Source organism: Dyella psychrodurans (assembly GCF_003363265.1).
Classification (GTDB): domain Bacteria; phylum Pseudomonadota; class Gammaproteobacteria; order Xanthomonadales; family Rhodanobacteraceae; genus Dyella_B; species Dyella_B psychrodurans.
In genome coordinates, this window is record NZ_QRBF01000004.1 from 172,834 (window position 1) to 288,176 (window position 115,343).

The window sequence follows — 115,343 nt, forward strand, 5'->3', positions numbered from 1 at the left end:
TCGCGGCGGGATTCGCCAATGGCATTCCCTGCGGGGCACTGTTGCTGGTGTCCGATCAGCCCATGATTCCGGAAGGCGTGAAGACCGAGCTCAGCGACCGCAGCGTGACTACCCAGTATGTCGAGGCGCATATCCGCATCGGCATCGAGGCGTTGAAGCTGGTCCGCCGTAACGGCCGCAGCGTCAAGCACCTGCGCTTCGAGGACGAGCCCGGCGAGTAATCGGCGGGTGAGGGGCCATATCGAGAAGAATGGCTTGTGGCTGGCGCCCTCCTTTGGCCCAGAGAGGAGGGCTCGGCCGACAGGTATCAGTACCACCTCGTAAGTTTTAAGACAGGAAGCCGTTATTTCGTGCCGTGAAATGGCGACTGGTCGACTTCAAATTCACGAAGGTGTCATCGCGGCGTCGCAAGGAATTCACGGGAATCCCAGAATTCGCAATATCTTACTATTAAACGTAAGTTTTTGCCATTGACTTTATGTTATTTGGGCCTTTATGTTCGGCAGAACAAATTGCTAAACGTCGGTTAAGCATTACTTGGCTGCTTAGGCAATTTGGTAGGGGATGGGGAAGATAAATCCGTTGGTAACTTGGTCCGGGCGGTGTCTCAGGGCCGAGGCAGGGATATTGCTGACGGCTTTTTATCTCTTTTGTAATTCTTGCCGCTGGGGAACTTTCAATGAATAACCGTTTGAAGCGAATTAATAATTATCGCCGTAACGCCCTGACCGCCGCGCTGGCGGTGAGCATGGGCTTTACGGGTTACGCCTATGGTCAGGCCACCACGGGTTCCGTGTTTGGTACCGCGCCGGTGTCCGCTGGTGAGACGGTTCGCGTCGTCAACAATCAGACTGGCCTGACCCGCGTCGTAGCGGTCGACAGCGCTGGCCGCTACAGCGCCAATCAGCTGCCGACGGGCGACTACACCGTGTCGCTGATGCAGGGTGGCAACGTGGTGTCTACGCAGGACCATGTGCAGGTAACCGTGCAGGGTGGTACGAACGTGCCGTTTGCCGCTCCTGCGTCGGCCAAGAACGCGCAGAACCTCTCCACCATCACGGTTTCCGCCAACGCGGTGCCTGCGATCGACGTGTCTTCCACCCGTCAGACCCAGGTGATCACCGCGCAGCAGTTGAAGACGCTGCCGATCGCTCACAGCGCTGAAGCCATTGCGCTGCTGGCCCCCGGCGTGAGCGGGGGTGGCTCCAGCCTCGGCACGGGTCCGACCGGTGCGCCGCTGGTTTCGATGGGCGGCAACAGCGTGGTGGAAAACGCTTATTACCTCAACGGTTTCAACACCACCGATCCGATCGGTGGCGCGGGCGGCATTTCGCTGCCTTACTTCGCCATTTCCGAACAGCAGACGATCACCAGCGGTTACGGCCCGGAATACGGTCGTTCGACCGGTGGCGTGATCAGCCAGATCGGCCAGCGCGGTAGTAACCAGTGGCACGCCGGTGTGTACGTGTCCACCCGTCCGGGCTGGGCCGAAAGCGACTACGACAACATCAAATACAGCAACCCGCTGACGCCGGTGGGCACGCTTGGTTATAACGTCAACCCGGCCACCGGTGCTCTTACTTCTGGTCCTTACATGGCGCAGAACCAGGGCGTCACGAACTATCTGCCCGGCTACGGCCAGATCCAGAGGGGCCGCAAGCAGGATAGCGACTGGGAAAATGTGTATGACGCCTACCTCAGCGGCCCGCTGATCAAGGACAAGCTGTTCTTCTTCATCACTGCCGAATGGCAGCACGACAGCAACGATCATGGCACGGCGAACTACGGCATGGTGTCGCCTTCGGGCTACTACGAATCGAGCGCCACGAACAGCCCCAAGCTGTACGGCAAGTTGGACTGGAACATCAACGACAGCAACGTGCTGGAATTGACGGGCGTCAGAAGCCAGCAAAATGAAACCAGCGACAACTTCTATCAGTACAACTACTCGAACCAGTCGGTCGCCAACTACTACTCTCCGGGTGTGCTGTTCAAGAACACCTACAACATCGGTATCCTGAAGTACACCTCCTACATCACCGACGACCTCACGCTTGAACTGATGTACGGTGTGATGGGCGCCGATTACTACAGCAGCTTCGCGGGCGGTCAGGTTTCTCCCGTCACGTTCGGCACCGGGTTTGTTGTGCCGCCGGGTGTTGTCGCTCCGCAGCTGGTTGATACATCCCTTCCCAATCCGAGCCATACCACCAAGACCGAGAATCTGCGCATCGACTTGGATTGGAAGGTCACCGAAAATCACGATCTGAAGTTCGGTATCGACAACGTCCAGTACCGTGACGATAACGACGGCGCCACGACCATTGGTGGCGGCACCTGGAACTACTTCACCGGTACGCCGTCGAGTATCTCTGCTGCGCCGTTCCTCAATGGTGCGGGCAACGTTACGGGCAACTACGTTCAGCAATCCATCGTGCAGACGGACGTCTCGATTGCTTCGCGCGAGAAGGCGCAGTACGTCGAAGACCGCTGGCAGGTCATGCCTAACCTGTTGCTCGACCTCGGTTTGCGCAACGATCAGTTCGTAAACACCGGCCCCGGTGGCGAAGCCTACGTGAAGGAAAACAGCCCGCAGTGGGCGCCGCGCCTTGGCGCCAGCTGGGACGTGTTTGGCGACAGCACGTTCAAGGTCTTCGGTAACGCAGGGCGCTACTATCTCGCGTTGCCGGCGGGTCTGGCCGGACGTAACCCGCAATTCGGTTCCATCAACGGCTCCGTCGTCTATACCTACACGGGGATCTCGTCGAATGGTCAGCCGACCGGGCTGACTGTGGTTCCCGTCGCCAACACGGGTGGTCCGGTGCCAGGCTTCTTCTCGTCGGACGGCGAGAATGGCGGCGCTCACGGCAACATCAAGAACTACGCCTCGACCAACCTCAAGCCGCAGTATCAGGACGAATACGTGCTGGGCATGCAGAAGCAGCTCGGTGACACCGGTCTGGTGTGGGGCGCGCAGGCGACCTGGGAGAAGGCGGGCAATCTCGTCGATGATACCGACGTCCTGTACCAAGGCGGCGTCATTCCGGGTCTGGTCAATCCGGGCAAAACCAACTACATCCCGCAAGCCGGCGGTTACGCCATCTGGAACCCGAACACGGGCGCAGGTCTTGTCTGCAATGGCGCCTTCGGTACAGCACCGGGTAACTGCTCAATGCCGGTACCGTCGCGTAAGTACTACGCGCTGGAGAACTATCTGGAACACAGCTGGGACGGCAAGTGGTACGCCAAGGTCGACTACGTGTTCTCCAAGTCCTACGGCAGCACCGAAGGTCCGACCGACACCCCGATTGGCCAGATCACGAATCAGCGCATCAACGCTGCCTCCGGTTCGACCACGGCACAGTGGGACTTCCCGGACCTGATGGAATACGCCAACGGTGAGCAGGCCAATAGCCATCGCCACACCCTGAAGGCGTTTGGCTCCTATGCCATTACGCCGGAATGGATGGTCAGCGGCACGTACATCATCCAGTCGGGTGCGCCGAACGTCTGCTTGAGCGGTTACGGCAGCGAGATTCTTCCGGACTTGTACAGCGGCCCGTATCAGCACTTCTGCGGTGGCACGCCGGCCAACAATGGCACCAACGTTCAGTTCAATGCGGCCACTGGTCAGTACGTCTTGGTGGGTTCTGGCGGCCAACCGTCTCCTCCGGGCGACAGCGGCCATACGCCATGGACGCATCAGCTGAACCTGGCGTTGACCTATACCCCGCTGTGGGCGAACAAGCACCTGACGTTGCAGTGGGAAATCCACAACGTGTTCAACGAGCAGGCCGCAACCCTTTATTACACCGAATACGCCATCGGCATTGGCCCAGGCCCGAATGGCAACAACCAGGGTACGGGTTATTTGAGCCCGGTCTACCACACCGCGCAGTCGACGGAAACGCCGCGTTACATGGATTTCAACGTGAAGTTCGACTGGTAATAGCGATAGACGATGCACCGGTGCCAGGGAAGGTGCTGGTCATCGGAGCAAAGAAGAAGGCCGCCGGGCAACCGGCGGCCTTCTTCGTTTCAATGATCGAGATACTGAATCAACGGCGCCAGAAAATCCCGATAGTGTGTACTGCGCGCGGTATCGCCGCGTATTGGCTGGCGCACTTGTGCCGCGCTGGCTGTGCTATGCACATCGCGTTGCGTCTGATGCGGCGAGAGGCACGCTGCGTCAAAGGGAAGCTGGCAGAACGCAAGCAGTTGCCGAATCTGCGTTTCAGGCTCTTGCACCAGTTTCTCGTAGGCAAGATCGAACACCTTGCCCGGATGCTTTGCCTGCCAAAAGTCACTGAGACGCCGGTAGTCGTTGTAATAGCCGGCCAGATCCTGCAAGTCATAGCTGAAGAGAGTGCCTTCGCTGAATAACTGGCGGTAACAGGCAAAACAGGTTTCGACCGGGTCGCGATGACAATCGATGATTTTGGCACCCGGCAACATGGCGCGAATCGCACCCACCCATTGCCAGTTCTGCAATCCTTTGTCGGTGGAATAAGTTCGTTTGGCGCGCCAGCGAGCGGTGCGATCAAGATAGCTTTTGCCAAGTCGCGCCCAATCCTCCACGGTGGCGTCGCTCACCCAATGCGGGAAGTTTTTGCCGCGCCGACTCGATTCTTCGTCGAGAACGTTTGAGAGGTCATTGATCTCGTTTGCACCTTCCACGAGCGGGTGCGATGCAAGGATGTGTTCAACCAGCGTCGAGCCGGAACGCGGAAGACTGGCGATGAAAATCACCTCATGACCGAGCGCCGGATCGACCGGTGCAGGTAATGGCATATCGAAAGCAGCGGCGATAGCGTTGGCATGCTCGCGCGCGGCGGCGGCATTCCATGGGTCGATCTGTCGTTTGACGGCATTGGCGTTCCGCAATGCCTCAAACGCACCGGCATAGTCGCGTTGGTCCTCGAGTGCCTTATATAGGCTAAAGCCCAGCAGCGCGCGCGAATCGGGCGAAAGCTGCCGGTTCTCCAAGACCTGTCTGATTTGCTGCGCATCGGCCATCGAGAGTGGTTCGGTTTTCAGGTTCGCCAAACCGTGCCATGCCAGTGCTTCATTGGGTTGCAACGCAAGCACTTTGCGGTATTCGGTCACCGCATCGCGGATGTTGCCTCGTATCGTGAAAATGTCGGCCAACGTGATGCGTGCCGTGATGTGCCGTTCGTCCAGCGTGAGTGCGCGCTTTAAAGCGTCTGTCGCTTCGTCCAGCTGCCACTCCAGCTTCAGCGCCTTGCCTAGATTGAACCAGATGGAGGGTTGTGCGGGTGCGAGTTTGGTGGCGCGGCGCAAGTGAACAAACGCTTCTTCCGTTGCCCCCGAATCGTAAAGGGCGCCTCCGAGATTGGTGAGAATATTCGGGTCATCGGGTCGTTGTTTCGCCGCTTTGCGCATGTACTCGGCTGCGGTGTTGCTGTCCCCCAGCATCTGGCACGCGATGCCATAGAGAAATTGCGCGTTGGCCAAGCCAGGTGCTTCGGTCAGTACGCGTTTCAGAGGTTGTTTGGCTAGATCAGGTTGCCCTTGCGACAAAGCTTTAGCGGCTTCGCCCAACCAGGTTTGTGCTGCAGGAGAGAGGGTGGGGGGCGGCGGCATGAGCAACCTGATCCGAAAAAATATTGGAGCGGATGCCCAGTCTGGCACGTTCTCCGAATGTTAAAGCGCCGCCCGCGAGTCATGGAAGTTCCACTTGCTGGGACGTGCGATTACCATGGGGTGGCGCCATACAACCGTTGAAGGGCCATTCCTTTGATCCACTGCTTTCCCGCCATCCTACACCCCAATGAGCTCGCGGCCATTCAGCCCAAGCTTCAGGTCGCTTCGTTCGTCGACGGGGCGGCCAGCGCCGGCTGGTCTGCGCGAGAAGTAAAGCGGAATTTGCAGATTACGGCGGGTATGCCCGAATACGAGCAGATGGCGCGTATCGTGCGCGAAGCGTTCATGCGCAGCGGCGAATTGCAGACGGCATTGCTGCCGGCAGCGGCGACGGCGGTATTGTTCAACCGCTACGGACAAGGCATGGAATACGGCCCGCATGTCGATTCGCCGATCATGGGCAGCATGAGCAATGCGGTGCGTAGCGACATTGCCATCACCATTTTTCTCTCCGACCCCCGCAGTTACGATGGCGGGGAGTTGTCGGTGCTGATGAATGGCGCCAACAGCCAGTTCAAGCTAGAAGCGGGTTCCGCGATCGCCTATCCCGCCAACACGTTGCATCACGTAACGCCGGTTACCCGCGGTGTCCGCGATGCGGCAATCATCTGGGTGCAAAGTCAGGTACGCGATCCCGCGCAACGAGAAATATTGTGGGATATGGAAAATGCCAAGCACTCGATCTTTACTCGCGAAGGAAAGAGCCCGGCATTCGACTTGATCAGCAAGTCGCGCGCGAATCTGGTCCGCATGTGGGCGGTAACCTGACGCCAACCCATTGCATGGCATCGAGCCATGCAATCACCGTATCAAACAAGTTCGATCAGCGCTGATCTGTGATACGCGCACACCGCATCGGCGCGCGCCGTATCAGTACGCGCCCTATCAATAACGCGGCACGCTAGAGTCAATCTCCGCGGCCCATGCATCCATGCCGCCATCGACGCTGTAGACGTCGCTAAAGCCATGCGCCATGAAGCGCTCGGCGGCAGTGCGGCTGGAAATGCCGTGGTGGCAGATAAAGGCCAGGGCCGTGTCCTTGGGCAAGGCAGCCAGGGCGGCATAGCCTTCCTCTTCCAGCACACGGGCCTGGCGCAGCGGCGGGGCCATCATGCGGCCTTGCGCGGGGCGCACGTCGATCAAGGTGACGTCGCCCTTGGCCAGGCGCTGCTTCAGTTCGTGCACGCTCATCGATTTCAGCTCGACCGAGCCGGGAAATTTCAGGCTAAGGCCCTCGCCCTGCATGGTGGAGACCCAGTCGATCACGATGCCTTTGGCGCGTTGGGCGCTGGCAGGATCGAAATGCACTTCGATGCCGTTGGCGACCACGACGATGTCGTGCTCACTGCCCGGAGCCAGCTGAAAGCCTGCGCTGTGATCCGGGCCGATTTCCAGGTGCAGCGCCATGCCTTGCGCATTGGCCGTGCCTTGGCGGATCGCCTCGGCGGCCTTGTCGGTGATGGTGATTTCCGGCGGCGTACGATCCGGCGGCGTGGCGCCGAACAATTGATGCAGTTCGCCGCTGCCGTACATCTGGCGAATGATGTCGGCGCCGCCGACCAGTTCGCCATCGACATAAAGCTGCGGAATGGTCGGCCAGTTGCCGAAGGCTTTGATGCCCTCGCGGATCTCGGGATCTTCCAGCACGTTGACCGTGTGGTACTCCGGCAGCAGCTCGTTGAGCGTGTTGGTGGCCGCCGCGGAGAAGCCGCACATCGGCTGTTGGCGGGTGCCCTTCATGAACAACACCACGCGGTGGTCTTTGAGCAGGTGTTCGATTCGTTCGCGGGTGGTGGTGTCGAGGGACATGCAAGGGCTCCGGCAAAGAGGGGCATTGTATCCCGTACATATGCAGGCGGCCGAGGCGGGTTCAAGGTTCTGGGAGGTTGGATGACACCTCCCCAGCCCTCCCCCGCACGCAGGGGAGGGGGCAAAAGGCTTCAGGCTGCCGGACGCAGGTCTTCCAGGTCACGCTTGCGATGCGCCAGTGGGGCGAGCGCGAGTGCCGCCGTAGGCGAGGGCAGAACCAGCTCGCGGCTGGCGCGTCCCAGGGCCGTGGGCTGCTCGCTCCAATGGATCAGCTCCATGGAGCCGACCTCGTCCTCGACCAGCGCGGTGCAATGTTCCACCCAGTCGCCATCGTTGAGGTAGACCACGCCGTCGATGGTGCGCACCTGGCCGTAGTGGATGTGGCCGCAGATGTGGCCATCCAAGCCGCGCTCGCGCGCATCGGCGGCCACGCGCTCCTCGTAGGCGCGGATATACGCCAGCGCCTTGCCGATGTGCGATTTCACGATGATGGACAGCGGCAGATACGGCAGCGCCATGCGGCGGCGCCAGGCATTGACGCGGCGGTTGCTCCAGCAGATGAAGCGGTGCATGGCCTCCCCGATATTCAGCATCCAGCTGCGCCCGATCTGCTCCGGATCGTATTCGTCGCCGTGACTGACGCGGTAGCGGCGTCCATCCGCGCCCACGTGGATCGCATCCAGCTCGATGCGTACGCCGCAGATGGATTGCCCGACCATGCCGCGAAACGCCGCGTCATGGTTGCCGGGGATGTAGGTCACTTCCACGCCGCGACGTGCCATGTCCAGCACTTCGGCGATCACGGTGCCGTGGTCCGGATGCCACCAGCGGCGGCGGTTCAGGGATTCAAGGTCGATGATGTCGCCCACGAGATACAGCTTCTGGCACTGCAGATTTCGCAGGAAATCCAGCAAGTAGGCTGCTTTGCAGTCCGGTGTGCCCAAGTGGACGTCGGAAATGAAAACGCTTCGGCAGCGAAGGATGGCCATGGCATCGGTCCCCGGTTGGTTGCCGGGATCACAGTGTCATACCCGAACGTCACCGGGCGATGGCGAAATGGTTGCAGGAAGGTTGCCGTGGCCGCTTTTTTTCGATTTTTAGCGAAGCGTGGCCCGTACCACCGGTTCGATCGCATCCGTCCACAGAGTGTATTGGGCCGAGGAAGGATGCAGGCCGTCCGGCGCGACAAACCACGGATGCGTGCGGGAAATGCCGGTGATATTCACAAATCGGGCGCCCGCCCGGATGGCTTCGTCGCGGGCAATGGCATTGAAGACATCCAGCTCATGCGCGATTTGCGCGAGATTGCGGCCGCTGGCATGGCCGAATGCGGTGACGCCCCAGTCGGGGATGGAGACCACCACGACCCGTTCGGGGCGGTGCCCCGCCAAGGCGATGGCACGCAACAGCAGTGTGTGAAATTGGGTGCGGTATTCACCTGCCGCGCGACCGCGATACTGGTTGTTCACGCCGATCAGCAGGGTGACCAGGTCGTATTCAGACGCAAGATCGGCCTGGTCCATGCCGGCGGACAATTCGTCCGTGGTCCAGCCGGTAACGGCCACGATGCGCGGATCGTCGATCGCCACGCCGTGCTTGCGCAGTTTCTCGACCAGCTGCAGCGGCCATCGCGCATGGACCGGCACATCCTCGCCGATGGTGTAGGAATCGCCGAGGGCGAGGTAGTGCAGCGGCATGGATCAGGCGATCGCGACGGCTGCGCGCGGCGACTGCTCGGCAGCCATCCGAGACAGCACACGCTCCATGCGCACGAACACTTCGCGCAATTGCGATGGTTGCGGCAACAGCGTCAGACGCACATGGCGACTGGTCGGCACATTGAAGCTGGAGCCGGGCACCACGAGCACGGATTCTTCTTCCAGCAAACGCAGCGCGAAAGCATCGTCGCTGAAGTCGGCGATGCGATCGCTGCGAACGCGCGGGAACGCATACAGCGCACCGCCCGGCGTCACCAGGTCCAGATACTGGCTGGCGGCTACACCATCGAGCACCGCCTTGCGTGCTTCGTGCAGGCGACCGCCCGGTGCGGTCAGCGCGCCAATCGTAGGTGTGTCATGCAGGGCTGGGATCACTGCCCACTGCGCCGTGACATTGGCGCACAGTCGTAGCGCAGCCAGCAGCTGCAATGCATCGCGGTATTCGTGCGTGCGTGCCGGATCGCCGGAAAGACTCAGCCAGCCGACGCGGTAACCGCACGCGCGATGCACTTTGCTCAATCCGCCGAAACTGATGCATGGCGTATTGCCGGCGATTTCGGCCAACGGCTGGAAGGTGGTGCCGTCATAGAGAATTTCGTCGTAGATCTCATCGCACAACAGCAGCAGACGATGGCGCGCCGCTATGTCGACGATCTGCTCGAGCAGGGCACGCGGATACACCGCACCGGTGGGATTGTTCGGATTGATCAGCACCAACGCGCGGGTACGCGGCGTGATCAGCGCTTCGATCTCTTCCGGATCGGGCATGTGCCGATGCTCGGCCAGGCAACGGTAGTAACGCGGTACGCCACCGTTGAGGATGGTCGCGGCGCTCCACAGCGGATAGTCGGGACTCGGTAGCAGTACTTCGTCGCCTGGCTGCAATAGCGCGCGCAGACTCAGATCGATCAGCTCGCTGACGCCGTTGCCGATGAAAATGCGCTCGACTTCCACGTGCCGCGCACCGCGTGCGCGCTGCTGTGCCGCGATGGCTTCACGTGCTTCTTCCAGGCCCTGTTCGTGCCCGTAGGCTTCGCTCTCGTGCAGGTGCGCGGCGATGGCCTCGCGCAGGTGATTGGGCACGGAAAAGCCATAACGCGCCGGGTTGCCGATGTTGAGCTTGATGATCGGCTGTCCGGCCGCTTCGAGTTCGCGCGCGCGACGCGTCAGCGCGCCGCGGATTTCGTAGCGCACCTCGGCCAGATGCGCGCTGGGTTTGATCGGGGCCAACGGTGGAATCCTTATTTTCTCTGGCAAAACCCGGCATACCGCCGGTTCGACCTGATGCTAACAGCGTATGGACGTCTCGTGGGAGGCAGCGACGGGCGAGAATCGAGGCAGACGACGGGCAGGGCGCGGGCAGGCATAATCCGACCCATGAGCGATGTACAGACCATCGAACAGCTGCGCCACATCGGTTGGCGCGGCCAGGCACTACCGGCCGACGGACGGCGCGTCGCGCGGGTAGTCGCCCAGCACCGCGCCGGTTACGAACTTCATGACGGCAGCCAGATCTTCGGTGCGCAGCCGGCAGGTCACTTCCTCAAGCGTGGCCTGGACCCCGCCGAGCGCCCCGCCGTCGGCGATTTCGTGGAAGTCGAGCCGGGCAAGCCGCCGCATATCCTGAGCGTGCAGCCTCGCCGTACCGTGCTCTCGCGTGCGGCGGCGGGAGAGCGCTATGAGCGCCAGGTGATCGCCACCAATATCGACTTCGTGCTGGTGCTCACCGGTCTGGACGGCGACTTCAACCCGGCGCGCATCGAGCGTTATCTCTCGCTCACCGAGGGCTCTGGTGCGCAGCCGGTGGTGATCCTGAGCAAGCTGGATCTGCACGATGACGGTACCGCCCGCATCGAAGATCTGCGTGGACGGCTGCCGGCAGGCACACCCATTCACGCCATCAACAGCAAGGACCCGGCCAGCGTTACGCAGCTGGCTGGTTACCTCAGGTCTGGTGACAGCGCTGTGCTGGTGGGCTCGTCAGGTGCGGGCAAATCCACGCTCACCAATACCTTGCTGGGCAGTCAGCACATGGCGACCAGCGCGGTGCGCGGCCATGACAGCCGCGGCCGCCATACCACCACCTATCGCGCCCTGCTTCCGTTGCCGAGCGGCGGCTGCCTGATCGATACCCCGGGCATGCGCGAACTCAAACTCACCGGCGAGGAACATCTGGACCTCTTTGCCGATATCGAAGCGCTGGCCGAAGCGTGCCGTTTCGCCGATTGCGGTCACGGCAGCGAACCTGGCTGCGCGGTGCAAGCCGCGCTGGACGATGGCGAGCTGTCGCCCGAACGCTGGCGCAACTACCTGAAGCTGCGTGACGAGCGCGAAGAACAGGCTGCCATGCTGGAGTCGCGCCTGCGACGCCAGCGCGGTGGGCGACCCGCCACGAAAATGCATGGCCCACGCGGTTCGCGCGAACGGGAATCTTGACGCGACACTTCGTCGCGAGGCATCCACGACATAGACATGCGCCGTCTCTCTTCCCGCTATACGTATTTCTACAAACGGGTTTTTCCGTTGCTGTGGTTTGGCATCCTTACCGTGGTGGCACTGGGGGTGGGGTTGTCGTTGCTAGCCAGCCGGCAATCGGTGCTACCTTTCCTGATCATGCCTATCTTCATGGCGGCGTTGGGTTTCGTGCTGTATCGCAAGCTGATTGCCGATCTGGTCGACGAGGTCTGGTTGGCGGGTGATGTGTTGCTGGTGAAAAACCGCGGCGATGAGATCAGCGTCGGCTTGCGTGACGTGATGAACGTCAATGCCGTCACCATGATGAATCCACGACGGATCACGCTGATGTTGCGCAACGACACGCGATTCGGCCAACACATCAACTTCATGCCGGCGATTCAATCCGCCAGCTTCGTGAGCAGTTTCAAACCCGATCCGATTGCGACCGAGCTCATTGAGCGCGTCGATGCCTTGCGGATGTCAACGCGATGAGTACGCCTGCCGAAACCATTCCTGCCGGTCTGGAGCCCTACGCGGCTCTCGACAAGCGCCTGCTTGCCGCGGTGCGCGGCATCAACATCCTTGCCACGGTCAGCTGGCCGGCCTCGCTGGAAGATCGCATGATCGAGGAGTACGGCCGGGGCCAGTACGCACTGCCGGAGGTCACGTACAAACGCCCGGACCTTTCCGAGGCGCGCAAGGAACTGGAAGCCATTGAAACCGAGGCCGGTGTCAGTGATCCGCTCGGCGACTATCTGCGGCGTACGGCCGAATCCTGGCGTATCGCGGCGGAGATGCTCGAATCGGTAGGTACCGAAGGCGTCACGGCGCCGTCCATCCAGCTTTACGGTCGTCCGGGCGATGCCATTCCGGGCAGTGATCGCAGCAACCTCGATGCCGCGCGTTATTTCGTCGAGCTGTCCGACGAACTGGGCGCGGATATGCACGATGACGACATCACCGCCAACATTCCGGCCGAAACCCTGCGCGCGGACCTGGCCAAGGTGCTGGACGGTTTTTTCGGCGCCGGCATGATCACCGTGGAGGTGGACAACGATCTCACCGCCAAGGCCGCCGCCGGCGCTACGCGCATTCGCCTGCGCGGCGGCACGCGCTTCAGCCAGTACGACCGCCACCAGCTGCTCAATCACGAGGCTTACGTGCATTCGCTGACCGCGCTCAATGGTCGCGCGCAACCGGTGCTGGCCTCGCTGGCGCGTACCTCGCCGCGCGTGACCGCCACGCAGGAAGGTTTGGCCGTGTTTGCGGAGCTGATGTCCGGCGCGATCGATATTTCGCGGCTCAAACGCATCAGCCTGCGCATTCTGGCGATCGACATGGCGCTCAATGGCGCTGATTTCATCGAGGTGTACCGCTTCTTCAATCGCTGCGGGCAAAGCGTCGCGGACAGCTTCCACTCCGCACAGCGCGTGTTCCGCGGCGTTCCGCTCACCGGCGGCGCGGCGTTCGCGAAGGACAACGTCTATCTGTCCGGCCTGCTCGACGTGCACACCTTCTTTCGCTGGGCCTTGAAGGAACGGCGCATGGATCTGTTGCGCTACCTGTTCGCCGGCAAGATGACCCTGCATGACGTGATGAGCATGGAACCGTATTTCACGACCGGCGCCATCGCGCCCCCGCGCTGGTTGCCGCCCTGGATGCAGCATGTGCACGGACTGGCCGGCAAGCTGGCGTTCTCTTTGTTTATCAACCGCATCCGCATGTCCAAGGTGGAGGCGGAATCGCTCTCGGCCGGGGTGTAACTGCGAGCTTTACGGTGACTCCGTCACGGCGGTGCCGGGGCATATGGGGCAAAGTGACGAGTGCTACCATGCGCCGATGCCGCCAGGGCGGCCAAAGCATCCTCACTTCCCTTCTGTTTCGGCATATCCGATGGCTCATTCCGACGACTTCCGCAAAGCCGCACTCGAGTACCACCGCAAACCGCGCCCCGGCAAAATCAAGGTTTCGCCAACCACCCCGCTGATTACCCAGCGCGACCTGTCGCTGGCGTACTCGCCGGGCGTGGCCTACGCCTGCGAGGCGATCGTCGAAGATCCCCAGGCCGCCAGCGAGATGACCGCGCGTGCGAACCTGGTGGCTGTCATCACCAACGGCACCGCCGTGCTGGGCCTGGGCGACATCGGTCCGCTGGCCGGCAAGCCGGTGATGGAAGGCAAGGGCGTGTTGTTCCAGAAGTTCGCTGGCATCGACGTGTTCGATATCGAACTGGCCGAGCGCGACCCCGACAAACTGGTGGACATCATCGCCTCGATGGAGCCCACCTTCGGCGGCATCAACCTGGAAGACATCAAGGCGCCGGAGTGCTTCATCGTCGAGCGCAAGCTGCGCGAGCGGATGAAGATTCCGGTGTTCCACGACGATCAGCACGGCACCGCGATCATCGTCGGCGCCGCAGTGATCAATGCGCTCGAAGTGGTCGGCAAGAAGATCGAAAACGTGAAAGTGGCCACCACCGGCGCGGGTGCCGCGGGCATTGCCTGCCTGGACATGCTGGTGGCGCTGGGCGTGAAGCCGGAGAACATTCTCGCCTTCGACCGCGAGGGTGTGCTCTATGCCGGTCGCGGCCACATGGACCCGGACAAGCTGCGCTACGCGCGCGATACCAAGGCGCGCACGCTGGCGGAGATCGTCGACGGTGCGGACATTTTCCTGGGGCTTTCCGCCGGCGGTATCCTGAAGCCGGAGATGGTCGCGACGATGGCGGACAAGCCCATCATCCTCGCGCTGGCCAACCCCTCGCCGGAAATCCTGCCGGAAGACGCCAAGAAGGTGCGCCCGGATTGCATCATCGCCACCGGCCGTTCCGACTATCCGAACCAGGTCAACAACGCGCTGTGCTTCCCGTACATCTTCCGCGGCGCGCTGGACGTGGGCGCCACGGTCATCAACGAAGCGATGAAGCTCGCCTGCGTGCACGCGATCGCCGAGCTGGCGCAGATGGAAGCGGGCGACCTTGCCGGTGCCTATGGCGGTGAATCGCCGACTTTTGGTGCGGATTATTTGATTCCGCGTCCGTTCGATGTGCGTCTGCTGGTGATGCTGGCGCCCGCGGTGGCCAAGGCGGCGATGGAATCGGGTGTTGCGACGCGCCCGATCACCGACATGGACGCGTACATCGAAAAGCTCGCGCAGTTCATCTACCGCACCGGCCTGATCATGAAGCCGGTGTACGAGCGCGCACGCGCCGATCGCAAGCGTGTCGTTTACGCCGAAGGCGAAGAGGAAACCGTACTTCGTGCGGTGCAAACGGTCATCGACGAGAAGCTGGCCTATCCGATTCTGATCGGACGCCCCGACGTGATCGAGACGCGCATCCAGCGCCTTGGTTTGCGCATGCGCGCGGGCGTGGATTTCGAACTCACCAACATCAATGAAGACCCGCGCTTCAACGAATATTGGCAGCACTACCATGCGCTGACCCAGCGCCGTGGCGTATCGCCCGCGGCGGCGAAGAACCTGCTGCGTTCGCGGCCCACGCTCATCGCCGCGATCATGGTCGAGCGCGGTGAGGCGGATGCGATGATCTGCGGCCTGGTCGGTCGCTATCACAAGAAGCTCGGTTACATCCGCAGCGTGTTCGGCCTGGATCCCGGTGTGCAGTGCACATCGGCCATGAGCGGGGTGATCAACGAGAAAGGCACCTGGTTCTTCCTCGACACCCACGTGCAGTGCGACCCCACCGCGGAGCAGATCGCCGACGCGACGCTGCAGGCCACTTATCGCCTCAAGTTGTTCGGCGTCGAACCGAAGGTCGCGCTACTTTCCCATTCCAACTACGGCAGCCACGAGAACGCCAGCGCAGCCAAGATGCGCGAGGTGTTCAAGATTCTCAAAGCCCGCGCTCCGAAGCTTGAAGTGGACGGCGAAATGCAGGCCGACACCGCGTGGGACGAATCACTGCGCGAGCGCATCTTCCCCAACACCACGCTGAGCGGTCGCGCCAACCTGTTCGTGATGCCCAATCTCGATGCGGCCAACATCACCTACAACATGGTGCGCGTGATGACCGATGGCGTGGCCATCGGACCGATCCTGATGGGCGTGGACAAGCCGGCGCACATCCTTACCCCTTCGTCCACCGTGCGTCGCACGATCAACATGACCGCGATTGCGGCGGTGGATGCGCAGATTCGCGCGGCGCAGGGCGAGCGGGCCAGCTGATCTGTGGTGCGCTGCGGCAGGTTGATCTCCACATCAACCTGCCGCGTCCGAATGGGCTTCGCCCGTGCGCATACGTATGTATTTCAATTCATTTGGCGTGATCGTCGCAGGCGGCTAGAATCGGAAGGCTTAGCTCGTTCTGCGGCGAATACGCCTCGCGGTTCCGTTCCGTGCCGGCCTCAGCCGCCCAAGCGATGCAATGGTTTCGTCGCCTCCCCAGCGACGCGCATCCACCGCAAGGCGGCGCCCCGTGCCGCGGAGACGTTCCATGGATCAGATCGACGACATCCTCCACCAGGACCTCGACCCCACCGAAACCCAGGAATGGGTTGAATCGCTCAGTGCCGTCATCAATCGCGAAGGCACCGAGCGAGCGCACTTCCTGCTGGAAAAGCTGGTCGATTCCACGCGTCGTTCGGGTGGCTATCTGCCGTTCGATCCGACCACCGAGTACGTCAATACCATTCCGCCGCACCTGGAAGCCAAGATGCCGGGCGATGGCGCGATGGAGTGGCGCATCCGCACGCTGATCCGCTGGAACGCGATGGCGATGGTGGTCCGCGCCAACCGCAAGCCAGGCGAGCTTGGCGGCCATATCGCCAGTTTCGCATCGTCGGCGACGCTCTACGACGTCGGCTTCAATCATTTCTGGCGCGCGCCGAGCGCCGATCATCCCGGCGACCTGGTGTTCCATCAGGGCCACTCCAGCCCGGGCATCTACGCACGTTCGTTCCTCGAAGGCCGCATCGGCGAAGACCAGCTCGACCTTTTCCGCATGGAAGTCGCCGGCCACGGCCGTGGCCTGTCCTCGTATCCGCACCCCTGGCTGATGCCCGACTACTGGCAGGTGCCGACGGTGTCGATGGGTCTGGGTCCGATCCAGGCGATCTACCAGGCGCAGTTCTGGAAGTATCTCGAGCACCGCGGCCTGATTCCGAAGTCCGATCGCAAGATCTGGTGCTTCATGGGCGACGGTGAAACGGACGAGCCCGAATCGCTGGGCGCGATCGCGCTGGCCGGCCGCGAAGGTCTGGACAACCTCATCTTCGTCATCAACTGCAACCTGCAGCGCCTCGATGGTCCGGTGCGCGGCAACGGCAAGATCATCCAGGAACTGGAAGGTGTCTTCCGCGGCGCCGGCTGGAATGCGCTGAAGGTGGTCTGGGGCAGCTACTGGGATCCGCTTCTTGCGCGCGACCAGAATGGCGTGCTGCGCAAGCTGATGATGGAAACCATCGACGGCGAATACCAGGCCTGCAAGGCTTTCGGCGGCGCGTACACGCGCGAACATTTCTTCGGCAAGTATCCGGAGACGCGCGAGATGGTCGCCAATCTGAGCGACGACGACATCTGGCGCTTGAACCGTGGCGGTCACGATCCGCACAAGGTGTATGCGGCTTACAACGCTGCGGTGAACACCAAGGGCATGCCCACCGTGATCCTCGCCAAGACGGTGAAGGGTTACGGCATGGGCGCCGCTGGCGAATCGCAGAACCCGACGCACCAGCAGAAGAAGCTGGACGACGAAGCCGTGCGTCACTTCCGCGACCGCTTCAACATCCCGGTTTCGGACGACAAGCTCAAGGACGTGCCGTACTACCACCCCGGCAAGGATTCGCCGGAAGTGCAGTACATGCTGGAGCGCCGCAAAGAGCTGGGCGGCTTCCTGCCGCAGCGTCGCCGCCACACCGACGTGAAGCTCAAGGCACCGGAACTGCCTGCGTTCGAGCAGATCACCAAGGGCACGGGCGATCGCGAAATCTCCACCACCATGGCGCTGGTGCGCGGCATGAACCTGCTGCTGCGCGACAAGGCCATCGGGCCGCGCGTGGTGCCCATCGTCGCCGACGAAGCGCGCACCTTCGGCATGGAAGGCATGTTCCGCCAGATCGGCATCTATGCGCCGTTCGGTCAGAAGTACCGTCCGCAGGACGCCGATCAACTGCTGTACTACCGCGAAGACCAGAAGGGTCAGGTGCTGCAGGAAGGCATTTCCGAAGCCGGCGGCATGGCCGCCTGGATGGCGGCCGCGACGAGCTACAGCATCAGCAACCAGCCGATGCTGCCGTTCTTCATCTACTACTCGATGTTCGGCTTCCAGCGCATCGGCGATCTGGCCTGGGCTGCGGGCGACATGCGTTCGCGCGGCTTCCTGATCGGCGGTACCGCGGGCCGCACCACGCTCAACGGTGAAGGCCTGCAGCACGAAGACGGTCATTCGCATCTGCTCGCCGGTGCCATCCCGAACGTGCGCGCGTACGATCCGACCTTCTCGTACGAAGTGGCCGTCATCCTGCAGGACGGCACGCGCCGCATGCTGGAAGACCAGGAGGATGTGTACTACTACCTCACGGTCATGAACGAGAACTACAGCCATCCCGATCTGCCGCAAGGCGTCGAGGAAGGCATCGTCAAGGGCATGTACCTGTTCAAGGATGGCGGCAAGCCGAAGAAGGGCGAGACGCGCGTGCAGCTGCTCGGTTCGGGCACCATCCTGCGCGAAGTGATTGCCGCGGCGGAATTGCTGGAGAAGGATTTCGGTGTCACGGCCGACATCTGGTCCGTGCCCAGCTTCAGCGAACTGCGCCGCGACGGTTTCGACGCGGAGCGCTGGAATCGCCTGCATCCGGAAGCCGAACAGCGCGTGCCGTTCGTCACCGGTCTGTTGCAGGGTCGTCAGGGTCCTGCGATTGCCGCCACCGACTATGTGCGCGAATTCGCCGACCAGATCCGCGCCTTCATGCCCGACGGCACGCGCTACACCGTGCTGGGCACCGATGGCTTCGGTCGTTCCGACACGCGCGAGCACCTGCGCAGCTTCTTCGAAGTGGATCGCTACTGGATCGCGCACGCCGCGCTCGCCGCGTTGGCGAAGGACGGCAAGGTCAATGCCAAGGACGTGGCGCGCGCCATTCGCGAGTACAAGCTCGATCCGGACAAGCCGAATCCGCAGACGGTGTGATGGTCATAAAAAAGAAACCCGCCGAAAGGCGGGTTTCTTTTCAATGGTGTGTTGAACGCTTCGATCAGTCTTCGTCGTCACTGTGAAACGCGCGACGCAGCAGCAGGAACGCGCCAATGGTGCCGGCAACGATGGCCACCGTGGCCACCGGATGACGATTCACGTGCCGGCGCAGGCGGCGATATTGATAGTTCGCCTCGTCCGCGAAATCTTCGGCGGCCTGGGCGATGCGACGAGTGGCGTCGCCGCGGTTGAGCCGGCCCACGGCGCGACGTCCCCGGCTCACCCAGCCTTCGGCGGTGTCCGTGACGCCATCGGTGTATTGCCTGACGCGGCTACTAAGATCGTCGAGGCGACGTTCGATATCGGCTTGCCTGCTCATGGGATGCTCCACCGCTGTCCAGATGTATCACGTTGCCAGCGCTCACGTGAGTGTGGCGTTAACCGTAGTCGCTTTCGTTCAGCCACTCAACAAGCTGTACTCGCCCCCGCGTTCGATCGCGCGCTGGTAGGCAGGGCGCGCGTGGACCTTTTGCAAAAAAGCCTGCAGATGGGGGTAGCGACTGTCCAGTCCGCCACGGGCCGCTGCGGCTTCCAGTGGGAAGCTCATCGCGATGTCCGCGACGCTGAAGGCATCGCCGCCGAACCATTCCGCCTTGGTCAATTCGCCTTCCATGTAGGCCAGGTGCAACGCAATCTGCGGGTCGACGAAACTTTGTTGCACCTTGCCCGCGATGCCCTTGGCCACCGGGCGTACGAAGAAGGGCACGGGTGCGGTTTCAACGCGGCGGAACACCAGCTTCAGCAGCAAGAGCGGCATCGCCGATCCCTCCGCATAGTGGAGCCAGTAATTGATGCGCAATCGTTCCGGCGTGCCGGGCGATGCGATCCATCGGCCAGCACCGTAACGATCGCCGAGGTATTCGATGATCGCACCGGATTCGGCCAGGGTCAGATCGCCATCCGTGATGACCGGCGACTTGCCCAGCGGGTGCACGGCACGCAATTCTGGCGGCGCCAGCATGGTTTTCGGATCACGCTGGTAGCGCTTGATCTCGTAGGGAAGACCCAGCTCCTCGAGCAGCCAGAGCACTCGTTGTGAGCGCGAGTTGTTGAGATGATGGACGGTGATCATGGCGAATTCCCAGTGATCGTCGTGGATGCGAGAACAGGTGCAAACTCCTGGCGAATCGGCGCGCTGACCAGCTTCTTGATGATCCATCCAAGCAGTATGGAGATGCCGACTGACATCAGCATGGTGAATATCCGTATCACGTTCATGAAGCCGCGCATGACCTGCATCATTTGCTCGACGTCGGGCTTCGGATTCGGTGGCATGGGGAAGTGATCGAACACGGCGCTCATATACCACCACTGAAAAAACAATCCGCCGATTTGATAGAGGATGCCGAACGCCATCAGGCCGATGAACAGCTTGCGCGCCCATTCTTTGCGCAACAGCAAGCCGATGGAGGCCGTCAGCACCGATAGCGACAACAGCAGGAAGATACGGAACATCCAGAAGAGGTGATCGAACATCCAGCCCATCTGCACCGGCATGCCGGGCGGAAGGTTCTGCGACATAGGGACGTGTTGCTGCTGCATCAGCGGCACGAAGATCAATTGCAGCATCAGGTTCTGCATCAGGCTGATCAGCGAGGCAAAGCCGGTGAATCCGATGAAGATCCATGCGAGCACGGTGACGAACGTGGAGCGCGCAGGCATTGCGGGTTGACTGTTCATAGATGCCCCTGCATGAAAGTGTCGATCCGGTGATGGGTGTTCGACCTGCAGCCCGTGCGCGCGCTAAACCGTTTGCGCAGAGGGTTCCTTCTCTTCCACGACTTGTTCCAGATGCAATCGCTGACGCAGGCGCAACGTTGGAAACATCAGCATCCACAGGCCAGCCACCGCCAGTGTACCGATGCCGCCGACCACGGCCGAGCCGACGGCGCCAAGCCATGCGGCGACCATGCCCGACTCGAATTCGCCAAGTTGATTCGAGGTGTTGATGAAAATGGAGTTGACCGCGCTGACGCGGCCGCGCATGGCGTCGGGTGTATCCAGTTGCACCAGCGAGCCACGGATCACCATGCTCACCATGTCGAACGCACCGAGCGTAAACAGCGCTGCCAACGACAGCCACAACACTTTCGAGAGTGCGAACACCAGCGTCGCTGCACCGAAGCCGGCGACCGATGCGAACATGATCATCCCGACACGACGTTCCATACTGTTGTGCGCAAGCCAGAACGACATCAGCAAGGCGCCCACGGCGGGAGCTGCGCGCAGCAAGCCAAGACCCCATGGCCCGGTGTGCAGGATGTCCTTGGCAAAAATCGGCAGCAGCGCCGTTGCACCTCCTAGCAATACCGCGAAAAGATCCAGCGAAATGACGCCGAGTATGTCCTTGCGTTCGCGGATGAAATGCACACCTGCAAACAGCGTTTTAAGTGTGGCCGGTTCGCGCTTGGGCGGCGCCTGTTCGTAGCGCAGCTGCGACACCATTGTGGCGGCGATCAGATACAACACGGCGGAGACCGCATACACGACGCCGGGGCCTGCCACATACAGCAGGCCGCCCAATGCGGGGCCCATGATCATCGCCGCCTGCATCGCCGAACCATTCACCGCCATCGCCCGTGGCAGCAGGGAAGGGGGAACCAGCGCGGGCACCATCGATTGCATCGACGGCGATTCGAAGGCCTTGGCGACGCTAATGGTAAAAATCAACGCCAGAATGCCGAGCTCATTGATGGCATGCAGCAGCGTGAGCGTGGCAAGCGACACGATCGCGATCCATTCCACGATCTGTCCGATCAACACGACGCGACGCCGGTCGAACTGGTCTGCAATGTGGCCCGCCGGCAAAGCCAACAGCACCGACGGGAAGAATTGCACCAGGCCAATCAGGCCCAGATCGAAAGCCCGCCCCGTCATGGCGTAGATCTGCCAACCCACGGCCACCGACAGCATCTGGAAGCCGAAGCTGGAGGCAGTGCGAGCGCACCAGAACGCAAGGTATGCGCGGTGCTGGAACAGCGAATCCTTTGAGCCCTGCGTGGAGGTATTCGACATCACCAGTCCTTGTCGCGATCCGCCATTATCGGGGTCCCCCGCCGTCGCGCAAAGTCGCAGCGGCACACGTTCCACGAAGCGCGGCTATGTAGAATCCCCTTGGAGCCTGTTCATGATCTTTGCGTAGCCCGCGTTGTGTCTGTATGGCCGTCAGGTGGTGGCGTGCGGCGCCGCGCCTGACTGGCCGTCAGGTCAAGCCGCGCGCTGCCGCATGGCGGCCATACAGACACAACCCTTCGGGCCGGGTCTGTTTGCCCGCATGGCCGCGTCATCACTCGCTCATGTATCGACATACACTTCGCTCGTTCTTCCTTGCCCTGCGTGCAAACAGATCCCGGCGCGGGCCACGCAAAGATCATGAACAGGCTCCTATGGGCACAAGCCGCGGTTTTACCTTCGAAAGCTTCCAGCGCTGGCGGCGATCATTCGAGATCGCTTTCTGGCCGGCGTTCTTTGTCCTCAACACCGTTTTCAATGGCGAGATTTCGGTGATGGACCACCCTCGTGTTCAATGGTGGGAGCCATGGGTGTGGGAGGCAAGCAGCTCGACCGTAATGCTGGCGCTGGTGCCTGCGCTGGTGACGGCATCGCGGCGCTGGCCGATCCGCATCGATACGTGGCAGCGAAACTTGCCGTTGCATCTGATGTTCAGCGTGGTCTTCAGTGCCATCCACGTGGCAGGCATGGTGGGGTTGCGCATGCTGGCTTACGCGATGGCCGGACAACATTACGATTTCGGGGCGTGGGCCACCAATTTTGCCTACGAATACCTCAAGGATGGTCGTTCTTATTTTTGGATATTGGTCACGATAGGCTTGTACCGGTTCTGGGTAATGCGTCTCCAGGGCGAAGCAAGTTTGCTGGAGGAGCCCGACGTCGGGCCGCCGGTAGAACCGGTGGAACAACCCGAGCGGTTTCTGGTGCGCAAGCTCGGCAAGGAGTTTCTGCTGGCTGCGCGTGAAATCGAATGGCTGCAGGCATCGGGCAACTACGTGAATCTGCATGTGCGCGGGCGCGACTATCCGTTGCGCGCCACCATGGCGGGCATCGAAACGCGACTCGATGCGCAGCACTTCGTACGGGTGCATCGAAGTTACGTGATCAATCTGGACTTCCTCGCGGAAATCGAGCCTCTGGATACCGGCGATGCGCGTCTGTTGATGCGCGACGGCGTGAAAATTCCCTGCAGCCGGCGTTACCGCGCCATGCTGCGCGAGCGCTTCGGCCAGCCCACGGCGGCTTGAGCGGGCGGTTGCACCCGGTCATCACTCGTTTCAAGCTAGCGGCCTGTCCTTTGCCGGTGTGCTGCCAATGACCCGTTCGTTCCTTCGTCGTTCTGTCCCCCTTTTTGCCGCCTGTAGCCTGCTTGCGCTCGCCGCGTGCTCGCAACAGGAGCCAAGCGCGCCGTCGCAAGCCGATGCGGCCAAGGCCCAGGCTCAGGCGGAAGCTGACGAAGCCAATAACCAGCTGCAGACGTATCGCAAGATGCTGCAGATGAAGAGCGACGAAATGGCTTCGCAACTTGGCCAGCAGATCGTCCAGCAATTTCCTAACAGCGACGCGGCCAAGGAAGTGCAGCAGACGCTGCCGGCCGTGGAGCAGCGTTGGAAGGAAACCAGCGAAAAGCGCCGGTTGACGGCGTTGTGGACCTATCAGGTCGGCCCGATGGAAGGCGGCACGCAGTCCACTGCCAGTCTTTACAGCACATCGCCCTCGGGGGATCGCGCCGTGCGTCTCGTGCTGCGCCGGCACACCAAGTGGGGCCAGAGCGTGTTCATGTTTGGGACGGGCCACGGCTTTGTGTGCAAGGGCAATTGCATGATCCAGACGCAATTCGACGGCAAGTCGCATCCGCTGCGCGCTTTCTTGCCCACCACCGGCGAGCCGGCGATTTTCATTCGGGACGACAAGCCTTTCATCGAGGCGATGGAGAAGACCAAGCGCATCACGATGAATGTGGAAATGCAGGATGGCGGCAAGCAGACGCTGGTGTTCGAAGTCGGCGGCTATGATCCGACCAAGTGGACCGAGGTAGGCAAGAAATAACCGCTGTGCACTGGCTGCGCATGCGTGCGTTGAATCGAGTATCCGGTGACGGAGAACGTGCCATGTTGAACATGCGAGTGTTGATGATCTTATTGGCCGGTGCGTGGCTTGCCGACTGTACCAGTGTTCCTTACGCGCAGCATCTCCAGCAACGCCAGCAGGCCTACAGCGCGGCAGCGGGCGCCCCAGTCCGTAGCTTTCGCCTGGTCCTGGGCGCGCAGATCTACTCGTGGGAACCACTCAGCGAAACGCAGCTGGTGGTCTACACCTTGCCCACGCGGGCCTATCTGCTCGATGTCTGGCCCTGCAGCAATCTGACCTTTACGAATACCATCGGCCTGACCAGTTTTGCCGATCAGGTGCAGACAGGCTTCGACAAAGTGCTGCAGGGACGGGACTACGTGCCTTGCATGATCAAGCAGATTCGTCCCATCGATCTGACGCAACTGAAGTTGGACAAAGACCGAGAGGAACAGCGTCACGTCGACAACGTGCAGCGCGATAGCAGCAATGGCACGCCGCCACCCGGCAAGAACTGAGCGATGAGTGAGCCGGACATCTATTGCCCGCATTGCGCCTGGCGTCCGCTCGGCACCAGTCGCTGGCTCTGTTCGCATCACATGGGCGGCTGCGGCACGACATGGAACACGTTCTGGACCGGCGGTGTCTGCCCCGGTTGCGGGTATCGCTGGGAGATCACGGCGTGTCTGGCGTGCAAGCAATTCGCGCTGCACAGGGACTGGTATCACTGGCCCGAATCCGATGCGCATCATCTGGACCGCACGCGAGAAACGGAGCAGCCGGCAGGACAATAAGGTCTTTCCAGTCCTTTTCCCTGAGGTCCGTTCGCATCATCGGGACTGTGCACTCTCAAGACGCTGGTGCGTTAACTCTCAGTAGATGAATCCGGAGTTGTGCCATGTTGAAGATGCGTGTTGCGGGTGTTGTTCTGCTCGGTGCTTGGGTGGCGGCTTGTTCCAGCGTGCCCTACGCACAGCGCCAGAAACAGCGTCAGGATGCTTACAACGCGGCCGCCGGCGCGCCAGTGCGCAGCTTCGTGTACCTGGGTCGGATGTGGTCGTGGGAACCGCTCAGCGACCAGCAACTGGTGGTCTACACCGTACCCAGCCGGGCCTACCTGCTTGACGTATGGGGCTGCCCGAACCTGCCATGGACGCAGGTCATCGGTTTGACCGCCAGCTTCCGCGAAGTGCAGACCAACTTCGACAAAGTGCTTACCGGGCGCCGCTACGCACCCTGTCCGATTACCCAGATACGGCCGATCGATCTGGCGCGCCTGAAGCTCGAGCAACAGGCGCAACGCGAGGTCGATATGCAGCCCAGAAGCGATGCCAATACGCCATCCGTTCCGGCTGGTCAGCAGTAGTGCCATGACCGGCGCCGGAGCGAGGGCTGGGATGGGTTTACTGCAGGAATAACCTTTCGCTGATGCGAGCCAGCGGTTTTTCCAGGGTCTGCTGCAGCCTGGGCGGCAGATCCAGCGGCTTGAGCAGCATCTTCACCGTCATTTCGGCAGGGATGTGGCGACGCAGCAGCGCCTGCGCGGGACCGGCCACCTTCTGGAACTGTGCCTTGTCGTCCTTGTATTGCGGGTAGCACTGGTTGAACACGTGGCGCAGCGCGATGTCGCTGTCCTCGTTCCGGATTTCGTTGACCCGGCGCACGATCGCGCGGAAAACCTTGTAGCGGCCCAGCCGTTCCTGCTCGCGATAACGCTGGAACGCCTGGTAGAAGTGTTTGTAATGCCGCACTTCGTCGCTCTTGATGTGGCTGGTCAGCTGTTTGAGCACAGGCTCGTCGACGATATCGTTCAAGGCGCGATACAGGCTGGCGGTGCCGGTTTCCACGACACAGCGTGCAGCCAGTTCCAGCCCGCGCGAAGGTTCCAGTTGCTCATTCGTGCACAGGGCGCCGTAGTCGTTCCAGAAAGCCTTGAATCCGCTTTCCCAGTCGAACTCGGGCCATACATGCTGCACATACGCGGCCAACGCGCGGCCGTGTTGCAGTTCTTCGTGCTCCCAATGCTCGCGCAGCCACGCCTGCAATTCGAGATCACCGTCGAAGTGTTCGATCAGGTTGTGTGTGTAGAGGTCCGAACCGCTTTCCACGAACGACGCACTGCAGAGCAGAAGAAAGAGATGTTCGTCATGCCGCACGCGTGCGATATCGATCTCGGCAAAGTTGAGGCTTTCCAAGGTCCATGGCAGGGCGGGGCTGTAGTCCACGTGGAGTTTCCTGTGCAGAAAAGGCCACCCGACCCATGACAGATCGGGGACAACAGCATAAAGGGTGAACGATGCCGCGGATTAATGCCAGCCGACCACTTAGAGCCTGTTCGCGATCTCCGCGTAGCCGCGAACAGGCTCTAACAGCGAGGTGTCAACGGACAACCGTAACGGGTACGTGCGCGCCCGCCAGCACGTCATCGGACACTGAGCCCAGCAGCCAGCGTCCCAGGGCGCCCCGTCCGGTATGACCGATGACAATATGATCGATGGGGTGCTGCCGGACCTGGTTGAGCAGCACGTCGCCCGGGCTGCCGTGGATGATTTCAAGGTCCACGAACTGGTCCGAATCCGGGGCGATGGACTTCAATTCCTCTTGCAATTCCACCGTCCTCTGGGCGGCCGAGTCGGTCATCATCAGCGCGCAGGCGTCGGCGCCACCCTGGGTGACCTGCAGCACCGAAACGACGCGTACCCGGCCCCCTCCGCAACGGGCCAGATCCATGGCAAAGCGAAAAGCACGCTGCGAAGAATCGGAACTGTCATAGCCGACCAGCGAATACTTGAGCATGTTTCCTCCATGGCAGAAACGTGCTTCCACACAGCGTCAGTGTGCGCGGCACGTCGTTAGTTAAGCATCAAGCCGCGGGAAACAACAGGCAATACTTTCACGGGATCTTGTTGATTCTGAACGGGTCGACCGGTTCTTGCTGGTTCGTTCAGTTTGCAGGTCCGACACTCTTGTCTCGGCATTGATGACCGTCAACGCACTGTAAGGAGACCTCCATGAGCAAGCGTACCCTTGGTTTGACTGCCGCCCTGGTCCTGGGTGTTGCCGGCTTGGCCGGGCTGCCCGCCAGCCGGGCCCACGCGGCCCCGGCCGCCGACATCAAGTGCCATCTGAAATTCAGCCTGGCCGGCTGGTCGGCGCTTTATCAGCATGCCGAAGGCAGCGGACACATCGTCTGCGATAACGGCCAGCGGGCTGCGGTGAGCATCAACATGGTGGGCGGCGGCCTCACCGCCGGCAAGTTCCGCATCGACAATGGCACCGGTGAGATCAGCCACGTCCGTGGCATCCAGGACGTGTTCGGCGATTACGCCGAGGCGGGTGCATCGGCCGGCGTGATCAAGAGCGGCTCGGCGCAGGTGCTGACCAAAGGCACCACGTCGATTGCGCTGGCCGGCAGCGGCGAAGGCATCAATCTGGGTGTTGCAGTCGACAAGTTCTCGATCAAGCCTGTCAGCCACTGAGTAGCCGATATCTTGCGGTAAGCGAAAGGCGCCATCAGGCGCCTTTCGCTTTTAAGCCACAGCGTATACTCGCCGGGCAGTGTTTCTTTCCCCGGGAGTTACATTCATGCGTCGTTTTTCGGTCGCGCTTGCGCTGATCTGCCTGCTGAGCCTGCTGGCCACTCCGGCGTTCTCAGGCATAAAGGTAGGCAATCCGCAGGTAGGCCAGGCCGCCCCTTCGTTCCGCTTGCAGGATCAGAACGGTCACTGGCGCACGCCGGCCGATTACCACGGACGCTGGCTGGTGCTGTACTTCTATCCGAAAGATTTCACGCCGGGATGCACGACCGAGGTGTGCGCATTCCGCGACAACATCGCCAAGCTGCGTCAGGCCGGTGCGGATGTGGTGGGCGTAAGCCTGGATGACGTGAAATCCCACGAGGAGTTCGCGGCCAAGTACCACGTGCCATTCCCGCTGCTCTCCGACGCCAACCGCCAGGTCGCCATCAACTACGGCGTGCTGACATCGGCGGTCGGCTTTCACTTTGCCAAGCGCACCACATTCCTGATTGATCCCAACGGCAACATCGCCAAGATTTACCGCGAAGTGGATCCCGAGAAAAATTCCGCCGAAGTATTGAGCGACCTCACCACCCTGAAGAAGGCGTTCCATTGATGCTGATATCAAGTTCCGACCTGGGCATACGGCGGTCCGGGTTTGCATGGTGGCGCATGCTCGTGTGGGTGCTCCTGTTGCTGGCGGGGTTCGGCGGGGTGCAATACGTCTCGCATGCGCAGCAGGTATGGGGCGTTCTGCAATCGCTGCCGCCGGGCGATGCCTCGGCGAGTTCCGCTCTCCACGGCGTGCTGGCGTGGGATCTGGGTTATCTGGCGGCGGCCTTCGCGCTGATCGTGGTCTGCGCCGGCTGTATCCTGCGGCAGGCATGGGCTCGACCCGTGCTGCGCTTGGTCGCCCTGGTTCTGTGCGTGTGGAGTGCGTACCGCGGCGTGCTGTTGTGGCAGCAATGGAGCACGCTCAATGAAGCGGGAAGCGCTGCGCAGCTGACGGACTTGCGGCACATCGTGCTGGCCGGCTTGGGGCTGCGGGCCATGGCCGTGCCGGTGCTGCTGTGGCTGTCCTGGCAGCTGGGCCAGCCGGCCGTCCGGCTGCAATTCAAGGCGCGCAGGCACTGATTCAGCGGCAGTTCCTGCACCGGGCTTTATCGCTGTCGGCCTGTCTCCCTGGCACGCCGACAACGCCGACCCATGTCCATGAAACGATCGCTCGCCGCCTTGATCCTGGTACTCGCCGCAGGAACCCTGCACGCGCAGGATCTGGCCAAGGTTTGTCACGCCACCAGCAGCTATGACCTGACCGTTCAGTCGGATCGAATGGTGTTCGACCGCGACACCCCCGCGCCCACACGCGTGGTGCTCAGTCCCGGCATGCTGCAAACGGACGGCCGCAGCGTGCCGTTGAGCTACGAAGACCAGGATCGCCTGGATCTGTTCCAGCGCGATCTGCGTGCCTTGATGCCGCGTGTCAAAGCCATTGCGCAGCAGGGGGTGGGCGTGACCTTGCAGCTGGTTCGCGACGAATCGGGCAGCCTGAACTTGGATGCCGACACCCAGGCGGAATTGAATCGTCGCCTGGCCGCCCATTCGGCGGAACTGCGCCAGCGCATCGCCGACAGCCAGAGCACGCATGACTGGCACGGCGACGCCGCCGACCGCTATGCGAACGAAATCGTCAGCGACATCGCGCCGCTGTTTATTTCGGCGCTCGGACAGCAAGCGGTCAGCGCCGCCATGAGCGGCGACCTGCAGCAGGCGGCCGCCCTGCGCGATCGTGCCAGCAATCTTGCCGGCAGCTTCCAGCCCCGCCTCCAGCGGCGTCTTCAGGTCCTTCGGCCCGAGATCCAGGCGCTCTGTCCGGATATCCAGCGCCTCTCGGCCCTGCAGGCCGGCATTCGCGCCAGCAACGGCCGTCAGCTGAACCTGGTCCTGATCGGCCAGTGAAACGCAGGCTGAGCGGAGTCGAACACCCGATAGCGGGTTAATCCCCCGGTAAGTAGCCGTCTTGCAACATGCTTGCCAATACAAGATTTTGCGACCAGGCAGGAGGCGACCCCGTGTCGCTGGAAACCCGACATCTGTGCAATGGCCTGATACGCCGCAGCATCGAGCTGCGCGCGCTGTATCGTCATGCCGCCGCCCAGGTGAGCGAACCCGGCCTGCGCACCGTGCTGGACGAAGAAGCCCAGTCCCTGGACGCCGTGATCGCCGAGCTGCAGACGCAGATGCGCAACCACGATCGCACGCCCGCCACGCGCAGCCGCATGATCGAAGCCGCGCGGCACCGGTTCGATGTATGGCTGGTCCGCGGCATGCCGCGCAGCGACGATGCCTGGATACGCCTCCTGGCGCGTCACGAGCAGGGTTTGCTGCGTGCGTTCGAGCGCGTGCTGACGCGTGTCTCCGCCGGCGACATGACCACCACGCTGCATCGCCAGCTTCCGCGCCTGCAGTCCATTCACCTGGATATGCACAGCCTCGCCAAGGCTGTCGGTCAGTAATCCGTGGCACCGCCGCCGCCCGACGCGCTGGCGGTGCTTACGTTCTGGTTCGATCCCGCCCACCACGATGAGTGGTACGCCGCCCGCCCGCAGTTCGATGCTTTGATACGCGAACGATTTGCGACAACGGTCGACGCCGCAGTGGCGGGCAAACTTTCGGACTGGACGAACACGCCTTCCGGTTGGCTGGCCCTGCTGATCGTGCTGGATCAGTTCACGCGCAATCTCTATCGCAACGATGCGCGCGCATGGAAACAGGACCTTCGCGCACAACAACTTGCCGTGTGGGGCATTGAGGAAGCTTACGACGGCCAACTTCCGGCCATCCAGCGTGTGTTTGCCTACATGCCGCTGGAACATGCTGAAGATAGGGGCATGCAGGATCGTTGCGTTGCCTTATTCGAATCGCTGTGCGACGGCCTGCCGCCCGAGGAACGAAGCGGCTACATCGGCTTTCTCGACTATGCTCGGAAACACCGGGCGGTGATTGCGCGCTTCGGCCGCTTTCCGCATCGGAACGCTGTGCTGGGTCGTGCAAATACACCAGATGAAGTGGCGTACCTGGCTGAGTCGGGCGCCGGTTTCTGATCACTCAACGTGTTCGGCCATGGAAAGTGGCCTCATTGCGACATGGAGCGTGTCATGCGTCGTTACCTCGTGATGGTCTTGCTTGCCTGCGCATATCCAGCGCACGCGCTGGAAAGTCTGCGTGTCGGTAGTCAGCTGCTGGTTGTCGGCGACAGCGCCGCGAGGGTAAAGGCGTTACTAGGTAAGCCTTCCAGTCATTCAAAGAGCAGCAGCTCGCAGAAATCATCGTCAAAGAACTCGGGAAACCGCAAGAACAAGTCGGCCAAAAGCACCGCGAAGGACAAGGGCGAAAAGTGGCAATACAGGCGCGACGGTCACACCACCATCATCACCATGGTGGATGGCAAGGTGGCGCACATCGAAGATCTGCCGCGCTGACGCTATTACCGGGCGTTGCGCAGTGTGTTGAGCAAGGCATCGGCCTCCCACCGAAGATAGGATCGCTCGGCGTCACGCATCAGTTCGACAATGCGCGCGTTGGCCGGTGCGCGAAGGCCCTTCGATTTGGCCAGCGCGACGATTTCGCCATTGATGTAGTCGACTTCGGTGCGTCGTCCCGCTTGCAAATCGTCCCAGGTGGAAGATCGCGCAAGAGGATCGATGGCCAGCATGCGCGCGGCGATGCGATGGAACATCGCATCCGGCAGCGACAGCACGGTCGGCAGCCAGCGTGCGGGAAGCGCGGTGACTTGTGCCGGGCGAATGCCGGCGACTTCCAATATCTGCAACCCTTCGCGCTGAAGTAACGCGAGACAACGACGCCATGTTCGATGTGCGAGCTGATCGCGCAGCGGCAAGCCGCTCAATGCATTCAGCGGATTGTTGAGATTGATCAGCAGTTTCGCCCAGAGTACCGCCTGCATGTCGTCCTGCCGTTGCAGTGCGAGTCCGCCACCGGCAAAGACAGGCAGGAACGGTTCGAGCTCAGCGGAATGTTCCACCATCAACTCGCCTGACGAGCCTTGATGAAAATGGCCCGGCTCGGGTTGGGTCACGTTGAACGGCACCATGCCGGCCAGAACGCTATGCCCGGGCAGCGACGCACGCAGTTCGGCGGTGTTGCGCACGCCGTTCTGAAAACTGATGACCAGTGAGCCGGGCGCAAGCACTTCGGAAAGTTCGTGACCCACGTCCATCGTTGCCGACGATTTCACCGTCACCAGCACCAGCTCGGCGTCGCGTGCGGCTTCGGGATGCGTGTGCACATCAAGCACATCCGGTGCGATGTGTTGTCGATGACCGTTGAGATCGCTGACGGTCAGTCCGCACGCTTTCAGTGTAGACGCGATGCGCGGCCTTGCAATGAAACGCACCCGCGCGTGGTCATGCAGACGGCCACCGAGATAGTTGCCGATCATGCCGGCACCATAGATGGCAATGCGCGGTAACGGCTTCATGCCACGGCCGCTGCGGCAGCGCGCCCCGCAATACGCCCGGAAAACAGGCATCCGCCAAGGAAGCTGCCTTCGAGTGCGCGATAACCGTGCAATCCGCCGCCGCCGAAACCGGCGGCTTCGCCCACGGCATAAAGTCCGCGCAGGGGTTGGCCGTCGTGACCGAGTACGCGCGCCTGCAGATCGGTTTCGAGTCCGCCGAGCGTCTTGCGCGTGAGGATGTTCAGTCGCACGGCGATCAACGGGCCGTTGGAGGGATCGAGCAGGCGATGCGGCTTGGCGACGCGCACCAGGCGATCGCCGCGATAACGGCGCGCGTTGTGAATGGCCATGACCTGGCTGTCTTTCGCATACGGGTTGTCGAACTGACGGTCCCGCGCCTCGATTTCCTCGCGCAGACGCGCGGCATCGATAAGTTGGCTGCCGGCGAGTTCGTTCATGCCGACAACCAGGTCGTCCAGGTTGTCGCGCACCACAAAATCGCGGCCGTGCCGCTTGAAGGCCTCCACCGGCGCGGGCGCATGCTTGCCAACCGCGCGTTTTGCAACTTGCCGCCAACTCTTGCCGGTCAGATCGGGATTTTGCTCGGAACCGGAAAGCGCGAATTCGCGCCGGATGATCTGTTGATCCAGCACAAACCAGCTGTAGTCGTAACCCGTGCGGCGCAGGTGTTCGAGCGTGCCCATCGTGTCGAAGCCGGGCCACAGCGGGCAGGGCAGGCGGTGGCCGCGTGCGTCGAACCAGAGCGACGAGGGGCCGGGCAGGATGCGAATCGCGTGCCTGGGCCAGATCGGATTCCAGTTCTCGATCCCTTCGACGTAATGCCACATGCGGTCGCGGTTGATCAGGCGTGCGCCCGCCGCTTCGCTGATGCCGAGCATGCGGCCGTCTACATGTGCGGGGACGCCACACAACATGTGCGACGGTGGCGGACCCAAACGTTCGGGCCAGTTTTTGCGCACCAGTTCGTGATTGCCGCCGATGCCGCCGGACGCCACGATGACCGCCTGCGCGCGATATTCGAAATCGCCCGCTACCTCGCGCGAACTCGGCTTGCCGCGTTCGACGCTGTCGTCGGCCAGGCGCACGCCATGCACGCCGACCACGCTGCCGTTTTCCATCATCAAGCCATCGACGCGATGGCGGAAAGCAAACTGCAACAAACCTTTCGATGCCGCGTCGCGTGCGCGACGCACGAAAGGTTCCAGCACGCCCGGACCGGTGCCCCATGTCACATGAAAGCGCGGTACCGAATTGCCGTGGCCGATCGCGCCATAGCCGCCGCGTTCGGCCCAGCCCACCACGGGAAACCAGCGCATGCCCATGCCATGCAGCCAGGCGCGTTTTTCGCCCGACGCAAAATCGACGTAAGCCTGAGCCCATTGGCGCGGCCAGTGGTCTTCGGCACGATCGAAGGCGGCCGTGCCCATCCAGTCGGCCAGCGCCAGCGCATGCGAGTCGCGTACACCCATGCGACGCTGCTCCGGCGAATCCACGAAAAACAGGCCGCCAAAAGACCAATGCGCCTGCCCGCCGAGGCTCTGCTCCGGTTCCTGTTCGACCAGCAGCACGCGTCGTCCTGCATCGGTCAGCTCCGTGGCGGCGACGAGGCCGGCCAGCCCCCCGCCAACCACGATGACATCGGTGGATTGCATGCGCCTTGCCCCTGAGTACGCTCCAATGGATGAAGTTATCGCGCGCCCGACGGTTTTCCTATGTGCGCTGCGCCATCGCCCGGTCCAGGGTCTGTTCGCACTATTCGCGTAGCCCGCGTTTTGTCCGCCATCCGGCGTCATCGCTCAGTCGTGTACGGACGTACACTCCCTCGCTCTTCCTTGGTTGGCGAGCAAACAGCTCCCGGCGCGGGCCACGCGAATAGTGCGAACAGACCCTAGGAGATATGACCGATGGCACGGGATGACGCATGGCCCATGTAAACGAGTGCCCCGCCGTTAAACCCTATGCAGGCTGGGACGCATCCAAGCGGATAACGGCAGGTTCGGGCCGTGTCGTATCGGGAGAGGGAATCGCTCATGCATCGTCATGTCACGGAAATTGCGCTCGTGGTCGGTCTGGCCGTTGCCGGCGGCGCGCAGGCGTCGGATGCGCACTTCCATCATCTGCAGTGTTCCTACAACAGCGACTACGACGTACAGATCAAGTCGGATGGCATCGCGTTCACGCGCGAACAAGGCCATCCGAATGATGTCTTCATGCACGACGGACAACTGCGCGTGGACGGTCGCGATGTGCCTGTTACGCACGAAGACGCCGTGCGATTGCGCGCATACGAACATCAGGTGCGCGATCTCCTGCCGGCGATGGCGGATATCGCACGCGACGGTGTGGATATCGGTTATTCCGCGATGACCACCGTCGTCGCAACGCTGGCCGACGATAGCGACGAACGCACGCGCATCATGGAGAAGCTGCGCGACCGTCACGCCGTCGCCTTGCAGCAGATCGACGGCACGCTCGGCCACGGCTTCTGGAAGTCGGGCGATGGCGGCGAAACCTTCGGCGCCACCGTGGAAGAGGCGGTGGCCGATATGGTCGGCAGCATCACGCGCGATGTGTTGAAGGACGCGCTGAGCAACGACCCCAGCAAGCTGGCGGCGCTGGAAGCGCGAACCAGCGCGCTGGACACCACGCTGGACAAAGCCGTCGAAGTGCCCGCCAACAAGCTTGAGCAGCGCGCGGACGCGCTGTGTCCGCGTCTGGGCGAGCTCGATCAATTGCAGCGGCAACTTCAGTTTCGCCTTCCCAATGGCGATCGTCTGAAACTGCTTTCATCGGACACGGATAGTGATAACAAAACGAGGCAATACGCCCAACGTTAGTAACTCCCCCCGAACGCCATGCTTCCCCAGCATGGGACAGTCACGTGCCCGGCTACCCCTCCGGGCACTTTTTTTTGGCGTAATCATCGATTCCCGAACGGGCTGCTAGGCTTTCGGTAGTTTTCCAAGGGCTGCGCCATGTTCGACTACCTCCTGCGTCTGTCTCTCGACGACCTCACTGCGTTCTTCACGCGCCATGGTCCGGCTTTGTTCGGCGCACTGCTGGTGTTGCTGCTGGGCAACTGGCTGGCGGGGCGATTGGCGAACTTCATACAACGTGCGATGCAGCGCGCATCGATCGATCCGACCTTGAGCGGCTTTCTGCGCAATCTCATCTATGGCGTCCTGATCGCCGTATTGATCGTGATTGCGCTGCAGACGGCCGGTGTGCCGAGCGCGCCGTTGCTCGCGGCGCTCGGTGCGGGCGGCCTGGCGATCGGTCTGGCCTTGCAGGGTTCGTTGAGCAACCTGGCGTGGGGCGTGTTGCTGATCGTGTTTCGTCCGTTCAAGGTCGGCGATTTCATTACCGCCGGCGGCATCGATGGCACGGTGGAAGGCATCAACCTGATGCACACGCAGTTGGTGCTGGCCGACAACCGCGAAGCCGTCGTACCCAATTCGAAGATCGGTGCCGATGCCATCATCAACTACAGCCGGCGCGGCACGCGGCGCTTCGAATTGCGCGTCGGCATCGGCTATGGCGATGACATCGGCAAGGCGATCGGCGTGGTGCGACGCCTGTTTGAAGCGGACGTGCGCATCCTGAAAGATCCGGCACCCACCGTGTGGACCGACAGCCTCGGCGAGAGCGCCGTCTATTTGCTGCTGCGCGCTTATACGCAGACCAAGGATTTCTGGCCGGCGCAGACCGATCTGCTGCGCGCGGTGAAGGAGCATTTCGACGCCGAAGGCATCCGTATTCCGCCGCCACAGCGCGAGGTGCGCATCGTCGGCGCACCTGCTGATCTCAAGTAAGGCCGGTCCCGCATACGTATGCGCATGGCGCTTTCAGGCCGATTTGCCATGTCCGTAAAGGGGTGTCGGTTGCTATGATGGAAGCCTTGCGGCCGACCCCGCCTCCCCATGCGGCCGCCTTCGATCTGCAGGAGTAATCATGGCCGACCTGAAAGAAGCCCGCGTTCCTGATATCGGCGGTCACGCCGATGTGCCCGTCATCGAGGTGATGATCAAACCCGGTGACACGGTCGAAAAGGACCAAAGCCTCATCACGCTGGAGTCGGACAAGGCCACGATGGAAGTGCCTGCGCCCTTCGCCGGCGTGGTAAAGGAAGTGAAATTGAAGGTCGGCGATGAAGTATCGGAAGGTGCTCTGATTGCCGTCATCGAGGCTTCCGGCGGTGCTGCCGCACCGGCGCCGGCCCCCGCCAAGGCCGAAGCCCCGGCTCCGGCCCCTGCGCCCGCCCCCGCTCCGGCGGCGGCGGCTCCGCAGGTGAAGGAAGAGCCGGCGCCGCTGGGCGGCCGCAGCGTGCTCCCTGGCAATGCGCCGGAGGGCGATGTGTCGCCGCAGGCCCGCCCGCCGTTCGACGCCAACATCGTCATGCCGGGCGATGCTCCCTACGCCAGCCCGGCCATCCGCGCCTTCGCGCGCGAGTTGGGCGTGGACATCCGCCAGGTGAAGGGCAGTAGCCGTGGCGGCCGTATCGTGCGCGAGGACGTCACCGCCTACGTCAAGCATGCGCTCGCTTCCGGCGCGCGTCCGGTGACGGGCGGCGGTGCCGCCATGGGCGGCCTCAACCTGCTGCCGTGGCCGAAGGTCGATTTCGCCAAGTTCGGCGCGATCGAAGAAAAGCAGCTGTCGCGCATCCAGAAGATTTCCGGCGCCAACCTCGCGCGCAACTGGGCGATGATCCCGCATATCACCCAGCACGAAGATGCCGACATCACCGAGATGGAAGCCTTCCGCAAGAAGCTCGGCGAAGAGAACAAGGACGTGAAGATCACGCCGCTGGTATTCCAGATCAAGGCGGTGGTCGCGGCGCTGAAGAAATTTCCCACGTTCAATTCCTCGCTCGACGAAAGCGGCGAGAAGCTGATTCTCAAGAAGTACTTCCACATCGGCATCGCGGTCGATACGCCCGATGGCCTGGTCGTGCCGGTGATTCGCGACTGCGACAAGAAGGGTTTGCTGGATCTGGCCATCGAACTGGGCGAGATCTCCAAGAAGGCACGCGACAAGAAGCTGGGCCCGAACGACATGTCCGGCGGCTGCTTCTCCATCTCCTCGCTCGGCGGCATCGGCGGTACGGCGTTCACGCCCATCGTCAACGCGCCGGAAGTGGCGATCCTCGGCGTGTCCAAGGCGCAGACCAAGCCGGTGTGGAACGGCAAGGAATTCGCTCCGCGCCTGATCCTGCCGCTGTCGCTCAGCTACGACCATCGCGTGATCGATGGCGCGCTTGCCGCGCGCTTCGCTTCGTTCCTCGCGGCCCAGCTCGGCGACATCCGTCGCCTGTTGCTCTGACGAGGGGAGACGATCATGGCGAATACGATCGAAGTGAAAGTCCCCGATATCGGCGGGCACGAAAACGTGCCGGTGATCGAGGTGATGGTCAAGGTCGGCGATACCGTCGCGAAGGAACAGAGCCTCATCACGCTGGAGTCGGACAAGGCGACGATGGAAATTCCGTCGAGCGTCGCTGGCGTCATCAAGGAATTCAAGCTCAAGGTTGGCGATGAAGTGTCCGAGGGCGCGGTCATTGCCGTGATCGAGGCGAGCGAAGGTGCTGCGGCATCTGCGGAAGCGCCGAAAGCTGCGGCGCCCGCACCGGTCGCCAGCTTGCCAGCTCCCGCACCTGCGCCGGCACCTGCCAAGGCTCCGGCAGCTCCCGCGCCACAGGCGGCAGGCGCATCCGACCGCAAGGCCGACATCGAGTGCAAACTCGTCGTGCTCGGTTCCGGTCCAGGCGGTTATACGGCCGCTTTCCGTGCTGCCGACCTCGGTGTCGATACGGTGCTGGTGGAACGCTACGCCAAGCTTGGCGGCGTGTGCCTCAACGTCGGTTGCATTCCGTCCAAGGCGCTGCTGCATGCCGCTGCAGTGATCGACGAAGCCGATGCGATGGCCGCGCACGGTGTGACCTTCGGCAAGCCCAAAATCGATATCGACAAGCTGCGCAGCTTCAAGGACAAAGTCGTGGGCCAGCTCACCGGCGGCCTGGCCAGCATGGCCAAGCAGCGCAAGGTGCGCACCGTGCAGGGCGTGGGTACGTTCATTTCGCCGAACGAAATGGAAATCGACACGGCCGAAGGCAAGAAGCTGCTCCGCTTCGAATACGCCATCATCGCCGCCGGTTCGCAGTCGGTGAAATTGCCCGCGTTCCCGTGGGACGACGATCGCATCGTCGATTCCACCGGTGCGCTGGAACTCAAGGACGTGCCGGCCAAGCTGCTGGTCGTCGGCGGCGGCATCATCGGCCTGGAAATGGCGACCGTGTACTCCGCGCTCGGCAGCGAAGTGACCGTGGTCGAATTCATGGACCAGATCATTCCCGGCGCCGATGCCGATCTGATCAAACCGCTTGCCAAGCGTCTCGGCGGCAAGGTCAAGGGCATTCACCTCAAGACCAAGGTGGTCGAGGCGAAAGCCACCAAGAAGGGCATCGAGGTCAGCTACGAAGGCGAGAACAAGCCCGAAACCACGCTGTTCGACCGCGTGCTGGTCTCTGTTGGCCGCTCGGCCAACGGCAACAAGATCGGCGCGGACAAGGCCGGCGTCGCCGTCACCGAACGCGGCTTCATCAACGTCGACACGCAGATGCGCACCAACGTGAAGCACATCTTCGCCATCGGCGATCTGGTCGGCCAGCCGATGCTGGCGCACAAGGCCACGCATGAAGCGAAAGTGGCGGCGGAAGTCGTCGCCGGCATGAAGAGCCACTTCGATGCGCGCGTGATTCCGTCGGTCGCGTTTACCGATCCGGAAGTGGCGTGGGTGGGCGTCACCGAGCGCGAGGCGAAGGAAAAAGGCCTCAAGATCGGCGTCGGCAAATTCCCGTGGGTGGCCAGTGGTCGCGCCATCGGCATCGATCGCACTGAAGGCTTCACCAAACTGCTGTTCGACGAAGAAACGCATCGTATCGTTGGCGGCGCCATCGTCGGTCCGCATGCGGGCGATCTGATTTCCGAAATTGCGCTGGCGATCGAGATGGGCAGCGAAGCGGCCGATATCGGCCTTACCATCCATCCGCATCCGACGCTCAGCGAATCGGTGGGCATGGCGGCGGAGGTCTACGAAGGCACCATCACCGACTTGTACATGCCTAAGAAGAAATAATTCACGCATATTGCAAACGAAAAAGGCCCGGAGAAATCCGGGCTTTTTCGTTGGCAGTGGTCGCATGACACTCGGTACGGCGAAGAATCAGTCAGTTGCCGATAGGTCTGCGCAAGCGATGGCGGAGAAAATATCCAACATGACGATTCATGCTGTATGGCTATCAAATTCCTCAGTGCTAAGGGCACACGTGTTGGGTGTTGGTCGATACCAGGGAAACATGGAAAATGCCTATGTCGTGTACTCGACGAAGGTTAGGTCGACTGCCAAGTAAATGATTCGGCAGAGAGGCGTTTCCTGACTTACAGCTTTTGGACAATTGTCAGTAAACAGCAACACATGTGTTTCATATGGTTTGTGAGGTAGCCATGTTTTCCCGCCTTAGATTGGGTCTCCGGTCGGCGAACAGTGACGAAATCGGCGCGGAGGACTATGCCCGTTGCTATCACACGTGGGGCGGCAGCTTCATAGTTCATCCCGATGTCTTGCGGTATTTTGAAGAAACGCACGATGTGAGGGTCCGCTATCGCGGTTATTTCAAGCGCGGGGAGTGCGTAGGTGCAGTGGCGGTTTGGGGGGCATTTCTTGCGGGCGACCGGTTGGCACTGGATGCCTATCGGCTGAGCGACAATGAGGACTTCGGCTATCCGGTGATCTATTTGCCGATAGATCCCGGACATCAATGTACTGTGCTTTACAAGGCAAAGCATTTATTGAGTCTGCAAAGGCCGCAAATCGCCGGTGTCCTGTTTAACGGGCTCAAGGAGATGTCGATTCTCAGGCAAATCCCCGAGGAGCTGCCCACCGGCAAAAAGGAATATCAAATCAAGGCGCGCCGGTTCGAGCGGTTAGGTGGAACCGTACGCGACGTTCAGGAATTTAGCGGGGAGGAGATCGCCGACATTTACACGGACCTTTTCCAGCAGCGGTGGAATCACGCGCCTCATGCCGCTACATCACTTGGCAAGACCTTTTCGGCCCTTAAAAGGTTTCTTTTCGGGAAAATCCTTTGGCTGGACAATCGGCCTGTCGCCATCCAGATCAACTATCGCGCCGACACCCATCGAACGATATGCATCGATTACATCAATGGCGGCGTTGATAAAACCCTCAAGGGCCTCAGCCCCGGATCGTTCCTCTCCTATATCAACGGGCTTAACGCGTGCGAAGAAAGCCGAAGCAGCGGCAAACTTCTCATTTACAGCTACGGCAGGGCCAATAACGAATACAAGGACCAATGGTGTCATCGCGTTTCGCGTGGAGTGACCGGGTTCTGGTTGCCATAGCGGCTGCAAAAAGCCGGAAGCAGCTAAATGTACTTAACTACCTCCGGCCCTTTTTTGGCTTTTTGGGACCGTGTTCCGATCTTATGGAATGGCTGATGTCGAGGAGTCATCCCAAGGATGCGTGTGAACGACAAGCGCGCACGGCAGCATCGATTCACGATGCGACACAAGCGGTGTTTACGCGAACAAATCTCTCTGGGCGATGAAGCTGTCCTGATCCACGAAGCCCGATAGTCCCACGCCGACCAGCCGGTAGCGGCTATCGGTGGGGCGTTCCACGCGCCCGCGCAATGCGCAAGCTACGTCCGCCAACTCGTGTGCCGAGCCCGGAACGGATGCGGGCGTAAGGCTGCGAGTCAGCGTGTGGAAATCGGATGTCTTGAGCTTCAGCACGATGGTGCGTGCAATGCGGCCTCGTTGCGCTTCGTGCTGATGTGCCGCCCAGGTTTTTTCGGCCAACCGGCGGATGTGCGGTTCCAGTTCGTCGAGCGTGAGATCGTGCTCGAACGTGTCTTCGGACGACACTTGCAGGGTGAGCTGGTTGGGCTGCACGGCATGATCGTCGATGCCCAGCGAAAGCTCGTGCAAACGACGGCCCCAGCGGCCAAAGCGCATTTCGAGTTCGGCAAGTTGCAATGCAAGTAAGTCGCTCACCGTCTTGATGCCCAGCGTTTCCAGTTTTGCTTCCATCACTTTGCCGACGCCGGGAAGTCGGTTGACCGGAAGCGGTGCAAGGAATGCCTGCACCTGGTGCGGACGAATCACGAACAGGCCGTCGGGTTTGTTCCAATCCGACGCGATCTTGGCCAGGAATTTGTTGGGTGCCACGCCGGCCGATGCGGTAAGGCTGGTTTCCTCGCGGATCGCCGCGCGAATGGCTTCGGCGGTGGCCGTGGCGGAAGGCAGGTTGCTCTTGGTGACGGTGACGTCGAGATACGCCTCGTCCAGCGACAGCGGTTCGATCAGGTCGGTATGCCGGGCGAAGATCTCGCGCACTTGTCGCGATACCGCTTTGTAGCGCACGAAATCCGGCGGCACGAAAATCGCCTGCGGACAAAGCCGCTCAGCGCGCACTGCGGGCATGGCCGAGCGCACGCCGAACTTGCGCGCTTCGTAACTCGCGGCGCACACCACGGAGCGTGCGCCGCGCCAGGCAACAACTACGGGTTTACCACGCAGCGATGGATCGTCGCGCTGTTCCACCGACGCATAGAACGCATCCATATCAACGTGGAGGATCTTGCGGGGCGGTGTGGACACAACAATGCCGGCTGGAGGGTGACGGGTCCGATTCTAAGCTGTGCCACCGACCTTCGCAGCGACCTCCGGGCGATCGTGCTTGTTGGGCAGGCGTCGCAGCCGATCGAGGATATGTTCCGCGAATTTCTCCGCCGCGTCGGGCCGTATGGCCAAGTGCAGCAGCGGTTCGATCAGTTCCAGTTCCATGACGCGGAATTGCCCGTTCACCACGACGCCGTCCACGCGAACATACGCGTGTTCGCGATGGCCTAGTTCGGTCACGGCTGCGAGCGCCTTGTCCGCGGCACTGACGACGATCGCGTCGGGCTCGGCTTCCCGGGCCGTGCCTCCGTGCTGTTGCTGCACGCGATAGTCGCCGGTCGCTGGGTATTTGATGACGGCGTGGCTGTAGCGGCCGCCAAAGTAGAGCAGGGACCATTCGCCATTGCTTGCAATCTCGGGCACAAACGGTTGCACGAGGTAATCGAGTTCAGCCGGCAACCGGGCGAGCGCCTGCTGAAAGGCCGCCGTGCCGACGGTGCCGCGCAGCGTGTGCCACGCACCGCCGCTGACGGTGGGCTTGATCACGACATCTTGTGCAGACATCGATGGCAGCACGTCAGGCAAGGTGCCGGCGGGTGCCACGCGTGTCGGGATAATAGAGACGCCTTGTTGCTCGATGTCGAGCAGATAACGTTTCTCGCTGTTCCAGCGAATCAGCCGGCTGTCGTTGATCATCGGCACGCCGATGCGATCGAGCGTGTCCAACCAGGCAAGAAACGTGGCGTAATGCTCGAAGTAATCCCACGCCGTGCGGACGAGCACGGCGTCGAACGCCGTCCAATCCACGGCGGCATCGTTCCACACACAAGGCGTGGCCTGGATGCCGAGACGCTCCAGTACGTCAACGAAATACACGTCGTCCGGATAAACGCCCGGATACATGGCAGACGTGGCAAGGGCAAGGCGAAACGAAGAAGCGGGCACAGACATGGGTACACCTCCAGTAACTGGGGTGGGCGCCCTTGATCGTTGTGAGTGATCGGCAGCCGAGCGTGGCGGACCGGTGTCCGTCGCAGCACCCCTCGGAGCCGAGGCGCCAATGAAGCAGTCTTGGCGCGTAACTGGCTCAGTATTCGTACATGGCCCCGGCGATGTCAATGTGGCTTTTGTCATTGAAGGGCAAGCGCTCACCTTACCGTCATACATGCACATGATCGGTAGCCGGCTATGCGGTGCTGTGCAGTGAGCATCGGCATTCCCTGTACTCGTGCGCGATCGACGGTCACCCGGAGATAAAAGCATATAGGGCATAGGTCACCGGACATGAGGTGCCGACTCAGGTTAATGTCGGCATCTATGACTGATGAAACCTCCAACTCCTATCTGCGGCGGCTCGGCGTCTGGGACGGCGCCGCCATTGTCGTCGGCGGTGTGATCGGCGGCGGTATCTTCCGCACGCCGGCCACGGTGGCCAAGCAAACAGGCGCGGGGCTGCCGTTGCTCACGTTGTGGGCCATCGGCGGTTTGCTCACGCTGGCCGGCGTGCTGTGTTACGGCGAACTCGGCGCGCGTCGACCGCAGGCCGGCGGCATCTACATCTATCTGCGCGAAGCCTTCGGTTCGCTGCCGGCCTTCCTGTTCGGCTGGACGATGGCGCTGATCAACTATCCAGGCAGCGTCGCGGCGGTGGCCACCACCTTCGCCGACTATTTCTGCCATGCCTGCGGTTTGACGGATGTGTGGGTGAAGCCGTCGGCGGTGGGGGCGATTGTCTTCATCGTCGGCGTCAACCTGTTCGGCATTCGCGCGGGCGCGTGGATGCAGAACCTTTTCACGATACTCAAGCTGGCCGCCATCGCGATGCTGGTGGTAGTGGGGCTGGCGCTGGCGCACGGGCATTTCGGTCGCGTGCTGGCGGTGGACACCGCCCATCCAGTGCCCAGTGGCGCGTGGATCGGCGCGTTGCTGCCGGTGTTGTTTGCCTACGGCGGCTTCCATTACCTCAACGATCTGGCTGGCGAGGTGCGCGATCCGCAACGCACGCTGCCGCGTGCGCTGGCGATGGGCATGATCGGCGTGGTGGTGTGCTATCTGCTGGTCAACGTCGCCTATCTGACGGGACTGGGGCATGCGGGCCTGGCGGCCAGCATTGCTCCGGCAGCGGATGTGATGAGCAACATCTTCGGTGCGCGCGGCGCGACGCTCATGGCGATCGGTATCGCATGCTCCACGTTCGGTTATTGCAGCATTGCCATCGCCGGTGGCGCGCGCGTGTTGCAGACCATGGGCGCGGACGGCATGTTCTTTCGCTCGGTGGGTCGCATCGATCCACGTTGGCGCGCACCACAAATTGCGTTGGCCGTGCTGGGCGCATGGGCCATCGTGTTGATCCTGACCGGTACGTTCGACCAATTGCTCGACTACACCACGGTGGGCGAATGGTTGGGTCATGCGTTTGGCATCGCGACGCTGTTCTGGTATCGACGCCGCTTTGCGGATCAACCGCTGCCTTATCGCGTGCCGTGGTATCCGGTGATCCCGTTCGTGTTTGTCGCCACCGTATTCGGCGTGATCGTGGCGACGGTGATCAGCAAGCCGCAGGATGCCGGCATGAGTCTGTTGATCATTGCGCTCGGCATACCGGTGTATGCGGTGTGGCGTTACTGGGAGAGGCGGCGCACCGGTTGATGTTCTGTCAACCAGGCGTCGGCGAATAACGCATACTGCGCGAACCTCACCATCGCGGATCGTCCATGAAGCGGGTCGCCCTGTTTGTAACCCTGGCCTTATGTGCGTCGCCGTTCGATCATGCCGCGGCGGTCGAAGTGACCGATCTTTCGACAGCAACCTCGGGTACGCAGATCCAGTTGCTGCAGGTGGAGCGTGTCGGCAGCACGGAACATGACAGTCGCGGCACGGCGCTGCAGCGCTACGCATTCCAGCCATCGAGCCAGCCGCAGCTGGTGATAACGCCGACAAACGGCATGTGGAATTGGTCGGGGCAGGGCGCGTTGCAGATCGACGTGCAGAATGCGATGGCGTGGGCGGTCACGCTGGTTGTCGATATCGATGGCGCTGCGCCGAATCAACATTTGCATGCGGTGGTGGGGTTGCCCGCGGGACCTGCGCAAACCCTGGTCGTGCCTTTGCATGACGCTTCACCGCGCAGCTTCGGTATGCAGGTCGGTCCGCTGATGCCTTTCGACGATCACGGTCGCGACGTATTCGTAGCGACGAAGGTCGAAGGCGCCATCGATCCGGCACAGATTCGCGCCATCCACCTGAGCATGTCCGCGCCGCAAGCTGTGCAGCAATTGCTGCTTGGAAAGGTGGATACGGCCGTTGGCGATGCATCGTTGCAGGACGCCTATCGCGGCATCGTCGATCAGTGGGGGCAGTACACGCGCGGCAAATGGCCGGAAAAGGTCGGTAGCGACGCCGTGCTGCGTGCCGGGCACATGCAGGAGCAACACACGCTCAATGCAGAGATGGCGGAACGACACGGGTTGGATGTTTACGGCGGTCGCCAGGACATCGCACTCACGCGCACCGGGTGGTTTCACACGCAGAAGGCGAAGGGGCGCTGGTGGCTGGTGACACCTGATGGTCATGCGTTTTTCTCGCTGGGCGTGAATGCCGTGGCAGCGGACAACTCGCGCACCTATGTGCAAGGCCGCGAGTACATGTTCGTCAATCTGCCGCTGGACGAAGCGCCATGGCACACGTTCTACGGCCTCAGCGACAGTCGCGACGCGGAGCGTGTCGCGAGCATGGGCCTTGGCGCCAACCGCGGACGCTGGTTCGATTTCTATGAAGCCAACCTCTATCGCGCCAGCGGTGCCGACTGGCTGACAATATGGCGCCGACGCGCGCTCGATCGCCTGCAGGCCTGGGGTTTCAACACGATCGGCAACTGGAGCGACGATGCGCTGGGCAAGATGCATCGCGTGGCCTACACCTTGCCGATCTACATCGACGGCACGTTCGGCAATGTCTCCAGCGGCTTCGATTACTGGGGACGCATGCCCGATCCGTTCGATCCGCGCTTTGCCAGAGCCGTCGAACAGGCGGTGGCGAATGCAACGGAAAACGGGCGCAAAGATCCGTGGCTGCTCGGCTATTTCGCCGACAACGAACTGGCGTGGGCTGGTTTTGGACCGCAAGGACGCTGGAATTTGGCGATGGGCACCTTGCGCGGCGAAGCACGCAGCGACGCCAAGCAGGCTTTCATCGCCATGTTGAAGAAAAAGTACGGCGAGCCTGCGAAGTTCGCGGCAGCGTGGGGCATCGCGCTTGCGGATTGGTCGGCGTTGAATGCGACAAACTTTGCCGCGCCCGAACCGGGCGACGCGCATCCGGCCATCGCGGAGGATTACAGCGCATGGTTGCGCATGTATGCCGACAAGTATTTCAGCACTGTCGCCGCAGCGATCCATCGCCACGATTCGCATCATCTGTTTCTCGGCGGCCGTTTCGCGGTGAACACGCCCGAGGCAGTAGCGTCGTGCGCGCAGTATTGCGATGTGATCAGCTTCAACCTGTATGCGGACGTGCCGCAGCATGGTGTGGATCTCGACGCTGTGCACAAGCTGGATAAACCGGTACTCATCACCGAATTCCATTTCGGCTCCGACGATCGCGGTCCGTTCGGCAAGGGCGTCGTGTCGGTGTGGAACGAGGCGCAGCGTGGCGAGGCTTATGCGCGCTTCGTGCAGGCGGCGGCGAGCGATCCGGCCATCGTCGGCACCCACTGGTTCGAATACGCCGATCAGCCGGTGACGGGTCGCCTGATCGATGGCGAAAACAGCCATATCGGGTTGGTCGGCATCACCGATCTCCCGTTCGGAGGCTTCGTGGAGGCGGTACGCAAGGCCAATCTCGGCCTTTCGCACTGAGGGTCTCAGGCCCTGACACGGCCCCGGAGCACCCTCCGGGGCAAGCCAAGCGGTTCTGCAGCCGGCAAGTCATTGATTGTCGGGCGGTACTGCCACCCCCTTCATTTTCACCAAAAAAGGTGAAAAGATGAGCCCCATGACTCTCCATCTCACCAGCCGCCAGTCCAACATCCTCGCCTTCATCCGGGCGCGCCTGCAGCAGACCGGCGAGGCGCCCACCCTGGACGAAATCGGCAATGCCATGGGCCTGCCCAACGTCAGCGCGGTGCTCAAGCACGTGCGCTCGCTGGAGGCGAAAGGGCGGCTGGCGATCGAGCCTAACCGCGCGCGCGGCATTCGCCTGATACAGGAGTCCGATCCGCTCGCCGCCGACACCATGGAACTGCCGCTGATCGGTCGCATCGCGGCCGGCGAGCCGATCTTTTCCGAGTCGCGGGTGGAACGCAGCATGTACGTGTCGCGCGATCTGTTTCGCCTGCGCCCGGATTACCTCGTGCGCGTCATCGGCGATTCGATGCGCGACGAAGGCATCCTCGATGGCGACCTCGTCGCCGTGCACGCCACGCCGGTGGCGCGACACGGGCAGGTGGTGGCCGCGCGCGTGGACGATCGCTTCACCATCAAGCGCCTTTACTGGAAGGGCGATCTGATTCGCCTGCTGCCCAACAGCCAGGGTTATGAACCGATCGATCCCGATCCCACCGAAGACTTCGCCATCGAAGGCTTGTTTGCAGGTCTCGTGAGGGGCGCCTGATGGGTGCGATCGTGGCCCTGGCGAATCTGCTCGATGCGCGACAGGTGTGGCGCGGTCAGGCAGTGCCGATTGTGGAAGGCGAGCAGCCGACCGGTTGGCCGCAACTCGACGCCGTACTGCCGACGCGCGGCTGGCCGGAAGCATCGTTGTCGGAAATCCTGATACCGGCCGACGGCATCGGCGAATTGCGATTGGTGTTGCCGGCCCTGGCGCGATTGACGCAAGGCGCTCGTCCCGTGGTGTTGATCGCGCCGCCGTATCTGCCGTGCGCCATGGGATGGCGTCAGCATGGCGTGAATCTGCAGCGACTGGACATCGTCGATGCGGAAGAGAAACAGGTGTTGTGGGCTGCCGAGCAATGTTTGCGCTCTGGCAGTTGCGCCGCGGTGCTGGCATGGCCGCATCAGGTAGACGACCGCAGCCTGCGCCGCTTGCAGGTGGCCGCGGATACCGGGCGCGCGCTGGCGTTCGTGTTTCGCGACCGCAAGCATCTGGCGAACGCATCGCCTGCTTCGTTGCGGCTCGAACTTACGACTGCGCCGCACACCGCCATCTGGGTGCGCAAATGCCGTGGCGGCAATGCGCCGTCGCAAGCCATTCCCTTCGATCACGTTCACCGTCTTTCCAGCGAGGGCTGGAATTCAGAAGTGACAACGCATGCGGTTCATCAGCGTATGCGCGGTTCTCTGAATTCCGGCCTTCGCCGGAATCACGAACGAAAGAAGCAAAGCGCGTGAGGGCCGCCTATGTTGTGGGCCTGCCTGTTGCTGCCGCAGTTGGCGCTGGATGGAGTCCTCCGTCACCGCGCCGATGATTCTCCGCTGGTGTTGGTGGACGGCCCCGTCAACGCGCGCACTGTGATGGCCGCCAACGCACGCGCACGTGCGGCAGGGCTGCATATCGGACAGCGATTGACGGCGGCGCAGGCACTCCTGGCGCAATTCGATGCGATCCCTTATGACGCTGCCGAGGTCGGGCGTTGGCAACAGTTTCTCGCCGGCGTGGCCTATCGCTACAGCTCGCAAGTGGCGTTGCTGCCGCACGCGATTGTGCTTGAGGTCAGCAAAAGCCAAAGCCTGTTCGGATCGTGGTCGACGATGGAACGCCGTTTGCGCAGCGACGTCGCTGCGCTCGGTTTTCGCCATCGCGTTGCTGCGGCGCCGACGCCGCATGGCGCGTATGTGCTGGCCGGTGTCGGCGATGGACAAACGGCCTTGAGTCACGAGGGCATGCAGCGCCTTCTCGACGATGTACCTTTGAGTAAAAGCCGTTTGCCGACGGAACCGGTGGATACGCTGCCGCGCATGGGTGTGCGGCGACTCGGGCAGTTGCTGCGCATGCCTCGCGATGGTCTGCAACGCCGATTCGGCGCCGGGCTGTTGCAAGCGATGGATCGCATGATGGGCGATATGCCTGCGGGACTCGATCTCTACGTCCCGCCCGATGGCGTGGATTGGCACATCGAGCTATCGCACGAAGTCGAAAACATCGCTGCGCTGATCTTCCCGTTGCGGCGCATGATAGGGGATCTTGCCGCGTATCTTTCCGGTCGCGATGGCGGCGTGCAGCGATTCCTGTTGCGGCTGGAGCATCGCGATCGCGTCGTTACCGATGTGCCGGTAGGCATGCTTTCGCCCGAACGCAGCACCGACGTCCTGTTCGACGCGGCACGCGGCCGTCTTGAACAAGTGCAATTGCCCGCGCCCGTGCTCGCCTTGCGACTGATCGCCGACGATCTTCCTGCCTTCGTTCCCACGGGCCGCGATCTGTTCGATGAACGTCCCGCCAACGCGCTACCTTTCGAGCAATTGCGCGAACGCTTGCGTGCGCGACTCGGTGATGGCGCGGTTTATCAGTGGAGTACCACCAACGATCCACGTCCGGAGCATTCGCAACGCGTTGCGGCGGAAGACGAAGGTCTACTTGAGCCACGTCCACGTCCCACGTGGTTACTGGAACGGCCCATTCCATGGCGTGGTGCGTTACGTATTGTTTCCGGCCCTGAGCGTCTGGAGACCGGTTGGTGGGACGGTGGCGATACGCGCCGCGACTATTACGTCATCGAAACCGATCTGGGTCAGCGCGCATGGGCGTTCTGTGCACCCGATGAGCAATCAGGCTGGATGCTGCACGGATGGTTTGCATGACGGATTACGCCGAACTGCACTGCCTTTCCGATTTCTCGTTTCAGCGCGGCGCTTCCAGCGCGCGCGAATTGTTCGAACGCGCATCGGAGTGTGGCTATGCCGCACTGGCGATTACCGACGAATGTTCGCTCGCCGGTATCGTGCGCGCCTTGGAATCTTCCCGTGATACGAAAGTGTCGCTGATCGTCGGCACGGAAATCCAGCTCGCCGATGGCCCTAAGCTGGTATTGCTTGCAGAAAACAAACAAGGCTATGTGTCACTGTGTCGTTTGATCACGCGAGGTCGCAGAGCATCCGAAAAAGGCGATTACCGCCTGACCCGCGCTGACATGGCCGAAGGTGCTCCGGGGGCGTTGGTGCTATGGATTCCCGAGTGCGAACCTGATCGCGAGCATGGCGCATGGGTCAAGCATCTTTTCGATGGCCGAGCATGGCTGGCGGTGGAGTTGCATCGCGATAGCGATGATGATGCACGCCTCGCTGAACTCGAGGCATTAGGCGAATCGTTGCAGTTGCCGCGCGTTGCAAGTGGCGACGTGCATATGCACGTCCGACGGCGCTTGCCGCTGCAACATACGATGACCGCGATTCGTCATCACACGACCATAGCCAAAGCGGGTGCCGTGTTATTTCGAAATGGCGAGCGGCATCTGCGCAGGCGCTCGGCACTGGAAAAGATTTATCCCAAAGCATTACTGGATGAGAGCGTGCGCATTGCGAAGCGATGTACGTTTTCGTTGAAAGATGACTTGCACTATCAATATCCCAAGGAACTTGTTCCCGATGGCTGCACGGCCATGCAATGGCTGCGCCATCTTGTGGCCGAAGGTGCCGCATGGCGTTGGCCCAATGGTGTGCCGGGCGACTTTCAATCAAAGATCGAGCATGAGCTGTGGTTGATCGAGGAGAAACGTTACGAGGCGTTCTTCCTTACTGTGCATGACATCGTGCGTTATGCGAGGAGCCAGCACATCCTCTGTCAAGGGCGCGGCTCGGCCGCCAATTCCATCGTGTGCTTTGCGTTGGGCATCACGGATGCCGATCCCAGAAAAATTGATTTGCTGGTAGAGCGATTCATTTCCATCGAGCGTGACGAGCCACCCGATATTGATGTCGACTTCGAGCATGAGCGTCGCGAGGAGGTCATCCAATACGTCTATAACAAATACGGACGCGAACGCGCTGCGCTTGCAGCGACGGTTATCAGTTACCGTACCAAAAGCGCGGTGCGCGACGTAGCCAAAGCCCTTGGGTTGCCTGAGGACCAAATCGACAAGCTTGGCCGGAGCTTTTTTCGTCTTGGAGACGCTTCTCTGGGAAGGCGTCTACGTGAGCAAGGCTTCGACCCCGACGCGCCTGTGATGCGCAAGCTTCTTGCACTGACTGCACAGTTGCTCGACAAGCCTCGTCACCTGAGCCAGCACGTGGGCGGCTTCGTCATCCACGATGCGCCGCTGCATGAACTGGTGCCGGTGGAAAATGCGACGATGCCCGATCGGACCATCATCCAGTGGGACAAGGATGACCTGGACACCATGGGTTTGCTCAAGGTCGATTGCCTGGCACTTGGCATGCTGACGTGCCTGCGCAAATGCTTTGGCATCGTTCATCGACATCGTGGCAAGGCATTGACCCTTGCCACGATCGAGCACGACGACAAGAAAACGTATGACATGATCCAGCGCGCCGACACCGTCGGCGTGTTCCAGATCGAGAGTCGCGCGCAGATGTCGATGCTGCCTCGACTCAAACCTGCCAATTACTACGATCTGGTCGTCCAGATCGCCATCGTGCGTCCCGGTCCGATTCAGGGCGGCATGGTTCATCCTTATCTGCGTAGACGCAAGGGTGAGGAGCCGGTCGACTATCCGTCAGAAGTGCTAAAACCGGTGCTCGAACGCACCATGGGTGTACCACTCTTTCAAGAACAGGTGATGAAGCTGGCTGTGGTGGCGGCCGGCTATACACCAGGGCAGGCGGATCAATTGCGTCGCTCGATGGCAGCGTGGCGGCGTCATGGCGATATGGAAGTACACCATGAACGCATAACCCGCGGCATGCTGGAAAGAGGTTACACGCAGGCTTTCGCCGAGCAGATCTTCGAGCAGATCAAGGGCTTCGGAAGTTATGGTTTTCCGGAAAGCCACGCCGCCAGTTTCGCCAATCTCGCTTACGTCAGCAGTTGGCTGAAATGTCACGAGCCGGCTGCGTTTGCGTGCGCATTGCTCAATGCCCAGCCAATGGGTTTCTATGGACCTAGCCAGATTGTGCAGGATCTGCAACGTCGCGATATTGCAGTGCGACCGGTGGATGTGCGCCATAGCGATTGGGATTGCACGCTGGAAAGCGATCCGCGCAGTCATGGCGGTTTGGCGTTGCGGCTTGGCATGCGGCAGCTGCGTGGCTGTCGTGACGATGTGGCGTTGCGCATTTCGAAGGCGCGAGAGCAACAAGCCTTCCGCGATATCGTCGATCTGTGCACGCGCGCGCAGCTGGATCGGCGTCATCAGGATCTTCTGGCTGACGCGGGAGCTTTGCGCGGTCTCGCCGGACATCGTCATCGCGCGCTGTGGCTGTCGGCTGGTGTGGAATCGCAATTGCCGCTGTTCGGGCGAGAAAGCCCGCGCGAGGGCGATATCGTGTTGCCATTGCCGACAGTGGCGGAAAACGTGATCGCTGATTACGCCTATAGCGGACTGAGTCTAGGGCCGCATCCGCTCAAGCTTTTACGCCATCGATTGCGCGCGGCGCGTTTTATCGATTCGCGCAGTCTGCGCGCGCAGCAACACGAAGCGCAGGTGCGCACGGCGGGGCTGGTGACACAACGGCAACAGCCTCAGACGGCCAGCGGCGTTACCTTCATCACCATTGAAGATGAATTCGGCTGCGTGAATGTAGTTGTGTGGAATCACATCGCGCAAAGCCAGCGTCGCCCGTACCTGGAGGCGCGACTGCTTGCCGTCGAGGGACGCTGGGAGGCGGTGGATGGTGTAAGCCATCTCATTGCGCGGCGCTTGCATGATATGAGCGGCATGCTTGGCGACCTGGACGCGCGGTCGCGGGATTTTCATTAAGGATTTCGCTCGCGTTGCATAGGTGATCGTTATGCAGACACTACTTTTCGACGAGACGGTGCAAGCGATTGCCGATGCATCGACTGGGCCGATTACCTATCAGCCAGGCGTGATATCACCAGCGTTGGCGTCCGCCTGGTTTTCCGCGCTGCGCGATGCCGTCGATTGGCATGCCAGTGCGCGCATGATGTACGAGCGCATGGTGGACGTGCCGCGTTTGCATACGCATTACACCATCGACGATCCCGGGCTTCCTGACGTGTTGCGCGAGGCGCTTGCCGTGGTTGGAGCGAACGTGCATGCATCGTTCAACAGCATCGGGCTGAATTTCTATCGTGATGAGCACGACAGTGTGGCGCCTCATAACGACAAGCTGCATGAGCTGGTGCCGCATCAGCCTATCGCTTTGCTGTCGCTGGGCGCCACGCGAACCATGGTGATCCGCCGCAAGCTGCCGCCGCATTTGAAAACGGAGCTTGAATTGGAGGCGGGGAGTTTATTGCTGATGGGGTGGAATGCGCAGTTGCATTACGACCATGGCATTCCCAAGCTGCGGCGGCCGGTGGGGCCGCGGATCAGTCTGGCGTTTCGTGTCAGGCCGACACGTGCGTCCGAAACGTGGGGCGGTTGATAACCCGCTTTTTTGCTGGTCAATGACGGGTGTGTGAGTGTGATGGCCGAGCAGATGCTCAGGCGGGTTGCAGGAGAGCCCCGAGATACGCCGGATGCTCAATCACGGCACGCGCGCCCGCTACTTCAAGCTCTTCGCGACTACCGAATCCCCACAACACGCCAATACCCGCGACGCCATTGGCCACCGCGCCTTCCATATCGAAGCGCCGATCGCCAATCATCGCCGTCTCGTGCGGCGAGGCATCGAAGTCCGTCAATGCAGCGGCGATCATCGACGCCTTCTCGCTGTGCGGACTCGACGGATGCGGCCCATACAGTTTCTCGAAGCGATGGCCAAAGGGCAGCGCATCGATGATGGGTTGCGCATGCCGATGCGGCTTGCTGGTCACGATGGCGAGTCGATGACCGGCCGCGTGCAGCTCGGCCATCAGGTCTTCAATGCCCGGATAGATGCTGTGCTCGCGCCAGCCGAGCGTGGCGAAACGCTCGTGGTAGTACTCCACCGCCGCCTCGATGCGTTCGGCATCGTTATCCAGCAGCGGCGCGAAGCTGTGACGCAAAGGCGGGCCGATCCACGAACGCAGATCGTCCGGCGACGGCACATCGAGCTTCGCCAGCGCATGCTGGATGCATGCGCTGATCCCTGGCTCGGAATCGATCAGCGTGCCGTCGAGGTCGAACAGGCAAAGCATTACTTTGCAGCGCGTGCCTTGAGTGCGGTAACAGCCGGCAGCTCCTTGCCTTCGAGGAATTCCAGGAACGCGCCGCCGCCGGTGGAGATGTAGGAAACCTTGTCGGCGATGCCGTACTTGTCCACCGCGGCCAGCGTGTCGCCGCCGCCGGCGATGGAGAAGGCCTTGGAGTCGGCCACCGCATGGGCGAGTAATTCCGTGCCCTTGCCGAAGGCATCGAACTCGAACACGCCCACCGGACCGTTCCACACCACGGTGCCGGCCTTGGCGATCAGCTCGGCGTACTGCCTGGCGGTTTCCGGGCCGATGTCCAGGATCATCTCGCCGTCTTTGACCTGATCCACCAGTTTGACCGTGGCGGGCGCATGCGCGGAAAACTCCGGCGCGACGACCACATCCACCGGCATCGGCACCTGGGCGCCGCGACGCTTGGCATCGGCAAGCACTTTCTTGGCGGCGGGGAGGAGATCCGGCTCATACAGCGAGTTGCCTACGGGGTAACCGGCCGCTGCGATAAAGGTGTTGGCAATGCCGCCGCCCACGATCAGCTGGTCGACCTTGCCGATCAGGTTTTCGAGCAGTGTGAGTTTGGTGGACACTTTCGACCCGGCGACAATGGCGAGCAGCGGATGCGCCGGGTGTTCCAGCGCCTTGCCGAGTGCATCGAGCTCATCGCACAGCAGCGGACCGGCGGCGGCGATGGGAGCGAATTTGATCACGCCGTGTGTCGAAGCTTGCGCGCGGTGCGCGGTGCCGAAGGCATCCATCACGAACACGTCGCACAGCGCGGCGTATTTCTTGGAGAGCGCTTCGTCGTCCTTGCCTTCGCCGACATTCATGCGGCAGTTTTCCAGCACGACGACTTCGCCGGCGGCCACGTCCACGCCATCGAGGTAGTCGGCGACCAGGCGCACCGGCGTGCCGAGTTGCTCGCCCAGCCATTTCGCCACCGGCGCCAGCGAGGATTCGGCGTCGAACTGGCCTTCCTTGGGGCGACCCAGGTGCGACATCACCATCACCTTGGCGCCGGCATTGCGGGCGGCCTTGATGGTGGGCAGCGAAGCGTCCAGACGCTGGGTGGACGTGATGCGGCCGTTTTCGATCGGCACATTCAAGTCTTCGCGGATCAGCACGCGCTTGCCGCGCAGGTCGAGGTCGCTCATGCGGGTGACGGTCACGTGATACTCCTGGCATAGCTGAGGAAGTCGGCCACCGAAGGCCGGAACCGCGTATTTTCCCGCCCGCGCCGCGTCGATGCAAACGGCGGGGTTTACACTGTTCTCATCGTCCCTCCATGGAGTGGTCCTATGGCGTCCGATCTCGTCCTTTACAGCTATTGGCGCTCCAGCGCGTCCTTTCGCGTGCGCATTGCGCTGAATCTAAAGGGTTTGCGTTACGAAACGCGGGCAGTGCACCTGGTTCGCGACGGCGGCGAGCAGCACGGGACGGGCTATGCGGCGCTCAATCCGCAAGAACTGGTGCCGACGTTGATCGACGGCAATCGGGTGCTGACGCAGTCGATGGCGATTCTGGAATATCTGGACGAGACGCATCCGCAACCGCCGCTGCTGCCAGCCGATGCGGCGGGGCGTGCGCGCGTGCGCGAGCTGTCGCAAGTTACAGGGTGCGATATCCATCCCATCGGCAATCTGCGCGTGTTGCAGCGACTGGGCAGCCAGTTCGATGCGGACGACGAACAGAAGGCGATCTGGATGCGGCATTGGGTCGCCACGGGGTTCCATGCATTGGAAGCCATGCTGGCGAGCAGTAAGGACACGGGGCATTTCTGCCATGGGGATACACCCACCATGGCCGACGTGTGCCTGGTGCCGCAGGTGTATAACGCACGGCGCTGGAAGGTGCCGCTGGGGGATTACCCGACGATTCTGCGCATCGATGCGTTGTGTGATTCGCACGATGCGTTTCGCGATGCGACGCCCGATCGGCAGCCGGATGCGCCGTCACATGCTTGAGCGGTCATTCCGGGGTGCTGGCTCTAGCGTGACGCCTTGATTAAGGCGTCACGCTAGGCGAGAGGTATGAGGCGTTAGAAGCCCAGCCCGTACGGATCGTTGCCCGCCAATTCGGTACTCTCGGCGTTGCCGCCTTCCGACAGGCGAATCTTCAACGCCAGACCATCGCGCGAGTCGGCCTTCGCCAATGCTTCTTCCAGCTCGATACGGCCACTCCTGTACAGCTTGTACAACGACTGGTCGAACGTCTGCATGCCTTCCTGCAGGCTGCGATCCATCGCTTCCTTCACTTCGTGGATCTGGCCGCGGCGGATCATGTCGCGGATGAAGGGCGTGTTGAGCAGCACTTCCACCGCTGGCAAACGGCGGCCGTCCTTGCCCAGCACCAGGCGCTGGCTGATCACGGCGCGAAGGTTCAGGGCCAGGTTCATCAGCACGTTCTTGTGTGCCGATTCGGGGAAGAAGTTGAGGATGCGCTCCAGCGTCTGGTCGGCGTTGTTGGAGTGCAGCGTCGCCAGGCACAAGTGACCGGTTTCGGAGAACGCGATCGCCGCTTCCATCGTATCCGTGTCGCGGATTTCGCCGATCATGATCACGTCGGGCGCTTCGCGCATCGCATTGCGCAGGGCCTCGTGATAGGTGTGCGTATCCAGGCCCACTTCGCGCTGGTTGACGATCGATTTCTTGTGGCGATGCAGGTATTCGATCGGGTCCTCGATGGTGAGGATATGGCCCGACGAATTGGAGTTGCGATGGTCGAGCATCGCCGCCAGCGTCGTGGACTTACCGGAACCCGTCGCGCCCACCACCAGGATCAGTCCGCGCGGTTCCATGATCAGTTCGCGGAAAATCGGCGGCAGCTGCAATTGCTCGACGCTGGGAATTTCGCTCTTGATCGCGCGAATCACCATGCCGACTTCGCCGCGCTGCTTGAAAACGTTGATACGAAAGCGGCCGGCTTCCTTCACCGCCAGCGCCATGTTGAGTTCCAGGTCGCGCTCGAATTGCGGCACCTGGCCTTCATCCATAAGCGAATAGGCGATCTTTTTCACCATGCCGCTGGGCAGCCCGGTATTGCCGAGCGGGTAAAGCTTGCCCTCGACCTTGATGTTCACCGGGGCGCCCGTCGTCAGAAACATGTCCGACGCGCCCTTGTCCACCATCAGCTTAAGGAAGTAACCGATATCCACCGTAAAGACCCCAAAATTTTACGCATTGCATTCAAGGATTGTGCCCGCTCACAATACGCTGTGATCCTCGGAGAGGAATGAGTGATGGTGCACACATTTTCCCCGTTACAGGAACGCGACAGGCGTTTCCCGACGGTGGTCCCGGTATGGGTGCTGGCTGCGTTGCTGGCGTTAAGCGGTTGCGCAAGCGTACCTCCGCCGGATAGCGCGATGAATCAGGCCCAGGCCCAGTTGCAGGCGGCACGCGACGCGGGTGCGGCCGACTACGATCCGGTCGACTTCGGCTTCGCGCAGGACAAGTTCCAACAGGCCCAGGCCGCCATGGCCGACCGCAAGTATGCGCTCGCCGGCGACCTTGCGGACGAATCGCGGGCCGATGCCAACCTGGCGCGGACCAAGGCGATGCTCGGCCAGGCACGTGCCCAAATTCAGTCCAAAACCGACGCAAACAGTCAGTTGCGCTCCCAGAATGCCGAAGCGCAGTCGGAGAACGACCAGCACTACCAGCAGCTGAAGGCCCAGCTGGCCGCCCAGCAGGCGTCCATGCAGCAGGCGGGTGGCGGAGATAATGGCGACAACGGCGCCAATCCGGCCTCGTCGTCGACCTTGCCGGCGCCGGCCGCGCCATCGAGTACCGCGCTGCCTAGCCAGGCACCGGTGCAACAAGACATGCCGGCACCTTCGTCCTCGGTACTTGGCAGTCCGCAGCAGCAAGGGCAGGGCTTCCAGACCCAGCCCGACTCTGGCCAGCAGAGCCAGGGAGGCCAGCCATGAAAAAACGTTACGCATCCATCATTGCCGTGTCGCTGCTGGCCCTGTTCGCCAGCACCGCCGTCCAGGCGCGCAAGGACGACATGGACGTCGATCGCCTCAACAACAGCCTGAACCAGCTGGCCAGCGATCCCTCGCTCGGCACCTATGCCCAGGCCGATCAGGCGCTCGCGCGCGATGCGGTCAGCCAGCTGGCCCAGGCCAGCTCGCATGATCGGCCGCATGCGCTGTACATCGCCGAGCGCCGCGTCAACCAGGCCAAGGCCGAAGCCCAGCTGCAACTGGCGCAACGGCAGCTCAATCAGCTCGATCAGGAAAACGCGCAGCTGCAGCTCGAACGCAGCCGCATCGATGCCACGGCCGCGCAGCAGCAGCTGGATATCCAGCGCATGCAATATCAGCTGTCGCAGCAGGAAACCGAACGTCTGCAGGCGCAAGGCCAGGCCGCCGCCGACCAGGCCGCGCAGGCCCGTGCCGAGGCCGAGCAGGCCCGCAAAGTGGCTGCCGCGCAGGGCAGAGTGGCAGCCGCCGCCAGAAAGCAGGCGGAACTGGCCGCCAAGGCCGCCAAGGCATTGCGTTCGCAGATGCAGGACAGCCAGTCCTCCGGCAGTTCCAGCGGCGGTAACTGAGTCTCCGCCGGCGCTGCCAGGCAGTGCCGGTTTTACGGGTTTTTGATCAAAAACCCAGCACTGATGCGGCTTCCCGAGGGGCGCTTGCGCCCCCCTCGGACCGGGAGTAGGGTCGAATTGCCGCGGACCTCCAGCTTTCGCGGTTTACCGACCCGAATCATGCGCATACCCGTCAACGTCCCCTCACCCATGTCCTTCCTGAAGGATGTGGGCTGTGGTCATGCGTGCGGTTCGATTCTGCCAAAACTTGCTTGCCCGCAGTATTGCGAGGAGGTTGGATCATGTTTGAAAACCAGCAGCGTGACGATGTCGAAGCCTTGATGAAAGCCGACGCGGAGTTTCGTCGGCTCTACCAGCACCACAGGGAACTCGACAGCAAGGTGCACGATGCCGAAATCGGCGTTCTCCCCATCGACGATATGACCTTGGCAGGGATGAAGAAGGAAAAGCTCTACGCCAAGGAACGTCTCCAACGCATGTGGGACAACCGGCAGCACCCCGTCAACTGACCTGCACGTTTTCACATGACGCACGGCCCCGGACTACCGGGGCCGTTTCATTTTGGGGCGTTGCAAATCATGCGTTCGCACTTGCGAAAACGAACTTGCATCAAAGAACAAGCGTCACTGTTGCCATGGCGATGCGCGCGCCGATTGTATCGATTCAATCGCTCCATCCGGATCAATGGATTCCTTCGGCGAAGCGCATCGGCAGGGCGAGGCATGAATCACAACACCCCTTGCACGGAGCAACCGCCTCGCTCGGTTATCATGCGCCATTGGCGCGACGATCGAGTCCGCGCGCTTCACCATCCAGGCAACGGAGTTTTCATGACGGTCAATGCAAGCGTCCTCGAACTGATCGGGAACACCCCCATGGTGCGCGCCCAGCGCCTGTACACCGGGACTTGCGAGCTGTTCCTCAAGCTGGAAAGCGCCAATCCGGGTGGTTCGATCAAGGATCGCATCGGCCTGTCGATGATCGAAGGCGCCGAGAAAGCCGGCAAGATCAAGCCCGGCGCCACGCTGGTGGAAGGTACCGCCGGCAACACCGGCCTGGGCCTGGCGCTGGTGGCGCAGGCGAAGGGGTATCGCCTGATTCTCGTGGTGCCGGACAAGATGAGCCGCGAGAAAATCTTCAACCTCAAGGCGATGGGCGCCGAAGTGGTGCTCACGCGTTCCGATGTCGCCAAAGGTCATCCGGAGTATTACCAGGACATGGCCGAACGCATCGCGCGCGAAACGCCCGGTGCGTACTTCATCAATCAATTCGGCAATCCGGACAATCCGCTCGCACATATCCAAACCACCGGTCCGGAAATCTTCAGGCAGATGGATGGCAAAGTGGATGCCGTGGTGGTGGGTTGCGGCTCGTCCGGCACCATGACAGGCTTGTCGAAATACTTCGCCGAAGTGTCGCCGCATACGGAAATCGTGCTGGCCGATCCGGTGGGTTCCATCCTCGCGCAGTACATCAACGAAGGCGTGCTGTCGACGAAATCGGGCAGCTGGATGGTCGAAGGCATCGGCGAGGATTTCCTGCCGACGATCAGCGATTTCTCGCGCGTCAAAAAGGCCTACGCCATTTCCGACAAGGAAAGCTTTCTCGCCGCGCGCGCCTTGCTCGCAAAAGAAGGTGTGCTCGGCGGTTCTTCCACCGGCACCTTGCTCGCCGCCGCATTGAAATACTGCCGCGAACAGACTGAACCCAAGCGCGTCGTGACGCTGGTGTGCGACACCGGCAACAAGTATCTGTCGAAGATGTACAACGACTACTGGATGCTCGACAACGGATTCATCGCGCGCGATCAACACGGCGATCTGCGCGATTTGCTGCTGCGCCCATTCGCGCAGCGCGACACCGTGGTGGTCGGTCCGAACGAATTGCTGATGACGGCGTACACGCGCATGAAGCTTTACGACGTGTCGCAGTTGCCGGTGATGGACGGTAGCCGCATCGTGGGCATCCTCGACGAATCGGACGTGCTGATGCATGTGCACGCCGACGAAGCGCGTTTCCGCGACTCCGTCGCCACCGCCATGATCACCGATCTCCAGATGCTGGACGTGCGCTCGCCGATCCAGTCGTTGCTGCCCGTGTTCGAGCGCGGTCACGTTGCCATCGTGGTGGATGGCGAGCAGTTCCTTGGTCTCATTACCCGTATCGACCTGTTGAACTATTTGCGACGCAAGGTGCACTAAGTTCGAACCGTAAGCGAAAAAAGTAGGTGCCCGAAAAGAGCAGAAACAAAGCAACCTTCATTCTCGCGTTGCGGCAAACCGCCCCCGCCGTCATTCTGGCGAACGCCGGAATCCAGTAGCGAGAGCTTGCAGATGTGCAGACATGCATGTGGCTAGTCGTCACTGGATTCCGGCCTTCGCCAGAGTGACGGGTCCAGCCAGAAAGCCAGCCGAAACGGCACGCCCCTAATGTGCCCGCTCATTTTGATCAGGAACTGACGTCATGTGTGGAATCGTCGCTGCCGCCGCTCAACGAGACGTTGCCCCGCTGCTGATCGCCGGCCTCAAGGCCCTGGAATATCGCGGATACGATTCAGCCGGCCTGGCCGTGCTGGAATCGGGGCAGGTGCGTCGCGTGCGCGCCAAGGGCAAGGTCCGCGAAATGGAATCGCTCTATCTCGCCGATCCCTTCCCGGGCGGCACCGGCATCGCGCACACCCGCTGGGCCACGCATGGCGTACCCAACGAAGCGAATGCGCATCCGCACATGATCGGCCGCATTGCGGTGGTGCATAACGGCATCATCGAAAACTACGCGCCGCTGCGTGCAGCGCTGCAGGCGAAGGGTTGCAACTTCACGTCCGAAACCGATACGGAAGTGATCGCGGCGCTGATCGACGCGAATGTATCCAAGGGCATGCACCTGCGCGAAGCCGTTCTCGCCAGCGTGCGCGAGCTGGAAGGCGCGTATGCCATTGCCGTGATCGATCGCGACGAACCGGGCCATGTCGTCGGCGCGCGCCGCGGTGCGCCGCTGCTGGTCGGCGCGGGCATTGGCGAAAATTTCCTCGGTTCCGACGCGCAGGCACTGGTCCAGGTCACCAACAAGATCATCTATCTCGAAGACGACGACGTCGTCGAGATCACCCGCAACGACGTTCAGGTCTACACCATCGACGGCAAGCCGGTCGAGCGCGCCGTGCACGAAAGCGAGCTGTCGGCCGACGCGGTCGAGCGCGGCGAATACCGCCACTACATGCAGAAGGAAATCTTCGAGCAGCCGCACGCCGTGAGCAACACGCTCGAGGCGCGCATCGGCGCGAGCGGCGTACTGCCGAATATCTTTGGCGTCGGTGGCGACGAGCTGCTGGAAAAAGTGAAAGGCGTGCACATCATTGCCTGCGGCACCAGCTATCACGCCGGCATGGTCGCCAAATATTGGATCGAGGATTACGCACGGCTGCCCGTCAGTGTCGAAGTCGCCAGCGAATACCGCTATCGCGAATCCGTCGTGCCGGAAGGCACCTTGTTCATCGCCATTTCGCAATCCGGCGAAACCGCCGATACGCTGGCCGCGATGCGCGAATCGCGTCGTCGCGGTTACCTTGGCACGCTCGCCATCTGCAACGTTCCCGAATCCTCCGTCGTGCGCGAAGCCGATCTGAAGCTGATGACCCGTGCCGGTCCCGAGATCGGCGTGGCGTCGACCAAGGCATTCACCACGCAGCTGGCCGCGCTTGCATTGCTCACGTTGCATCTGGCCAGGCAACGGAACCTGGACGAAGCGCGCCACGCCGATCTGTGCGCGCAGCTGCACCGCCTGCCGCGCGCCCTCGAAGAAGCATTGAAGCTCGAGCCGCAGATCATCGAGCTTTCCGAGCGCTTCGTTCACCGCCACCACGCCTTGTTCCTCGGTCGCGGTGCCCACTATCCGGTGGCGCTGGAAGGCTCGCTCAAGCTCAAGGAAATTTCCTATATCCACGCCGAGGCCTATCCGGCCGGCGAACTCAAGCACGGACCGCTGGCGCTGGTCGACGAAGACATGCCCGTCGTCGCCGTGGCACCGAACGGCCCGCTGCTCGACAAACTCAAATCCAACCTGCAGGAAGTGCGTGCCCGCGGCGGCGAACTGATCGTCTTCGCCGACTCCGCCGCGTACATCGATGACAATGCCACGCGCGGCAGCATCCTGCGCATCGATGCCGGCGGCGATTTCATCGCGCCCGCCGTGTTCACCGTGCCGTTGCAATTGCTGGCCTATCACGTCGCCGTGCTGCGCGGCACCGACGTTGACCAGCCACGAAACCTGGCCAAGTCTGTCACGGTGGAGTGACGGACTTAGCCCTGCGATATTCCCTGATCGATACGAATAAAGTCCGTATCGCAAAGTCGCAGCGTGCCGGAAAACCAACTCTCACTTTGGTCCGGTTTTGCCGATGCTGGTCAAAAGGGAGCCCCTTCCCGAAGGAAAGGGGCTCTTCATGCCGGGGTCTGCAGGGTGGCCTCGGCGATGAACCGTCAACCTTTTTCAATCACGCTCACGGACACGAAGGTGTAGCCCATGGCCTGCAGGCCTTCCACGATCTGCTTGAGGTAGCTGATGTCCAGGGTCGGGTCGATAAAGAAGCTCTGCACGGAATCCTGGATCACTGTGTTGCAGTTGGCGCTGGACAGGATGTCTGCCGGGAAGCGTGGTGGATTGTTGTTGTATTCCACCAGTTCGACATCGCCGAGCTGTTCGGGCAGCACCATGGAGCCGAACACGTTGCGCACCAGGTACGGATAGAACTGGCCATAGATCTTGGTGTAATCCGGCGTCCCCGTGCCGCAAGCGCCATTCGGGCACCAGCCGACGGCGTACAGGTCGCGTTGAGACATTGCCTGGAACTGGGATTGGAATACCTGGTAGTCGATGGCCGAGGCGGCATAGTGCGGCGGTACGAAAACCGTGGGCAGGGCCAAGCCCGCTTTGGCGAATTCCTGGAAGCCGTTGGCGACGCGTCCCATCGTCCATGATGCGGAATCGACCGGCACAGGGGTATCGAAAATCACGCTGTTGGACGCGTCGATGTGTGCGGTATAGAACTCGAAATCGTCGCCACTGACGGCGGTGTAAGGGTTGTCGATATTGGAATACTGATGCGTGTAGCCATGCATCATCATGACGCCGCCCCTGGCGACCATGTATTTCAATGCGCTGACGAAGGTTTTGTTCTGGTACAGATGGATCGATACCGGCACACCGTTGTTGTAGTAGCCATTCGGGTCCACGTAATACGGAATCAGCGCGACGCTGAAAGGCACGTTCTTGCTGTACAGGTAATCGGCGATCGCGCGCAGCTGGGCAGGGCTGTCTTCCACATCCACATCCTCAATGCGCACCAACGCACGTTTGCGTGATGGCATGTTCGGGTTGGATACATTGCCGATCAGGTCGATCGCTGCCAGATAGCGATCGTTCATGCCGGTGTAACTGAAAGGAATCTCGCCGATATAGGTGAGGTTGGCGCCACGCGTGGCCCAATTGACGGTGCCGCCGGTATCGTTGGTGGCGACTGCAAGTGCCTGCGCCTTGGTGGGATCGTTGATCGTCGTCTGCAGCAGGCCGGAAGGTACTGCCAATGCATTGCGTTGCAGCGCAACGCCCTTGTAGGTCACCGTCAAGGTGTTGGAGAAGTCGAAGTACATCGGCGTGAAGCCGTATTGCCCCGCGAAATTCGCGGCTTGCGCGGACAGCTGCCAGATGTTGTCGTTCATCCACAGCACCGGCTTGGTCGTCGCCAATACATCGTTCAGCAGCGCGGCGGGCAAGGGCTCGCCATACGTCGAGCCGATGTAGATCAGTCCGGTGTAGTTGCTGAGTTCACCCGCGACATAGTTTATGGCGGGATGCATGGTGTACTTGCTGCCATGCGTGACCAGGTTGCCGGCCATGACGCCATACGCTTCGCCGAGCCAGCCCCATTGCCCGGTGACGTCGTAGAGCACGAGCGTGTTCTGGTTCGGGTTTGCACCGGGTGCCGCCGCGTAAGCGTTCGGTGCGGACGTTGTCGCGGCCGTGACTCCGCGTGCGAGTGTCCTCCATGTACGCGGCGCCTGCTCGATCACTGCCCGCACTTTTGGCAAAGCAGCTTGCGGTGGCGGCGGCGGCGCAGGCAAGGGCGCGCGATCAAGCCTCGGCATCATCGAGCCTTGGGCTGCATGGACTGCGGACATCGGGCCGGATGCCGCCAGTAGTGCCAATGCGGCACTGATGAGGAAAGTCTGAAAACGAGATGGCCCGCGGAGTGATGGTCTGAGCATGGGATGTCCCCCTAGCGCAAAAACGAAGACGACGCACGACAGCAGCTATAACGCCCTGCGCGCATGGCTGTGAATGCGATGAATCCCGAAAGCCCAGGCCCCTGTCCCGTGAAAGGAACGCCTCGCCGTAGGGGAGAGTACGGCGATTCGTTTCATTTGTCGACTAGCAAATTATTTTGATCGAGTCAATAGTGTATTAACGAAAATATCATGAAATTAATGTGTATATTTAACGTCAAGTTGGCAATATGAGATACCGCGCAACTTTTTGCGCTGTGATACCAGCGTGTCCACCGATTCCGTCCAATCGGGAGATGCGCGGTCCGCTGCTCGCGACTGGGCATTAGGGGGCGAGGACAGGATGTCCAAGGAGCAGGGTGGCGTCTCCATCCTGCAAGTTAGGGGGATGTATGCAGGACATCCTGATCGTTTCCGGCACGCGTCCGGAGATCATCAAGCTTGCGCCGTTGTATCACTGCTTGTGTGCAAGCGGTTGGGCACGACCGCATTGGTTGCACACCGGGCAGCACGGTGAAATGGCGCGGCAGATGCTTGAGTGCTTCGACATTCTTCCCGATGTGACGCTTGAACGCGGCGGCGATGGCTTGTGCGAATTCAGCACGTGCTGCCGCAGTCTGCTCGACAGCGTGATGGCGAGCGGCGGATGGTCGCTGGTGCTGGTGCAGGGCGATACCGAAAGCACTTTTCTCGGCGCGCTCTGCGGTTTTCATCGCCGCATTCCCGTCGCGCACATCGAGGCCGGTTTGCGTACTTACGATCTGGGGCGGCCGTTTCCCGAAGAGGGATTGCGTCAGATGGTCAGCCGCATTGCCAGCTTTCACTTTGCGCCGACCGAACGCGCCGCGCTGGCCTTGCGCAAAGAGGCCATTCCAGAGGACCGCATCAGCGTTACCGGCAATACGGTGATCGATGCACAGCATTGGATAGTGCGGCGTCACCGGCTGCGCCGCAGGATGGAAGGGCGCGGCCATTTGCTGGTCACCGCGCACCGGCGCGAAAACTGGGGCAGCGATCTGCGCGAGATCTGCTATGCGATTGCCGATGTCGCCGGCCGCCATCCCGAGCTTGAAGTGCTGTTTCCGGTGCACCTCAATCCAGTCGTGAGTCAGCCGGTGCATGCGATTCTCGGCGGGTTGTCGAACGTGCACCTCAGTCCGCCATTGGATTACCTGCAGATGCAGCAGGCCTTGCTCGATGCCTGGTTGGTGTTGACGGACTCGGGCGGTTTGCAGGAAGAGGCGCCCACCTTCGGCGTGCCGTTGCTGGTGCTGCGCACGGAAACCGAACGGCCGGAAGCGATCGAGGCCGGTTGCGCACGGCTGGCCGGCACGCGGCGGACATCCATCGTCCATCAGATCGAGGCGTTGTGGTCGAACGCGGATGCGTACCACGCGATGGCGCACGCGGGCAATCCATTTGGCGACGGCACGGCCAGTGTGCGTGTCGTCGATGTGCTCAAGGAGGCATTGGCCGACAACGAGCGCAAGCGCGAAGTCGGCTGAGCCAGGGAGATGCGGCATGTGGTGGCTGGATGCATTCTCGACCTACCTCTACGCCTTGGGCGTAGTGGTCATTGTCATCGCCGTACTGATACTGGTCAGCGGCCTGGACGATTTTTTCATCGACCTCGTCTACTGGACGCGGCGGTTGTGGCGCTCGCTGTTCGTCTACCAGACGCGCGAGCACACCCGTTATCACGAGCTGTATCGCCCGCCGGAAAAGCCGCTGGCGATCATGGTGCCCGCATGGCAGGAAACCGGCGTGATCGGCCACATGGCCGAGCTGGTGGCCGTCACGCTGGATTATGAGAACTACCACATCTTCGTAGGGACCTATCCGAACGATCCGGATACGCAACGCGATGTCGACAATGTGAGCGCGCGCTTTCCCAACGTGCACAAGGTGGTGTGCGCGCGGCCCGGGCCGACCAGCAAGGCGGACTGCCTCAACAACGTGCTCGACGCGATCCTGCAGTTCGAACAGCGCGCACGCCTGGTCTTCGAGGGATTCATCCTGCACGATGCGGAAGACGTCGTGTGCGAACACGAGCTGCGTCTGTTCAATTACCTCGTGCATCGCAAGGACCTGATCCAGATACCGGTGTATCCGTTCGAGCGCCAGTGGAACAATTTCACAAGCCTGCACTACCTCGATGAATTCGCCGAACTGCACGGCAAGGACGTGCCCGTGCGTGAAGCGCTGGCCGGCCAGGTGCCGAGCGCCGGCGTGGGCACCTGTTTCAGCCGGCGCGCCATGCTCGCCCTGATCGAAGACGGCAACGGCATCGCGTTCGACGGGCAAAGCCTCACCGAGGATTACGACATCGGCCTGCGCTTGAAAGAGCGGGGCATGCAAGAGATCTTCGTGCGCTTCCCGGTGCTTCGCTACCAACGCCACCCCAAGCAGTCCGAGAAGTTCGGCCAGAGCCGGCAGGAAGCGAACGTCATCTGCGTGCGCGAATATTTTCCCGACCGCCTGGCGACGGCGGTGCGGCAGAAATCGCGCTGGATCATCGGCATCGTCTACCAGGGCTATCGCACCCACGGCTGGAAGCGGAGCCCGGTGCTCAACTATTTCCTGTGGCGCGACCGCAAAGGCGCGATCAACAACTTCGTCAGTTTTGCCGCCATGCTGATCATGCTTCAGCTCAGCGTGATCGGCTTGTTGCAGCTGGTGTGGACGAGCGCGCCGCGTTTCGTATCGATCTTCGAAGGGCAGCGCTGGTTCGACGTGGTGCTTGTGGCGAACATCGCGTTGATGGGCAACCGCATGCTGCAACGGGTCATCTTCGTGTCTGGCTACTACGGCGTGAAGCAGGGTCTGTTGTCGATACCGCGGTTGTTGTGGGGCAACCTGATCAATTTCCTGGCGAACTGGCGCGCGATTCGCCAGATCATCCGCAGCGGCGACCCGCGCCGCGTGGCCTGGGACAAGACCACCCACGATTTCCCCAGCATCGGCGGCGAAAACCAGGCCAAGCGCTCACTGGACGACGTATTGGTTGCGAACGGCGTGATCTCGACGACGCAGCTGCACGAGGCGCAGCAACATCGCATCGATGGCTTGCAACTGGGTAGCTCGATGATTCACGAGGGGCGCATCACCGCCGAACAGCTGGCGGCACCGATGGCGGAGCAGATCGGCGTGAGCTGCGAGTCGGTCGATCCGGTCGGCTTGCCGCACGAGTTGATCATGACGGTGCCACGGCACATCGCGCTGCATTACGCCGTGCTGCCGCTGCGCGTCGAAGGCGGCACGCTGGTGCTTGCCAGCGAGTCGTATATCGATCCGGTGTCGCTTGCCGCCATAGCGCGCCAGCTCGGGCGGCGCGTGCGCTATGTGATCGCCTACAAGGGCCAGGTCACCGTCGGCCTTCGCCGCTGGTACGCGCAGGCGCACAAGAGCGATCACGATCCCCATCATCTGCTGGAAATGGCTGCCGAGCGCGGACTGATTTCGCCCGAGCGCGTGCCGCAGTTGTGGAGCGGTTACGTGTCTCGCCAGGTGATGCTGGGTGAGATCCTGGTTGCGCAAGGTCATCTGGACGAAGTCGCGTTCAGGGCCTTGCTGCTCAATCATGCGCGCAGCGAGCAACGACTTGGCGATTTCCTGATCGGGCAGGGCGTGATCAGCACGGAAACCTTGAATCGCCTGCTGAGGTTGCAGGCGGCATTGCAGCCCAGCGTGACGAGCCTGCTCGAGCAGGAATGCGCCGACTTCGAGCGGCTGGAGCGTGTCTCATGAAACGGCTCTCGCCGGGCCGTTGTGCGCTGGCGCTGTTCATCATGGTGCCGGCATGGTCGATGTGTGCCGAGAGCCAGGAATCCTCTGGCGGCGACAGCCGCTACCAGCAGTTCATGGTGTATCCGCATCGGCAGGCGGGTTATGCGGCCATGCGTGCCGGCGACGAGCGCACTGCCATGGCCGAATTCACGCGTGCGCGCGAACTGGCGCCGCAAAGCGTCGACACGGCGTTGGATCTGGCTGAAGCGTACCGGCATTTCAACCAAGCCGCGCGAGCGCAAACCGTGCTTGACGAACAGGCGCGCTACACGCCCAACGATTCGCGGCTGCGCGCCGCCATGACGCCACCGGCACCGCCGGCGGTGGACTGCACGCGCGACAATCGGCCCGTATGCCGCGCCAAGCGTGGCTTCGGCGATCTGCAGGTGGGCGATCTTGCTCGCGCGCAAGCCGAGCTGGATGCGCCGGATTTCGCTGCCAGCCCGGAAGGTCGCAACTTGCGCCATGCGCTGGTGCAGCGCGCGATTTATCTGGGCGATGACCAACGTGCCGTCGCACAACTTTCCGAACTGGATAAGCAAAACCAGCTCAGCAGCGACGAACGCAACCAATGGTTCACGCTGTTGCTCAAGCTCGACAGACTCGACGCCGCGCGCGAACTTCAGTCGCGCAGTGGATTGGATACGCCGACGCAGGATCTGGCCATGGCGCAGGCGATCGGCAACAGCGGCGATCGCAAGGCGCTCGCGTCGTATATGGCCGCGCGTCAGCCCGCATTCGCCAACGAGAAGGACGAGCGGCAGTGGATCAATCTGCTGGCGATGGCGGCACGCGCCCAACCAGCGCTGTTGGACCATTACACGGTTCGCTATCCCGCCAATGCCATGTGGCAGGCGCGTGTCGCGCTGCCCTTGGCGATGCTGCGTGGCGATCGCGCAGTCGCAGGCAGCATGTTGTCACGCCTGCCGGCCGACAGCTTCCACGAGGAACGCTTCAGCCTCTATCTGCAGCAAGGGCAATACGTCCAGGCGCAACAGCAGGCCGAAGTGCTGATCGCACAGCCGGAAGGCTATCGTCTGCTCGATCCGCTCAGCTACCGCCTGATGGACGCAGGCGCGACCTATGAAGCGAAGCAATTGCTGCTCGATGCTTATCCCTTTACCGGCAATACGCATTCGGCGGCTTTATTGGCGCGCCTGGCGGTGCTGGCCGGTCAGCAGCCTGCGTTGTTTTCGGCCGATGACCGCGCACGCCTGCGCCGGCCGCTGGATAGTGTGGCGTTGCGCGTTGCGCAACTACACATTCTGAGCGCGCTGCGCGATTGCGAAGGGATTCGCCAGGTGATGGCGGACCAGTCGCCGGACTATCCCGCCGAGTTGTGGCGTCAACTCGGCGACTGCTACAGCAAGGACCACCCCGGGCTGGCCGAATACGCCTATGCGCAAGCCGGCAAGCACGAGCCCAGTGCGGACACGACGCGTGCGCTGGCGTATCAGGCCTATAGCGCGCAGGACTATGAAACGGCGTTGCTGGCCTGGCGTTCCGTGCCCGCGGCACACTTGCAGCAGGCGGACTTGCTCGCTGCCGCAAACACCGCACTCACCATCCACGAAACCGCCGTGGCGCGCGCATGGCTGGACGACTACGCAGCACGAGGCGGACGGCAGGATGGCGCTTACTGGTGGCTGCGTGCGCAGGCCGATGAGCCAAGCAATCCCGCGCTCGCGCGCACGGATTTGGAAAACGCCGTCGCCTTGCAGCCCGATCCGCGCTACTACGCGCGCCTCGCGGCGCTGCAAGCTCAGGCGGGTGACGCACAGCAGGCGCTGGCTTCATGGCAGCACGCCAGCGCGCTCGCTCCCCAAGACAGCCGAATAGCTGCATCGCTTGGCTATGCCTATCTGCAGGCGGGCGAGCCGGAGAAAGCCTTGGCGCAATTCGAGCGCGCGCACCAGGCCGATCCCGATAACCCTGCGTTGACGCGCCAGCTGCTGTACGTGAACCAGCAGTTGGGCGACTACGCACAGGCACGCATGTACGCCGAGCAGGCGATCGATCAATTCGGCAATGTCGGTGCAGCTGATCCTGCTGGAGCCGGGAGTGATACTCAGCAAAGCCAGGACGATCTCTACAGCTTGCGCCGGCTGCACGAAAACCTCGACCGCAGGTGGAGCTTCAATGCCGACACGTCGCTGGGCGATACCGTTTCCTCGGCAGCGAACAGCGTGGCGCCAGGCGTTTCCTATCGAAGCTACGCGCAGTTCGAGGCGCAATATCACCTGGATCCGCAGCTGACCGGCGGCGATCTCAACACGCTGACCGCCTACGCACGACTGTTTGCCGGCAGTGGTGTCACGGGTACGGTGTGGCCGGTGCATGAGGCGATGCTGGGCATCGGCGTGCATTGGAAACCGCTGACCTCGCAAAACATCGTGCTGTCGGTAGAGCAACAGACACCGGCCGACAACAGTCGCGTGACGCACAACGACACCCTGTTTCGCGCCAGCGGTTCATGGTCGTTTGGTCAAAAGTTCAGCGACGATTGGCACGCGAGCGGGCGGGGTTGGTTCACGCAGAACTTCTACGTCGACGTCGCGCACTATCTGCGTGCCGAGGAAACCGTTGTCACCCTCGATTACCGGTTCGGGTTTCACGACAAAATCGTCAACGGGCAAACCATCGAACCGTACTTCCATCTGCAATACACCGGCATCGACCGTACGCAAGGGCTGACCTATCTGCGCGACGGGCGCGCGGGACTCGGCGTGCAATGGAATGTGTGGTACGGCGAAACGCATTACGATGCTTATCCGCATCGCCTCAGCGTGGCGATCGAAGGGCAGCATGCCTTCACGACCTACCTGCGCGATACAAACGCGGCATTCCTGATCGTGAGGACGCAATGGTGACGCGCGCACGAATCCGCTTCACGGTGCTGCTGTGGCTGCTGATGCCATGGCTGGCGTGCGCGTCGACGGCCATCATCTATCAGCCGCAGCTTCGCGATCGTGCCGTCGCCCAGGCACAGTGGACGCAGTTCTTCACGCAATTGCGCGGGCAAGGCTTCGACACGCTGGTGGTGCAGTGGACGGAATACGGCGATGCTTTCAGCGATGCCGAAGGCCATGTGTGGTTGCTGCAACGTGTGCGCGAGGCACGCGCCGCCGGGTTGCGCATCGTGCTTGGCCTGAGCAGCGATCCGGCGTTCTTCCAGCGCCAGGAGGCGTCGACCGCTGCGCTGGGCGATTATCTGCACACGCTATCGCGCCGTAACGACGCGCTGGCGCATCGCTGGGCAAACGACCTGGGCGTGGAAGCCATCGGCGGTTGGTATCTACCTGTGGAAATCGACGACAGGCGCTGGCGCGATATCGCGGCGCGCAAGCCTTTGCTGGACTATCTGGCATCCGAGCGCCGTCAGCTCGATCGGATCGCGCAGCGGCCGATCTATGTTACGTCCTTTTTCGCAGGCAACATGACGCCTGAGCGTTATGCGGAACTGCTCGACGACGTGCAGCACACGGGCGTGCGCGCCTGGGTGCAGGATGGCGCGGGAACCGGGCGTCTTGGCGAGGGCGAGCGCAAGCTGTATCTCGATGCGGTCAGCCAATGCGCAGCCGTGCATGCAAACGGCATCGTCTTCGAGATATTTCACCAGACCGGCGAAGACAAGGCGTTCAGCGCCATGGCATTGCCGGCCACCGAAGCGAGTGCGGCGCTGGCGCAGCGCGCGCCATGCGGCGGCGACAGCGTGTTCTTCGAATTACGTTACCTGCCGGAGATGACGGAGGTCATGAAGCGTTAGGGCACGGCGCCCGAAGCGCTTGCTCCGCGCAGGGGCATCGCGGACGAAGGCTCTAGGTGAACCTTCGTCCGCGGATGCTGCAACTTACAAGTGTGTTATTGCGGAACCTTCAGCGGCGCGATCGTCTGATCGAGCGTGCTCCAGTACGTCTTGGTGTACGGCACCATCTCTTCGGCGTAATACCACCAGAAGAAGCCGCCGATGAACTTCGGATCCTTCATGCTGTTGACCATCGGGTAGTAGGTCTTGATCAGGTTCGTCTGCACCGACGCGGGCGCGCCGGTGCTGGAGGTGCCGATCTCGCCGAAGCCGACCTTCGCGTTCGGGAAGATGCTCTCCACCGCACTGAAATCGTTGTTCCACGAAGGCGACAATCCCGGGCAATCCTGGTACGGGTAGTAGCTGAAGAGTACGTAGTCAGTGCTCTGAAGCACGGAAGCCGGCAGGAAGGTGGTGGGCCAGGTCTTCCAGTAATCCTGGGGCTTCTCCCAGCAATTGTTGCCCTTGCTGTCGTCGTTGTAATACAGCGTGATCGCGGTCTTGCCACCTGCTTTTTTCACGATCGTGCTGGCGGCGGCGACCATCTGGCCGATGGCGGCCTCTTCCGCATTCACCACGCTGTTGCTGCCATCCGGATTTTGGCGCAGCCATTCGCCATTGATCTCGTTGGCGATTTCCCACACGTCGACGGTGCCGTTCAGACCGTTGACCAATTCATTGGTGCGCGCGGTGTAAACGCTGAGTGTGGTCGGGAAGTAATACGAATCCATGATTTCGCCCATCACGTTGGCGACCGTGTGCAGCTTCACCAATGCGGGGTAGTACTGGGCGGCGCTGGTGCCTGGATCGAACACCACACGCACCGTGGGACGGTACGGCAGCTTGCTCAGCGAGGTGATGATGGCATCGAGTTTGGACAGATCATCCAGCGTCACGCCGTAGATCGGGGCCTTCAGGGTGGCGGCTGCCTGCGCGTCGGCATTCGACGACAGTGGTGCGGAAGCAGCGAAGATGGCAAGGGATGCAGCGAGTGGAGCAACAAGTTTCTTTGTAACGAGTGCAAGTTTTCTCATCGATTCGAGTTCACGTACGTTGGCGCTCCTTCGCCTGGTTTGAGTTGTGGCAATAACGCAAATGCATCGGCCAAAACTTGACGGCGGCGCCGCAGATAAAAGGTGCGGAACCGGGCTTGGTCGTGCTTATCCGAGCACCATGTAGATCGTCCGTAGAACGGCTTGATCGTCTTCCCCTGAGCGCCGAAACGCGAAAGATGATGGGCAGCAGCCGTTTGGTATGCCTGCGAAAACGTCGAGTACTGCGCGAACGATCGACATGCCGACGCCGTTCGCCGTACGCCGCGCGGCCATTCCCGGGGCGGTGGGAAGCCGTGCGGTACCTATCCTGGGAATGACGCACCTGGATTCCGCTGGCCGGTGGAGTCTATAGATCGATCTTGGAGGGGGATAAAGATTTGGTTAGCGCCGGCAATTCGCGAGCCTCTTTTGTGACCGACATCACGTAGTTGATGCTTGAAAAGACTTTCTTGTTTCCGCAAAGAGCGCCGCGCGATTGCTGTGCGAACCCTGGCATGACGGGTGACAGTTCACGCGCTGAAGATTTTCTTGCGTGAACCTTACGCACAATCCTGTTTTTTGTACTCGATCTCGCCCACGTCGAGTGCGAGAGCATCGATAGTTGTGCAACAGCAAGGATTCACCATGTGACACAGGGCGAGTCGCTGACGCCGTTCAAAAGTTTGAAGAGTTAGCCGACGTCCGCTTCCGACCCAAAGCGAACAGCGTGAGCTGCCCGGCTGTGACTTTTGTTCGATACTTTGAAAACCGCGCTTGATCGCCACGTCGCCCCCTACTTACCGGGTTTTCCCATGACCAAACGAATCGCTTCATGCAGCTGTGGCCAACTCTCGGTGACAACGTTTGAAGATCCCATTCGCGTTTCGGTCTGTCACTGCCTGGCTTGCCAACGTCGAACAGGCAGTGTGTTCGGAGTGCAGGCAAGGTTTCGCAGAGATGGCTTGGAGCTGTCCGGACAATCGACCAGATATGTTCAGATAAGCGACGAAGGCAACAAAACAAACTTCGAGTTCTGTCCCAACTGCGGAGCGACGGTTTACTACACGAGCGAAGGCTCGGAAGAAATGGTCGCTATTCCAGTGGGTGTGTTCGCAGAGCCGGCCTTTCCCGCGCCAATCATCTCCATTTACGAAGAGAGAAAGCACGGCTGGGTGGTGATGCCCGAGGGTATTGAGCACCTGAACTAGGCGATCTTGCAGTGTCCGCTTTCAACCGAAGCGGACGCCTGGCGCTTTGCGCGCATCTCCTTCCTGTATCCCTTTAGCGGATACAGGAAGTGATGCAGGGGCGAGCAGTAGTCCCTTCCAAGCAAGCGCGTTTTCCCATCCTCCAGGCGCGCCTATGTCGTCACGAACAAACCCACGGTCAGCGCAATACCGATACAGACAATAGCGATGCGCAAGGCCTTCTCGTTGACACGGTGCAATAGCTGCGCACCTATCTGGCCGCCGACGATCGCAGGAACGGCTACGCAGGCGATCAGCGGCCATGGAAGGACGCGAGCCTGCACCAGGAAGATCACCACGGCAGAAGCATTCATCACCGCCGCCAACACGTTCTTGGTTGCACCAGCGATGCGTACGCTCAAGCCCGCCGCGGTGAGCGCGGCCAACATCAGAATGCCGATGCCGCCGCCGAAATAGCCGCCGTAGATAGCGATGCAGAACTGGACAACCATGGCCGCGTGTTTGCCCAAAGCTGCTTTGGCGCCGTTGTCAGGTGGCTTCCTGAAAAAGCTGCCCCAGGCGAATACGACGGTGGCGAATAACACGAGATACGGCACGAGCCGGGTAAACACGCTGACCGGCGTCACAAGCAATAACACAGCCCCCAAAGCACCACCGACCAGGCTGATCCAGAGCAGCATGCGGAACGATAAGCCCTCGGCACCCGCAACGTGCGCGCGCCCGGCCAGTCCCGTGGTCACCTGGCCAGGAAACAGCGCAATGGTGGAGGCGATATTCGCCGCGCGCGGATCAAGGCCGGCGAACAACAGCGCGGGAAAGGTGAGAAAGGATCCCCCTCCCGCCAATGCGTTCTGCACGCCGGCTGCGAACGACGCAAGGATCAATACCAGCCAAGACCATGTCGGGTGCATACGAACTCTTCTGTTGAAGGAACATCACTACCGAAAGACCCTTTACATCGACCGATCGGCTGGCCGATGGCGGGTCTTGCAATCGGAGCGGATCGTCGGCAAACCAGGCGACGGTTGGCAGCGTTACCATCGGATCAGAACACATCCCCGATCGAAAGTGCGATGCCAATCAGACAGGGTAAATCCATCGAGCGTAGAGCGAGGCTCGAACTGGCAACGGGGTCAGGTTGAACTAGCAACGGGGTAGCTAGCAACGGGGCAGGTTCACTTCCGTTCTCAGTTGCGAACCTCACCACGTTTCGAAACGTGCCTGGGCATCCCTGATTTTTCCGATAGTTCACGTACGGTGAGACAATGGACGAAAACCGTAAGGCAACAGAGAAAGTCGAGCGCAATCGCTCCTTCGGTCATGGCCATGATTCGTTTGAGCCCCTGGGTGCTGAATGCACGCGCGTCGCGGTCAGGTTGCCGATGGCGCCTGCGGACCTGGAAAGGCTGGCCGGCCTGATCGAGGGGAGGCCCGACGTTACGCTTCATTTCCACACTGCGCCGTGGAAGGACCTCGAGTTCCTGAAGCATTTCCCCTCCGTGCGACGCCTGAGCGTGGACTTGTGGAGTCTCGAGGACATCAGCGGATTTTCGTATTTGCCTGGTGATCTTGAGGTCCTTCATTTCGGCCGCACCAAAAAGCGGTTCTCATTGAAGTTCCTGCAAGACATGCCCGAACTTGAGAGGCTTTCCCTGGAGGGTCACACCAAGGACATCGTCAACGTTGGCGGCCTCGCGCGACTAACTTCGCTGGGGTTGCGATCCATCACGCTCCCGGATCTCTCCCTGTTGGCCCCGCTACGCGAGCTGAGCAGCTTCGGTCTCATGCTCGGAGGCACACAGAATCTTGCTCATCTCGCAGAGCTGCCCAAACTGAAGGCGCTCGACTTGCTGCGGATCAACAAGCTCGATGATCTATCCATTCTGGCCAAGCTCACGTCGCTGCAGAAGCTTGGCCTTGATTCGATGCGCAACGTCGCGTCCTTGCCGAGTCTGGATGCCTTGATGCACCTCGAAGAAGTCACCCTGGAAACGATGAAGGGGCTCGCCGAGCTATCCGCGATCGCCGCAGCCCCCAACTTGCGCCAACTCACTATCGCCGGGATGCCGCAACTCGACGTCGCCGCTTTCCGCTGCCTGGTGGGTCATCCGAGCCTAAAAAAGCTTCGACTGTGGAGCAGCCTTGATGGCGCGGTGGGCCTCAAGAAATCGGTACGCGAGTCCGTCAGGCAGTTATTGCCGGACGTTACCGAGGCCTGACAAGCTAAGCGAAGTTGCGTCCGCTTCCGGCCCAAAGCGAACATGGCATCACCCATCGCAGGATTGCGAAATTTCGTCATCTCGCACAAGATTTGCCTGCGCAAACAAGCGCGAATCGTGGCTTTGGATGGTGCGCGCCAGGCTTCGCGACGGATGCGAGAGATATACGTCAGGAAACGACTCACACAGGGGAAAAATATGTCATTACGCAGGCTGTGGCTCTTGCCGCTGGTCATGTTGCTCGCCAGTTGCACGACAGATCCGATCATGAAAGACACTGCGGCGCTGCCGCCGGGGACCGGCATCATGGTCGCCAACGTGCTGGTCACGTCGGTAGGCGGCGTACCGTATCCGCCCCTCAGCATCAAAGTCGACAAACTCCATGGCCTGTCTACGTCGACGACTCTCAATCTTCCACGGCAGAACAACCTCATCGTGATTGAGCTTCCAGCGGGGGAGTACAGCTGGACGACTTTAGAGTTGGGATCTCATGGTGGGGGAGCGACGATGTCGTATCAGATGCCCTTCACCATCGAGCCCGGAAAAATCAACTATGTCGGCGACCTGTTGCTTACTCTGAATAGTTTCCATAAGCCGGGTGGCACGCCGACTTGCCGATTCCGTATTGCCGATCAGTCCAACTACTGGTTCCCGGTCGTAGCGAAATACTACCCCGAGTTGTCGCATGCCTATCCCACCGTGGTCCACCTGACGGAAGACCAGCGGCCTATGAACCAGATGCGTTAGCGATGGCTACACCTCATGGGTTTCCGCCGTAAATAAGCGGGGCGGCGGCAGTGACCGCCCGCTTTGGGCTATGCAGCATTTGGCGCATGTCATGGGTTCTTTGAGGGAGGGATCATGGCTCGTGTGACAAGGATCGTGTTCCTGGCGATCGATATCGGTCTGGCGCCCGTCTATCCGGCTGAATTCGCGATCATTCGTATTACCCCAAAGACTGAAAGCCCGGATTCCGTAGCTTGATTGGCTTTTTTTGAACGCCGCCACGTACGCGCTTCATCACCATGGAGGAGATCATGAATAAATTTTCACGCATCGCTTCGGTCGGCATGTTGTTGCTTTTGCCCTCGTTGTCGACGATGGCCTGCGGTACATCGAACGATCCTGCGCAGGTCGTTCAAGCGCAAGTCGACGCTTACAACGCACACGACATTGATGCCTTCGCTGCGTGCTATGCGGAGAACGTGACCATCACCAACTTAAGCGGCGAGCACAAAGTTATAAAGGGAGTTCAGGCACTCAAGAGCGCTTATGCATTTCTTGCGAAGGTGCCCAAGGAGTTCCATGTAGAGATCGTCCAACGTGTTGTCACCGGCCCAACCGTAGTCGACAAAGAACGAGTGGTGGGTCTTCCGGCAGGTAAGGGGCGGCCCGATGCCATGGCGGTGTATGAGGTGCGCAATGGGAAAATACTCAACGTCTGGTTCCCACCGGAAGGCTAGTGAGCTAACAGGGGGCGGCTGACACTTGGTGTTCGGTGCGCCTCGACAATAGCGAGGGCGTGTCTGTTAGCGTTCGCTTTCGACCCGAAGCAGACCATGTAGTTGCCACTAGTGCCGACCCGATTGGTCTGGCATTCCCGGATGGCGCTTGAACCCATGTTGGCCCCTCCGGGCATGCCTTCTGGCTAGCCATCGCAGGCGGTGTGATTTTTTTTGGTGGACAGCGAATCATGGAGTGAACCGAAGGACTCCCGAGCGACCCATGAGCCACCGGCCGGACCCACGCCATTTCCAGACACTCTTGCGCGAACACGAGGGCATTGTGTTCAAGGTGGTCAATCTGTACGCCCATCACGCCGAGGACCGGCGCGATCTGGCTCAAGAAATAGGCCTTCAGGCATGGCGTTCGTTCGCGCACTTCGATTCGCTCAAAGCTAAGTTTTCCACTTGGCTATACCGCGTGGCACTGAATGTGGCGATTTCGCAGTTGCGCAAAACGAATGGAGTCCGGGGCGCGCAGTTGGAGCCGCTGGAGCAGCATCATCTGGAAAGTATTGGCGCCGAGCCGGCGCCCGAACCCGATGAGCGAATTGCCACCCTCTACGCCTTTATCGGACAGCTCGATCCGCTTAATCGGGCGCTGATCCTGCTTTATCTGGAAGACAAGCCGTATGGGGAGATTGCCGAGATCCTTGGCATCACCGAAACCAACGTGGCGACCAAGATCAGTCGCATCAAGCAAACGCTGCGCGGGCAGATGACCGGCACGGCCATTGCAGGAGCATGATTATGGAACTTGATGAAATGAAACAAGCATGGCTGACGCTCAACCAGCAGTTGGTGCGGCAGCAGGCATTGAATTGGCAGATATTCCGCAGCGACCAAGCGGAACGGCTACGCCGCAAAGCGCGGCCGTTGGTGTGGGGGCAGTCGATGCAGATCGTCCTTGGTATCGCGCTCGCGCTGTGGGGCATCAGTTTCTGGTCCACACACCTCCATATCTGGCCGGCGATGGCTTGCGGCATTGCCATGCAAGCCTTTGGCACCCTGGCGATCATTTTCCCGGCACGCGTGCTGTCCCTGGTGCACGCCATCGACTACGCCGCCCCCGTGCTGGACATTCAGCGGCGTGTCGCGCAGTTGCGCGCATGGCGCGTAAGAGTGGAGGCACCGGTATTCGCAGTGCTGGGCAGTGTTATTTGGATTCCAGCCATGCTGATGCTGATTCAGTACGGCGCGGACGGTGCCGGTGTCGATCCGTGGAGCCATATGTCCGATTCATGGCTGTGGCTGTTTCTGTGTGGTGCGGTCTCGCTGGTCGTCGTCGGTCTCGCTTATGCGTTGCTACGCCGATTGGGGTATCGCCGCCGGCTGGAGGATAGCTTCGCGGGTAATGCTGTAAAGCGAGTCGAAGCCATGCTGGAAGAGATTGCCCGGTTCGAGCACGAATGAACGGGGCTACATGATGTCCGCTTCCGACCCCAAGCGGACGTCTTTATCCACATATGCTGTTGAGGCGCCTATGTTCGAAGGCCAGTGTCTCTGTGGTGCGGTCCAGTATCAATCAACGGGTCCCGCGTTATTTTCCGTCATCTGTCACTGCCGGGATTGCCAGCGTGCCTCCGGTACGGGTGGCGTACCTGTCATGGGTGTTTCCAGGTCATCGTTTAGTTTCCGCGGCCCGGCGAAACACTCGCGCGTATGTGGTGGAAGCGGTCTTCCCTCCGATCGCTACTTTTGTTCGGAATGCGGATGTCTGCTCTTTGGCATGCCATCAGCCTATCCTGATCTGGTCAGCATCTACGTCGGAAGCTTGAACGATTCCGCATCATTCTCCCCCACCGATGCGCTGTTTATCGCTCAACGACCGCGTTGGGCCACGCTGTCTTTGCCGCTTGCAGAGCACGAAGGGCTTCCAACATAACTCGCGCATAAGAACGATGTTCTGCAGGACAATGTCCTAACTGTTGGTTATGTCAGCCTTCCATGCGTCTGCAGCAACTTGTCCAAAGTTCGGCCCGTGCTTCCAAAGCTCACTGGGTGGCTTACGTGTGGCGCCGCATACAAAGATATCGGGATGATCCCGGCTTTCCTCGTTGACTACGCCCAAAGCGTTGATCGAATGACCAGCGAGACGGCAATCGAAAAAGAGTTCATCGACGCGCTCCCGCGTATTTCCCAGCACGATAAATGTGGAGAGCGGCGTCTTCGGATAGCCACGCAGCCATCCGGAGTTGACGGTGGTGATCGGCATGGGCAGGTGGTACTGCGGGCCGAGCAGGGCGATAGCGCCATACTCGCCATAGTTCCCCACGGCAATGCCCATGTTGGCCTGCTGTTCGGCAGGCAAGGCATCACGAATGGCAGCCACCTGCGCGACGAGTTCGTTCCAGCCGATTTCTTCGCGGAGGTCGCCATTGTTCCGCAGCGCAAAATCTCGCAACGGACCGTTTGATGCGATGGGTACGATGTTGAGCGCCGCATAGATGCCCGTGGCGAAGACACCGGTAAACATCAGTGTGGCAATCCCAACACGCCATGCGGGGCGCATGGTGCTTAACCATCGCTCCCCCGCGACGGCCCCCATGGCCAGAAGCATTGGGTAAGTGCCACAGACGTAATAGAAGCGTCCCTGCGCAAACAGAAACAGCAGCAGCGGTACGCCGTACATCCAGGCAAGCATGCGATAGCGGCGGTCCTTGCAGTAGGCGAACAAACCCGCCAGCCATACAGGCGCTGCGAACAGATTGGCATTCAACAGGAACTGATCGCGCAGAAAGCCGTCCGCGCGTCCTTGATGTACGTCGCGTGCGTGAATCGCTTGCAGGAAATGGTAGGAAACGAAGTCGTGCCTGACGAGCCAAACGAGATTGGGCGCAAACACGAGTAGCGCGATGGCACCGCCAGCCCAGAACCAGCCATTCGTGACATATCGCCGTGCGTCGGTGAGCAGCACCCCCACCAGCACGCCGGTGAGCTCGAATGCCATCGAATACTTGGTTTGCAGGCCAAGGCCGGCGAGTATGCCAATCGCTACCCACCAGCGCGGCTCATCGTCACGCATCAAACGAATCACACACCAGGTGATCAGCACCCACCACAACAGATCAAAGGAGGAGTACTGGAACTCCGTCGCCTCGAACATCGGCAATGGCGACAGCGCTACTGCGATGGCCGTAAACGTCTGCGCCAGTCGACCGCCCCCCAGATCGCGCGCCATAAGGCCGCTCGCGAGAATCACCAGGACTTGCGCGAGCACCGAAAACAGTCGCAGTCCCACCAGTGACAGACCGAACATCTTCAGGCCCAGGTGTTCCAGGGCGGCAGTCAACGGTGGGTAAGGCACAAAGCCCCAATCCAGATGCTGTGCATCGCTCAGGAACTGCCATTCGTCCCGATGGAACCCGTACTGCCCGTTGGTCAACATGTGCACTGCGCCGAAGAGCAGGGCAATGACGAGCACCGGCATGATGCTCAGCGGCGAGCGAGGATCGGCCATTGGAGCTTTGAGCAGATCGCGGTTATGCACGATGAAGTTCCCCAGGATGGTTGAACCAAAATATTCCCTTATCAGGGGTTATTGAGCCAGGTGAATTGGGATGGATTGACGTGGCGCAGGGACGAATGGGAGGCTGATAGGGGCTGGCGGTGGCTTCTCCATGGTTGCCCCGGACGATATGTCAGATTCCTAGACGAACGCGCATGGCTCCTTGGGTTACACCTGGCGGCCGGATCAGGATATGTCAGTTTTCGACCCTAAGCAGACGCGGCAAATTACAAAATGGCAGGCATAAGGGTGGACTGGAATGAAAAACCCAATGGCGTTCTATGGATGCACATTGATCGTATTGATCGCCGCCTTCCTCCTAGTTTTCTTGTATGGCTTGCCGATGCTCTCTGAGCCTGCCGCAGCATGTCACTACGCCAACACGAGGTCGTTTGGTTGCATCTCGTCGTTTGGGACATTTATGACGTTTCTGTCTCTAGGAGTCGCGCTAACAATCGGCGGCCTATGGGGTCGATTTGGACGTTAGACCGTGTCTCAAATGGGTTAGGTTGGTTCCGTTCCCGGTAGGTCTGAAAGGTCTGCTTTCGACCCAAAGCGGACCTCTGCCAATTAAGTCTGCCCACAGGGTGGCCATGGACAACCGACTAATAAAATTTCGCTATAAGTTTCGCTTCATACCGCTGGTATGGACGCTGATATTCGTCCCATTAGCCCTTTACCTGAGCGCGGCGATGTTCTCTGAGGATGGTTGGTTGTATGGCAGCCTTTTCTTCATTACTGCGGTTGGAGGAGTGCTGCTAATAGGATGGCTCCTTATGCTCTCAGTTGCGGACATTACGGTGGACGACTACCAGATATCCCGTCGATTATTTGGTGTCACTTGGCAGCAAACTAGATGGGAGCAAATTACGCAACTGACCATCTGTCCATCAACCAATCCCGAAAATGGCAACCGAGTGCGTTCGTTCGTTTTTCGCTGTAAACCTCGACACTTTCGAATTCCTTCGCGACGAGTTTTATTTCAAGAACGAGAAGTAGGAATGAATGATTTACTGGAAATGGTGAATGCTTGCGTTAGCAGATATCGTATCGAGGTGATTGATTTGTGTGTGCGATAGTGGATTTCTTATAAGGACGGAAGATGGACTATTTCCTGTTACTGGAAACGTGGAAAGCGCACATCCGGCACGCTGATTTATTTTTCCTGTTTTGGGGAATGTTTTGCCTTGTGAGCGGGATCGTTGGCATGGCAAAGCGACAAGTCATCATGAGAGGCAAAGTCGGTAAAGCGCGGATTTACGAAGGGCGCCAAGCCATGTGGCTGGGTTTCATGGGTGTCCTAGTGGGGGCACTAGGTATAGCCATGAGTATTTTGCATCCTCTCTAAGGTCCACTTTCGACCCAAAGCGCACAGTTCTCAGCAATACGAAAAGCCTGCGCAAAAAATTATGTGTTGCTTCATTTGACGGCGAGGCCGTACATCGCAATGATAGAAAGAGGGCGGGGACCAGGCCCTTAGTGGTCCAAGGAGCACTGGATCAATCATGCCTGGGGGCGCATAGCTCACTGCACAGGGAGGGGAGGCAGCGCAAAAAGCCGAAGCAAGGAAGCAAGAGCCGGCGGTGCCTTGCTAGCAAGCACTACGTAAATCAATGGCCGATATCCAACGCTAAACGTGGCTGGAGCGGCACGTCCTGCGTATCAATCGTGAAACAGGAGTTTCCATGCACAAGATCGGACGTTTCAAAGCCAGCAATCAACGGTGGTCGTTTTGCCTGTGCAACGCAGCTATCGTTATTGCAGTGGGCATCATCAGTTCAGTCTCTCCGGCGGTAGTGTCCGCACAGGGGACAACCGCTACCATTTTCGGGCAAGCCCCTTTCGGGCAAGTCGTGGCAGTGAGCAGTGCGACAGGTTTACATCGACACCAAACCGTGAGTAAAACAGGCCGATATAAGATCGGCCCGCTACCTCAAGGCGATTACACCGTGACGCTGGAAAGCGACGGGAAGACTGTCAAAACACAATCCGGTATTACGCTGCTCGTAGGCCAAAACGCCAAAATCGATTTCGCTTGCCCGAACGACCATTGCGCTGCGTCCGAGAACCAATAAATCAGCGTCTGTCGCAAGTATTGATGTCAAGCTCGGCGTCGTCGCAGTGCTACTCGCCTGCGACGACGATTGGTATCGACAGTGTTCGCTTTCGACCCGAAGCGGACATTAAAAAGAAGGGAATCTATCAGGAGTATGGAAGTGGCTAATTCAATTCAGGCCAAACGTTCTGGTTATTTGTTTATCGCTGCAGGATGCATTTTTGTATGTCTAGGGATCGCCAGCCATCGCCCATTCTTATGGGTGCCTCTAGGCGGCATTTATTGCGCCATAGGTGGATACCGAATTATGAAAGCTACGCGCAATCCATGAAATCCGGAACTTTTTAAAAGAGCAAGACGGGGCACGACGTACCACATGTCCGCTTTCGACCGAAGCGGAACTCCGGCGGGCAATCGACGTCGGCCTTTGCTCTGGATTGTTAGCCGGACGTGGTGCGAATAAAGTTGCCAAAAGCCAGCACCTTAAGAGCTTCGTTCAGCAAGTGGGCGCAGCTGTATAACCGGACGTGCATATCCGTGTATTAGGTAGTTAGTTGGACCCTTCGTGAGCGCCATTGGCGATACCATCTTCGAATGTTGGTCACAAGAAAGACATGCCAGTTGTCATAGAGAACTACATCCTGAGTCTGACGACAAACGAGCCAGCGAGCTAAGTGAGGGGTTCTGTATGAGCATTGAGAAGCAAATCGAAGAATATATCGCTGCTCAACCCGAGCCGAAGCGCAGCGATATGCAGGAATTGCATCGTGTCATTCTGAAAGTCATGCCGAAGTGCCGATTGTGGTTCCTGGATGGCAAAGACGACTCAGGTAAAACGGTTTCCAATCCCAATATAGGGTACGGAACTCAGACGATTAAGTACGCCAACGGAAATGCCAGAGAGTTCTACCAGATTGGCATCAGCGCAAACACAACGGGAATTTCCGTCTACATCCTTGGAATCGAAGACAAGAAATACTTGGCGCAGGCATATGGAAAGGACATCGGTAAGGCAAAAATAACGGGGTATTGCATCAAGTTCAAAGCGCTGAGCGATATAAGGATGGAGACACTTAAAGCAGCGATAAGATATGGCATTGATCAAACAGCCATCTAGTATGGCTGCCAACCTTACGCGCCATAGCGCCGCCCATCACGGAGCTTGAAGTGGTTTGCACCACGAGGAGTGCTCAGTCTCCGCCAGCTTGAACAAACGCTGGGTCACCGCTACTCGCCCTGCATCTTGTCCGTCCGGACCCACCTCATTGACAACCATGCCGCAGCGCGAAATGCCGTCGGCGGTGATTGCCTGCGCCATATATCGCTTGCCACTGGTAGGGGTGAACGTGGCCATCGCGGTGCACGTGTGATTGACGATGTTCGATCCAACGACTGTCGTTCCAGTGCCGACACTAATGGAAATGGTTACTGGCAGGCCGCCATTTACATTGATCCATTTAGGCGCGCCAGCTATGCCGCCATAAACCCACTTCCTTCCTGCGCACGTTTGAGCGTTGCTGTAGATCTGACCGACGCTGGAGTAAGTGGAATGGCCAGATAGGAATAGGGCGGCCGTGTTATTGCTTTCAGGCAGCGACTCATATACTGGCGGAAGGCACGACGATAAAAGCAGGCAAGCAGTAACTACCCCGATAACCTTCATCAGCTTCATGGCATCCCCCTGAGTTGGACGCTAGCCTATAACGGAAACCGTCCTAAGCGACAGATTGCTAGCTGCCCGAGATGGAGCGCGGACGTCAACGCTTGTCACGCCGCGTAAAACGAATGGCGGCCACCGCCAGCATTTAGATGCTGGATATACGTGAGTATTCGACGCAGATGCCCGAGCTCGGGCGCTTGTAAAGGAGTGTGTCTGACCGATTACCCCTACGTCCGCGAGGACTTGGGTGACGGCACTAGATTGACTCAACTGTTTGGTACGGAAATGAAGGCACTACAGACTGCGAGCAGTCCTAGGTGCAAATATCTCGTGCACGCATATCTTCAAACAGCCTGAGCTGGACCTCACCGTTGGATTCAACGCGCTTTTTTTTAAAAGAGGGATGTCATGGACGATGTTGTCGCACCGGATGAAACCTCATTCGCGAGGAGCGGTGATTAGTGAAGAACACGAAAGCCTTGAGTTACGCACTTTTGTGCGTGCTGCTTTGGAGCTTCATCGCGATAGTGGCGCGAATGGGGCAGCATCGGCTGGACAGTTTTCAATTTTTGTTTTGGTCCAACAGCCTGTCAGCGATTTCAGTATTCATGGCGTCGCGGATCGCGGGGAAAAGTACAAAAGAAGTGCTATGCGTACCGTGGCGTACGATACGGCAGACGGCGCTACTGGGTTGCCTGGACGGTTTGTTTTACCTGCTGCTGTATCGCGGTTACGCGATTGAAAATGGGGTCGCCGTGCTGGTTGCCCAGTACAGCTGGCCCTTGATGATCGTCGGATTGGCCGTGTTGTTGTTCAGGGAACATTTGAGCATTCGACAGATCGGCGGTATGTGTCTCGGCTTCATGGCAGTGGTGGTCACCTTAACCCATGGTTACATCACCCGAATTGCGGTAACGCATCCGCAGGCGTTGATGCTGGTATTCGCCGGCGCATTTTGCTTCGCACTGCTTTCGGTGCTTTCCAGGCGATTTTCGGTCGATGCGTATGTCGGAACGTTCTGGCTATTCGTGTTCTCGACGGGGGTATCAGTGGTGCTGTTAGCGGCATTCAGCCGCTTCGCGTGGCCAAGTGGAATGTCGTCCCTGGCCTTGCTGCTCAATGGCGTGCTGATAAATGGCCTGTCCTACATTTTATGGGTGAGGGCCATGGCAATCGGTGAAGCGTCAAAGATCGCGCCGCTGGTCTTTATATCGCCCATCTTGTCGATCGTATGGCTGGTGTTGATCTTTGGCGAACCCTTCGTGCCCGCCTATGCGCTTGGCGTGATACTTGCGGTCGCTTCCGGATTGCTTTGCACGGGCTTTGGCACGATGAAGAAGAGCCTTTAAAAACGGGACATGAGATGCATCCCTATTTGTAGCAGTGGTTCTCTTAGTCAATCGGTCTACGGTTCCTCTGCGGACATTTTTTCCGCGATCGAAAATCGGCATTACCGCCAATATCAAGTCCGCGTGCACTGACAGAAAACCATGTCGCAGGTATGCGAAGGTGCTTTAGTCGGGCGTGCCCATCGGCCCTTGATGAATACGGCACGCCCGACATGAGTGAAGTAGCGCGGATCGCCTGGGCGTAGGACCTCAAACGATCCGCTGGCCACAACCAACTAGAAGAGAGTTGACCATGGTTATCCTCGATCATACGGCACGCACGCTCACGCGTGACCCCGCCAAGCCGCTTTTTGTACTACTTCACCGCCGCTCATACTGGACGGCGTCGGGCCACAATGGGCACACGTAGAAAACGGTACCGGAAAGTTCCAACACTACGTGCAGGATTTTTCCTGTAGCCCTTCGCGCCACGCGCAATACGTGGCGCGACCTACGGTAATGGACTAGGCCCATGAACAACCCAACCCACAACCTGTTCAACGCGGGAAGCTACGAGCTGTCCAAAGTCGACTACGACGAGCTATGCATCATCCGCGACAAGCTTCTGCTGATGGCGCAGCTCGCCGGCACCGCCACCACGAACGGCGATCATGACACCATCCTCTTCATCAACCGCAGCATGATCGGGCGGCTCTTCGCCGATCTGAGCTTTCAGATGGGCGATGTGCTGGAGACCATCAAGCACGCCACTACCAGCGTTGATCTTGCTCAGACGCACTGATCGAAGGCCGCAGGCTCTGCCGTGTGCGTTGCGGTAGGCTCAGCTTTGTACGATTTATGGATCAAAGACCCCTGCTCAAAATCATGAGATTGAAGTCACCGACGCGTCCCCACCTGCATCATCACGAACCAGAAGCGCCAGATGGCGTTAGTCAGATTCTTCACATAGGAGTTACCTGCATAAGTCGACAAGAATATCCGTTGATTAATGTAAGTGAAGATGCTGCATGGCCGCGTGTATTTTCACGAAGTGTGCGAATACATGCGCCGAGTTGGACACAACATTGGCTTGGAAGACGCAAGAATCGTTGTAAGCATCGTTTGTAGGGATATCGCCGCGTTCCCATTGAAACGAGTAACAAGCGAGTGAGTGTGGCTATTTGAACCCGAGTACTTTCGTGTGCATAGTGGTTTGTGTAGCGAATAGGGTGCAGGCACAAGGCCTGCCTGATAAGGGATAAAAATGGAGTTGGCCACGGATGGAGTCCAGGACGTGCGGCTTGCACCTTCTTGCGCATGGTTTTTCACACGTCTCACTTGCAGCGACAGCGGTCGGCAATTTATTGCGCGCGCAATACGGTTGCTATATCGCGTTGGAGAAAGTGAAGCTTGAAGCTCCGGATGGCATGCTGCGAAAGCATTTTCTTTCGTATGCATTGAGTCGGCATCCGCGCATCGACCATCTTTTCAACTTTGTTGATCTTCGTTGCGAATAGGCACTGAAAGCAGATCTTTCAGTGGATGGACGCTGTTGTCTAGCATTTATCAAGCGAGATGTGACGTGGAAAAGGATTTTATGAAGCGCGCGCTGATGAGCATTTCGTTGTCGGCGACTGTTGTTCTGGCTGGATGTGGAACGCCATCGCCCAAAGACTTTGGTGGACCTTGGAAGCCGATTAACCGTTTCCAGGAAAGGTCCACGGCGATTCCCCTGAATCAGAAATATGAGTACTTCGCCGCGCCCATGGACGGGACACTCAAGAGCATGCTCACACGCTGGGCCAAGGATTCTGGCCTGGTGCTCTCCTACCAGATTTCATCCGATTACACGCTGATTACTCCGGTCACCCAGATTCACACACTGGACATTCACGTTGCTGCGAATCAGCTGAATTCGATTTATCGGGCGCAGGGCATTGCTGTGAGGGTCACCGACGGGCAGGTTCAGGTGGTGATGGCGAACTCGAATCCCGCTGCCGCGGCTGCGGGAAAACCGGCCGAGTCGTTGCGACAAGGCGCACCCGTGGACTCAAAGTCATGAGATCGAAGGATGAAATCGTGTCATTCCACGTTGCCAGGTTTTGCTGATGCCCATCAAAAAAACATCAAGCCAGAGAATTGACGAGTCCCTGGCGAAGTCGGTCAATTTTGAAGTGACCATGGCGGACATAGCCAAGCGCAGCGAGCGTCGCGCATGGTTGGTGGCGATGACTGCCATTGCCGTGGCGATGATTCTTATTGGCGGTTACTTCTACATGCTTCCGCTTAAGGAGAAGGTGCCGTATGTCGTGATGGCCGACGCGTATACGGGAACCAGTTCGATCGCTCGCCTGACGGATGATTTTACAAACCAACACATCACGACGAATGAGGCAATCAATCGCAGCAATGTCGCGCATTTCGTGCTGGCGCGAGAATCCTACGACTTGGCGACGATCAATCTGAACGATTGGGCGACGGTGCTGACCATGGCTGCGCCGAATGTTGCTAGCGGATACCGGAGTTGGGTATCTCCGACAAATCCAGACGGCGCTTACAAGAACTATGGGAACAGCCGTTCCATACGGGTGAAGATTCTCAGCATCGTGCTGATGGGCGGTGGACCGAATCAGACTCCGAAGGGCGCTACCGTGCGCTTCCAGCGCAACGTGTTCAACAACGCCAACGGCGTCAGCCAGCCCTTGGACAACAAGATCGCCACGCTGATGTTCACCTACAAGCCAGACTTGCAGATGAGCGATCAGTACCGGATCGAAAACCCGCTGGGCTTTCAGGTGAACGATTATCGAGTCGATGACGATTACGACACGCCTGCGCCCAGCGAGGTCCCGGGCGATCCCGCTTCCAAGCCGGACGCGCATGGTCAGCCTGCTACCGATACGGGGACGTCCGATCGAACCGCATCGGCAGCCGTAGCCCAACCGATGGCATCTACGCAAAGTGATCCGGTCTCCGAAGAGAGTCCGGCGCCAGTGTCCAAAAACACCGTCAAGGGAGCCGGCAGTCCATGATGGGATCAAGCAAACTCATGTTGCTTGGCTTGGCTGGGGCGGCCATGGTCAGTATGGCAGTACCTGCGTGGTCGCAGGTGGTGCGGCAGTACGATTACAAACCCGATGCCATCTACCCGGTTCGCGCCGGCCTTGGCATCACCACTCAGATCGAGTTGAGCCCCAACGAGAAGATTCTCGACTTCAGCACAGGGTTCAGCGGCGGATGGGATCTCACCCGGCGCGAAAACGTGTTTTACCTCAAGCCGAAAAACGTCGATGTGGACACCAACATGGTGATCCGCACCGCCACGCATTCCTACATCTTCGAACTCAAGGTCGTCGCCACCGACTGGAAGTCTCTCGATCAGGCCAAGCGCGAGGGTGTGCAGTACAAGATCACCTTCAATTATCCGGCCAATGCCAGCTTCTCCGATGAGGTCAACAAGATCGACAAGGCACCGGAGCTGAGTACAGCGTTGGTCAAGGGGCGGTCGTACAACTTCAACTACGACTACGCGACGCGCAGCAAGGGTGCTGCGTGGTTGCTGCCTGTCTACGTATACGACGACGGACAGTTTACGTACCTAAAGATGAGCGACATGAAGCAATTCCCGACCGGAAACTTTCCCGCTGTCTATATGCGTGAGCGCATGCATGGCCAGGATGCCGTGGTCAACACGACGGTCGAGGGCGACGTCATCGTTGTCCATGGCACCTATCCCTACTTGGTTATCCGTCATGGCGACAACGTCGTGGGCCTGAGAAGGAATACTCAACAGTGAGCTCGAATACGCCCAATCAGTCTGGCGACGGCGCCCATCACGAGCATGTCCCGCCGTACGGATCGCAAGCGAGTGGTGGTGATCCATTGGCCGGAAATCCCTATTCGACGCAGTACCGGCAAGCCCCCGCACCGGATCTGGATGCGGGGGCACCGGTGTTGCGGTCCTACGACATGGCGCGCATGAATCGGCGGGCGATGGCCTTCCTCGCAGTGATCGTGGCCATGCTGGGCACGTTAGGATTCTGGTTGTTTCAGAGCGGCTCGAATCGTAACGCGGCGCCAAAACCCAAGCCTGAAACGGTTGTGGTTCCGGAGGCGCCGACGGCGCCTCCGCTGCCGCCCCAGCAGCCGGTACAACCGCGTCTGCAACAAGCCATCCCGCTTGTCCCCACGCCACCGCCGTTGCCCGCCACACCTGTTCAGCCAAAGGCTTCGGTGGCGTTGGGATCGACGCTTCTGCAGCGTCGCATGGCTGACGGAAGTGAAGAAGCACAAGGCACTCTCATGGGAACCGGATCGCCGGTTCAGCAAGTTGCTGCTGGCCTAGGGGTTCCGGGCAACAGCAATAACATCGTTCCTGATACCCCTACCAGTGCGCAGCCTCTTACGGATCCCGACACTCTGATGCTCCGGGGGACATTTATCCGTTGCGTTCTGCAAACGCGCATCATCACGGATATCCCTGGATTCGCGTCCTGCATCGTCACGGAACCCGTGTATTCATTCACGGGCCGCCGAATGTTGTTGCCGAAGGGTTCCAAGGTGCTTGGCAAGTATGGTGCGGAGCCCAACGGTTCGCGTGTTGCCGTCATCTGGGATCGCATCGTGACCCCCAATGGCATCGATGTGAACATGGCGAGCCCGGGTGTGGATGATCTTGGTGGTGCTGGTTACCCAGGCTACGTCGATTCGCATTGGCCGAGTCGCATCGCTTCCGCTTTGCTGATCAGCATGCTGAGCGACGCGTTCTCTTATGAGGCCGCCGAACACGGTCCACGCACGGCGAGTGTGACGAACGGCGCCGTTGTGGAAACACCGTTTCAGAGCAATACCGCCGCGACTTTGCAGAACCTCGCGGGCCAGGCTGTACGCAGCTCCGCCAACCGGCAGGTAACGGTAACCATCAACCAGGGAACCATCGTTGATATCTATGTCGCCAAGGACGTCGATTTCAGCGGTGTAGTGGCTCGTTTCTGACATTCAAGCGAAGCAAGCAGCAAGAGTATGGATACTCCAGCCAACATCGCAGAGATTTCCAATGAATTTCTCGACTATCAGTACAAAGTGCTGGGTGTGCGGGAGTTCATGGCGTCGCCGGATGTCACGGAGATCTGCATTAACCGCCCGGGTGAGCTGTACCTGGAAACGCACGGTGGATGGCAGCGCATGGAGGTGCCTACGCTTACCTTCGAGCGCGCTAGGCAGTTTTGCACGGCGGTCGTAAACGAAAGCAATACCGGGCAGCGCATCACCGATGCCGACCCGGTGGTCTCTTTGACGTTTCCGACCGGGCAGCGCGCGCAGTTCGTCATACCGCCCGCCTGCGAAGCGGGTAACGTGTCGATCACGATACGGCTTCCTTCCAAGCAAACGAAGACTCTTGCTCAATATCAGCAGGACGGGTTCTTCGATCAGGTCCTTGAGGATACGCAGCAGCTCACCGACCAGGATCGTGAATTGCTGGAATTGCGAGCATCCAGGAACTACGCCGATTTTTTCAGGAAAGCGGTGCTAAGCAAGAAAAACATCGTCGTATCCGGTGCCACCGGAAGCGGCAAGACTACCTTCATGAAGTCGCTGGTTCACCATATTCCCGCCGCGGAAAGATTAGTGACCATCGAGGACGCCCGTGAACTGTTCATCCATCAGCCGAATGTAGTTCACCTTCTCTATTCGAAGGGTGGGCAGAGCATCAGCAACGTCACGGCCAAGAGCTGTATGGAGGCCTGCCTGCGCATGAAGCCCGACCGGATCATTCTGGCCGAATTGCGTGGAGACGAATCGTTCTACTTCATCCGCAATTGCGCGTCGGGCCATCCCGGTTCGATCACCAGCTGCCATGCGGGAAGCACGGCTCAGACATTGGATCAGTTGGCTCTGATGGTAAAGGCGTCTTCCGAAGGCGCGGGACTGGAGTTCGGGACGATCAAACGACTGTTGATGATGACGATTGACATCATCGTGCATATCAAGGTCCACGCAGGGCGGCGATATATCACGGGGATCGATTTCGACCCGACGCGCAGCCACTCGCCAGACGAGCGGCAGTAACAGCGCAAATTTTCGTATCAGGGAGGTCGCAGGATGCTGACTGGAATGGAATTGCTGACGTGCCCGAACCTGGCGGTCCCGGTCGAGATCATGCATCACGTGGTCGATGTCGAGTCCGGCTACAACCCCTATGCGATCGGCGTGGTCAATGGTCAGTTGGTTCGCCAGCCTCAGAGCCTGGACGAGGCACTGGCGACTGTAAAAATGCTTGAGTCCAACGGTTACAACTTTTCCGTCGGCGTCGCCCAGATCAATCATGACAACTTGGTCAGGTATGGGCTGGAGTCCTACGAGAAGGCGTTCAACCCGTGCCTCAACCTGTCGGTGGGTTCGCGCATTTTGGCGGAGTGCTACGAAAGCGCGCGAGCCGATTGGGGCAAGGCCTTCAGTTGTTATTACTCCGGCAATTTCGTAACAGGTTTTCGCGACGGTTACGTGCAAAAGGTGTACGAATCGATCGGCCAGAGCCTACAGATCGCCAACTCCACGTCCGTGCCGGCTGCCATACCCCTGCGGCAGACTCCCGAACGGACACTGGTACACGGCGAACCCATCAGCGTACCCATCGCGGAAGCTGACAGTGCGGCCTACCGAATTGCGATGCGCAGTGTGGCGCTGGATACGGTTGCGTCAGTGGCTGCGGTAAAACTCAATCCGACGATCATCACGGTTGCGTCCGATCCATCCTCGGCGCAGGCCGCCGCAACGCCGAGTAAAACTGTAGCGCCATCAGCACCCGCAAGCACGGCCAGGAATGATGGCGTATTCGTGCCGCAGGTGCGTGGTCCGAGTGATCCATCGCCAGGATCCGCGTCGCCGGCTCGCAACGCACAAACGAATGCGATGACGGTCCCGGTAAACCAGCCGCCGGGTAGCGATCCAGCTGATCTTCGTCAAGGAGGTAGCGATGGCGCTTTTGTCTTTTGAGCCTCTCACAGCCAACGCAGCAGTCCGAGCATCCGGCCGCGGGGCTGCATATGCGTGCAGGTGCGTCTCAATGACTAGATACGTATTTCAAATTTTTGCTGCGACGGCACCCGATATGAAACAAGTCATGGGGGTCGCTCCAACAAACCGGAACCGGGCCGAGCAGCTATCCCTGGAGCGGAAATCAAACGATGGCCGCGTCTTTTCAATCGTGCATAAGGAAATTACGAAGATGACACCAAAAGTTTCTTTCTATGGCGTTGGCCATCCATCCAAGCGTTTGCTCAGCGACATGTTCACGTTCGCGATCATCGCAGCTGTGATGATCTTGCCGGGCTTGGCACTCGCGCAGGGGGGAGATACCTCGGGTACGACAACGACTACCTGCGGATTTCTCACCAATGTGCAGGGCATCCTCAACGCCGTATCGATCGTCGTGGTAACCATCGCTGTGATTTTCACGGGCTACAAGGTTGCCTTCGCTCACGCTCGCATCAGCGAGGTGGCACCGGTTTTGATCGGTGCGATCCTGATCGGCGCCGCCAGCCAGATCGCCAAGATATTCCTGGCCGGAAGTGCGGGTGGCAGCGCGTGCAGCGCAGGATTGACATCGCATGCGCTGGATCATGTTGCGGCAGTGGCGCATTTGCTGACCGCCTATGCATAAGAACGCGCTGTTTCGCGGCTGCACGCGCCCGCCCATGTTCATGGGCGTTCCCTATGTCCCGTTCTTCATGGGCGCGTGTGCGTGCTTGTTGATGGCGTTGTATTTCAATCTCTTCTATCTGTTGCTCTTGCCGCCCGTCATCTTCGTGATGCGGCAGATGGCCAAGCGCGACGAAATGATTTTTCGTCTACTTGGCCTGCGTCTGCAGTTTCGGACACGGGTGCGTAACCTTCAGCAGAACGATGGATTGTGGATATTTACGCCTAACAATCACCGCGGGCAAAAGAAAGAAAAACAGGTCGGCCGGTAGAAAACTCATCGCCCTGCCACGGCAGGGCACATCAATCCATCTCGGCAGCATCAACTATGTTCAGTCCAGACGCCCCCATTAGCTATTTCGTCACCGTCTCCACTCACGTTTCGCCTACTGTGTTGAAGACGACCGGTGGCGACTTTCTCATGACGTGGCGTTTGGGCGGACTTCCCTTCGTCGGACGCGAAGAGTGGGAGATCGAGCACCGTCACAATACCTTCAATCGCATGCTGCAGACGCTGCGCGCGCCGGACTTCACAAACGTGGCGTTCTGGGTGCACGACATACGCCGTCGCCGACGGCTCCAGGACTATAGCAAGTTTGATCACTTGTTCAACCAGCAGTTGTCCGACGCCTACTTCGATGCACTGTCCAGTCAGAAGCTCATGCAGAACGAGCTTTACCTGACAATGATTTACAGGCCGACGGTCAGCGGAAAGCGATTCGTCGAAAAGTCGAGCGATATCGGTCGACTGGAGGCAGAGCAAAGCCAGGCTATCGCGAAGGTGCTGGAGCTGGCGGGAAACGTCGAGGCCGTATTGAAGGACTACGCCCCCTACCGTTTGGGCATGTACGAGGCCAGTAACGGCATCGTGTTTTCCGAGACGCTGGAGTTCTTCGGTTATCTGCTCAATCGCATCGATGAGCCAGTGCCGGTCTTGCAGGCGCCGGTGTATGACTATCTACCCGTAAGCAAGCATCGCTTCTCGAGCAAGACCGGCGACTTCGTCATCACGACGCCCGATGGCGCGAACCATTTCGGCGCGATTCTCAATATAAAGGAATACACGGATGGCACCTATCCGGGCATCTTGAATGGCCTGAAGTACCTGGATTTCGAGTACATCATCACGCATTCCTTTAGCCCCATGGGGCGGCATGACGCGCTCAAGGCGCTTGAGCGCACGAAGGGCATGATGATTTCTTCCGGCGACAAGGCTGTCAGCCAGATCGTCGAGCTCGACAACGCGATGGATCAGCTGGCGTCCGGCAATTTTGTGCTGGGTGAATATCACTTCACCCTCGCTATCTATGCTTCCAGCCAGGACGCCCTGTCTCAGCAACTGGCTTCTACGCGCGCTGAACTCTCCAACGCAGGTTTCGTCTCCGTCAAGGAAGACCTTGCCGTGGCGGCCTCGTTTTATTCCCAGCTACCCACCAACTGGAAGTTTCGCACGAGGCTGGCAAACGTCAGTTCGTTGAACTTTCTTGGCCTGTCGCCGCTTCATAACTTCGCCACCGGCAAGAAAGAGAATAATCCCTGGGGGGAATGCGTCACTGTCTTACAGACCACCAATGGCCAGCCGTACTATTTTAATTTTCACGCCACTCACCCTGCGGAAAACTCGCTGGGCGAGAAGGCCATCGCCAATACGATGGTCATCGGCAAGTCTGGCACCGGAAAAACCGCGCTGATCAACTTCCTGCTCAGTCAAGTGCAAAAGATCAAGCCATCACCCACCATTTTCTTTTTCGACAAGGACCGCGGCGCGGAGATTTTCGTGCGCGCGTGTGGTGGCAACTATCTGGCGCTTGAAAACGGTCGGCCAACAGGATTCAACCCGTTCCATTGTGAGCAAAACGAAGAGAACGCTCAGTTTCTTGCGGATCTGATTAAAGTGCTGGCGGGCAAGAGCGCCTACAGCGCCCGCGAGGAAGAAGACATCTTCCGGGCCGTCGAAAACATGCTCGACACGCCCACGCATTTGCGGAGCATGACCAATTTCCAGAAGAGTCTTCCCAATATGGGCGACGACGGCCTGTTCGTTCGCCTGCGCAAGTGGACAGCGGGCAACTCGCTGGGCTGGGTCTTCGACAACCCCGTAGACACCATCGATCTGGAAAAAGCCAACATCATCGGCTTTGACTACACCGAGATCATCGATAACCCGGAAGTGCGCGTCCCGGTCATCAATTACCTGTTGCACAGGCTGGAGGCGTTGATCGACGGCCGTCCGTTGATCTACGTGATGGATGAATTCTGGAAAATTCTGGATGGCAAAGGCGGCCTGAAGGAATTCGCCAAGAACAAGCAGAAGACCATACGTAAGCAAAACGGCCTGGGCATTTTTGCCACGCAAAGCCCGGAGGATGCGCTGGCCAGCGACATCGCGGCGGCGCTGATCGAGCAGACAGCGACCATGGTGCTTCTGCCCAACCCCAACGCCAGCCGCCAAGACTATATCGAAGGACTGAAGCTCACCGAGGCGGAATATCAAGTGGTCGTGAGCCTGGACGAACGTTCACGCTGCTTTCTCGTCAAGCAGGGTCATTCATCCTCCGTGTGCCAGCTGAATCTTCGCGGCCTGGACGATGCACTCTCGGTCATCTCCGCTTCCACCGACAACATCGAGATTCTGCATGTTGTGCTGAGGGAGTGTGCGGAGACGGAACGTGTCCAGATCGACGATCTTCGACCCGAGCAGTGGCTGCAGGCGTTCTATGACAACCGCAAGGGTAGTGGCAAGAGCAAGCCACATAGCCAAACGCCGCGCGCCGTAGGTGGTAGTTCGATGACTCGGTCCTTGCGGTGACGATGGAGGAATGAACGATGAAAAAGACGATGCAAAAGAAGAGGTGTTCCGGTGTTGGCAAGGTGCGAATTGCGCTTGTCATATCGTGCGGAGTCGGTGTGTTTTCGGGTTCAGCGAGCGCGCAATGGGCGGTCATCGACATGACCAATATCCAGACAAATGTGGCTGGATTTGCAAAGCAGCTCGCGCAAACCGTTCAGCAATATCAAACTGAATTACAGCAATACGCTCAGCTGTTATCCAGCGTCCAGGGACTCAACACAGGCATGTCACTGCTGCCGAACCAATTGCAGCCGATTAGTGACCCTAATTCCTTGATTCAGGCCAATTGCTCCGGTGCTTCCGGCAACGGTCTGCTCGGAAACGTCATGAACAACCTCACTTCGTTCATGACGCAGTCCATAACGCAGAGTCAGCAGCAGATCTGCGCGCAGATCGTCTCCACGGAGGTCGACAAATATAACAAGACCGTGGCGATGCTCAATCAAATGAACACCTATAACACTATGTTTCAGCAGGTCCAGCAGGTGGGGCAGGCGGTCAGCACGCTGGCGGACTCTGGGCGAGCCAATAACCAAGCACAGGTCTATAGCAGTGCCCTTGCCACCCAAATGTCCAATTGGCAAGCGCAAATGCAGGCCGATGACGCCGTCATCAAAACGCTCGAAGAGCAGCAAATGATTTTGGCGCGCGTGGCGTTGAATGGAAGCAACGGTTCCATCCTGAGCGATGCGATGCCCGACTCAACATTTCAGAACGTCATGTCGGGCATTCAGTAATTTGGCGTCCACATTCGGATCTGTTCAGCGCGGCGAAAACGCCAACATGGAAAGAAGAAGGCAATGAAGCGAATGGGAAATCTAACATGAACAATTTTGTCTTCTTCACACTTATCTATGCTTGGCTGACAAACAAGATTAACGCGTTCGCGAGCGACCTCATGGGTCGCGTGATGACATGGGTGGCAGGCATTGCCCTGGTGTTGGTGACGCTGTGGATACTTATTACGGGCTATCGCATCATGACCGGCCAGTTACGCGAACCGCTGATGGCCGTAGTCGCTAACATGGCGCGTATCGTGGTCATCATCTCCGTTGCGACTTCCATGTCGATTTTCGGAGCCAATCTGAATACCTTCCTGACAAGTGACCTCAGCAATGAAATCAATCAGGTCGTGAGTGGGAGCAGTGATAGCGTCGTCCAGGACATCGACAAAAATCTTGCGCTGACCGAAGTGGCCATGAGCGCTATCGACTCGGTGCAGTTGGCGCATGGGGTTGCCGCCGATCCCGATACGGCCAATGACAAGAATCGCGCCTCGTTGATGACTATGCTCGGTACCGCTGGGCCACCCATGACCGCCGCCGTCATGCTTTTGATGTATCAGTTTACGATTGCATTGTTTATCGGTCTCGGACCGTTATTCATCTTGTGCCTGATTTTTGAGCAAACCAAAAGCTTGTTCCACAAGTGGTTGATGTACGGCATCGGTACATTGTTTTCGCTGGCGGTACTCAACGTCGTCACGTCCATGGTGCTCCAGCTTAGTACTGGTGTGGCAGCGGGCATGTGGGCTGCGACACTCATTCCAAGTTTCACTCCCGGGATGACTGAAGGTTTGTCACATCAAGCGCTGGAGCAGGGCGGTATTGGCATGTTGTTGACGCTTTTGATCATCACAGTGCCACCCATGACCGCAAATTTCTTTCAGGGGACGTTGGGAGGTTTTATGCACTACTCGGCATTCAATCCTTCATCCGGAAGTCCGGGGCCGCAGGGGCAACCTCCGGGGTCGCCAAGAGCTCCGAGCGCACCATCACAAGCGAATACGGGAACAATTGCCGGCAATAACGGCAATTCCGCACGCTGGTCAGGTAATACAGGTCCGACTCCTGTGGATGGAATCAAATCGGGGCGACCTAATGCTTTTGGGTAGTTCTTCGGATTGCAGCCTGATATGTACGGGAGCTCATCATTGATGAATGTGGTAGCAAGCAAGCTGTTCGGCTGGATGTGTTTGGTGGTGTTACTACTTCCACTTTCAGCAGGAATTCTCCACGCGCAGGAGCAAGTGGGGCCGTGTCCGCCTGGCATGAGCCAGTATCCAAGCCCTGATGGCGTTCCTTCGTGTGGGGCTATGTACGATCAAGGAAAAACTTCGCATTGGGTAACTCAATGGGGGGCGCTCGCGACCGACTTCGCGCATCATGCTGGTGGAGCCGCTGTAAACAAGCCAGACGAGAATGAAGCGAAACGTGCAGCGATTGAGGAATGTGTGTCAAACGGTGGATTGCAATGCAGAGTAGAGATCACCTACGCAAATCAGTGCGTTGCACTCGTGGAGGGCAACTTCGGACATAACTCCACTCGAGCCGCGACAATTGATGCTGCTGTAGAGATTGGAAAAAAAGTATGCACTGAGTCTGGCGATACCAATTGCCTCGCTACTTACACCGCTTGTAGTTTGGCTAAATGGTTGCGATGAATAATTGCATCGTGGATAGGTCAGTACGGCCTGTAAGGTGTATGCCACAAAAATAACGCGAAGGACCGCAATATGATAAAGGCCATCTGTCTAACGTCGCTTCTTGCGGCCAGCACAAGCGCCGTGGCTCAAGGCTATTACGAATTCATCCCTTACTACGGCAACAATCCCTTTTTGTTCTGCACCGTTGGCGTTCCCAATGACTGCTGGGAGCCCGTCAGCGCTCAGTTAGGCACATACACCATTACCAGTAACTATTGCTTCAATGCCTATTCGGCCAATCTGTTTTCGCGCGTATGTCCAAGGGCATTTCCGCAGGGACTGCCTGGCGGCTCGGCCATGGTCAAACCGCCATCTATGCCAAGTGATCGCATGATTCGTCACGCGTAATCCGCTTTGGGGGAGATGAGGTTATGAAAGCACTCATTGCTTCGTTACTAGTACTTTCGACAACCATGCTCCTTGCATCTTGCAAGGACACCCAGAACGTCGACGCCAAGCTCAATCCACACCCGATTCCCTACGAAATCACGTTGATCATCGACGGTGCACCTGGACCGTTCGATTCGGTGGGTGGATTTATGCAATACGAGGTCACCAACTTAGATTGCGTGCCAGAAACGGGTGGTCCGTTCAACCCATTGCGACTTTCGCCTAAAGCAGATCCGCGCATCATATTTCAGAAAATGTCGAACAACGTCTACAGAGGAACGGTCTACGTGGGCTATTTCCAGGACGAAGATTACTTCGGGCTTGGGGTGTGCCATTGGTCGTTGAATGCGGCAACCGTTGAATTAAAGATCAACAAGCTAACGATGGTTTCGTACTTGGATCCAGAGCAGCTTCCCGCCCAGAAACCCGTTACAACATATTTTGTCCGAGAAGATTACCTGAACAACGATTTAGAACGTGGTTCGGTCGGAGAGTTGGGGCGAACAAAATACCCACCTAACCGTCAAGACAGCATTTTCTCAATAGCCCTAACACCTAAGGACATTGCACCGTGACGCTTACTGCGAAGGAATACGCACTGCTCTGCAAGGATAGCTACAACGAACACACCGATCAGCAGAAACTTGTTATGGGTGATGCTTCCTATACGGTCCTTGATCACTACAGTGACCCCATCACCGGCTATCAGGGTGTTGCTTATCAACGTGAGGACACCCATGAAGTGGTGGTCGTCCATCGTGGCACCGAGCTGAGTTTTTTAGATATTGCTACCGATGTTGGTATGGTGACGGAAGGTATCAACGTGCAGATACCTCATGCTATCCGTTTTTCCCAAAGAGTCACGGAAAAAGCGGAGGCCGATGCTGCCTCCAAGAGCTACGCGCTGCCACCCATCACAACCGCTGGTCATTCTCTCGGCGGTACGCTTACTGAACTTGTCGCTCACAAGATGCATTGGCAAGGCGTCACCTTCAACAGCTACGGCGCCGTAGACCTTGGCTACGACATCCCCCAAGGTGGAACGCAAGTCATCAACTACGTGCGCGTCACCGATATGGTCAGTGCCGCGAGCCATCATTTCGGCAAGGTCGTCGAGCTTGCTACACAAGACGACGTTGATGCGCTGCGCAAAGCCGGTTATGTCGATGCGGCCACGCCAGACACGCTACGTAATCCCTGGGCTGCGCTGAGCCGGGGTGCTCATGCCATCGCCAACTTCGCGCCCGACAACCCCAGCCTTAAGCCGTCTGACCTCTCGCCAGAAAACGAGGCGCGCGCCCATGCGCACCTTCAAGCCATACACCTGCTGCGCGAAGACGTGCAAGCCCTGCGCGCCAATACACTCTCCTTGCCATGGGAGTTGCAACACAAGGAGGTCACGACAGCCAAGCTCGCGATGGGTGCTGTCTCCGCCGTTATGGACGGCGATTTCAATAAGACTCGTCACATCACCACGCTGGCCGAGCATCGCGCTTTGGCTAATACGGGCCATGCGTTGGATACCACCACCCACACGGCATGGCTCAGCATAAGCGCCATCGACCAAGCTGGTGCATACGTAGCCGATCAGATCAAAGATGCCGCGCGCGAAGTCAATCATGGCCTGGACCACGTGGGCCGCGCGATGGGTAGCGAGGCGTTGGAGCACGGCGCCCAATGGGTTGCGCGAGACCTTTCACATGGGACGGATCAGATCAAGGGCGTGGTCATGTCCCACGTTTCCCAAAGCATGAGCGCCATACCAGATATGGCGCGCCCGCCCATCAGTCATAGTTCGACATTGCCGCAACGCCTGGATGACCCCACGCATCCTGATCACGCCATGTACCTGCAAGCCCGCGAAGGTGTGCACAAACTCGACGCCGCATGCGGCCGCATACCCGATCAGCGTAGCGACCAGTTAGCCGCTGCACTAGTCGTCGCCGCGCGCCGCGTTGGTCTCACGCAGATCGAAGAAGTGGTCCTGCATCGCGATGCTGAAACCATTGCCGCACGGCAGCCTACCCCCACTAGCGCGGACTGGACGAAGGAATTTCTCAGGCCTACGCATGCAGACGTCCCCACGGTGCCCTCGTTAAACACACCGATCGAGCAGAGCAGCCAGCAGTGGGGGCACGTTATGCAGCAGAAGCAGATAGAGCAGGCGCAGGCGCACGAGCGACAACTAAGCCAGCAGCAAGAAACCTTGAAGCAAGCCAGCCACGGCTTCACTCGCTAGGAAACAACTCATGCGCGCCATGGATACGGCCATTCCTTTCTCTGACTCGGCGATCCGGCGAGATGCGCGTCGATCCGGCAGCAGAACCAGATCAACACCTTCTGCATGGCCCGAGGGCAGCAGGTTGCCTCTCAATCCAAGACTTGGCACCTACGCCACTACCAGGCATCACTGCTTTAACCCTGTATCAGCCAACTTGTATGTTCAGGTTTGTTCTTACGGCTTTGAGCGGGGTGAGGGTCTTAGGCATCGCTCGCACCTATCAATCGACGAAGAAATGTAACCACGCACATTCAATTTACTTGCGATCAACATATAACGATGAAAATCTTTATCTGCGGCACATCGAAGTTAGCAGGCTTATGGTCGTTTCTCGCATTATCAATCGTTGTTTTTAGCGCGCCCTTGGTTGCGCACGCTCAGGATGCCTGCACGACAAACTTCACTCACACTGGCGACGCCACCAGCGGTCTCACCTACGCGACGTCTCGCACCGTGCCCGGACTTGCGCCACGCGATGCGCTGGCGCAGTACAAGCAGATTGCGCAAGAGCAAGGGCTCAAGATCGGGAGAGAGTCCTACGGGAGTAACGGCGGCGAACTCACCGTCAGCCACTTGGCCTCGGTGAACGCCCGCGGCTTCGACGTGCACCTGCAAGCCGATGCAACCGGCAAGGTGTCGATAGCCGCTACGCTGCCACCTGGCATGATGGCAAAGGCCGACGCTCTCCGCGACAACTTGTGCACGACGCTCAACAAGCTTCAGGCCGGCGTAAGCGCCAGCGACGTTGCCGATAGAGGAGCGCGTCCGCTCGTCTACACCCCGTCGCCGCAGGAAAGCACAGACATCTGCATGGCCAATTTCATTGGCAGCGACACATCGGACGAAGGCGAGACCTTCTCCACTTGGTCGCTGGGTTCGGCCATAGACATTCCTTCCGCAATAGAACATCTGAAAGGCCTCACTTCCGTGATGAAGATCATGCACTTGTCGACCGGTGCGATCCACGGCAAGAAAGCGACTCTGACGATTGCGCTGGACAACGCCGCAGGAGTGCTTGATGGCGGTTTCTCCATCGGCGGGCCAGATCTGCGCGGCTTTACCATACGGCTCGATCTCGATGCTGCACTGGACGCTATTTCCTTCTCCGTGCACACGAACAAGGAGCAACAAGGCATTAATCGGGACCGCATGCGTCGGCTTGCCTGCACCCTGGTCGCGATTGCCGCCAACGGCGTGCTGCCGCCGGAAGAGAAGAAGCCTTCGTACTTCCGCAATCCCTTTAAGAATCCGCAGAAGGCCGCGCAGGAGCAGATGGACAAGGGAGTCCAGCTCATGACGCAGGCAAAGAGATCGCTCTACCAGCGCGCGATACAAGCAGGCAAGGCGATTGCCTTCCTACCCATGCTCAATGTGGATGCGAAATATGCCCAGGCTCTTCCGAGCGATCTCACCCCTGGCGGCACCATGCATCAGCCCTTCCGTTTCGACGAGACGGCCACCCTGGTATGGCGTTCAACGGGCGACGCAAACAACATCGTCAACGTCGGTGATCAGTACTCCTTGTTCCGTGAAGGGCTGTTCGGCTACATCCAAAGCGAAGATGCGCGCAAAACCACGTACGGGATCTACATCATCGATCCGGGCCGCTACGATCTGGTCGGCGTGACCTACGATCTAGTCCACAGTACGCTGCCCGCATTGAGCTCCAAGCATTGGACGACGGCGCCAAAACTTGGTATGGCCACGTTCGCCATGACGAACGACGTGGAATATAGCTCGCACCAGCAATGGTTCAATGCGCAGTACCAGAACGTGCAGGTCTACGATGGCTCATCATGCGCCATAGAAGAGACAAGTGGCAGTGTAATCGGTTGCGCCCAGTGGGAGAATAGCTACCACAACGAGACCCACGTGAGCGATCCAGGTGGTTGGCGATCAGTGGTGGACAAGGGCTACGCTGGAGGCCTCGCAGCCTCCATAAAATTTACAAAACCGTTCGCCCATTTCGACGTAACGCCGGGTGCCATCATCGTCACTGATGGATTTACGGCAATTCCAGACAGTGTTGCGTACGACAGCGACGCCTGTCATCAAGCCGGTGACAACCTCATCGACTGCAACATCAAATCCGTGAAGCTGTTTCGCATCCCCGGGAGCCCCAGCGAACTGCATATCTTTCCGGAGGCCGCCGTCAAGTTTCCCGAAGTCGCTGATTTTACGACCAAGGCGACCTATCAACCGATGACCGTCAATGCCACCAAGCTTGAGGAAACACCGGGCACTTACGAAGCGGACTGGGCAGCGCCGTACTCCCTGTCTGCGCATTGACACTCAAAGGTGGAGACCTGTTTCCAGCACTCCGTTTGGATTCGTTGCAGCGATTTCGGACAACTGACCCATGATCCCGATTGCTGCAATAAGAATCCATTGAGCTGAATATCTTCAAATTTAGCGTTTTGTGCCTGAAAAAATCACATCGAGGAAGAGATGAAAAAGGTCTTTCGCTATATAGGGATTGCTGTCGGAACTATGTCCACGCTTATTGTAGTGACTGTAATGATGCTCTATATCGTGGGCGAACATGACCTTTCGTCCAAGGGGGATGCTTGCATGGCGTCGGAAGATTTTGTCGCTGTTCGGTCGCAGCTCCAGGAGGCAATGGCTAGTGGAGATATCGACCAAGCCATTATGGATCGAGAGAGAAAAAATATTGCAAGAGCAAAAGAGTACTGCGTTAACGGACAGATGAAAGAGTCCAGGACATTACTCGTGAATGTGATGATGGACGCGTCGATTCTCAGTGACGGCGTGTATGAGAGAAAACTCAATGCAGCCAAGAAGGAAGATGACCACGGTGATCCCAAAAATCCTTGAAGCAGGGTCGTTTTAAGCGCCCTGGATCACCGAATATGGAGCCTTCGCGAAAATCTGGCGCTGCGATGCAAAGATCGCATTTGGCATAAAACTTATGCCGAATGCGCTCTATTTATTCTCGCGCCGCAAGCGCGCGATTGACGCGCAACGCAATCAGGGTGCAGGCGACACCAGAGAGCAAGTACACGCTCACCGCCACCAACCCGAATCGCGTCGACAAACCAAGCGCAACGAGTGGTGCGAATGCGGCACCAATCAGCCATGCGAAATCGTTGGTGAGCGCTGCGCCGGTGTAGCGCAACCGAATTTCGAAGTTGGATGTCACGCTACCCGCTGCCTGGCCATACGACAGGCCGAGCAAGGCGAAGCCCACGATGATGAAAGCATCCTGCGCGGCTTGACCGCCGCCGAGCAGCCATGGCGCGGATAGCGCGAAGATGCCGATAAGGATCGCGGCGGTGCCGAGCGTGGTGCGTCGGCCGATGCGGTCGGCGATGACACCCGATGCGATGATGCCGAGCATGCCGACGACGGCGCCGACGATTTGCGCGGCGAGCACGGAGTTTACCGATTGCACCGATCCGAGCACGATCCACGAGATCGGGAAGATCGACACGAGATGGAATAGTGCGTAGCTCGCCAGCGCGGCGAATGCACCGACGAAGATGTTGTAGCCCTGCCGGCGCAGCATGTCGATGATGCCGATGGGTTCCAGCTCGCGTTCTTCCATCGCGTGGGTGTATTCCTCCGTCACTACCAGTCGCAGTCGTGCGAACAGCGCCACCACGTTGATGGCGAAGGCGACGAAGAACGGATAGCGCCAACCCCATTCGAGGAAGTCGTCGCTGGAGAGTTGCGAGTGCAGGAACAGAAATAGCGCGGTGGCGATCATGAAACCGATCGGCGCGCTCAACTGACCGAGCATGGCGTACCAGCCGCGCTTCTCGGGTGGTGTGTTGAGGGCGAGCAGCGAGGGCAGGCCATCCCATGAGCCGCCGAGTGCGATGCCCTGCAGTATTCGGAAAAACGCGAGCAGGCCGATTGCCCAGCTGCCGATGGTGGCGAAGTTGGGCAGAAACGCGATGCCTGCTGTGGAGCTGCCAAGCAAGAAAAGTGCAATGGTCAATTTGGTGCCGCGACTCCAGCGTCGTTGAAACGCCATGAAGATCGTGGTGCCGATGGGGCGCGCGATAAACGCAAGCGGAAAGATGGCGAAGGACAGCAGGATGCCGTCCAGCTTCGATTCGAACGGAAAAAATACCGATGGGAAAACAAGCACGCACGCGATGCCGAACACAAAGAAGTCGAAGTATTCGGAAGTTCGTCCGATCACTACGCCAATGGCGATTTCACCTGGCGCGACTTTGGCATGGGCGTGTATGCGGCTGAGCTCGTCAGCGGTATAGCCGGCTGGATCGCGCTGCTCCTGAAACGTACTTGACATCGTAGTTACTCGGAAGAGGGTATTTGCGGCGGAAACAGCATGGCACTATCACTTCATCAACGCTACACCCATTCGGGGTATTTGCGTGTTGCCTGCCCAGAGGCGTACCTTGTTAGCGCAGTATCCCTTCCCTTTTTGGTTGCGTCGCCGGTCATGTCCATGAAGGCTCTCCGAGGACTGTTACTGCCTGCCGTTGCCCTGCTAGCCGGGTGCCATACGGTCATCATGTCGCCATCCGGCGATTTAGCGGTGCAGCAGCGTGATTTGATCATCGATTCGGTAATCTTGATGTTACTGATTATCGTGCCGGTGATCGCGCTTACCGTGCTTTTTGCGTGGCGATACAGGGCCTCGAACAAGCATGCCCACTACGATCCCGAATGGGATCACTCCACGATGCTGGAGCTGCTGATCTGGTCGGCGCCGCTCCTGATCATCATTGCGCTGGGCGCGTTGACCTGGGTCAGCACGCACAAGCTCGATCCGTTCCGTCCGCTGGATCGCCTTTCGGAAGGCCGTGCGGTACCGGCCAGCGCGAAACCGTTGGAGATCGACGTCGTCGCGCTCGACTGGAAATGGTTGTTTATCTACCCCGAACAGGGGATTGCCACGGTGAACGATGTGGCCGCTCCTGTAGATCGACCCATCCAGTTCAAGATAACTGCCTCGTCAGTTATGAATTCGTTCTTTATCCCGGCGTTGGCGGGCCAGATTTATGCCATGCCCAACATGGAAACCCAGCTCCAGGCGGTGATGAACAAGCCGGGGGATTTCGAAGGTTTTTCAGCCAATTACAGTGGGGAAGGCTTCTCGGGCATGCACTTTATCTTCCACTCGGTGAGCGACGACGGATTCGCCCAGTGGGTTGCCCAGGCCAAGGCCAGCGGCGATGCCTTGAATCGTGATGCTTATGTGAAGCTCGCGGCGCCGAGTTCGAACGACCCCGTGCACCGCTACGCGAATATCGATCCGACGCTGTATCAGGACATTCTCACCAACTGTGTGCAGCCCGACAGCATGTCGTGCATGCGCCATGCGAAGCCGGCCGAAACCGGCGCGATGCAATCCGGCAGTGCTGCGAACAGCATGGCTGCCACGCCGATGTCCCATCCCCAGTGACCCGCAAGACGATGTAAGGGTACCCAGATGCTTGCTCACCCCGACCTAACCACGCTGATTTTTGGTCGACTCACCCTCGACCAGCTTCCGCTTCACGAGCCTATCGTGGTGGGTACATTCATCGTCGTGGCGCTAGGTGCCCTCGCACTGCTGGGTGCGGTCACGTACTTCCGGCTGTGGGGTTATCTCTGGCGCGAGTGGTTCACCAGCATCGATCACAAGAAGATCGGCGTGATGTACATCATCCTTGCGCTGGTGATGCTGCTGCGCGGCTTTTCCGACGCCATCATGATGCGCGCGCAGCAGGCGATCTCGTTCGGACATTCCACCGGCTATCTGCCGCCGTTCCACTACGACCAGATTTTCACGGCGCACGGCGTGATCATGATTTTCTTCGTCGCGATGCCGTTTGTAACGGGTCTCATGAATTTCGTGATGCCGTTGCAGATCGGCGCGCGCGACGTCGCGTTTCCGTTCCTCAATAACTTCAGCCTGTGGATGACCATTTCCGGCGCGGTGCTGGTGATGATCTCCTTGTTCGTCGGCGAGTTCGCGCGCACGGGCTGGCTGGCGTACCCGCCTCTCTCGGATATTGTGGCGAGCCCGGACGCGGGCGTGGATTACTACATCTGGGCACTGCAGATTGCGGGTGTCGGAACGTTGTTATCGGGCGTGAATCTGCTTACGACCATCATCAAGATGCGTGCGCCCGGCATGACGCTGATGCGGATGCCGATCTTCAGCTGGACGGCATTGTGCACGAATGTGCTGATCGTGGCGGCATTCCCGGTGCTCACCGCGGCGCTGGCGCTGCTCGCGCTGGATCGCTACGCGGGCACCAATTTCTTCACCACCATGCTTGGCGGCAACGCCATGATGTACGTGAACCTGATCTGGATCTGGGGTCACCCGGAGGTTTACATCCTGGTGCTGCCGGCGTTCGGCGTGTTCTCCGAAGTAACGGCCACGTTCTGCCGCAAGCGTTTGTTCGGTTATGCGTCGATGGTGTACGCCACGGTGGTGATCACCGTGCTGTCCTACCTGGTGTGGCTGCACCACTTCTTCACCATGGGATCGGGAGCGAGCGTCAATTCGTTCTTCGGCATCACCACGATGATCATCTCGATACCGACGGGCGCCAAGATCTTCAACTGGCTGTTCACGATGTATCGCGGGCGCATTCATTTTGAAGTGCCGATGATGTGGACGGTCGCGTTCATGATCACCTTCGTCATCGGTGGCATGACGGGCGTGATGCTGGCCATCCCGCCGGCGGATTTCTCGCTGCACAACAGCCTGTTCCTGATTGCGCACTTCCACAACGTGATCATCGGCGGCGTGCTGTTCGGCATGTTCGCCGGCGTCAATTACTGGTTCCCCAAGGCCTTCGGTTTCCGGCTTGATCCATTCTGGGGCAAGTGCGCGTTCTGGTTCTGGGTGATCGGGTTCTACTTTGCCTTCATGCCGCTTTATGTGCTTGGCTTCATGGGCGTGACGCGCAGGCTCAGCCATTTCGACAATCCCGATCTGCAGAAATGGTTCGTGATTGCCGCGTTCGGTGCGTTCCTGATTTTGCTCGGCATCCTCAGCATGCTGATGCAGTTCTATGTCAGCTTCCGCGACCGCGAAAAACTTCGCGATGTCACGGGCGATCCGTGGGATGCGCGCACGCTGGAGTGGTCCACCTCGTCGCCGCCGCCGAAATACAACTTCGCCTTCACGCCGCTCATCAATGACAACGATGCGTGGTGGCAGATGAAGCAGCATCGCTATCAGCGGCCGTCGCAGGGTTATCTTCCGATCCATATGCCGAAGAACACCGGCGCCGGCATCATCATGGCCGGTTTCGCCACGGTGTTCGGTTTCGCGATGATCTGGTACATGTGGCCGCTGGCGATCATTGCGTTCGTCGCGCTGCTGACCACCGCCATCGCCCATACCTTCAACTACGAGCGCGACTACTACATCCCAGTCGATGAAGTGGCGCGCGTCGAGGCAGCCCGCACGGAGCTCTTGGCCAGCCATGTCTAGTACAACGATCAGCATGACGGCGGATAACGGTGCGTCGAAGGCACTGAGCTTCCACGTGGAAGGCGAGCATCACGTACCTAATGGCACGCTGCTCGGTTTCTGGATCTACCTGATGAGCGACTGCCTCATCTTCGCCTGCCTGTTTGCCGCGTACGGCGTGCTGGGGCACGAATACGCGGGCGGTCCCAGGGCATCCGAAGTGCTGGAGCTGCCCATTGTCGCGGTCAATACCACCTTGCTGCTGCTTTCTTCGATCACCTACGGTTTTGCCGTGCTGGAGATGCAGGCCAATCGCAAGGGCATGATGATGATGTGGCTGGCGATTACCGGCTTGCTCGGCGCCGGATTCATCGGGCTGGAGCTGAAGGAATTCGCGCATCTGATATCGATCGGCGCGGGTCCGCAGCGCAGCGCGTTCCTGTCTTCGTTCTTCACCCTGGTGGGCACGCACGGTTTGCACGTGACGTCGGGCCTGATCTGGCTGGTCACGCTGATGGTGCAGGTGGGCAAGAAAGGCTTGATTCCCGCCAACAAGCGCCGCCTGATGTGCCTGTCGATGTTCTGGCACTTCCTGGATCTGATCTGGGTGGGTGTTTTCAGCTTTGTCTATCTGATGGGAGTGCTGTCATGAGCGAGCATGCGGATACGCAGCACGGTCATGATGACGATCATGATCACGACGGCGTCGGTGCGATCCATGCCACGCTGAAAGGCTACATGACCGGCTTCGGGCTGGCGGCCATTCTCACCTTCATTCCGTTCTGGCTGGTGATGAGCGGCGCGTTCGCCAAGACCGGTCCGGCCGACGCGCTGATTCTGCTGCTGGCGGGCATCCAGATCGTGGTGCACATGGTGTACTTCCTGCACATGAGCACCAAGTCCGAAGGCGGCTGGAACATGCTGGCCTTCGTGTTCACGGTGGTGCTGGTGGTCATTACCTTGAGCGGATCGATCTGGATCATGTACCACCTCAACGACAACATGATGCCCTGGACGATGCAGGACGCGCGCAACCAGCCGTGACGGGATGCTCGGCGTATGTGATCATCGCCGGGTCAACGTTCCCGTCATGCCATCGAAGGTGGCCATGACGGGCAGCACCCTTGAGGTTTCATGTTGTGATTGCTCCCACTGAGGATGCCGCGCGCGGTCCACGCGGCCCGGTTGCATTGACCCTGCTTGCCGTCGTCGCGGCGTGTGTCTTCGCCGGCTTTATCGCGCTGGGCAATTGGCAGGTCCGGCGCCTGGCGTGGAAGACGACACTGATCGCACACGTCGAGCAGCGCGTGCATGCCGCGCCGGTGGCGCCGCCGGCTCCGAACGAATGGGCGCACGTCACGGCGGATGCCGACGAATACCGGCATGTGCAGCTTTCCGGCGTCTTGCTTAACGATCGGCAGACGTTCGTGTGGACGGCGACCGACGAAGGCAGCGGCTTCTGGGTGATGACGCCGCTGCGCATGGCCGACGGAACCATCGTGATGATCAATCGCGGTTATGCGCCGACCGACTGGTGCGGACGCGACGGGCATTGTGCGGCCGGGCCCACGGATGAAGTGACGATCACGGGCTTGTTGCGCATGTCCGAGCCGCAAGGCTTTCTTCGTCACAACGATCCAGCACACGACAGCTGGTATACGCGCGACGTGGCGGCCATGGCAGCTGCGCGCGGCTTAAGCAACGTGGCACCGTATTTCGTTGATGCCGATGCGGCGCCGCCTCATGGCAACCAGCCATCATGGCCCGAGGGTGGCAAAACCATCCTCAACTTCCCCAACAATCATCTCAGCTACCTGATCACCTGGTATCTGCTCGCACTGATGACGCTGGTCGCCAGCATCTATGTGGGTTACGACGAATATCGTCTTCGTAGCACTAAACGCGGCTGAAACTCAGCCGCGCGACCCGAAGAACGTCGCAGCGAAGATCGTGCCGAGCGCTGACTCGACGCTGGCGTCCGTCATTTCGTTGGGCATGGTGATGTTGAAATAAAGCGTGCCGTCGATCAGCGCCATCATCGCCAGGGCAAGATCGGGGGCGGGGGCCGGCAGCGGCCTTTTCATCCGCTTGCAGAACTCGGTGATGAAGTAGGCGATCACGTCGCGCTTTTCCAGGCACAGCACATTCAGGCGCTGGCGGAATTTCGCGTCGCGCACGGCGTGCAGGCGCGCTTCGGCCCACAGCACGTAGCTGGTGTGATCGCGATAGCACTGGCTGTAGAACTGGGTCAGTTGCCGCTGCAGATCTTCATCGGAGAGATCGGCGTCCAGCAGTTGCTGCAGGTCCAGCTGAATGCTCTGGTGATCGTTCTTCAGCAGTTCGATGAACAGGTCGGACTTGCTCTTGAAGTTCGAATAGAACGCGCCGCGGGTATAGCCGGCGTGCTCGGCGATGTCTTCCACGCTAGTCGCGGGCAGCCCCTTTTTGGCAATGACGACCGCCGCCGCGTCCAGCAGGCGCAGGCGGGTCTGTTCGCGGGATTCCTCACGGGTCAGTCGTTTACGTGGCATGCGCCATGGTACCACGACGGATGGCGCATGCATTTCGATTCTATTTTGCATTCAGATACAAATATGTATTAGAGTTCGATCTTGTATTGCGGCAGAAACGGCCGCCGACACCCCCATCCGTCCCCAGGAGTGGCCTGTGAATTACCGAAAACTTCCCCCGCCACGCGGGCTTGCGCTTTCGCGCGCCCGGCTTCCCATCGCCATGATCGCGGCCTTGGTCCTGCTTGCCGGATGCAGCCAGAAAGCGCCCGAATCCCATGCCGGCGTGCCGGTGATCGCGCTGCCCGTCCAGGCGGCCGATGGTCAATCCAGCGGTCGTTTCCCTGGCGAGATTCACGCCCGCTACGAGATGCCGCTGTCGTTCCGTATCGGCGGCCAGCTGGCGACGCGTAACGTCAACACGGGCGATGCGGTGAAGAAAGGCCAGCCGCTGGCCCAACTCGACCCGAAGGACACCGCCGACCAGCTGACCTCGGCCAAGGCCGCGCTGGATGCCGCGGAGCACCGCCTGCTGTTCGCCACCCAGCAGCGCGACCGCGACGAGGCGCAGTCCAAACAGAACCTGATCAGCCAGCTGCAGCTGGAGCAGACGCAGGATGCCTACGCCTCGGCGCTTGCCGCGCGCGATCAGGCCAGGCAGCAGCTCGACCTGGCGCAGAACCAGTCGCGCTACACCACGCTGGTTGCCGATCACGACGGCGTGATCACCAGCCGCGAGGCCGACGTGGGGCAGGTGCTCGCCGCAGGGCAGCAGGTGTTCGGTTATGCATGGTCGGGCGAGCGCGAGGTCTACGTGGATGTGCCGGAAAGCCGCATCGACGGCATCGCCGTGGGCCAATCGGCCACGATGACGTTGCCGGCCATGCCGGGCCGCACGTTCGCGGCGCGCGTGCGCGAGATATCGCCTTCGGCCGATCCGCAATCGCGCACCTACCAGGTGAAGCTCACGCTGGATCCGTCTGCCGCCGCGCTGCAACTAGGCATGACTGCCGATGTCACGTTGCAGGCGCAAAAAGCGGCCGGGCCGATGGTGCGCATTCCCGCTACGGCGTTGTTCCATCAGAACGAGCATCCGGCCGTGTGGGTGGTTCGCCCCGCCGACTCCACGTTGGAACTGCGCCCGATCACGGTCGTGCGCTACGGCGAACGCGATGTGATGATCAGCGATGGCCTGAAAGCAGGCGAGCGCATCGTCATGCAAGGCGTGCACACCGTTTCCGTCGGCGAAAAAGTCGCGCCGATCGCGCCGCCGCATCCCGAGGACGCGCCGCAATGAGCACGGGAGACCGCTTCAATCTTTCGGCGTGGACGCTGCGGCATCAGTCGCTGGTGTTCTTCCTGATGGGCATGATCGCCTTGTTCGGCATGCTCTCGTACAAGAATCTTTCGCAGTCGGAAGATCCGCCGTTCACCTTCAAGGTGATGGTGATCCAGACCTTCTGGCCCGGCGCCACCGCCAAGCAGGTGCAGGAGGAAGTCACCGACCGCATCGCGCGCAAGCTGCAGGAAACGCCGTCCATCGATTTTCTGCGCAGTTATTCGCGGCCGGGCGAATCGCTGATCTTCTTCAACATCAAGGATTCGGCGCCCGCCTCGATCGTGCCGGAAACCTGGTACCAGGTGCGCAAGAAAGTCGGCGACATCACCGCGCAATTGCCGCAGGGTGTGCAAGGTCCGTTCTTCAACGATGAGTTCGGCGACGTCTACACCAACATCTACGCACTGGAAGGCGACGGTTTCACGCCGGCCCAGTTGCACGATTACGCCGACCAGCTGCGTGCCGAACTGTTGCGTGTGCCGGGCATCGCCAAGGTCGATTACTTCGGCGACCAGAACCAGCACATCTACATCGATATTTCGAATGTGCAGCTGGCCAAGCTCGGCATCAGCCCGCAGCAGATCGGGCAGGCGCTCAACGAGCAAAACGCAGTGGCGAACACGGGCGTGCTGACCACTGCCGACGACCGCGTGTTCGTGCGACCCAGCGGCCAGTTCGAAGACGAGCGCGCACTGGCCGATACCTTGCTGCGCATCAACGGCCGGAATTTCCGGCTGGGCGACATCGCCACGATCCGTCGCGGCTACGACGACCCGCAGACCGAACAGGTGCGCTTCATGGGGCATCAGGTACTGGGCATCGGCGTCACGATGCAGCCAGGCGGCGACGTGATCCAGTTGGGCAAGGCGCTGGATCAGACGACGGAAACACTGCAGAAGCGCCTGCCTGCGGGACTCAAGCTGTCCAACGTGACCAGCATGCCGCGCGCCGTTTCGCATTCGGTCGACGACTTCCTCGAGTCCGTGGCTGAAGCGGTGACCATCGTTCTGCTGGTGAGCCTGCTCAGCCTGGGTTTCCGCACCGGCATGGTGGTGGTGATCTCCATTCCGTTCGTGCTGGCGGCCACCGCGTTGTGCATGGATATCTTCGGCATCGGCCTGCACAAGGTGTCGCTCGGCACCTTGGTGCTGGCCCTGGGTCTGCTGGTCGACGACGCGATCATCGCGGTGGAGATGATGTCGGTGAAGCTGGAACAGGGCTGGGGACGTGTGCGCGCCGCCGCGTTTGCCTACACCAGCACGGCGTTCCCCATGTTGACCGGCACGCTGGTGACAGTGTCAGGCTTTCTGCCGATTGCGCTGGCCAAGTCGGGCACGGGCGAATACACGCGTTCGATTTTCGAGGTGTCCGCCATCGCACTGCTGGTGTCGTGGTTTGCCGCGGTGATCGTCATCCCGTTGCTGGGCTACCACATGCTGCCCGAGCACCATGAGCGCGCGAAGCCGGGGCAGGAGTGGTGGGCGCGCTTCCTGCCGCCGTCGTGGCGCGAAGCGCGCATCAAGAAAGCGGCGCAAATCGTGCACAACGGCGACGAGATCGAGATCTACGACACCGCCTTCTATCGCCGCTTCCGGCGTTGGCTTGACTGGTGCCT

The 115,343-nt window shown here is 59.9% G+C and carries 103 protein-coding genes, 1 pseudogene and 1 riboswitch (2 of these 105 only partly in view); of the genes and pseudogenes, 79 read left to right on the plus strand and 25 right to left on the minus strand.

Translation table 11 applies throughout. The features are described from left to right. Positions 1-221, plus strand: the final stretch of a protein-coding gene (locus tag DWU99_RS12220) for an AMP nucleosidase (RefSeq protein WP_115478340.1). It extends 568 nt beyond the left edge of the window; only the last 221 of its 789 coding nucleotides appear in the window; the start codon falls outside the window, past its left edge; it ends in the stop codon at positions 219-221. 458 nt (positions 222-679) lie between these two features. Then, positions 680-3,949, plus strand: coding sequence for a TonB-dependent receptor (locus DWU99_RS12225; RefSeq protein WP_115478341.1), 3,270 nt, complete (start codon positions 680-682; stop codon positions 3,947-3,949). Between the two features lie 89 nt (positions 3,950-4,038). Here DWU99_RS12225 and DWU99_RS12230 read toward each other — a convergent pair whose 3' ends face one another. Further along, entirely contained in the window at positions 4,039-5,604 is a 1,566-nt protein-coding gene (locus DWU99_RS12230) for a tetratricopeptide repeat-containing sulfotransferase family protein (RefSeq protein WP_115478342.1), read from the minus strand. A 153-nt stretch (positions 5,605-5,757) separates the two neighbouring features. Between DWU99_RS12230 and DWU99_RS12235 the strand changes: the two genes are divergently transcribed. Then, positions 5,758-6,432, plus strand: coding sequence for a Fe2+-dependent dioxygenase (locus DWU99_RS12235; protein WP_115478343.1), 675 nt, complete (start codon positions 5,758-5,760; stop codon positions 6,430-6,432). Between the two features lie 117 nt (positions 6,433-6,549). On the opposite strand, the gene grxD is transcribed toward DWU99_RS12235, so the two are convergent. The 4 genes from grxD to DWU99_RS12255 form a co-directional block, all read right to left on the minus strand. Further along, positions 6,550-7,473: a Grx4 family monothiol glutaredoxin gene (gene grxD, locus DWU99_RS12240; protein ID WP_115478344.1), complete on the minus strand. Its 924-nt coding sequence runs from the start codon at positions 7,471-7,473 to the stop codon at positions 6,550-6,552. 131 nt (positions 7,474-7,604) lie between these two features. Next, complete coding sequence (locus DWU99_RS12245; protein ID WP_115478345.1) at positions 7,605-8,462, minus strand: UDP-2,3-diacylglucosamine diphosphatase; 858 nt, start codon at positions 8,460-8,462, stop codon at positions 7,605-7,607. Between the two features lie 108 nt (positions 8,463-8,570). After that, positions 8,571-9,170: an SGNH/GDSL hydrolase family protein gene (locus DWU99_RS12250; RefSeq protein ID WP_115478346.1), complete on the minus strand. Its 600-nt coding sequence runs from the start codon at positions 9,168-9,170 to the stop codon at positions 8,571-8,573. 3 nt (positions 9,171-9,173) lie between these two features. Beyond that, positions 9,174-10,421 (minus strand): aminotransferase class I/II-fold pyridoxal phosphate-dependent enzyme, encoded by a 1,248-nt coding sequence (locus tag DWU99_RS12255; protein WP_115478347.1) that lies wholly within the window; start codon positions 10,419-10,421, stop codon positions 9,174-9,176. A 147-nt stretch (positions 10,422-10,568) separates the two neighbouring features. On the opposite strand from DWU99_RS12255, the gene rsgA reads away from it, so the two are divergent. From rsgA to aceE, 5 genes are all read left to right on the plus strand, one after another. Further along, entirely contained in the window at positions 10,569-11,627 is a 1,059-nt protein-coding gene (rsgA, locus tag DWU99_RS12260; RefSeq protein WP_115478348.1) for a ribosome small subunit-dependent GTPase A, read from the plus strand. A 36-nt stretch (positions 11,628-11,663) separates the two neighbouring features. Beyond that, positions 11,664-12,140 (plus strand): hypothetical protein, encoded by a 477-nt coding sequence (locus DWU99_RS12265; protein ID WP_115478349.1) that lies wholly within the window; start codon positions 11,664-11,666, stop codon positions 12,138-12,140. Then, on the plus strand, positions 12,137-13,411 hold the full coding sequence (locus DWU99_RS12270; RefSeq protein ID WP_115478350.1) for a peptidase MATCAP family protein: 1,275 nt from the start codon (positions 12,137-12,139) through the stop codon (positions 13,409-13,411). The genes DWU99_RS12265 and DWU99_RS12270 overlap by 4 nt, the downstream gene beginning before the upstream one ends. Before the next feature lie 130 nt (positions 13,412-13,541). Next, positions 13,542-15,833, plus strand: a complete 2,292-nt coding sequence (locus DWU99_RS12275) for an NADP-dependent malic enzyme (RefSeq protein WP_115478351.1) — start codon at positions 13,542-13,544, stop codon at positions 15,831-15,833. 268 nt (positions 15,834-16,101) lie between these two features. Next, positions 16,102-18,795, plus strand: coding sequence for a pyruvate dehydrogenase (acetyl-transferring), homodimeric type (gene aceE, locus DWU99_RS12280; protein ID WP_115478352.1), 2,694 nt, complete (start codon positions 16,102-16,104; stop codon positions 18,793-18,795). A gap of 64 nt (positions 18,796-18,859) precedes the next feature. On the opposite strand, the gene DWU99_RS12285 is transcribed toward aceE, so the two are convergent. The 4 genes from DWU99_RS12285 to DWU99_RS12300 form a co-directional block, all read right to left on the minus strand. After that, a complete protein-coding gene (locus tag DWU99_RS12285) occupies positions 18,860-19,177 on the minus strand; it encodes a hypothetical protein (protein ID WP_115478353.1) in 318 nt (105 codons plus the stop codon). 78 nt (positions 19,178-19,255) lie between these two features. Next, the gene (locus DWU99_RS12290; RefSeq protein ID WP_115478354.1) at positions 19,256-19,930 is read right to left on the minus strand and encodes a glutathione S-transferase family protein; all 675 of its coding nucleotides are present in this window, start codon (positions 19,928-19,930) and stop codon (positions 19,256-19,258) included. Beyond that, entirely contained in the window at positions 19,927-20,538 is a 612-nt protein-coding gene (locus tag DWU99_RS12295; protein ID WP_147292922.1) for a hypothetical protein, read from the minus strand. Before DWU99_RS12295 ends, DWU99_RS12290 begins: the two co-directional genes overlap by 4 nt. Before the next feature lie 63 nt (positions 20,539-20,601). Continuing rightward, the gene (locus DWU99_RS12300; protein ID WP_115478356.1) at positions 20,602-21,873 is read right to left on the minus strand and encodes an MFS transporter; all 1,272 of its coding nucleotides are present in this window, start codon (positions 21,871-21,873) and stop codon (positions 20,602-20,604) included. 371 nt (positions 21,874-22,244) lie between these two features. Here DWU99_RS12300 and DWU99_RS12305 point away from each other — a divergent pair, with 371 nt between their 5' ends. From DWU99_RS12305 to DWU99_RS12325, 5 genes are all read left to right on the plus strand, one after another. After that, on the plus strand, positions 22,245-23,117 hold the full coding sequence (locus tag DWU99_RS12305; RefSeq protein ID WP_115478357.1) for a LytTR family DNA-binding domain-containing protein: 873 nt from the start codon (positions 22,245-22,247) through the stop codon (positions 23,115-23,117). Between the two features lie 67 nt (positions 23,118-23,184). Next, positions 23,185-23,919, plus strand: a complete 735-nt coding sequence (locus DWU99_RS12310; RefSeq protein WP_115478358.1) for a hypothetical protein — start codon at positions 23,185-23,187, stop codon at positions 23,917-23,919. Between the two features lie 62 nt (positions 23,920-23,981). Beyond that, the gene (locus tag DWU99_RS12315; RefSeq protein WP_115478359.1) at positions 23,982-24,458 is read left to right on the plus strand and encodes a DUF6491 family protein; all 477 of its coding nucleotides are present in this window, start codon (positions 23,982-23,984) and stop codon (positions 24,456-24,458) included. Positions 24,459-24,461: 3 nt separating this feature from the next. Then, positions 24,462-24,734, plus strand: a complete 273-nt coding sequence (locus tag DWU99_RS12320; RefSeq protein WP_115478360.1) for a hypothetical protein — start codon at positions 24,462-24,464, stop codon at positions 24,732-24,734. Positions 24,735-24,838: 104 nt separating this feature from the next. Next, positions 24,839-25,306, plus strand: coding sequence for a DUF6491 family protein (locus tag DWU99_RS12325; protein ID WP_115478361.1), 468 nt, complete (start codon positions 24,839-24,841; stop codon positions 25,304-25,306). Between the two features lie 37 nt (positions 25,307-25,343). Here the strand turns inward: DWU99_RS12325 and DWU99_RS12330 are convergent, their stop codons facing one another. Further along, positions 25,344-26,165 (minus strand): ferritin-like domain-containing protein, encoded by an 822-nt coding sequence (locus DWU99_RS12330; protein ID WP_115478362.1) that lies wholly within the window; start codon positions 26,163-26,165, stop codon positions 25,344-25,346. A gap of 154 nt (positions 26,166-26,319) precedes the next feature. After that, positions 26,320-26,736 carry a universal stress protein gene (locus DWU99_RS12335; RefSeq protein WP_115478363.1) on the minus strand — a complete coding sequence of 139 codons (417 nt, stop codon included), beginning with the start codon at positions 26,734-26,736 and terminating at the stop codon, positions 26,320-26,322. Positions 26,737-26,951: 215 nt separating this feature from the next. Between DWU99_RS12335 and DWU99_RS12340 the strand changes: the two genes are divergently transcribed. The 7 genes from DWU99_RS12340 (at position 26,952) to DWU99_RS12370 (ending at position 30,940) form a co-directional block, all read left to right on the plus strand. Then, positions 26,952-27,419: a hypothetical protein gene (locus DWU99_RS12340; protein ID WP_115478364.1), complete on the plus strand. Its 468-nt coding sequence runs from the start codon at positions 26,952-26,954 to the stop codon at positions 27,417-27,419. 106 nt (positions 27,420-27,525) lie between these two features. Next, on the plus strand, positions 27,526-28,074 hold the full coding sequence (locus DWU99_RS12345; RefSeq protein ID WP_115478365.1) for a peroxiredoxin: 549 nt from the start codon (positions 27,526-27,528) through the stop codon (positions 28,072-28,074). Continuing rightward, entirely contained in the window at positions 28,074-28,592 is a 519-nt protein-coding gene (locus DWU99_RS12350; protein WP_115478366.1) for a hypothetical protein, read from the plus strand. The genes DWU99_RS12345 and DWU99_RS12350 overlap by 1 nt, the downstream gene beginning before the upstream one ends. A 78-nt stretch (positions 28,593-28,670) precedes the next feature. Then, positions 28,671-29,417, plus strand: coding sequence for a DUF2884 family protein (locus DWU99_RS12355; RefSeq protein WP_233511081.1), 747 nt, complete (start codon positions 28,671-28,673; stop codon positions 29,415-29,417). A gap of 113 nt (positions 29,418-29,530) precedes the next feature. After that, a complete protein-coding gene (locus tag DWU99_RS12360) occupies positions 29,531-29,974 on the plus strand; it encodes a PA2169 family four-helix-bundle protein (protein ID WP_233511084.1) in 444 nt (147 codons plus the stop codon). Between the two features lie 3 nt (positions 29,975-29,977). Next, positions 29,978-30,562, plus strand: coding sequence for a DUF924 family protein (locus DWU99_RS12365; RefSeq protein WP_325048472.1), 585 nt, complete (start codon positions 29,978-29,980; stop codon positions 30,560-30,562). Between the two features lie 54 nt (positions 30,563-30,616). Further along, positions 30,617-30,940 (plus strand): DUF2845 domain-containing protein, encoded by a 324-nt coding sequence (locus DWU99_RS12370; protein WP_233511086.1) that lies wholly within the window; start codon positions 30,617-30,619, stop codon positions 30,938-30,940. 5 nt (positions 30,941-30,945) lie between these two features. On the opposite strand, the gene DWU99_RS12375 is transcribed toward DWU99_RS12370, so the two are convergent. Further along, positions 30,946-31,959 (minus strand): 2-dehydropantoate 2-reductase, encoded by a 1,014-nt coding sequence (locus tag DWU99_RS12375; protein WP_115478369.1) that lies wholly within the window; start codon positions 31,957-31,959, stop codon positions 30,946-30,948. Continuing rightward, the gene (locus tag DWU99_RS12380; RefSeq protein WP_115478370.1) at positions 31,956-33,611 is read right to left on the minus strand and encodes an FAD-binding dehydrogenase; all 1,656 of its coding nucleotides are present in this window, start codon (positions 33,609-33,611) and stop codon (positions 31,956-31,958) included. Before DWU99_RS12380 ends, DWU99_RS12375 begins: the two co-directional genes overlap by 4 nt. A 378-nt stretch (positions 33,612-33,989) precedes the next feature. Between DWU99_RS12380 and DWU99_RS12385 the strand changes: the two genes are divergently transcribed. From DWU99_RS12385 to DWU99_RS12405, 5 genes are all read left to right on the plus strand, one after another. Beyond that, positions 33,990-34,796, plus strand: coding sequence for a DUF2884 family protein (locus DWU99_RS12385; RefSeq protein WP_115478371.1), 807 nt, complete (start codon positions 33,990-33,992; stop codon positions 34,794-34,796). Positions 34,797-34,934: 138 nt separating this feature from the next. After that, complete coding sequence (locus DWU99_RS12390; protein ID WP_115478372.1) at positions 34,935-35,771, plus strand: mechanosensitive ion channel family protein; 837 nt, start codon at positions 34,935-34,937, stop codon at positions 35,769-35,771. Positions 35,772-35,910: 139 nt separating this feature from the next. Next, positions 35,911-37,278 carry a dihydrolipoyllysine-residue acetyltransferase gene (gene aceF, locus DWU99_RS12395; protein ID WP_115478373.1) on the plus strand — a complete coding sequence of 456 codons (1,368 nt, stop codon included), beginning with the start codon at positions 35,911-35,913 and terminating at the stop codon, positions 37,276-37,278. Between the two features lie 15 nt (positions 37,279-37,293). Then, positions 37,294-39,090 carry a dihydrolipoyl dehydrogenase gene (lpdA, locus tag DWU99_RS12400; RefSeq protein WP_115478374.1) on the plus strand — a complete coding sequence of 599 codons (1,797 nt, stop codon included), beginning with the start codon at positions 37,294-37,296 and terminating at the stop codon, positions 39,088-39,090. A gap of 368 nt (positions 39,091-39,458) precedes the next feature. Then, complete coding sequence (locus DWU99_RS12405) at positions 39,459-40,376, plus strand: GNAT family N-acetyltransferase (protein WP_158543282.1); 918 nt, start codon at positions 39,459-39,461, stop codon at positions 40,374-40,376. A 177-nt stretch (positions 40,377-40,553) separates the two neighbouring features. Here DWU99_RS12405 and dinB read toward each other — a convergent pair whose 3' ends face one another. Further along, a complete protein-coding gene (gene dinB, locus DWU99_RS12410) occupies positions 40,554-41,636 on the minus strand; it encodes a DNA polymerase IV (protein WP_115478376.1) in 1,083 nt (360 codons plus the stop codon). Between the two features lie 33 nt (positions 41,637-41,669). Beyond that, positions 41,670-42,608, minus strand: coding sequence for an ATP-grasp domain-containing protein (locus DWU99_RS12415; RefSeq protein WP_233511088.1), 939 nt, complete (start codon positions 42,606-42,608; stop codon positions 41,670-41,672). Between the two features lie 17 nt (positions 42,609-42,625). Then, positions 42,626-42,706: riboswitch (S-adenosyl-L-homocysteine riboswitch) on the minus strand. A gap of 268 nt (positions 42,707-42,974) precedes the next feature. Between DWU99_RS12415 and DWU99_RS12420 the strand changes: the two genes are divergently transcribed. The 7 genes and pseudogenes from DWU99_RS12420 to DWU99_RS12450 all read left to right on the plus strand — a co-directional run bounded on the left by DWU99_RS12420 (position 42,975) and on the right by DWU99_RS12450 (position 53,119). After that, the gene (locus DWU99_RS12420; protein ID WP_115478377.1) at positions 42,975-44,306 is read left to right on the plus strand and encodes an APC family permease; all 1,332 of its coding nucleotides are present in this window, start codon (positions 42,975-42,977) and stop codon (positions 44,304-44,306) included. A gap of 65 nt (positions 44,307-44,371) precedes the next feature. Then, a complete protein-coding gene (locus DWU99_RS12425) occupies positions 44,372-46,513 on the plus strand; it encodes a beta-agarase (protein ID WP_115478378.1) in 2,142 nt (713 codons plus the stop codon). A gap of 136 nt (positions 46,514-46,649) precedes the next feature. Further along, complete coding sequence (lexA, locus tag DWU99_RS12430; protein ID WP_115478379.1) at positions 46,650-47,267, plus strand: transcriptional repressor LexA; 618 nt, start codon at positions 46,650-46,652, stop codon at positions 47,265-47,267. Next, a pseudogene (gene imuA / locus DWU99_RS12435) lies at positions 47,267-47,884 on the plus strand (translesion DNA synthesis-associated protein ImuA); the annotation flags it as partial. The gene lexA and the pseudogene imuA, both read left to right, overlap by 1 nt. Before the next feature lie 129 nt (positions 47,885-48,013). Then, positions 48,014-49,414 carry a Y-family DNA polymerase gene (locus DWU99_RS12440; RefSeq protein ID WP_115478381.1) on the plus strand — a complete coding sequence of 467 codons (1,401 nt, stop codon included), beginning with the start codon at positions 48,014-48,016 and terminating at the stop codon, positions 49,412-49,414. Next, complete coding sequence (locus DWU99_RS12445; protein ID WP_115478382.1) at positions 49,411-52,488, plus strand: error-prone DNA polymerase; 3,078 nt, start codon at positions 49,411-49,413, stop codon at positions 52,486-52,488. The genes DWU99_RS12440 and DWU99_RS12445 overlap by 4 nt, the downstream gene beginning before the upstream one ends. 31 nt (positions 52,489-52,519) lie before the next feature. Further along, complete coding sequence (locus DWU99_RS12450) at positions 52,520-53,119, plus strand: alpha-ketoglutarate-dependent dioxygenase AlkB (RefSeq protein ID WP_115478383.1); 600 nt, start codon at positions 52,520-52,522, stop codon at positions 53,117-53,119. Positions 53,120-53,177: 58 nt separating this feature from the next. Here DWU99_RS12450 and DWU99_RS12455 read toward each other — a convergent pair whose 3' ends face one another. Beyond that, positions 53,178-53,813: an HAD hydrolase-like protein gene (locus DWU99_RS12455; RefSeq protein ID WP_115478384.1), complete on the minus strand. Its 636-nt coding sequence runs from the start codon at positions 53,811-53,813 to the stop codon at positions 53,178-53,180. Beyond that, on the minus strand, positions 53,813-54,976 hold the full coding sequence (locus DWU99_RS12460; protein ID WP_425476817.1) for a phosphoglycerate kinase: 1,164 nt from the start codon (positions 54,974-54,976) through the stop codon (positions 53,813-53,815). The genes DWU99_RS12455 and DWU99_RS12460 overlap by 1 nt, the downstream gene beginning before the upstream one ends. A gap of 144 nt (positions 54,977-55,120) precedes the next feature. Between DWU99_RS12460 and maiA the strand changes: the two genes are divergently transcribed. Further along, positions 55,121-55,786, plus strand: coding sequence for a maleylacetoacetate isomerase (gene maiA, locus DWU99_RS12465; RefSeq protein ID WP_115478386.1), 666 nt, complete (start codon positions 55,121-55,123; stop codon positions 55,784-55,786). A gap of 74 nt (positions 55,787-55,860) precedes the next feature. On the opposite strand, the gene DWU99_RS12470 is transcribed toward maiA, so the two are convergent. Continuing rightward, positions 55,861-56,976: a PilT/PilU family type 4a pilus ATPase gene (locus DWU99_RS12470; protein WP_115478387.1), complete on the minus strand. Its 1,116-nt coding sequence runs from the start codon at positions 56,974-56,976 to the stop codon at positions 55,861-55,863. Between the two features lie 84 nt (positions 56,977-57,060). Here DWU99_RS12470 and DWU99_RS12475 point away from each other — a divergent pair, with 84 nt between their 5' ends. The 5 genes from DWU99_RS12475 (at position 57,061) to glmS (ending at position 62,669) form a co-directional block, all read left to right on the plus strand. Further along, a complete protein-coding gene (locus tag DWU99_RS12475) occupies positions 57,061-57,750 on the plus strand; it encodes a DUF4398 domain-containing protein (protein ID WP_115478388.1) in 690 nt (229 codons plus the stop codon). Next, positions 57,747-58,376, plus strand: coding sequence for a hypothetical protein (locus tag DWU99_RS12480; protein WP_115478389.1), 630 nt, complete (start codon positions 57,747-57,749; stop codon positions 58,374-58,376). Before DWU99_RS12475 ends, DWU99_RS12480 begins: the two co-directional genes overlap by 4 nt. A gap of 281 nt (positions 58,377-58,657) precedes the next feature. Continuing rightward, the gene (locus DWU99_RS12485) at positions 58,658-58,885 is read left to right on the plus strand and encodes an HP1242/YdcH family protein (RefSeq protein WP_115478390.1); all 228 of its coding nucleotides are present in this window, start codon (positions 58,658-58,660) and stop codon (positions 58,883-58,885) included. A gap of 321 nt (positions 58,886-59,206) precedes the next feature. Then, positions 59,207-60,577 (plus strand): pyridoxal-phosphate dependent enzyme, encoded by a 1,371-nt coding sequence (locus DWU99_RS12490; RefSeq protein ID WP_115478391.1) that lies wholly within the window; start codon positions 59,207-59,209, stop codon positions 60,575-60,577. Positions 60,578-60,839: 262 nt separating this feature from the next. After that, entirely contained in the window at positions 60,840-62,669 is a 1,830-nt protein-coding gene (glmS, locus tag DWU99_RS12495) for a glutamine--fructose-6-phosphate transaminase (isomerizing) (RefSeq protein ID WP_115478392.1), read from the plus strand. Positions 62,670-62,854: 185 nt separating this feature from the next. Here the strand turns inward: glmS and DWU99_RS12500 are convergent, their stop codons facing one another. Beyond that, positions 62,855-64,552, minus strand: a complete 1,698-nt coding sequence (locus DWU99_RS12500) for a DUF2334 domain-containing protein (RefSeq protein WP_158543283.1) — start codon at positions 64,550-64,552, stop codon at positions 62,855-62,857. Between the two features lie 497 nt (positions 64,553-65,049). Here DWU99_RS12500 and wecB point away from each other — a divergent pair, with 497 nt between their 5' ends. From wecB to DWU99_RS12520, 4 genes are read left to right on the plus strand one after another with little or no spacing between them, the layout of a single operon-like run. Then, positions 65,050-66,162, plus strand: coding sequence for a non-hydrolyzing UDP-N-acetylglucosamine 2-epimerase (gene wecB, locus DWU99_RS12505; RefSeq protein WP_115478394.1), 1,113 nt, complete (start codon positions 65,050-65,052; stop codon positions 66,160-66,162). A 16-nt stretch (positions 66,163-66,178) separates the two neighbouring features. Continuing rightward, positions 66,179-68,404 (plus strand): glycosyl transferase family protein, encoded by a 2,226-nt coding sequence (locus tag DWU99_RS12510; RefSeq protein WP_115478395.1) that lies wholly within the window; start codon positions 66,179-66,181, stop codon positions 68,402-68,404. Next, positions 68,401-71,313, plus strand: a complete 2,913-nt coding sequence (locus DWU99_RS12515; protein ID WP_158543284.1) for an NfrA family protein — start codon at positions 68,401-68,403, stop codon at positions 71,311-71,313. Before DWU99_RS12510 ends, DWU99_RS12515 begins: the two co-directional genes overlap by 4 nt. Next, positions 71,310-72,209 carry a DUF4434 domain-containing protein gene (locus DWU99_RS12520; RefSeq protein WP_158543285.1) on the plus strand — a complete coding sequence of 300 codons (900 nt, stop codon included), beginning with the start codon at positions 71,310-71,312 and terminating at the stop codon, positions 72,207-72,209. The genes DWU99_RS12515 and DWU99_RS12520 overlap by 4 nt, the downstream gene beginning before the upstream one ends. Positions 72,210-72,304: 95 nt before the next feature. Here DWU99_RS12520 and DWU99_RS12525 read toward each other — a convergent pair whose 3' ends face one another. Beyond that, positions 72,305-73,282 carry a hypothetical protein gene (locus DWU99_RS12525; RefSeq protein ID WP_115478398.1) on the minus strand — a complete coding sequence of 326 codons (978 nt, stop codon included), beginning with the start codon at positions 73,280-73,282 and terminating at the stop codon, positions 72,305-72,307. An 812-nt stretch (positions 73,283-74,094) separates the two neighbouring features. Here DWU99_RS12525 and DWU99_RS12530 point away from each other — a divergent pair. Beyond that, positions 74,095-74,490 carry a GFA family protein gene (locus tag DWU99_RS12530; protein ID WP_115478399.1) on the plus strand — a complete coding sequence of 132 codons (396 nt, stop codon included), beginning with the start codon at positions 74,095-74,097 and terminating at the stop codon, positions 74,488-74,490. 152 nt (positions 74,491-74,642) lie between these two features. On the opposite strand, the gene DWU99_RS12535 is transcribed toward DWU99_RS12530, so the two are convergent. Continuing rightward, positions 74,643-75,401, minus strand: a complete 759-nt coding sequence (locus DWU99_RS12535; protein WP_115478400.1) for a sulfite exporter TauE/SafE family protein — start codon at positions 75,399-75,401, stop codon at positions 74,643-74,645. Between the two features lie 354 nt (positions 75,402-75,755). Between DWU99_RS12535 and DWU99_RS12540 the strand changes: the two genes are divergently transcribed. From DWU99_RS12540 to DWU99_RS21445, 7 genes are all read left to right on the plus strand, one after another. Beyond that, positions 75,756-76,709, plus strand: coding sequence for a leucine-rich repeat domain-containing protein (locus DWU99_RS12540; RefSeq protein ID WP_115478401.1), 954 nt, complete (start codon positions 75,756-75,758; stop codon positions 76,707-76,709). A 42-nt stretch (positions 76,710-76,751) separates the two neighbouring features. Then, positions 76,752-77,456 (plus strand): hypothetical protein, encoded by a 705-nt coding sequence (locus tag DWU99_RS12545; protein ID WP_147292924.1) that lies wholly within the window; start codon positions 76,752-76,754, stop codon positions 77,454-77,456. Between the two features lie 114 nt (positions 77,457-77,570). Next, positions 77,571-77,693, plus strand: a complete 123-nt coding sequence (locus DWU99_RS21345; RefSeq protein ID WP_267897526.1) for a hypothetical protein — start codon at positions 77,571-77,573, stop codon at positions 77,691-77,693. Positions 77,694-77,746: 53 nt separating this feature from the next. Then, on the plus strand, positions 77,747-78,172 hold the full coding sequence (locus tag DWU99_RS12550; protein ID WP_199535786.1) for a nuclear transport factor 2 family protein: 426 nt from the start codon (positions 77,747-77,749) through the stop codon (positions 78,170-78,172). Positions 78,173-78,434: 262 nt separating this feature from the next. Continuing rightward, positions 78,435-78,959: an RNA polymerase sigma factor gene (locus DWU99_RS12555; protein ID WP_115478403.1), complete on the plus strand. Its 525-nt coding sequence runs from the start codon at positions 78,435-78,437 to the stop codon at positions 78,957-78,959. 2 nt (positions 78,960-78,961) lie between these two features. Further along, positions 78,962-79,624, plus strand: coding sequence for a hypothetical protein (locus tag DWU99_RS12560; RefSeq protein ID WP_115478404.1), 663 nt, complete (start codon positions 78,962-78,964; stop codon positions 79,622-79,624). A 70-nt stretch (positions 79,625-79,694) separates the two neighbouring features. Beyond that, positions 79,695-80,096: a GFA family protein gene (locus DWU99_RS21445; protein WP_425476818.1), complete on the plus strand. Its 402-nt coding sequence runs from the start codon at positions 79,695-79,697 to the stop codon at positions 80,094-80,096. Positions 80,097-80,132: 36 nt separating this feature from the next. Here the strand turns inward: DWU99_RS21445 and DWU99_RS12570 are convergent, their stop codons facing one another. After that, entirely contained in the window at positions 80,133-81,701 is a 1,569-nt protein-coding gene (locus DWU99_RS12570) for a glycosyltransferase family 39 protein (protein WP_233511090.1), read from the minus strand. A 1,120-nt stretch (positions 81,702-82,821) separates the two neighbouring features. Between DWU99_RS12570 and DWU99_RS12575 the strand changes: the two genes are divergently transcribed. From DWU99_RS12575 to DWU99_RS12585, 3 genes are all read left to right on the plus strand, one after another. Continuing rightward, complete coding sequence (locus DWU99_RS12575; protein ID WP_115478406.1) at positions 82,822-83,067, plus strand: hypothetical protein; 246 nt, start codon at positions 82,822-82,824, stop codon at positions 83,065-83,067. A gap of 337 nt (positions 83,068-83,404) precedes the next feature. Continuing rightward, positions 83,405-83,794 carry a carboxypeptidase-like regulatory domain-containing protein gene (locus DWU99_RS12580; RefSeq protein WP_115478407.1) on the plus strand — a complete coding sequence of 130 codons (390 nt, stop codon included), beginning with the start codon at positions 83,405-83,407 and terminating at the stop codon, positions 83,792-83,794. A 669-nt stretch (positions 83,795-84,463) separates the two neighbouring features. After that, a complete protein-coding gene (locus DWU99_RS12585; protein WP_115478408.1) occupies positions 84,464-84,892 on the plus strand; it encodes a DUF1801 domain-containing protein in 429 nt (142 codons plus the stop codon). 36 nt (positions 84,893-84,928) lie between these two features. On the opposite strand, the gene DWU99_RS20810 is transcribed toward DWU99_RS12585, so the two are convergent. Then, the gene (locus tag DWU99_RS20810; protein WP_147292925.1) at positions 84,929-85,447 is read right to left on the minus strand and encodes a hypothetical protein; all 519 of its coding nucleotides are present in this window, start codon (positions 85,445-85,447) and stop codon (positions 84,929-84,931) included. A gap of 449 nt (positions 85,448-85,896) precedes the next feature. Here DWU99_RS20810 and DWU99_RS12590 point away from each other — a divergent pair, with 449 nt between their 5' ends. The 19 genes from DWU99_RS12590 to DWU99_RS12680 all read left to right on the plus strand — a co-directional run bounded on the left by DWU99_RS12590 (position 85,897) and on the right by DWU99_RS12680 (position 105,306). Then, the gene (locus DWU99_RS12590) at positions 85,897-86,784 is read left to right on the plus strand and encodes a DMT family transporter (protein ID WP_199535788.1); all 888 of its coding nucleotides are present in this window, start codon (positions 85,897-85,899) and stop codon (positions 86,782-86,784) included. Positions 86,785-87,295: 511 nt separating this feature from the next. After that, positions 87,296-87,565 carry an XAC0095 family protein gene (locus DWU99_RS12595; RefSeq protein ID WP_115478409.1) on the plus strand — a complete coding sequence of 90 codons (270 nt, stop codon included), beginning with the start codon at positions 87,296-87,298 and terminating at the stop codon, positions 87,563-87,565. A gap of 780 nt (positions 87,566-88,345) precedes the next feature. Then, positions 88,346-88,825 carry a hypothetical protein gene (locus DWU99_RS12605; protein WP_233511092.1) on the plus strand — a complete coding sequence of 160 codons (480 nt, stop codon included), beginning with the start codon at positions 88,346-88,348 and terminating at the stop codon, positions 88,823-88,825. Between the two features lie 46 nt (positions 88,826-88,871). Beyond that, positions 88,872-89,795, plus strand: a complete 924-nt coding sequence (locus tag DWU99_RS12610; protein ID WP_115478411.1) for a VirB8 family type IV secretion system protein — start codon at positions 88,872-88,874, stop codon at positions 89,793-89,795. A gap of 17 nt (positions 89,796-89,812) precedes the next feature. Continuing rightward, positions 89,813-90,559, plus strand: a complete 747-nt coding sequence (locus DWU99_RS12615; RefSeq protein ID WP_233511131.1) for a TrbG/VirB9 family P-type conjugative transfer protein — start codon at positions 89,813-89,815, stop codon at positions 90,557-90,559. Next, a complete protein-coding gene (locus tag DWU99_RS12620; RefSeq protein WP_233511093.1) occupies positions 90,556-91,758 on the plus strand; it encodes a TrbI/VirB10 family protein in 1,203 nt (400 codons plus the stop codon). The genes DWU99_RS12615 and DWU99_RS12620 overlap by 4 nt, the downstream gene beginning before the upstream one ends. A 27-nt stretch (positions 91,759-91,785) precedes the next feature. Continuing rightward, the gene (virB11, locus tag DWU99_RS12625) at positions 91,786-92,832 is read left to right on the plus strand and encodes a P-type DNA transfer ATPase VirB11 (RefSeq protein ID WP_115478412.1); all 1,047 of its coding nucleotides are present in this window, start codon (positions 91,786-91,788) and stop codon (positions 92,830-92,832) included. A 33-nt stretch (positions 92,833-92,865) separates the two neighbouring features. Further along, positions 92,866-93,759, plus strand: a complete 894-nt coding sequence (locus tag DWU99_RS21405) for a lytic transglycosylase domain-containing protein (RefSeq protein WP_115478413.1) — start codon at positions 92,866-92,868, stop codon at positions 93,757-93,759. Between the two features lie 115 nt (positions 93,760-93,874). Beyond that, complete coding sequence (locus tag DWU99_RS12635; protein WP_425476815.1) at positions 93,875-94,426, plus strand: TrbC/VirB2 family protein; 552 nt, start codon at positions 93,875-93,877, stop codon at positions 94,424-94,426. Then, positions 94,419-94,736, plus strand: a complete 318-nt coding sequence (locus DWU99_RS12640; RefSeq protein ID WP_115478414.1) for a VirB3 family type IV secretion system protein — start codon at positions 94,419-94,421, stop codon at positions 94,734-94,736. Before DWU99_RS12635 ends, DWU99_RS12640 begins: the two co-directional genes overlap by 8 nt. A 56-nt stretch (positions 94,737-94,792) precedes the next feature. Further along, positions 94,793-97,273, plus strand: a complete 2,481-nt coding sequence (locus DWU99_RS12645; RefSeq protein ID WP_115478415.1) for a VirB4 family type IV secretion/conjugal transfer ATPase — start codon at positions 94,793-94,795, stop codon at positions 97,271-97,273. Between the two features lie 17 nt (positions 97,274-97,290). Beyond that, positions 97,291-98,052 carry a TrbJ/VirB5 family protein gene (locus DWU99_RS12650; RefSeq protein ID WP_115478416.1) on the plus strand — a complete coding sequence of 254 codons (762 nt, stop codon included), beginning with the start codon at positions 97,291-97,293 and terminating at the stop codon, positions 98,050-98,052. Between the two features lie 86 nt (positions 98,053-98,138). Further along, entirely contained in the window at positions 98,139-99,209 is a 1,071-nt protein-coding gene (locus DWU99_RS12655; protein WP_115478417.1) for a TrbL/VirB6 family protein, read from the plus strand. A 42-nt stretch (positions 99,210-99,251) separates the two neighbouring features. After that, positions 99,252-99,758: a DUF4189 domain-containing protein gene (locus tag DWU99_RS12660; RefSeq protein WP_158543286.1), complete on the plus strand. Its 507-nt coding sequence runs from the start codon at positions 99,252-99,254 to the stop codon at positions 99,756-99,758. A 72-nt stretch (positions 99,759-99,830) separates the two neighbouring features. Beyond that, a complete protein-coding gene (locus tag DWU99_RS20815) occupies positions 99,831-100,148 on the plus strand; it encodes a hypothetical protein (protein ID WP_147292926.1) in 318 nt (105 codons plus the stop codon). Between the two features lie 23 nt (positions 100,149-100,171). Further along, a complete protein-coding gene (locus DWU99_RS12665; protein WP_115478419.1) occupies positions 100,172-100,765 on the plus strand; it encodes a hypothetical protein in 594 nt (197 codons plus the stop codon). Then, positions 100,762-102,429 carry an XVIPCD domain-containing protein gene (locus DWU99_RS12670; RefSeq protein WP_115478420.1) on the plus strand — a complete coding sequence of 556 codons (1,668 nt, stop codon included), beginning with the start codon at positions 100,762-100,764 and terminating at the stop codon, positions 102,427-102,429. Before DWU99_RS12665 ends, DWU99_RS12670 begins: the two co-directional genes overlap by 4 nt. A gap of 321 nt (positions 102,430-102,750) precedes the next feature. After that, positions 102,751-104,760, plus strand: coding sequence for a hypothetical protein (locus DWU99_RS12675; protein WP_147292927.1), 2,010 nt, complete (start codon positions 102,751-102,753; stop codon positions 104,758-104,760). A gap of 159 nt (positions 104,761-104,919) precedes the next feature. Continuing rightward, positions 104,920-105,306, plus strand: coding sequence for a hypothetical protein (locus tag DWU99_RS12680; RefSeq protein ID WP_115478422.1), 387 nt, complete (start codon positions 104,920-104,922; stop codon positions 105,304-105,306). 112 nt (positions 105,307-105,418) lie between these two features. On the opposite strand, the gene DWU99_RS12685 is transcribed toward DWU99_RS12680, so the two are convergent. Further along, positions 105,419-106,750 carry an MFS transporter gene (locus tag DWU99_RS12685; RefSeq protein ID WP_115478423.1) on the minus strand — a complete coding sequence of 444 codons (1,332 nt, stop codon included), beginning with the start codon at positions 106,748-106,750 and terminating at the stop codon, positions 105,419-105,421. A 39-nt stretch (positions 106,751-106,789) separates the two neighbouring features. Here DWU99_RS12685 and cyoA point away from each other — a divergent pair, with 39 nt between their 5' ends. The 5 genes from cyoA (at position 106,790) to DWU99_RS12710 (ending at position 111,789) form a co-directional block, all read left to right on the plus strand. After that, the gene (cyoA, locus tag DWU99_RS12690) at positions 106,790-107,869 is read left to right on the plus strand and encodes a ubiquinol oxidase subunit II (RefSeq protein WP_233511095.1); all 1,080 of its coding nucleotides are present in this window, start codon (positions 106,790-106,792) and stop codon (positions 107,867-107,869) included. A 57-nt stretch (positions 107,870-107,926) separates the two neighbouring features. Beyond that, complete coding sequence (cyoB, locus tag DWU99_RS12695) at positions 107,927-109,900, plus strand: cytochrome o ubiquinol oxidase subunit I (protein WP_199535796.1); 1,974 nt, start codon at positions 107,927-107,929, stop codon at positions 109,898-109,900. After that, entirely contained in the window at positions 109,893-110,531 is a 639-nt protein-coding gene (gene cyoC, locus DWU99_RS12700; protein WP_115478425.1) for a cytochrome o ubiquinol oxidase subunit III, read from the plus strand. Before cyoB ends, cyoC begins: the two co-directional genes overlap by 8 nt. Then, on the plus strand, positions 110,528-110,923 hold the full coding sequence (cyoD, locus tag DWU99_RS12705; protein ID WP_115478426.1) for a cytochrome o ubiquinol oxidase subunit IV: 396 nt from the start codon (positions 110,528-110,530) through the stop codon (positions 110,921-110,923). Before cyoC ends, cyoD begins: the two co-directional genes overlap by 4 nt. Before the next feature lie 95 nt (positions 110,924-111,018). After that, entirely contained in the window at positions 111,019-111,789 is a 771-nt protein-coding gene (locus tag DWU99_RS12710) for an SURF1 family protein (protein ID WP_233511097.1), read from the plus strand. Positions 111,790-111,792: 3 nt separating this feature from the next. Here DWU99_RS12710 and DWU99_RS12715 read toward each other — a convergent pair whose 3' ends face one another. Beyond that, the gene (locus DWU99_RS12715) at positions 111,793-112,410 is read right to left on the minus strand and encodes a TetR/AcrR family transcriptional regulator (RefSeq protein ID WP_115478522.1); all 618 of its coding nucleotides are present in this window, start codon (positions 112,408-112,410) and stop codon (positions 111,793-111,795) included. Between the two features lie 136 nt (positions 112,411-112,546). On the opposite strand from DWU99_RS12715, the gene DWU99_RS12720 reads away from it, so the two are divergent. Both DWU99_RS12720 and DWU99_RS12725 read left to right on the plus strand, forming a co-directional pair. Next, positions 112,547-113,686: an efflux RND transporter periplasmic adaptor subunit gene (locus DWU99_RS12720; protein ID WP_233511099.1), complete on the plus strand. Its 1,140-nt coding sequence runs from the start codon at positions 112,547-112,549 to the stop codon at positions 113,684-113,686. Next, positions 113,683-115,343 carry the 5' portion of an efflux RND transporter permease subunit gene (locus DWU99_RS12725; RefSeq protein ID WP_115478427.1) on the plus strand. It continues 1,516 nt past the right edge of the window, so 1,661 of the gene's 3,177 nt are visible here — the first part of the coding sequence; its start codon is at positions 113,683-113,685; its stop codon lies off the right edge, out of view. Before DWU99_RS12720 ends, DWU99_RS12725 begins: the two co-directional genes overlap by 4 nt.

What these genes read in the sequence shown, in the direction of transcription:
- DWU99_RS12225 (WP_115478341.1), top strand. Translation starts at nt 680, where the DNA reads ATGAATAACCGTTTGAAGCGAATTAATAATTATCGCCGTAACGCCCTG.
- DWU99_RS12230 (WP_115478342.1), bottom strand. Translation starts at nt 5,604, where the DNA reads ATGCCGCCGCCCCCCACCCTCTCTCCTGCAGCACAAACCTGGTTGGGC.
- grxD (WP_115478344.1), bottom strand. Translation starts at nt 7,473, where the DNA reads ATGTCCCTCGACACCACCACCCGCGAACGAATCGAACACCTGCTCAAA.
- DWU99_RS12245 (WP_115478345.1), bottom strand. Translation starts at nt 8,462, where the DNA reads ATGGCCATCCTTCGCTGCCGAAGCGTTTTCATTTCCGACGTCCACTTG.
- DWU99_RS12250 (WP_115478346.1), bottom strand. Translation starts at nt 9,170, where the DNA reads ATGCCGCTGCACTACCTCGCCCTCGGCGATTCCTACACCATCGGCGAG.
- rsgA (WP_115478348.1), top strand. Translation starts at nt 10,569, where the DNA reads ATGAGCGATGTACAGACCATCGAACAGCTGCGCCACATCGGTTGGCGC.
- DWU99_RS12265 (WP_115478349.1), top strand. Translation starts at nt 11,664, where the DNA reads ATGCGCCGTCTCTCTTCCCGCTATACGTATTTCTACAAACGGGTTTTT.
- DWU99_RS12270 (WP_115478350.1), top strand. Translation starts at nt 12,137, where the DNA reads ATGAGTACGCCTGCCGAAACCATTCCTGCCGGTCTGGAGCCCTACGCG.
- DWU99_RS12275 (WP_115478351.1), top strand. Translation starts at nt 13,542, where the DNA reads ATGGCTCATTCCGACGACTTCCGCAAAGCCGCACTCGAGTACCACCGC.
- aceE (WP_115478352.1), top strand. Translation starts at nt 16,102, where the DNA reads ATGGATCAGATCGACGACATCCTCCACCAGGACCTCGACCCCACCGAA.
- DWU99_RS12285 (WP_115478353.1), bottom strand. Translation starts at nt 19,177, where the DNA reads ATGAGCAGGCAAGCCGATATCGAACGTCGCCTCGACGATCTTAGTAGC.
- DWU99_RS12290 (WP_115478354.1), bottom strand. Translation starts at nt 19,930, where the DNA reads ATGATCACCGTCCATCATCTCAACAACTCGCGCTCACAACGAGTGCTC.
- DWU99_RS12295 (WP_147292922.1), bottom strand. Translation starts at nt 20,538, where the DNA reads ATGAACAGTCAACCCGCAATGCCTGCGCGCTCCACGTTCGTCACCGTG.
- DWU99_RS12300 (WP_115478356.1), bottom strand. Translation starts at nt 21,873, where the DNA reads ATGTCGAATACCTCCACGCAGGGCTCAAAGGATTCGCTGTTCCAGCAC.
- DWU99_RS12305 (WP_115478357.1), top strand. Translation starts at nt 22,245, where the DNA reads ATGGGCACAAGCCGCGGTTTTACCTTCGAAAGCTTCCAGCGCTGGCGG.
- DWU99_RS12310 (WP_115478358.1), top strand. Translation starts at nt 23,185, where the DNA reads ATGACCCGTTCGTTCCTTCGTCGTTCTGTCCCCCTTTTTGCCGCCTGT.
- DWU99_RS12315 (WP_115478359.1), top strand. Translation starts at nt 23,982, where the DNA reads ATGTTGAACATGCGAGTGTTGATGATCTTATTGGCCGGTGCGTGGCTT.
- DWU99_RS12320 (WP_115478360.1), top strand. Translation starts at nt 24,462, where the DNA reads ATGAGTGAGCCGGACATCTATTGCCCGCATTGCGCCTGGCGTCCGCTC.
- DWU99_RS12325 (WP_115478361.1), top strand. Translation starts at nt 24,839, where the DNA reads ATGTTGAAGATGCGTGTTGCGGGTGTTGTTCTGCTCGGTGCTTGGGTG.
- DWU99_RS12335 (WP_115478363.1), bottom strand. Translation starts at nt 26,736, where the DNA reads ATGCTCAAGTATTCGCTGGTCGGCTATGACAGTTCCGATTCTTCGCAG.
- DWU99_RS12340 (WP_115478364.1), top strand. Translation starts at nt 26,952, where the DNA reads ATGAGCAAGCGTACCCTTGGTTTGACTGCCGCCCTGGTCCTGGGTGTT.
- DWU99_RS12345 (WP_115478365.1), top strand. Translation starts at nt 27,526, where the DNA reads ATGCGTCGTTTTTCGGTCGCGCTTGCGCTGATCTGCCTGCTGAGCCTG.
- DWU99_RS12350 (WP_115478366.1), top strand. Translation starts at nt 28,074, where the DNA reads ATGCTGATATCAAGTTCCGACCTGGGCATACGGCGGTCCGGGTTTGCA.
- DWU99_RS12355 (WP_233511081.1), top strand. Translation starts at nt 28,671, where the DNA reads ATGAAACGATCGCTCGCCGCCTTGATCCTGGTACTCGCCGCAGGAACC.
- DWU99_RS12370 (WP_233511086.1), top strand. Translation starts at nt 30,617, where the DNA reads ATGCGTCGTTACCTCGTGATGGTCTTGCTTGCCTGCGCATATCCAGCG.
- DWU99_RS12375 (WP_115478369.1), bottom strand. Translation starts at nt 31,959, where the DNA reads ATGAAGCCGTTACCGCGCATTGCCATCTATGGTGCCGGCATGATCGGC.
- DWU99_RS12380 (WP_115478370.1), bottom strand. Translation starts at nt 33,611, where the DNA reads ATGCAATCCACCGATGTCATCGTGGTTGGCGGGGGGCTGGCCGGCCTC.
- DWU99_RS12385 (WP_115478371.1), top strand. Translation starts at nt 33,990, where the DNA reads ATGCATCGTCATGTCACGGAAATTGCGCTCGTGGTCGGTCTGGCCGTT.
- DWU99_RS12390 (WP_115478372.1), top strand. Translation starts at nt 34,935, where the DNA reads ATGTTCGACTACCTCCTGCGTCTGTCTCTCGACGACCTCACTGCGTTC.
- aceF (WP_115478373.1), top strand. Translation starts at nt 35,911, where the DNA reads ATGGCCGACCTGAAAGAAGCCCGCGTTCCTGATATCGGCGGTCACGCC.
- lpdA (WP_115478374.1), top strand. Translation starts at nt 37,294, where the DNA reads ATGGCGAATACGATCGAAGTGAAAGTCCCCGATATCGGCGGGCACGAA.
- DWU99_RS12405 (WP_158543282.1), top strand. Translation starts at nt 39,459, where the DNA reads ATGTTTTCCCGCCTTAGATTGGGTCTCCGGTCGGCGAACAGTGACGAA.
- DWU99_RS12415 (WP_233511088.1), bottom strand. Translation starts at nt 42,608, where the DNA reads ATGTCTGTGCCCGCTTCTTCGTTTCGCCTTGCCCTTGCCACGTCTGCC.
- DWU99_RS12420 (WP_115478377.1), top strand. Translation starts at nt 42,975, where the DNA reads ATGACTGATGAAACCTCCAACTCCTATCTGCGGCGGCTCGGCGTCTGG.
- DWU99_RS12425 (WP_115478378.1), top strand. Translation starts at nt 44,372, where the DNA reads ATGAAGCGGGTCGCCCTGTTTGTAACCCTGGCCTTATGTGCGTCGCCG.
- lexA (WP_115478379.1), top strand. Translation starts at nt 46,650, where the DNA reads ATGACTCTCCATCTCACCAGCCGCCAGTCCAACATCCTCGCCTTCATC.
- DWU99_RS12440 (WP_115478381.1), top strand. Translation starts at nt 48,014, where the DNA reads ATGTTGTGGGCCTGCCTGTTGCTGCCGCAGTTGGCGCTGGATGGAGTC.
- DWU99_RS12445 (WP_115478382.1), top strand. Translation starts at nt 49,411, where the DNA reads ATGACGGATTACGCCGAACTGCACTGCCTTTCCGATTTCTCGTTTCAG.
- DWU99_RS12450 (WP_115478383.1), top strand. Translation starts at nt 52,520, where the DNA reads ATGCAGACACTACTTTTCGACGAGACGGTGCAAGCGATTGCCGATGCA.
- DWU99_RS12455 (WP_115478384.1), bottom strand. Translation starts at nt 53,813, where the DNA reads ATGCTTTGCCTGTTCGACCTCGACGGCACGCTGATCGATTCCGAGCCA.
- DWU99_RS12460 (WP_425476817.1), bottom strand. Translation starts at nt 54,976, where the DNA reads ATGAGCGACCTCGACCTGCGCGGCAAGCGCGTGCTGATCCGCGAAGAC.
- maiA (WP_115478386.1), top strand. Translation starts at nt 55,121, where the DNA reads ATGGCGTCCGATCTCGTCCTTTACAGCTATTGGCGCTCCAGCGCGTCC.
- DWU99_RS12475 (WP_115478388.1), top strand. Translation starts at nt 57,061, where the DNA reads ATGGTGCACACATTTTCCCCGTTACAGGAACGCGACAGGCGTTTCCCG.
- DWU99_RS12480 (WP_115478389.1), top strand. Translation starts at nt 57,747, where the DNA reads ATGAAAAAACGTTACGCATCCATCATTGCCGTGTCGCTGCTGGCCCTG.
- DWU99_RS12485 (WP_115478390.1), top strand. Translation starts at nt 58,658, where the DNA reads ATGTTTGAAAACCAGCAGCGTGACGATGTCGAAGCCTTGATGAAAGCC.
- DWU99_RS12490 (WP_115478391.1), top strand. Translation starts at nt 59,207, where the DNA reads ATGACGGTCAATGCAAGCGTCCTCGAACTGATCGGGAACACCCCCATG.
- glmS (WP_115478392.1), top strand. Translation starts at nt 60,840, where the DNA reads ATGTGTGGAATCGTCGCTGCCGCCGCTCAACGAGACGTTGCCCCGCTG.
- DWU99_RS12500 (WP_158543283.1), bottom strand. Translation starts at nt 64,552, where the DNA reads ATGTCCGCAGTCCATGCAGCCCAAGGCTCGATGATGCCGAGGCTTGAT.
- wecB (WP_115478394.1), top strand. Translation starts at nt 65,050, where the DNA reads ATGCAGGACATCCTGATCGTTTCCGGCACGCGTCCGGAGATCATCAAG.
- DWU99_RS12510 (WP_115478395.1), top strand. Translation starts at nt 66,179, where the DNA reads ATGTGGTGGCTGGATGCATTCTCGACCTACCTCTACGCCTTGGGCGTA.
- DWU99_RS12515 (WP_158543284.1), top strand. Translation starts at nt 68,401, where the DNA reads ATGAAACGGCTCTCGCCGGGCCGTTGTGCGCTGGCGCTGTTCATCATG.
- DWU99_RS12525 (WP_115478398.1), bottom strand. Translation starts at nt 73,282, where the DNA reads ATGAGAAAACTTGCACTCGTTACAAAGAAACTTGTTGCTCCACTCGCT.
- DWU99_RS12530 (WP_115478399.1), top strand. Translation starts at nt 74,095, where the DNA reads ATGACCAAACGAATCGCTTCATGCAGCTGTGGCCAACTCTCGGTGACA.
- DWU99_RS12535 (WP_115478400.1), bottom strand. Translation starts at nt 75,401, where the DNA reads ATGCACCCGACATGGTCTTGGCTGGTATTGATCCTTGCGTCGTTCGCA.
- DWU99_RS12540 (WP_115478401.1), top strand. Translation starts at nt 75,756, where the DNA reads ATGGACGAAAACCGTAAGGCAACAGAGAAAGTCGAGCGCAATCGCTCC.
- DWU99_RS12545 (WP_147292924.1), top strand. Translation starts at nt 76,752, where the DNA reads ATGGCATCACCCATCGCAGGATTGCGAAATTTCGTCATCTCGCACAAG.
- DWU99_RS21345 (WP_267897526.1), top strand. Translation starts at nt 77,571, where the DNA reads ATGGCTCGTGTGACAAGGATCGTGTTCCTGGCGATCGATATCGGTCTG.
- DWU99_RS12550 (WP_199535786.1), top strand. Translation starts at nt 77,747, where the DNA reads ATGAATAAATTTTCACGCATCGCTTCGGTCGGCATGTTGTTGCTTTTG.
- DWU99_RS12555 (WP_115478403.1), top strand. Translation starts at nt 78,435, where the DNA reads ATGAGCCACCGGCCGGACCCACGCCATTTCCAGACACTCTTGCGCGAA.
- DWU99_RS12560 (WP_115478404.1), top strand. Translation starts at nt 78,962, where the DNA reads ATGGAACTTGATGAAATGAAACAAGCATGGCTGACGCTCAACCAGCAG.
- DWU99_RS21445 (WP_425476818.1), top strand. Translation starts at nt 79,695, where the DNA reads ATGTTCGAAGGCCAGTGTCTCTGTGGTGCGGTCCAGTATCAATCAACG.
- DWU99_RS12575 (WP_115478406.1), top strand. Translation starts at nt 82,822, where the DNA reads ATGGACTATTTCCTGTTACTGGAAACGTGGAAAGCGCACATCCGGCAC.
- DWU99_RS12580 (WP_115478407.1), top strand. Translation starts at nt 83,405, where the DNA reads ATGCACAAGATCGGACGTTTCAAAGCCAGCAATCAACGGTGGTCGTTT.
- DWU99_RS12585 (WP_115478408.1), top strand. Translation starts at nt 84,464, where the DNA reads ATGAGCATTGAGAAGCAAATCGAAGAATATATCGCTGCTCAACCCGAG.
- DWU99_RS20810 (WP_147292925.1), bottom strand. Translation starts at nt 85,447, where the DNA reads ATGAAGCTGATGAAGGTTATCGGGGTAGTTACTGCTTGCCTGCTTTTA.
- DWU99_RS12595 (WP_115478409.1), top strand. Translation starts at nt 87,296, where the DNA reads ATGAACAACCCAACCCACAACCTGTTCAACGCGGGAAGCTACGAGCTG.
- DWU99_RS12610 (WP_115478411.1), top strand. Translation starts at nt 88,872, where the DNA reads ATGCCCATCAAAAAAACATCAAGCCAGAGAATTGACGAGTCCCTGGCG.
- DWU99_RS12615 (WP_233511131.1), top strand. Translation starts at nt 89,813, where the DNA reads ATGTTGCTTGGCTTGGCTGGGGCGGCCATGGTCAGTATGGCAGTACCT.
- virB11 (WP_115478412.1), top strand. Translation starts at nt 91,786, where the DNA reads ATGGATACTCCAGCCAACATCGCAGAGATTTCCAATGAATTTCTCGAC.
- DWU99_RS21405 (WP_115478413.1), top strand. Translation starts at nt 92,866, where the DNA reads ATGCTGACTGGAATGGAATTGCTGACGTGCCCGAACCTGGCGGTCCCG.
- DWU99_RS12635 (WP_425476815.1), top strand. Translation starts at nt 93,875, where the DNA reads ATGAAACAAGTCATGGGGGTCGCTCCAACAAACCGGAACCGGGCCGAG.
- DWU99_RS12640 (WP_115478414.1), top strand. Translation starts at nt 94,419, where the DNA reads ATGCATAAGAACGCGCTGTTTCGCGGCTGCACGCGCCCGCCCATGTTC.
- DWU99_RS12645 (WP_115478415.1), top strand. Translation starts at nt 94,793, where the DNA reads ATGTTCAGTCCAGACGCCCCCATTAGCTATTTCGTCACCGTCTCCACT.
- DWU99_RS12650 (WP_115478416.1), top strand. Translation starts at nt 97,291, where the DNA reads ATGAAAAAGACGATGCAAAAGAAGAGGTGTTCCGGTGTTGGCAAGGTG.
- DWU99_RS12655 (WP_115478417.1), top strand. Translation starts at nt 98,139, where the DNA reads ATGAACAATTTTGTCTTCTTCACACTTATCTATGCTTGGCTGACAAAC.
- DWU99_RS12660 (WP_158543286.1), top strand. Translation starts at nt 99,252, where the DNA reads ATGAATGTGGTAGCAAGCAAGCTGTTCGGCTGGATGTGTTTGGTGGTG.
- DWU99_RS20815 (WP_147292926.1), top strand. Translation starts at nt 99,831, where the DNA reads ATGATAAAGGCCATCTGTCTAACGTCGCTTCTTGCGGCCAGCACAAGC.
- DWU99_RS12665 (WP_115478419.1), top strand. Translation starts at nt 100,172, where the DNA reads ATGAAAGCACTCATTGCTTCGTTACTAGTACTTTCGACAACCATGCTC.
- DWU99_RS12675 (WP_147292927.1), top strand. Translation starts at nt 102,751, where the DNA reads ATGAAAATCTTTATCTGCGGCACATCGAAGTTAGCAGGCTTATGGTCG.
- DWU99_RS12680 (WP_115478422.1), top strand. Translation starts at nt 104,920, where the DNA reads ATGAAAAAGGTCTTTCGCTATATAGGGATTGCTGTCGGAACTATGTCC.
- DWU99_RS12685 (WP_115478423.1), bottom strand. Translation starts at nt 106,750, where the DNA reads ATGTCAAGTACGTTTCAGGAGCAGCGCGATCCAGCCGGCTATACCGCT.
- cyoA (WP_233511095.1), top strand. Translation starts at nt 106,790, where the DNA reads ATGGCACTATCACTTCATCAACGCTACACCCATTCGGGGTATTTGCGT.
- cyoC (WP_115478425.1), top strand. Translation starts at nt 109,893, where the DNA reads ATGTCTAGTACAACGATCAGCATGACGGCGGATAACGGTGCGTCGAAG.
- cyoD (WP_115478426.1), top strand. Translation starts at nt 110,528, where the DNA reads ATGAGCGAGCATGCGGATACGCAGCACGGTCATGATGACGATCATGAT.
- DWU99_RS12715 (WP_115478522.1), bottom strand. Translation starts at nt 112,410, where the DNA reads ATGCCACGTAAACGACTGACCCGTGAGGAATCCCGCGAACAGACCCGC.